The 115,343-nt window shown below is 70.0% G+C and carries 93 protein-coding genes and 3 pseudogenes (2 of these 96 only partly in view); 60 read left to right on the top strand and 36 right to left on the bottom strand.

Features of this window, described 5'->3' with window-relative positions; all coding sequences use genetic code 11:
* From OO70_RS07980 to OO70_RS07965, 4 genes are all read right to left on the bottom strand, one after another.
* Nucleotides 1–1,129, bottom strand: the 5' portion of a protein-coding gene (locus OO70_RS07980; RefSeq protein WP_043666115.1) for a sensor histidine kinase. Its footprint begins 176 nt before the window's first position; only the first 1,129 of its 1,305 coding nucleotides appear in the window; its start codon is at nt 1,127–1,129; the stop codon falls past the left edge of the window.
* A gap of 155 nt (nt 1,130–1,284) precedes the next feature.
* A complete protein-coding gene (locus OO70_RS07975) occupies nt 1,285–3,750 on the bottom strand; it encodes an MMPL family transporter (protein ID WP_051740864.1) in 2,466 nt (821 codons plus the stop codon).
* A 180-nt stretch (nt 3,751–3,930) separates the two neighbouring features.
* Nucleotides 3,931–4,911: an NADPH:quinone reductase gene (locus tag OO70_RS07970; RefSeq protein WP_043666112.1), complete on the bottom strand. Its 981-nt coding sequence runs from the start codon at nt 4,909–4,911 to the stop codon at nt 3,931–3,933.
* Nucleotides 4,912–4,931: 20 nt separating this feature from the next.
* Nucleotides 4,932–5,462, bottom strand: coding sequence for a PadR family transcriptional regulator (locus tag OO70_RS07965; RefSeq protein WP_043666109.1), 531 nt, complete (start codon nt 5,460–5,462; stop codon nt 4,932–4,934).
* A 167-nt stretch (nt 5,463–5,629) separates the two neighbouring features.
* On the opposite strand from OO70_RS07965, the pseudogene OO70_RS56630 reads away from it, so the two are divergent.
* Nucleotides 5,630–7,030: pseudogene (locus OO70_RS56630) on the top strand (MFS transporter).
* 147 nt (nt 7,031–7,177) lie between these two features.
* Here the strand turns inward: OO70_RS56630 and OO70_RS07955 are convergent.
* Nucleotides 7,178–7,615, bottom strand: coding sequence for an MFS transporter (locus tag OO70_RS07955; protein ID WP_043666105.1), 438 nt, complete (start codon nt 7,613–7,615; stop codon nt 7,178–7,180).
* Between the two features lie 164 nt (nt 7,616–7,779).
* On the opposite strand from OO70_RS07955, the pseudogene OO70_RS53650 reads away from it, so the two are divergent.
* Together OO70_RS53650 and OO70_RS07945 are read left to right on the top strand one after the other, a co-directional pair.
* Nucleotides 7,780–8,301, top strand: a pseudogene (locus tag OO70_RS53650) (SDR family oxidoreductase); the annotation flags it as partial.
* Nucleotides 8,302–8,488: 187 nt separating this feature from the next.
* Complete coding sequence (locus OO70_RS07945) at nt 8,489–9,529, top strand: LacI family DNA-binding transcriptional regulator (RefSeq protein WP_043666102.1); 1,041 nt, start codon at nt 8,489–8,491, stop codon at nt 9,527–9,529.
* Between the two features lie 64 nt (nt 9,530–9,593).
* Here the strand turns inward: OO70_RS07945 and OO70_RS07940 are convergent, their stop codons facing one another.
* The gene (locus tag OO70_RS07940) at nt 9,594–11,861 is read right to left on the bottom strand and encodes a glycosyl hydrolase family 95 catalytic domain-containing protein (protein WP_051740859.1); all 2,268 of its coding nucleotides are present in this window, start codon (nt 11,859–11,861) and stop codon (nt 9,594–9,596) included.
* A 236-nt stretch (nt 11,862–12,097) separates the two neighbouring features.
* On the opposite strand from OO70_RS07940, the gene OO70_RS07935 reads away from it, so the two are divergent.
* The 5 genes from OO70_RS07935 to OO70_RS07915 all read left to right on the top strand — a co-directional run bounded on the left by OO70_RS07935 (nt 12,098) and on the right by OO70_RS07915 (nt 18,997).
* Nucleotides 12,098–13,132, top strand: a complete 1,035-nt coding sequence (locus OO70_RS07935) for a LacI family DNA-binding transcriptional regulator (RefSeq protein WP_043666099.1) — start codon at nt 12,098–12,100, stop codon at nt 13,130–13,132.
* Between the two features lie 278 nt (nt 13,133–13,410).
* Nucleotides 13,411–14,694 carry an ABC transporter substrate-binding protein gene (locus tag OO70_RS07930; protein ID WP_051740857.1) on the top strand — a complete coding sequence of 428 codons (1,284 nt, stop codon included), beginning with the start codon at nt 13,411–13,413 and terminating at the stop codon, nt 14,692–14,694.
* A 14-nt stretch (nt 14,695–14,708) separates the two neighbouring features.
* Nucleotides 14,709–15,641, top strand: coding sequence for a carbohydrate ABC transporter permease (locus tag OO70_RS07925; RefSeq protein ID WP_407702752.1), 933 nt, complete (start codon nt 14,709–14,711; stop codon nt 15,639–15,641).
* The gene (locus tag OO70_RS07920) at nt 15,638–16,456 is read left to right on the top strand and encodes a carbohydrate ABC transporter permease (RefSeq protein ID WP_043666096.1); all 819 of its coding nucleotides are present in this window, start codon (nt 15,638–15,640) and stop codon (nt 16,454–16,456) included. The genes OO70_RS07925 and OO70_RS07920 overlap by 4 nt, the downstream gene beginning before the upstream one ends.
* A 225-nt stretch (nt 16,457–16,681) precedes the next feature.
* Nucleotides 16,682–18,997 (top strand): beta-xylosidase/alpha-l-arabinosidase, encoded by a 2,316-nt coding sequence (locus tag OO70_RS07915; RefSeq protein WP_234336780.1) that lies wholly within the window; start codon nt 16,682–16,684, stop codon nt 18,995–18,997.
* 292 nt (nt 18,998–19,289) lie between these two features.
* Here the strand turns inward: OO70_RS07915 and OO70_RS07910 are convergent, their stop codons facing one another.
* Nucleotides 19,290–20,183: a phosphotransferase gene (locus OO70_RS07910; protein ID WP_043666094.1), complete on the bottom strand. Its 894-nt coding sequence runs from the start codon at nt 20,181–20,183 to the stop codon at nt 19,290–19,292.
* A gap of 495 nt (nt 20,184–20,678) precedes the next feature.
* Here OO70_RS07910 and OO70_RS07905 point away from each other — a divergent pair, with 495 nt between their 5' ends.
* From OO70_RS07905 to OO70_RS07870, 8 genes are all read left to right on the top strand, one after another.
* Complete coding sequence (locus OO70_RS07905; protein ID WP_043666091.1) at nt 20,679–21,596, top strand: endo-beta-N-acetylglucosaminidase H; 918 nt, start codon at nt 20,679–20,681, stop codon at nt 21,594–21,596.
* A 644-nt stretch (nt 21,597–22,240) separates the two neighbouring features.
* Complete coding sequence (locus OO70_RS07900) at nt 22,241–24,478, top strand: serine/threonine-protein kinase (RefSeq protein WP_043666088.1); 2,238 nt, start codon at nt 22,241–22,243, stop codon at nt 24,476–24,478.
* 751 nt (nt 24,479–25,229) lie between these two features.
* On the top strand, nt 25,230–26,804 hold the full coding sequence (locus OO70_RS07895; RefSeq protein ID WP_043666085.1) for a phytoene desaturase family protein: 1,575 nt from the start codon (nt 25,230–25,232) through the stop codon (nt 26,802–26,804).
* A gap of 63 nt (nt 26,805–26,867) precedes the next feature.
* Complete coding sequence (locus tag OO70_RS07890; RefSeq protein ID WP_043666082.1) at nt 26,868–27,251, top strand: hypothetical protein; 384 nt, start codon at nt 26,868–26,870, stop codon at nt 27,249–27,251.
* 10 nt (nt 27,252–27,261) lie between these two features.
* The gene (locus tag OO70_RS07885) at nt 27,262–28,035 is read left to right on the top strand and encodes a class I SAM-dependent methyltransferase (protein WP_407702755.1); all 774 of its coding nucleotides are present in this window, start codon (nt 27,262–27,264) and stop codon (nt 28,033–28,035) included.
* Nucleotides 28,036–28,100: 65 nt separating this feature from the next.
* Nucleotides 28,101–29,210 carry an NAD(P)H-dependent flavin oxidoreductase gene (locus OO70_RS07880; protein ID WP_043666076.1) on the top strand — a complete coding sequence of 370 codons (1,110 nt, stop codon included), beginning with the start codon at nt 28,101–28,103 and terminating at the stop codon, nt 29,208–29,210.
* A gap of 56 nt (nt 29,211–29,266) precedes the next feature.
* Entirely contained in the window at nt 29,267–30,817 is a 1,551-nt protein-coding gene (locus OO70_RS07875) for an acyl-CoA synthetase (RefSeq protein ID WP_043666801.1), read from the top strand.
* Nucleotides 30,818–30,927: 110 nt separating this feature from the next.
* The gene (locus OO70_RS07870) at nt 30,928–32,424 is read left to right on the top strand and encodes an acyl-CoA synthetase (RefSeq protein WP_043666073.1); all 1,497 of its coding nucleotides are present in this window, start codon (nt 30,928–30,930) and stop codon (nt 32,422–32,424) included.
* 7 nt (nt 32,425–32,431) lie between these two features.
* On the opposite strand, the gene OO70_RS07865 is transcribed toward OO70_RS07870, so the two are convergent.
* Nucleotides 32,432–32,827, bottom strand: a complete 396-nt coding sequence (locus OO70_RS07865) for a MerR family transcriptional regulator (RefSeq protein WP_078651296.1) — start codon at nt 32,825–32,827, stop codon at nt 32,432–32,434.
* Nucleotides 32,828–32,912: 85 nt separating this feature from the next.
* On the opposite strand from OO70_RS07865, the gene OO70_RS07860 reads away from it, so the two are divergent.
* The gene (locus tag OO70_RS07860) at nt 32,913–33,698 is read left to right on the top strand and encodes an amidohydrolase family protein (protein WP_043666069.1); all 786 of its coding nucleotides are present in this window, start codon (nt 32,913–32,915) and stop codon (nt 33,696–33,698) included.
* A 42-nt stretch (nt 33,699–33,740) separates the two neighbouring features.
* Here OO70_RS07860 and paaK read toward each other — a convergent pair whose 3' ends face one another.
* Nucleotides 33,741–35,039, bottom strand: coding sequence for a phenylacetate--CoA ligase PaaK (gene paaK / locus OO70_RS07855; protein WP_043666066.1), 1,299 nt, complete (start codon nt 35,037–35,039; stop codon nt 33,741–33,743).
* 198 nt (nt 35,040–35,237) lie between these two features.
* Between paaK and OO70_RS07850 the strand changes: the two genes are divergently transcribed.
* Nucleotides 35,238–36,113, top strand: coding sequence for an alpha/beta fold hydrolase (locus tag OO70_RS07850; protein ID WP_043666064.1), 876 nt, complete (start codon nt 35,238–35,240; stop codon nt 36,111–36,113).
* Between the two features lie 347 nt (nt 36,114–36,460).
* Here the strand turns inward: OO70_RS07850 and OO70_RS07840 are convergent, their stop codons facing one another.
* Complete coding sequence (locus tag OO70_RS07840; protein ID WP_043666061.1) at nt 36,461–38,272, bottom strand: LTA synthase family protein; 1,812 nt, start codon at nt 38,270–38,272, stop codon at nt 36,461–36,463.
* A 120-nt stretch (nt 38,273–38,392) separates the two neighbouring features.
* On the bottom strand, nt 38,393–40,012 hold the full coding sequence (locus OO70_RS07835; RefSeq protein ID WP_043666058.1) for an acyl-CoA synthetase: 1,620 nt from the start codon (nt 40,010–40,012) through the stop codon (nt 38,393–38,395).
* A 167-nt stretch (nt 40,013–40,179) separates the two neighbouring features.
* On the opposite strand from OO70_RS07835, the gene OO70_RS07830 reads away from it, so the two are divergent.
* From OO70_RS07830 to OO70_RS07795, 8 genes are all read left to right on the top strand, one after another.
* Nucleotides 40,180–40,980 (top strand): crotonase/enoyl-CoA hydratase family protein, encoded by an 801-nt coding sequence (locus OO70_RS07830; protein ID WP_043666055.1) that lies wholly within the window; start codon nt 40,180–40,182, stop codon nt 40,978–40,980.
* 111 nt (nt 40,981–41,091) lie between these two features.
* Nucleotides 41,092–42,036, top strand: a complete 945-nt coding sequence (locus OO70_RS07825) for a Zn-ribbon domain-containing OB-fold protein (RefSeq protein WP_043666052.1) — start codon at nt 41,092–41,094, stop codon at nt 42,034–42,036.
* Complete coding sequence (locus tag OO70_RS07820; protein WP_043666051.1) at nt 42,036–43,100, top strand: thiolase domain-containing protein; 1,065 nt, start codon at nt 42,036–42,038, stop codon at nt 43,098–43,100. Before OO70_RS07825 ends, OO70_RS07820 begins: the two co-directional genes overlap by 1 nt.
* Entirely contained in the window at nt 43,097–44,263 is a 1,167-nt protein-coding gene (locus OO70_RS07815) for a thiolase domain-containing protein (protein ID WP_043666048.1), read from the top strand. The genes OO70_RS07820 and OO70_RS07815 overlap by 4 nt, the downstream gene beginning before the upstream one ends.
* Before the next feature lie 82 nt (nt 44,264–44,345).
* Entirely contained in the window at nt 44,346–44,588 is a 243-nt protein-coding gene (locus OO70_RS07810) for a DUF397 domain-containing protein (RefSeq protein WP_043666045.1), read from the top strand.
* A 134-nt stretch (nt 44,589–44,722) separates the two neighbouring features.
* Entirely contained in the window at nt 44,723–45,628 is a 906-nt protein-coding gene (locus OO70_RS07805) for a universal stress protein (RefSeq protein ID WP_043666041.1), read from the top strand.
* Nucleotides 45,629–45,824: 196 nt separating this feature from the next.
* Complete coding sequence (locus tag OO70_RS07800; RefSeq protein WP_043666038.1) at nt 45,825–48,722, top strand: ATP-binding protein; 2,898 nt, start codon at nt 45,825–45,827, stop codon at nt 48,720–48,722.
* A gap of 119 nt (nt 48,723–48,841) precedes the next feature.
* On the top strand, nt 48,842–49,339 hold the full coding sequence (locus tag OO70_RS07795) for a hypothetical protein (RefSeq protein ID WP_043666035.1): 498 nt from the start codon (nt 48,842–48,844) through the stop codon (nt 49,337–49,339).
* Between the two features lie 9 nt (nt 49,340–49,348).
* On the opposite strand, the gene OO70_RS07790 is transcribed toward OO70_RS07795, so the two are convergent.
* Both OO70_RS07790 and OO70_RS07785 read right to left on the bottom strand, forming a co-directional pair.
* Nucleotides 49,349–51,319, bottom strand: a complete 1,971-nt coding sequence (locus tag OO70_RS07790; protein ID WP_043666032.1) for an N-acetylmuramoyl-L-alanine amidase — start codon at nt 51,317–51,319, stop codon at nt 49,349–49,351.
* Between the two features lie 313 nt (nt 51,320–51,632).
* Nucleotides 51,633–52,775 carry an aminoglycoside phosphotransferase family protein gene (locus OO70_RS07785; protein ID WP_043666029.1) on the bottom strand — a complete coding sequence of 381 codons (1,143 nt, stop codon included), beginning with the start codon at nt 52,773–52,775 and terminating at the stop codon, nt 51,633–51,635.
* Nucleotides 52,776–53,017: 242 nt separating this feature from the next.
* Here OO70_RS07785 and OO70_RS07780 point away from each other — a divergent pair, with 242 nt between their 5' ends.
* Nucleotides 53,018–54,526 (top strand): DNA-binding protein NsdB, encoded by a 1,509-nt coding sequence (locus OO70_RS07780; protein ID WP_043666026.1) that lies wholly within the window; start codon nt 53,018–53,020, stop codon nt 54,524–54,526.
* Nucleotides 54,527–54,550: 24 nt separating this feature from the next.
* Here the strand turns inward: OO70_RS07780 and OO70_RS07775 are convergent, their stop codons facing one another.
* Nucleotides 54,551–55,978 carry a PP2C family protein-serine/threonine phosphatase gene (locus OO70_RS07775; RefSeq protein WP_043666022.1) on the bottom strand — a complete coding sequence of 476 codons (1,428 nt, stop codon included), beginning with the start codon at nt 55,976–55,978 and terminating at the stop codon, nt 54,551–54,553.
* Between the two features lie 538 nt (nt 55,979–56,516).
* Between OO70_RS07775 and OO70_RS07770 the strand changes: the two genes are divergently transcribed.
* Nucleotides 56,517–58,793 (top strand): M4 family metallopeptidase, encoded by a 2,277-nt coding sequence (locus tag OO70_RS07770; protein WP_043666019.1) that lies wholly within the window; start codon nt 56,517–56,519, stop codon nt 58,791–58,793.
* Nucleotides 58,794–58,943: 150 nt separating this feature from the next.
* On the opposite strand, the gene OO70_RS07765 is transcribed toward OO70_RS07770, so the two are convergent.
* The gene (locus OO70_RS07765; protein WP_043666016.1) at nt 58,944–59,831 is read right to left on the bottom strand and encodes an SDR family NAD(P)-dependent oxidoreductase; all 888 of its coding nucleotides are present in this window, start codon (nt 59,829–59,831) and stop codon (nt 58,944–58,946) included.
* 71 nt (nt 59,832–59,902) lie between these two features.
* Here OO70_RS07765 and OO70_RS07760 point away from each other — a divergent pair, with 71 nt between their 5' ends.
* The 4 genes from OO70_RS07760 (at nt 59,903) to OO70_RS07750 (ending at nt 63,927) form a co-directional block, all read left to right on the top strand.
* Nucleotides 59,903–60,844 (top strand): LysR family transcriptional regulator, encoded by a 942-nt coding sequence (locus OO70_RS07760; protein WP_199827271.1) that lies wholly within the window; start codon nt 59,903–59,905, stop codon nt 60,842–60,844.
* Nucleotides 60,845–60,853: 9 nt separating this feature from the next.
* On the top strand, nt 60,854–61,030 hold the full coding sequence (locus tag OO70_RS56625) for a hypothetical protein (protein WP_199827270.1): 177 nt from the start codon (nt 60,854–60,856) through the stop codon (nt 61,028–61,030).
* A 310-nt stretch (nt 61,031–61,340) separates the two neighbouring features.
* Nucleotides 61,341–61,754: an SsgA family sporulation/cell division regulator gene (locus OO70_RS07755; RefSeq protein ID WP_043666009.1), complete on the top strand. Its 414-nt coding sequence runs from the start codon at nt 61,341–61,343 to the stop codon at nt 61,752–61,754.
* Between the two features lie 148 nt (nt 61,755–61,902).
* On the top strand, nt 61,903–63,927 hold the full coding sequence (locus tag OO70_RS07750; RefSeq protein WP_043666007.1) for a phosphocholine-specific phospholipase C: 2,025 nt from the start codon (nt 61,903–61,905) through the stop codon (nt 63,925–63,927).
* Here OO70_RS07750 and OO70_RS07745 read toward each other — a convergent pair.
* Together OO70_RS07745 and OO70_RS07740 are read right to left on the bottom strand one after the other, a co-directional pair.
* Nucleotides 63,917–64,942 (bottom strand): Gfo/Idh/MocA family protein, encoded by a 1,026-nt coding sequence (locus OO70_RS07745; RefSeq protein WP_043666004.1) that lies wholly within the window; start codon nt 64,940–64,942, stop codon nt 63,917–63,919. The genes OO70_RS07750 and OO70_RS07745 overlap by 11 nt on opposite strands.
* A 111-nt stretch (nt 64,943–65,053) precedes the next feature.
* Nucleotides 65,054–66,154 (bottom strand): baeRF3 domain-containing protein, encoded by a 1,101-nt coding sequence (locus OO70_RS07740; RefSeq protein ID WP_043666001.1) that lies wholly within the window; start codon nt 66,152–66,154, stop codon nt 65,054–65,056.
* Between the two features lie 87 nt (nt 66,155–66,241).
* Between OO70_RS07740 and OO70_RS07735 the strand changes: the two genes are divergently transcribed.
* The 3 genes from OO70_RS07735 (at nt 66,242) to asnB (ending at nt 71,092) form a co-directional block, all read left to right on the top strand.
* Nucleotides 66,242–67,669, top strand: a complete 1,428-nt coding sequence (locus OO70_RS07735) for a basic amino acid/polyamine antiporter (RefSeq protein WP_043665997.1) — start codon at nt 66,242–66,244, stop codon at nt 67,667–67,669.
* Between the two features lie 30 nt (nt 67,670–67,699).
* Nucleotides 67,700–68,962: an arginine deiminase gene (locus OO70_RS07730; RefSeq protein WP_043665995.1), complete on the top strand. Its 1,263-nt coding sequence runs from the start codon at nt 67,700–67,702 to the stop codon at nt 68,960–68,962.
* 288 nt (nt 68,963–69,250) lie between these two features.
* Entirely contained in the window at nt 69,251–71,092 is a 1,842-nt protein-coding gene (gene asnB, locus OO70_RS07725) for an asparagine synthase (glutamine-hydrolyzing) (RefSeq protein WP_043665992.1), read from the top strand.
* 8 nt (nt 71,093–71,100) lie between these two features.
* On the opposite strand, the gene OO70_RS07720 is transcribed toward asnB, so the two are convergent.
* Nucleotides 71,101–72,696 (bottom strand): alpha/beta hydrolase, encoded by a 1,596-nt coding sequence (locus OO70_RS07720; RefSeq protein ID WP_043665989.1) that lies wholly within the window; start codon nt 72,694–72,696, stop codon nt 71,101–71,103.
* A gap of 317 nt (nt 72,697–73,013) precedes the next feature.
* On the opposite strand from OO70_RS07720, the gene OO70_RS56810 reads away from it, so the two are divergent.
* Nucleotides 73,014–73,685, top strand: coding sequence for a chaplin (locus tag OO70_RS56810; RefSeq protein ID WP_043665986.1), 672 nt, complete (start codon nt 73,014–73,016; stop codon nt 73,683–73,685).
* 103 nt (nt 73,686–73,788) lie between these two features.
* Here OO70_RS56810 and OO70_RS07710 read toward each other — a convergent pair whose 3' ends face one another.
* A complete protein-coding gene (locus tag OO70_RS07710) occupies nt 73,789–74,307 on the bottom strand; it encodes a GNAT family N-acetyltransferase (protein ID WP_043665984.1) in 519 nt (172 codons plus the stop codon).
* 28 nt (nt 74,308–74,335) lie between these two features.
* Nucleotides 74,336–75,265 (bottom strand): LysR family transcriptional regulator, encoded by a 930-nt coding sequence (locus tag OO70_RS07705; protein ID WP_043665982.1) that lies wholly within the window; start codon nt 75,263–75,265, stop codon nt 74,336–74,338.
* A 177-nt stretch (nt 75,266–75,442) separates the two neighbouring features.
* On the opposite strand from OO70_RS07705, the gene OO70_RS07700 reads away from it, so the two are divergent.
* Nucleotides 75,443–76,342, top strand: a complete 900-nt coding sequence (locus tag OO70_RS07700; RefSeq protein ID WP_043665979.1) for an SDR family oxidoreductase — start codon at nt 75,443–75,445, stop codon at nt 76,340–76,342.
* A gap of 81 nt (nt 76,343–76,423) precedes the next feature.
* Here the strand turns inward: OO70_RS07700 and OO70_RS07695 are convergent, their stop codons facing one another.
* Nucleotides 76,424–77,647 carry an MFS transporter gene (locus tag OO70_RS07695; RefSeq protein ID WP_043665976.1) on the bottom strand — a complete coding sequence of 408 codons (1,224 nt, stop codon included), beginning with the start codon at nt 77,645–77,647 and terminating at the stop codon, nt 76,424–76,426.
* Nucleotides 77,648–77,718: 71 nt separating this feature from the next.
* Here OO70_RS07695 and OO70_RS07690 point away from each other — a divergent pair, with 71 nt between their 5' ends.
* The 3 genes from OO70_RS07690 to OO70_RS07680 are packed head-to-tail and all read left to right on the top strand — an operon-like array spanning nt 77,719 to nt 79,918.
* Nucleotides 77,719–78,114 carry a MerR family transcriptional regulator gene (locus tag OO70_RS07690; protein WP_043665973.1) on the top strand — a complete coding sequence of 132 codons (396 nt, stop codon included), beginning with the start codon at nt 77,719–77,721 and terminating at the stop codon, nt 78,112–78,114.
* 40 nt (nt 78,115–78,154) lie between these two features.
* Entirely contained in the window at nt 78,155–78,931 is a 777-nt protein-coding gene (locus OO70_RS07685) for a GNAT family N-acetyltransferase (RefSeq protein WP_043665970.1), read from the top strand.
* A 57-nt stretch (nt 78,932–78,988) separates the two neighbouring features.
* Nucleotides 78,989–79,918 carry an NAD-dependent epimerase/dehydratase family protein gene (locus OO70_RS07680; RefSeq protein ID WP_043665967.1) on the top strand — a complete coding sequence of 310 codons (930 nt, stop codon included), beginning with the start codon at nt 78,989–78,991 and terminating at the stop codon, nt 79,916–79,918.
* Between the two features lie 403 nt (nt 79,919–80,321).
* Here the strand turns inward: OO70_RS07680 and OO70_RS07675 are convergent, their stop codons facing one another.
* Nucleotides 80,322–80,585, bottom strand: a complete 264-nt coding sequence (locus tag OO70_RS07675; RefSeq protein WP_043665962.1) for a GlsB/YeaQ/YmgE family stress response membrane protein — start codon at nt 80,583–80,585, stop codon at nt 80,322–80,324.
* Nucleotides 80,586–80,816: 231 nt separating this feature from the next.
* Between OO70_RS07675 and OO70_RS07670 the strand changes: the two genes are divergently transcribed.
* The gene (locus OO70_RS07670) at nt 80,817–82,241 is read left to right on the top strand and encodes a hypothetical protein (RefSeq protein WP_043665959.1); all 1,425 of its coding nucleotides are present in this window, start codon (nt 80,817–80,819) and stop codon (nt 82,239–82,241) included.
* 51 nt (nt 82,242–82,292) lie between these two features.
* On the opposite strand, the gene OO70_RS07665 is transcribed toward OO70_RS07670, so the two are convergent.
* Together OO70_RS07665 and OO70_RS07660 are read right to left on the bottom strand one after the other, a co-directional pair.
* Nucleotides 82,293–85,013, bottom strand: a complete 2,721-nt coding sequence (locus tag OO70_RS07665; RefSeq protein ID WP_043665956.1) for a glycoside hydrolase family 2 protein — start codon at nt 85,011–85,013, stop codon at nt 82,293–82,295.
* A gap of 101 nt (nt 85,014–85,114) precedes the next feature.
* Nucleotides 85,115–86,299, bottom strand: coding sequence for an ROK family transcriptional regulator (locus OO70_RS07660; protein ID WP_043666796.1), 1,185 nt, complete (start codon nt 86,297–86,299; stop codon nt 85,115–85,117).
* A 141-nt stretch (nt 86,300–86,440) separates the two neighbouring features.
* Here OO70_RS07660 and OO70_RS07655 point away from each other — a divergent pair, with 141 nt between their 5' ends.
* Nucleotides 86,441–87,889: an APC family permease gene (locus OO70_RS07655; RefSeq protein WP_078651295.1), complete on the top strand. Its 1,449-nt coding sequence runs from the start codon at nt 86,441–86,443 to the stop codon at nt 87,887–87,889.
* Here the strand turns inward: OO70_RS07655 and OO70_RS07650 are convergent.
* Nucleotides 87,886–88,425, bottom strand: coding sequence for an ATP-binding protein (locus tag OO70_RS07650; RefSeq protein ID WP_043665953.1), 540 nt, complete (start codon nt 88,423–88,425; stop codon nt 87,886–87,888). The genes OO70_RS07655 and OO70_RS07650 overlap by 4 nt on opposite strands.
* Nucleotides 88,426–88,450: 25 nt before the next feature.
* Between OO70_RS07650 and OO70_RS07645 the strand changes: the two genes are divergently transcribed.
* Both OO70_RS07645 and OO70_RS07640 read left to right on the top strand, forming a co-directional pair.
* A complete protein-coding gene (locus tag OO70_RS07645; protein ID WP_078651294.1) occupies nt 88,451–89,221 on the top strand; it encodes a phosphotransferase in 771 nt (256 codons plus the stop codon).
* A gap of 94 nt (nt 89,222–89,315) precedes the next feature.
* Nucleotides 89,316–90,083, top strand: a complete 768-nt coding sequence (locus OO70_RS07640) for an ArsR/SmtB family transcription factor (RefSeq protein WP_043665948.1) — start codon at nt 89,316–89,318, stop codon at nt 90,081–90,083.
* An 80-nt stretch (nt 90,084–90,163) separates the two neighbouring features.
* Here the strand turns inward: OO70_RS07640 and OO70_RS07635 are convergent, their stop codons facing one another.
* Complete coding sequence (locus OO70_RS07635) at nt 90,164–90,604, bottom strand: SPW repeat protein (protein WP_043665944.1); 441 nt, start codon at nt 90,602–90,604, stop codon at nt 90,164–90,166.
* Nucleotides 90,605–90,693: 89 nt separating this feature from the next.
* On the bottom strand, nt 90,694–91,296 hold the full coding sequence (locus OO70_RS07630) for a sigma-70 family RNA polymerase sigma factor (protein WP_043665941.1): 603 nt from the start codon (nt 91,294–91,296) through the stop codon (nt 90,694–90,696).
* A gap of 132 nt (nt 91,297–91,428) precedes the next feature.
* On the opposite strand from OO70_RS07630, the gene OO70_RS07625 reads away from it, so the two are divergent.
* On the top strand, nt 91,429–92,409 hold the full coding sequence (locus tag OO70_RS07625; RefSeq protein WP_407702754.1) for a MerR family transcriptional regulator: 981 nt from the start codon (nt 91,429–91,431) through the stop codon (nt 92,407–92,409).
* A gap of 9 nt (nt 92,410–92,418) precedes the next feature.
* Here OO70_RS07625 and OO70_RS07620 read toward each other — a convergent pair whose 3' ends face one another.
* Nucleotides 92,419–93,792, bottom strand: coding sequence for a cryptochrome/photolyase family protein (locus tag OO70_RS07620; RefSeq protein ID WP_043665938.1), 1,374 nt, complete (start codon nt 93,790–93,792; stop codon nt 92,419–92,421).
* A 203-nt stretch (nt 93,793–93,995) separates the two neighbouring features.
* On the opposite strand from OO70_RS07620, the gene OO70_RS55290 reads away from it, so the two are divergent.
* Nucleotides 93,996–94,163, top strand: coding sequence for a hypothetical protein (locus tag OO70_RS55290; protein ID WP_199827269.1), 168 nt, complete (start codon nt 93,996–93,998; stop codon nt 94,161–94,163).
* Nucleotides 94,164–94,183: 20 nt separating this feature from the next.
* Here OO70_RS55290 and OO70_RS07615 read toward each other — a convergent pair whose 3' ends face one another.
* Complete coding sequence (locus OO70_RS07615; protein ID WP_043665936.1) at nt 94,184–95,095, bottom strand: LysR family transcriptional regulator; 912 nt, start codon at nt 95,093–95,095, stop codon at nt 94,184–94,186.
* Nucleotides 95,096–95,232: 137 nt separating this feature from the next.
* Between OO70_RS07615 and OO70_RS56995 the strand changes: the two genes are divergently transcribed.
* From OO70_RS56995 to OO70_RS07595, 5 genes are all read left to right on the top strand, one after another.
* The gene (locus OO70_RS56995) at nt 95,233–95,316 is read left to right on the top strand and encodes a putative leader peptide (protein ID WP_350966533.1); all 84 of its coding nucleotides are present in this window, start codon (nt 95,233–95,235) and stop codon (nt 95,314–95,316) included.
* A gap of 119 nt (nt 95,317–95,435) precedes the next feature.
* Nucleotides 95,436–96,557, top strand: coding sequence for a dimethylsulfone monooxygenase SfnG (sfnG, locus tag OO70_RS07610; RefSeq protein WP_043665934.1), 1,122 nt, complete (start codon nt 95,436–95,438; stop codon nt 96,555–96,557).
* Between the two features lie 31 nt (nt 96,558–96,588).
* Nucleotides 96,589–97,143: an NADPH-dependent FMN reductase gene (ssuE, locus tag OO70_RS07605; protein ID WP_043665933.1), complete on the top strand. Its 555-nt coding sequence runs from the start codon at nt 96,589–96,591 to the stop codon at nt 97,141–97,143.
* A 77-nt stretch (nt 97,144–97,220) separates the two neighbouring features.
* Nucleotides 97,221–98,393 (top strand): SfnB family sulfur acquisition oxidoreductase, encoded by a 1,173-nt coding sequence (locus OO70_RS07600; protein WP_043665930.1) that lies wholly within the window; start codon nt 97,221–97,223, stop codon nt 98,391–98,393.
* Between the two features lie 33 nt (nt 98,394–98,426).
* Nucleotides 98,427–99,569 carry an LLM class flavin-dependent oxidoreductase gene (locus OO70_RS07595; RefSeq protein ID WP_043665928.1) on the top strand — a complete coding sequence of 381 codons (1,143 nt, stop codon included), beginning with the start codon at nt 98,427–98,429 and terminating at the stop codon, nt 99,567–99,569.
* Between the two features lie 7 nt (nt 99,570–99,576).
* Here the strand turns inward: OO70_RS07595 and OO70_RS07590 are convergent, their stop codons facing one another.
* From OO70_RS07590 to OO70_RS07575, 4 genes are all read right to left on the bottom strand, one after another.
* On the bottom strand, nt 99,577–100,797 hold the full coding sequence (locus tag OO70_RS07590; RefSeq protein WP_043666784.1) for a GNAT family N-acetyltransferase: 1,221 nt from the start codon (nt 100,795–100,797) through the stop codon (nt 99,577–99,579).
* 40 nt (nt 100,798–100,837) lie between these two features.
* The gene (locus OO70_RS07585) at nt 100,838–101,866 is read right to left on the bottom strand and encodes an acyl-CoA dehydrogenase family protein (RefSeq protein WP_043665926.1); all 1,029 of its coding nucleotides are present in this window, start codon (nt 101,864–101,866) and stop codon (nt 100,838–100,840) included.
* 112 nt (nt 101,867–101,978) lie between these two features.
* Nucleotides 101,979–103,676, bottom strand: a complete 1,698-nt coding sequence (locus tag OO70_RS07580) for a purine-cytosine permease family protein (RefSeq protein ID WP_043665924.1) — start codon at nt 103,674–103,676, stop codon at nt 101,979–101,981.
* Between the two features lie 212 nt (nt 103,677–103,888).
* Nucleotides 103,889–104,971 (bottom strand): substrate-binding domain-containing protein, encoded by a 1,083-nt coding sequence (locus OO70_RS07575; protein WP_043665920.1) that lies wholly within the window; start codon nt 104,969–104,971, stop codon nt 103,889–103,891.
* A gap of 111 nt (nt 104,972–105,082) precedes the next feature.
* Between OO70_RS07575 and OO70_RS07570 the strand changes: the two genes are divergently transcribed.
* The 9 genes and pseudogenes from OO70_RS07570 (at nt 105,083) to OO70_RS07530 (ending at nt 113,276) form a co-directional block, all read left to right on the top strand.
* Nucleotides 105,083–105,553 (top strand): MarR family winged helix-turn-helix transcriptional regulator, encoded by a 471-nt coding sequence (locus tag OO70_RS07570; RefSeq protein WP_043665918.1) that lies wholly within the window; start codon nt 105,083–105,085, stop codon nt 105,551–105,553.
* 94 nt (nt 105,554–105,647) lie between these two features.
* Nucleotides 105,648–106,004, top strand: a complete 357-nt coding sequence (locus OO70_RS07565) for a YciI family protein (RefSeq protein ID WP_043666782.1) — start codon at nt 105,648–105,650, stop codon at nt 106,002–106,004.
* The gene (locus tag OO70_RS07560; RefSeq protein ID WP_043665915.1) at nt 106,004–107,200 is read left to right on the top strand and encodes an RNA polymerase sigma factor; all 1,197 of its coding nucleotides are present in this window, start codon (nt 106,004–106,006) and stop codon (nt 107,198–107,200) included. The genes OO70_RS07565 and OO70_RS07560 overlap by 1 nt, the downstream gene beginning before the upstream one ends.
* Before the next feature lie 97 nt (nt 107,201–107,297).
* Nucleotides 107,298–108,635, top strand: a pseudogene (locus tag OO70_RS07555) (aldehyde dehydrogenase family protein); the annotation flags it as partial.
* Between the two features lie 59 nt (nt 108,636–108,694).
* Nucleotides 108,695–109,060, top strand: coding sequence for an ArsR/SmtB family transcription factor (locus OO70_RS07550; RefSeq protein ID WP_043666780.1), 366 nt, complete (start codon nt 108,695–108,697; stop codon nt 109,058–109,060).
* Nucleotides 109,057–109,689 (top strand): SRPBCC family protein, encoded by a 633-nt coding sequence (locus OO70_RS07545; protein ID WP_043665910.1) that lies wholly within the window; start codon nt 109,057–109,059, stop codon nt 109,687–109,689. Before OO70_RS07550 ends, OO70_RS07545 begins: the two co-directional genes overlap by 4 nt.
* Before the next feature lie 84 nt (nt 109,690–109,773).
* Nucleotides 109,774–110,829, top strand: a complete 1,056-nt coding sequence (locus tag OO70_RS07540; RefSeq protein WP_043665907.1) for an NAD-dependent epimerase/dehydratase family protein — start codon at nt 109,774–109,776, stop codon at nt 110,827–110,829.
* Between the two features lie 134 nt (nt 110,830–110,963).
* Nucleotides 110,964–112,328 (top strand): RICIN domain-containing protein, encoded by a 1,365-nt coding sequence (locus OO70_RS07535; protein WP_043665903.1) that lies wholly within the window; start codon nt 110,964–110,966, stop codon nt 112,326–112,328.
* Nucleotides 112,329–112,370: 42 nt separating this feature from the next.
* A complete protein-coding gene (locus OO70_RS07530; RefSeq protein ID WP_043665899.1) occupies nt 112,371–113,276 on the top strand; it encodes an aldo/keto reductase in 906 nt (301 codons plus the stop codon).
* A gap of 13 nt (nt 113,277–113,289) precedes the next feature.
* Here OO70_RS07530 and OO70_RS07525 read toward each other — a convergent pair whose 3' ends face one another.
* The 3 genes from OO70_RS07525 to OO70_RS07515 form a co-directional block, all read right to left on the bottom strand.
* Nucleotides 113,290–113,748, bottom strand: a complete 459-nt coding sequence (locus OO70_RS07525; protein WP_043665896.1) for a pyridoxamine 5'-phosphate oxidase family protein — start codon at nt 113,746–113,748, stop codon at nt 113,290–113,292.
* Between the two features lie 83 nt (nt 113,749–113,831).
* On the bottom strand, nt 113,832–114,542 hold the full coding sequence (locus tag OO70_RS07520; RefSeq protein ID WP_043665893.1) for a dienelactone hydrolase family protein: 711 nt from the start codon (nt 114,540–114,542) through the stop codon (nt 113,832–113,834).
* Between the two features lie 78 nt (nt 114,543–114,620).
* Nucleotides 114,621–115,343, bottom strand: partial view of a bile acid:sodium symporter family protein gene (locus OO70_RS07515; RefSeq protein ID WP_051740849.1) — the 3' portion only. Its footprint extends 393 nt past the window's final position; 723 of the gene's 1,116 nt are visible here — the last part of the coding sequence; its start codon lies off the right edge, out of view; its stop codon occupies nt 114,621–114,623.

Raw genomic sequence — 115,343 nt, 5'->3', positions numbered from 1 at the left:
GTGTGCGGGCCGGTCCTGTGTCCTCAACGGTGACGCGTACGGCGTCCGGGTCGGCGGTGAGGGACACATGGACCGAGGTGTCGGGGGCGGCGTACTTGACGGTGTTGGTCAGGGCTTCCTGGATGATGCGGTAGACGGAGAGCTGGATCCCGGGAGGCAGGTCGGTGATGTTGCCGTGGGAGTCCAGGGTGACGGTGGGACCGGCCGCGCGGACGCGGTCCAGTAGCGAGTCGAGGTCGGTCAGGCCGGGCTGCGGGGCGAGCGGCTTGTCGCCCGGCGGGTCGTCCTCCTCGCCGATGACGGAGAGCAGGCGGCGCAGTTCGGCCAGTGCGTCACGGCCGCTGGTGCTGATGATGCGGAGAGTCTGGGCCCCGCGTTCCGGCTTCTTCTCGGCGAGGGCGGCGGCGCCGTCGGCGAGACCGACGATGACGGCGAGAGTGTGGCCGAGGATGTCGTGCATCTCCCGGGAGACCCGGGCACGTTCCTGCGCTGTGGCCAGGCGGGCCTGCTGGTCGCGTTCCTTCCTCAGGGCGTCGATGGAAGCAATGGCCAGACGACTGAGCAGACCCAGCGCGGCGAACGCCGCCATCGCGGTCATCGCCAGCAGGGTCACGACCTCGGGGCGTGTGGCGTGTTCCAGTTGGCCGCCCCGCCAGAAGACGGCGGCCCACGCTCCGAGCTGCACGGTGGTGATGCCGACGGCGAGGGCGAGTTGTCGGGGGGTGCTGTAGCGGCCGACGTTGAACAGGGCCACGACCCGTGCGGACTCGGCTCCGGTCAGTACTCCCAGAGGGAGGGCCACCACGGAGGCGGCGGTGGTCAGGGCGAAGACCAGCATGGGCCGGCGTTCCCGCCACAGGAGGGGGAGGGTGAACGCGACGATGAGCGCCAGCTGGGCCGGGACGTCGCCGGTGTTGTAGGGGTTGAGGTAGGAGTTGATGCCGAGCGCGGCGCAGAAGGCCGGTACCCCCCAGTGCCGGACCTTGGGGTGGGCCCGGTCGGCCCGCCGCAGCGCGGCCAGCCGGAAGATGACCGAGGCGATCACGCGCTGTTCGGAATCGCTGGTCAGGGTCTCCAGGACCCGGCGGTTGTCCGGGCCGGGGGCCGCGGGGGCGCTCGGTGTGGTCACGGGGGTCCTTCACGGGTCGGGAGGCCGCCCTCCGGTCCCGGGGGATTGGACCGGTGGGCGGGGCTGGGGGATCGGCCGGTGGGAGGCGGCCGATCCGGTCGGGGGTCGAACAGCGGTCGGCAGTGGTCGCTGTTGCGACGCGTCTCCGTCAGCTCTTAGCTCTTACGGAACAGTCTGTTCCGCAGCCCCCTCGTCGGCGTTGCTTTCGGCTCGGCCGTGTCGGCAGACGGGGCGGCGTCGCCATCGCGTGCGCGGCGCTGTCCGAGGCCGGGCAGTCCCGGGATCCTTCCACGGTGGTGCCGGGGGAGCGGTGACGCGAAGCCCGTCGTGTGCGAGTCGTCGGCGCCGGAGCCGCTGGTGAGGAGTGACGGGGCCGCGTGGTTGTCCGAGCCCTGGTGGCCTCCCGCGGGTACGCCGGCGAATACGGGTTCGGGTGCGGTGCTCGTCTTCTCGGCGGCCAGGGCCTGGCGCAGCTTCTCACCCTCGACGTCCACGTTGGGCATGGCCCGGTCCAGCCACTTGGGCAGGGCCCAGGCGCGGCGCCCGAGCAGGGTCATGACCGCCGGGACGATGGTCATACGGACCACGAAGGCGTCGAAGAACACGGCGGAGCCGAGGCCGAGCCCGATGGACTTGATGAGTGCCACGTCGTCGAGGAGGAAGCCGGAGAACACCGAAATCATGATGATCGCCGCCGCGGTGACCACGCGGGCACTGTGCTTGAAGCCCTGGACGATGGCCTGGGTGGGTTCGGCACCGTGGACGTACTCCTCCCGCATCCGGGTGACGAGGAAGACCTCGTAGTCCATGGCGAGTCCGAAGACCACGCCGATCAGCAGGATGGGCAGGACGCTCACGATGGGCGCGGTTTCCTGGATGCCGAAGAGGCCCTTGAGCCAGCCCCATTGGAAGACGGCGACGACGACGCCGAGTGTGGCGCCCACGCTGAGGAGGAAGCCGAGGGCTGCCTTGAGCGGGACCAGGATCGAGCGGAAGACCAGCAGGAGCAGAACCAGCGCCAGGCCGACCACGATCGCCAGGTAGGGGATGAGGGCCTGGGCGAGCTTCGTGGAGACGTCGATGTTGACGGCGGTGGTGCCGGTCACCATCAGGTCGGCACCCGTGTCGTTGTGCAACGTGCCGCTCTGGGCGCGAATGTCCTTGACCAGGTCCTTGGTGGCCTGGCTGCTCGGCGCGCTCTTCGGGATGGCCCCGATCAGGGCCACGTCTCCGGCCTCGTTGAACGCGGCGTCGCGCACCGCGGCCACGTCGGGCAGCTTCTTGATCCGCGTCACCGCGTCCGAGGCGGCTGCCTTCGGGTCCTTGCTGTCACGGGCGTCGACCACCACGGTCAGGGGACCGTTGAAGCCGGGACCGAAGCCCTTGCTGAGGGTGTCGTAGGCGACGCGCTGGGTGCTGTCGGGGGACTTCATGGAGTCGTCGGGCAGGGCCAGGCGCAGGGACATGGCAGGGATGGTCAGCAGGCCCAGGCCGATCACCGCGACGGCGAGGACCTTGACCGGGTTGCGGGTGACGAAGCGCGCCCAGCGCACGCCTATGGCCTCGCCCTCGCCGCGTTCTTCCAGGGCGTGCATGCGGCGGCTGAGGAGCTTGCCCTTCATGATCCGCGTCCCGGCGAAGCCCAGCATCGCGGGCAGCAGGGTCAGCGCGATGAGCACGGCGACAGCGACCGCGAAGGCGGAGGCCAGGCCCATCGAGGTGAGCATCTTGATGCCGATGACACTCAGACCCGCCAGCGCGATGATCACGGTGAGGCCGGCGAAGACGACGGCGGATCCGGCGGTGCCCAGGGCCCGCCCGGCGGCCTCTTCCGGATCATGGCCGTCGCGGATCTCGTTGCGGTAGCGGGAGACGATGAACAAGGCGTAGTCGATGGCGACCGCCAGACCCAGCATCAGAGCCAGCGTCGAGGCGGCCGAGGCCATGTCCACGAACGAGGTGGCGATGGTGATGCACATGACGGCCACGCCCACGCCGAGGATCGCGGTCAGCAGCGGGAGTCCCGCCGCGATCAGCGAGCCGAAGGTGATCACCAAAACGACCGCGGCGACCGCCAGACCGATCAGTTCGGCAGCCTTGCTGGCCGCCTTGTCCTCGACCGCGTCACCACCCATGCTGACCGTCAGCCCGGCTTTGTCACCCTCCGCCGCGACCTTGTTCAGGACCTCGTGCGCGGCGCTGCTGACGTCGGACTTGGCGACCTTGTAGGACACCTGCGTGTAGGCGATGTCGCCCGACTTGCTGACCAGACCACTGGTGAACGGGTCGGAGACACTCGCCACCTGCGGCGACGCCTTCAACTCGGCCACCAGCGAGGTGATTTCAGCCTTGTTGGCGGCGGAGGTGAGCTTCTGGCCGGAGGGGGCCTCGAAGACGACCCGGGCGGTGGCGCCGGAGGCGGAGGCCTGCGGGAACTCCTTCTGCAGCAGGTCGATGGCCTTCTGGGACTGCGTGCCGGGCAGCGTGAAGCTGTCCGAGGTGGAGCCGGTGGAACTCATGGCGCCGATGCCTACGGCGGCCAGGACGGCGATCCACAACATCAGGAACAGCCGTCGTCGCCGGAAGGCGAGCCGTCCCAGTCGATAGAGGAAGGTGGCCACGGGGTACTCCCACCAGGAGAAGAGATCATTACGTGAGCAGGGCCTGATCGGCCCTTGATCTCAAGCTAGGTGCGGGTTTCCGCGCTTCCTGCCCCCTGTGGCATCGAATCGATGGGCCGCGATTAGTACCGCAGGACTAACGCCTCTCTCCTGAAAACACGGCCACTGGCCGTGCTCCGGTCAGCCGGGGACGGTGACCACCACCCTGCCCCGCCCGCCCGCGTCGACCCGTTCGTGGGCCTTGGCGATGTCCTCCAGCGGATAGCGGTCCGCGACGTCGACGGTGAGGGCGCCGACCGCGGCGGCCGCGGTCAGATCACGCGCGGCCTGTCGCTTCGCCACGGCGGGGAAGTCGTCACTGCCGAGCAGCCGCAGGGTGACATTGTTGAACAGCAGGGGCCAGAAGGGGAGTTCGGTACGGTCGGCGTGGGTGCCGTAGGCGGCGATGACGGCGTCGAGCGCGGTAACGGCATTGTCGAGGTCGGCGTTGGCCGACAAGGACACCTCGACGACGCGGTGGACGCCGTCCGGCGCGTACGAGCGGATCGCTGCCGCCGGGTCGGCCGAATCCAGGGCGACGGCGTGGGAGACGGCGGTCGCGTCGACGTGAGCGAAGTCGTCGCCGCGGCGGACGGTGCCGATGACGGTGGCGCCGCCCCAGCGGGCGAGCTGCGCGGCCAGGGAACCGACGCCGCCGAGCACACCGTGGACGAGGACGATACGGCCGTCGACCGGACCGTCCGCGAAAACGGCGCGGTGAGCGGTGATGCCGGGGATGCCCAGACTCGCGCCGAGCTCGTCGCTGAGGTGGTCGGGGAGACGTACAGCCTGCTGATCCGGTACGACGGTGTACTGGGCGGCGGTGCCGAAGGGCCGGTAGGACTGGGCGCCGTACACCCACACCCGCTCTCCGACGCGGTGGGCGTCGATGCCGTCGCCCACCGCGTCGATGACGCCGGCGGCGTCGCTGTGCGGGACGACCCTCGGATACGGCATCGAGGAGCCCAGCCAGCCACGCCGCTTCTTGGTGTCGCCGGGATTGACGCCCGAGACGGTCACGCGGACCCGCACCTCGCCGGGGCCGGGGTGGGGTTCGGGCAGTTCACCGACGTGCAGGACATCGGCGGCGGAGCCCTGCTGGTCGTACCAGGACGCGAGCATGGAGGTACCTCCGGGGTCTTTCAGGGGTTCTCGGGCGGTTGTTCGCCCAGGACCTCGCGGAGCCAGGCGCGTTCGGCGCGGCTGGTCGCGCGGGCGGTGAGAAGCAGGCCACGCCGGTAGGGGTCGGCCACCTCCTCGGCGCGCAGGGGCCGGTCACCGTCGTAGAAGAAGCTCACCGGCTCCTCCAGGAACGTCAGGCGTCGACGCAGTACCGCGTGCTGTTCGGCGGTGTCAGGGAGGTGCGAGAGGAAGGACAGCACCGTGTAGAAGCGGGTGAAGTCGGTGATCTCGTGGTCGGCCGGCTTGCGCAGACGCTCCAGCATTTCGGCGCGGCCGGCCTCGGTCAGGCTGAGCATGTAGCGGCCCGCACCCGCGCGCGGATCGGCCCGCCGTTCCAGCAGGCCCGCCTTCGCGAGGCGGTTGATGGCCGGGTAGAGGGTGCCGTCACTGACCGGGCGCGTGTAGCCGGTCAGGTCCGAAACGCGTCGGCGCAGCTCATGGCCCGGTAGGGGGCCCTCGGCCAGGAAGCCCAGTATCGCGAGTTCCAGCATGGGGCCATCTTCTCACATGCGACATCGAATCGATACTCACATCGAATCGATGTTACGGTCGTTGACGGCTCGCCTCACCGTCGAGGCCCGCACGTCCCGCAGCTCAGCTCGTCCCCGCAGGCGCGCCCCGTCGGGGACGCCGCCGACCTCCCCGAGAGCTCCGAACCATGGATCTTGATTCCTCCTCTGCCTCCATTCCGCCGGCGACCTCGCCCGCTCTGTCGCGCGAGGCGGGCCGCGTAGCCGGGCTGCCGCGTTCTTCCATGGCGGTCGCGGCGTTCTCGACGGTGGTCGAGTGGTACGACTTCACGCTGTACCTGTTCATGACCACCGTGCTGTCCAGGGTGTTCTTCGGCTCGGGAACCTCGTCCGTCCTCACCGCACTCGCGGTCTTCGCCATCGCCTACGTGATGCGCCCGTTCGGCGCGCTGGTCTTCGGTCACGTCGGAGACCGGCTGGGGCGCCGCAGGGTCCTGCTGGCCTCGATGTCCGTCATGACGGTGGCCATGCTGGTCACGGCCCTGCTGCCCACGCGCGAGCAGATCGGCTCCACGGCGGGCGTGCTGCTGTTGCTGCTGCGCTGCGTCATGGGCTTCTCGGTGGGCGGCGAGTACACCGGCGTCATGACCTACCTCGTCGAAGGCGCCCCTCCCCGGCGGCGCGGCCTGGTCGCGTCCCTGGCCTCCGCCGCCAGCGAGGTCGGCGCGCTGCTCGCAGTCGGCGCGGCCGCGCTGACCACCGCGCTGACCAGCGGCCCGGCGCTGGACTCCTGGGGTTGGCGCATCCCGTTCCTCTTCGGCGCCCTGCTCGCGGCGGGCACCCTGATAGCGCGCTCCACCATGCAGGAGTCCCCGGCGTTCGAGCAGCTCTAGCAGGCGCACGGCACCGACCGCGGCCCGCTCGGGCGGACCTTGCGAACCCAACGCCCTGCGCTGTACCGGACGTTCACGATCTCCGCGCTGGGGTCCATCACCTACTACGTGGGGATCACCTACGTCCCCACGTACCTCACGTCCGTGGGCGGCTTCGCGGAAAGTGACGCACTGCGGCTGGCGACACTGGCCTCCGCCGCAGTCATCGTCGTCACGCCCTTCGCCGGTGTGATGGCCGACCGCCTCGGGCGGCGGCCCACTCTCGTGTTCTTCGGTGTTCTGTCGTTGGTCCTGCCGGTGGCGCTGTTCGCGTTCATGACCGGCGGACACACCGTGCTCGCCCTTGTCGGAGCCGTGGTCCTGGCTCTCGTAGCGGGCGGGGTCAGCGCCGTGGGTGCCTCCTCCGCTCCGGAGCAGTTCCCGGTCGCCGGCCGACTCAGTGGGCTCGCTGTGGCAACGGTCGCTACGACGATCTTCGGCGGTCTGACCCCGTATGCCTCCCAGGCTCTGATAGACGGCACCGGATGGCGTCTTGTCCCCGGGATCATGGTCGCCGGCATTGCTCTCCTGGCCTTGCCCGTTCTCTGGCGCCTGCCGGAGACGGCGCCGTCCCTGCTTGTCCCTGCCGAGGACGACGCCGGCCCGGAGAGCCGAAGAAACCTTGAGGAACGTCCGACGCCCGCAGGCTCAAGCTGACGGCGATCGCGTCATGCCCCCGGGCCCGCTGGAGCAGACGTCTGCCAGGTGGTCTGGCCCCGAACTCGCCGCACATTTCCGGGAGTTGTCGCGGCATTGGTGATCGGTCGGTCTTGGTGTGTTCCGGTCGGCTTCGGCCGTCAGGTTTCAGAGGTCGGGCCTGCCCGCGACCGTCTCCACGACGGGTCGGGAGCCCGGAGCGGTGTCCGTCGACCGCGGGCGGGGGATGAGGGCCGCGGCGGCGAAGGCCACGGCCGCGGCGGCGACACCTATCGCCAGCACCGTCCGCAGCCCACTCTCCGAGGGCAGTTCGACACCGTGGAAGCCGGTGGTCATGTGGGCGATGACCATGCCTGGCACGGTACTGGCGACCGTGTTGCCGATGGCCCGCATCAGCGTGTTGAGGCTTGTGGCGGCCGCGGTCTCGGACAGGGGAATCGCGCCCATGATGAGTGTGGGCAGCGCGGCGTAGTCGAGGCGGGTACCGACGCTGACGATGCAGGAGGCGACGATGAGCTGCCAGACCTCGGACATCATCACCATGCTGAGGAGGTAGCCGAGCCCGATGATCGTGGAGCCGAGCATGAGGGTGAACCTCGGCCCCTTGGTCCTGGCGACGTCCGAGGGAGGGCATGCCGTCGTCCATACCGCCCTGGACGCCTACGGCACCGTGGACATCGTCGTCGACAACGCGGGCATCTTGCGGGACGCACCGTTCCACGCCATGACGGCGGAGCTGCTCGGCGGCCGGACTCCTGGACACCGCGAACAAGAGCAACTACGGCGCCGCCAAGACGGGCCTGATCGGCCTCACCCGCGTCCTGGCCGCCGAGGGGTCCGCATACGGCACCAACGTCGACGCCGTGGCCCCGATCGCGCTCACCCGCATGCTCACCCAGTCCATGACGCGAACCGGGGAACAGGGGAAGACCCCCGAACGACAGCCCGAACGAGAGCCTGGACGTGCCGGGCAGGCGATGACCGTGGAACGCATGAAGTCCTTCGTCGCCAAGCTCGATCCGGCGCTCGTCGCGCCGGCCGTCGCCTACCCGGCACACGAGGACTGTCCCGTCTCCGGCGAGATGTACACGGTGGGCGCCGGTCACGTCTCGCGGTTCTTCGTCGGCAGAACGGACGGCTACTTCAACTCGGCTCTGTCGATGGAGGACGTCCGGGATCACTTCGACGACATCCGTAACGAGACGGGATACACCGTCCCGAGGGATCCGGGCGAGGAGACCGGCCGGTTGTTCCGGACGGTGAACGGCTGACCGGGGAGCAAGGCGTCCTGCTCTGGCCGGGACGGCTACGGCGGGGTGCGTACCCTCGACGATTCACGAGGGGTGAGACCGACGCGGTGCGCTGGCCGTCGTCGACGCAGCAGCCTTGTCACCGGGCCTTTCGTCCTGTTGGCTTGCGGCGGAGTTTCGAGTGGCAGCTCAAAGGCGAGGCGTACGAGTGACAGTTCGGGGCAGCGCGCGCGGGGATGCGCAGTACGGCTTGCTGACCAGCATCGCCGGCGAGGCGGGAGTGTCGCTCAGCACCGTGTCGAAGGTCGTGCACCGGCGTGCCGACGTCGGAGCGGCGACCCGCGCCCGGGTCGAGGACCTGCTGTCACGCCACGGGTATGTCCGCCCGGGAGAACCTGATCCCGCGGCGTCGCGTCAGATCATCGCGGTGTTCCGTGACCTGTCGGGGCCGTACACGCTGGAAGTCGTCCGGGGGATTGTGGACGCGGCGGACGAACTGGGCCTGGACGTGGTGACCGGGACGACGGGTCACCGTTCGATCTCCCAGTGGCTCGAGGAGTGCGTGGCACTCGACGCGGCGGGTCTGATCATCGTGATCTCCATGCTGGCCGAGGAAGACCAGCGCCGGATCGTCGAGCGGCGGCTTCCCGTGGTGCTGATCGACCCGCTGAGCGCACCGACCCACGACATTCCGAGCATTGGTGTGACGAACTGGAGCGGAGCCAGGGAAGCGGTGCAGCACCTGCTGGGCCTCGGGCACACCCGGATCGGCATGGTCGCGGGCCGTTCGCACTCGCTGGCCGGGGCGGCCCGGCTGCACGGCTATCGGGCCGCTCTGGAGGAGGCGGGGATCGCGTACGACCCGGCGATCGTGCGCTCGACCGACTTCGACTTCGAAGAAGGGCTGCTCGCCAGCCTGCAGATCCTGCGCTCCGCGAATCCACCCACCGCCGTCTTCGCGGCGAGTGACGCGCAGGCGCTCGGCGTCCTGGAAGCGGCCCGTCAGCACGGGTTCAGCGTTCCCGGGGACCTGGCGGTCATGTCCTTCGACGACACCCTCGTGGCGGCCATGGCCTGTCCGCCGCTGAGCGCGGTGCGCCAGCCGTTCGAGGAGCTGGGCGCCGAGGCCACCAGGGTGCTGGTGCAACTCGCCGAGGGTCGACCGCCCGCGTCGACCCGGATCGAGTTGGCGACGGAGCTCGTGCTGCGTACCTCGACGTCGGTGCGCAGGCGAGTCGATACCCAGTGAGTGACCCCAGGGCGCACGCGTTGCCCCGAGGGCGGGCGTCCCGCGTCTGCCCGCCCCTGAAGCCTCAGGCGAGCGGGACGGTCACCGTGGTGGGGACGTGCGGCAGCAGGTGTACGGTCTGTCGCTGGTCCGAGCCGTCACGGCACACGAGGACGATGTCCCGCTCAAGGGGCGAGGTGAGGACCACCTTCGTGAGGCCCTCGGACACATCCCACGTCAGTTCGTCGACGGAGACCCCGGCGCGCGTGGCGAGGCCGCGCAGGCTGCCGGACCGCCACTCCGGGGGCCGGGCGGGCAGGAGTTCCACGATCCCGGGCCGGGAGTCGAGCAGCATCTCCACGACCACGGCCGGCAGACAGTGGGCGGCGTCCGCGTTGTAGATCTCCAGATCGGGGTTGTGCGAGGTCATCAGTGACCGGAAGACCATGTTCCGGCCGACGATCTTGAGGACGTTCTCCTTCGCCGTCTCGCTGTCCTTCAGGCGTGCGGCGACCAGGGCGCGGTGCAGGCTGCCGTGTGCGGAGAGGTTCTCGTCACCCCGTCGCAGCAGGGCTTCGCGGGCGGCGGCGGCCAGGTCCGGGGTGTCGTCCGGGGTGATGTCGTGCAGCGGCCACACCGGGTAGAGGTGGCTGATGTGCCGGTGCGCGTCGGCGGTCTCCAGTCCCGGCCACGCCCACTCGGCGAGCGCCCCCTGCCCGTCGACGCGGTAGGGCGGCAGCCGCTCCGCCAGCGCGCGCCAGCGGCCGACCGCCGTCTGCTCGATGCCGAGGCGGGTGCAGACCTCGGCGGCCGTGGCGAGCGCGTGCCGGGCCGCGGCCAGGTCCATGGTGGCGTTCACCCCGGACATGCCCTGCCCGTTGCGAGGGCCGACCTCGGGGGAGTAGGAGGGGACCAGGACGACGTGTCCTTCGTCGTCCTCGCGGGTGAGGAAGTCCTCGAAGAAGAGGGCGGCCTCGACGAGCCAGGGGGCGAGGGTGCCGGCGAGGAAGTCGTCGTCACCGGTCGTCTGCCAGTACTCGTACAGCGGGAACAGCAGCCAGTCCGCGCCCGCCAGCCACATGGTCCAGGGCCAGTCGTCGTTCAGGTGGAAGAGCAGCCCGTGCTCGCCGTCCGTCCGGCTGGGGGCCAGGATCCCGCGGGTGCCGTAGATCGTGCGGGCGTTGGTGCGCCAGTCGTCGATCTGCCCGTCGATCAAGGCGGCGTACGACGCGATGAGTTCGGGCATGCCGGTGAGGACCGCTCCGGCCATCTGGAGGTTGATGTTGGCGTCGGTGGTGTAGTCGCCGGACCAGGCGGCGCCCCATTCGCCCAGCCACAGGCCGGTCAGCCGGGGCGGCAGTACCCCGCTGGAGCTGAGCAGCAGGTAGCGGCCGGAGTGGAAAAGCGCCTCGACCAGCGCGCCGTCCAGCGTCTTGGTGTCGGCACGGGCGATCAGGTCGCCGATGGGGAGGCCGCGGTCGCTGTCGGGCACACCCAGGTCGAGTTCGGCGCGGCCGTAGAGCTCGCCGTGGATGGGCACATGCCGGGAGAGCAACTCGTCGTATTCGGCGGGCAGTTCAGCCAGGACCGTGCGGAGCGCGTCGATGCGGGGGAGGGGCGCCGACCGGTCCATCCGGGTCAGCAGAACGACGCGTGTCGCTCCGTCGACACGGACCGTGTCCCCTTCCGCCGCGACCCGGCCGCCCGTGACGACGGCCCGGGTCACGCCGGTGAATCCCGCCGCGCCGGGACCGGGCGGATACTCGCCCACGACGGCGAGTGACGCCTCGCCGTCCCCGGTGACCTCGGCGGATGTCGTGAAAGTCACCTCGGCGGGGCGGCCGGCCAGCTCGCCGGACAGCCGTATGGCCAGGTCGAGCTGCGGACCGGTGATCTCGACGACCGCGACGGCGTCGGCGCGCGACACGAACGCACGCCGTACCCACTCCCGTTCCCCGTCGGACCAGGTGACCCGCACCTCGCCGGTGGCGAAGTCGGTGACTCGGCGGTAGTGCTCGACAGGGCCGTCCCCGGCAGTCGTATCCACATAAAGCATGTGTCCCGGATGGAAGGACTGTGTCCAGGCCATCCCCCTGTCGTCGGAGAACTCGCGCTGTGCCCGCTCCCGTTCACCGGCGAGGGCCAGGTCGCGGACCTGTTCGAGACGGTCGGCGACCGCCGGCGGCCGCATCCCTAGGGACTCGTTGGGCAGCACGTAACGGTGGTGGTTGTGAACGATCCGCTCCCGGTGGGGATGCCCGAACACCATGATTCCGTACTCGCCGTTGCCGGAGAGGAAAGCGTCCTCCCAGCGGGCGGCAGGCTGTGTGTCGTGGATGCTGTGCACCGGCATACCCGGCCTCCCGGACGTTACGTGCCTGAGCGGCTCGAACAGGCTGCGGGGGAGCCTATAAGAGGCGGGCGATCGGGTTGCGAAAGACTTTCGCAACCCTTGAGCACTCGCGTTTCCGCAGGTGTACGGGGCTTTCGGCGCTCCGCAACGGCCTGCCGTGATCGAACCGGCGTGTACGTTCACTCAGCACGCGCTCAGAACAGGCCAACGGACGCGCAGGGGAGGTCCACACCGCAGTGACGGGCCCAACCAGTTCGCGCCGGAACGCTCAGTACGGGCTTCTCGCCTCGATAGCCGACGAAGTCGGCGTCTCGCCGGCGACCGTGTCCAAGGTCGTCCACAGGCGGCGTGACGTGTCCGAGGTGACACGCGCCCGCATCGAGGCGCTGCTGACCGAGCGGGGCTTTGTCCGCACGTGGGAGACCGAAGCCCGTCGGCGACGGCAGATCCTCGCGGTGTTCCGGGACCTGGCGGGACCGTACACCCTGGAAGTGGTCCGCGGCATCGTGGAGTCGGCGGCCGAGATCGGTGTCCACACGACCGTCGGCACGACGAGTCGGCGCTCGATCGCACAATGGCTGGAGGAGTGCCAGAAGCTGGACGCCCTCGGGGTCGTCATCGTCATCTCCACTCTCGTCGAGCGGGACGAGCGCCGGATCCTGGAGCAGCGGATTCCGGTGGTGCTCGTCGATCCCCTGAACGCGCCGTCCGGGGACATCCCCAGTGTCGGGGTGGCGAACTGGCACGGCGCGACGACCGCTGTCCAGCACCTGATCGACCTCGGGCACCGCCGCATCGGCATGCTGGCCGGCCGGTCGCACTCCCTGGCCGGGTCCGCACGCCTGCACGGCTACCGGGCCGCCCTGACGGAGGCCGGGATCCCTTACGACGCCGCGCTCGTGCGCTCGACGGACTTCGACTACGGCGAGGCGCTGCGAGCCGCCCGCAGTGTGCTGGAGCGGGACGAGAGACCGACGGCTCTCTTCGCCGCCAGTGACGTCCAGGCGCTCGGCGCAATGGAGGCCGCCCGGCAACTGGGCATCGCCGTACCGCGCCGGCTGTCGGTGATGTCGTTCGACGACACCCTCGTGGCCGCCATGGCCTCGCCGCCGCTGAGCGCGGTGAGGCAGCCGTTCAGGGAACTGGGCCAGGAGGCCACGCGTGTCCTGCTGAATCTCGCCGACGGCAGGCCTCCCGCGACGACGCGCAGGGAGCTCGCGACGGAACTGGTCGTGCGCGTGTCCACGGCGCCGCCCGAAACCGGGAAATAGGGACGAACCCGAGCCGGTTCCGCAAGCCCTCGGACTGCGAAAGTCTTTCGGAAGTGATTTCGCTCCGATATTGCCGCGGCCGAATTCCGCCGCTTAACGTGACCGACGCCAGCTCAACCGCAGGAGCAACGGAACCGCAACACTTGCGCAACAGCGCCTGACGGTCATGGCCATCGACCCAGATCCCTCAGCGCGGCAGGCCCGGGACGGCCTGCCGGGTGCGGTGCACCCGCGAAGGGGATCCTGCCGACTTCTGCCGACTCGAAAGGTGTTCAACGATGAACAGTGTGTCCCGGAGATGGTTCCTCACCGCTACGGCGGCGACCACGCTGAGCGTCACCGTGGCCGGCTGCGGTTCGTCCGGCAGCTCCACGTCCTCGCCCACGGGCAACGTCGACTTCTGGACGCTGCAGGACCCGACCAACTCGGTCCAGAAGGCCGCGGTGGACACCTTCAACTCCGCCGGCAAGGGCAAGGTCAGCATGACCGTGATCGCCACGGACGGGTACAAGGACAAGCTCCGGACCGCGATGGGCTCGGCCAAGATGCCCGGACTGTTCTTCAGCTGGGGCGGCGGCAGCCTGAACGACTACGTCACGGCCGGCAAGCTGGTCACGCTGGACACAGCCCTGGAGTCGCACTTCCTGCCCTCCGCGCTGGCCGCGGGTAAGGTCGGCGGCAAGCTGGTCGGCATCCCCTGTCGAGGCACCCAGCCGGTGTTCCTCTTCTACAACAAGAAGCTCTTCACCGACGCCGGCGTTCAGCCGCCGACGACCTACGCCGAGCTGCAGAACCTGGTCAAGGTCTTCAAGGGCAAGGGCATCACCCCCTTCGCGCTCGCCGGCAACGCCAGCTCCTCGTGGACCGAGCTGATGTGGATCGAGTACCTCGTCGACCGCCTCGCGGGGCCGGAGCTGTTCGACAAGATCCAGGGTGGCGACTGGTCGCAGTGGAAGGACCCCGCCATCCTCAAGACCGCGCAGATGATCAAGGAGTTGGTGGACAGCGGCGCGTTCGGCAAGAAGTTCGGATCGGTCAACTACGGCGCCGGCGGCACCTCCACGCTGCTCAACAAGGGCAAGGCGGCGATGGTGCTGATGGGCTCGTGGGAGTACGCGACCCAGCTGGCCGAGGCTCCCGACTTCGCGAAGAACGGCCTGGGATACGTGCCCTTCCCCTCTGTGGAGGGGGGCAAGGGCGATGCCGCCAACGTGGTCGGCAACCCCACGAACTACCTTTCGGTGACCACGTCCGCCGCCAAGCAGACCGCGACGGACTTCCTGCAGACCACCTACAGCGACAGCTATGTGCAGGGACTGGTCGAGAAGGGTGAGGTGCCGGTCACCTCCAACGCCGCGCAGTACCTCACCAAGGCGGCCGACCCGGCGTACGCCAAGTTCCAGTACGACCTGGTGCAGAAGGCACCCTCCTTCACCCAGTCCTGGGACCAGGCGCTCGGCCTCACTCTCGGCACGCCGCTGCTGACCGAGATCCAGAAGCTGTTCAACGGGCAGAGCTCGCCGGAGCAGTTCGTCAGCGCGGTTCTGGCGATCAAGAAGTAGGAAGGCGCGTCCACGTGGTCTCCGCAACGACTTCGCGTCCCGTGCACCAGCAACGGGTTCGTGACCGGGCCGCTCCGCCCACCCTGGAGCGGCCCGGCGTGGCCTGGGCGCTTCCCGGGCTGCTGTTCTTCCTCGTCTTCGCCGTCGTGCCGATGGTGGGCGTGCTGTACCTCTCCTTCACGCACTGGGACGGCCTGAACGCACCGCAGTTCACCGGCACGGAGAACTGGTCCCGGTTCTTCGGCGACAGTCAGGTCTGGCAGTCCACCCTGGTCACAGGGGCCCTGCTGATCGGGAACATCGTCGTACAGGCGCCGGTCAGCATCCTGCTGGGCGTCTGGGCGGCCGGTCCCCAGCGCAACCGGGCGGTCCTGTCAGCGCTGTTCTTCCTGCCGCTGCTGCTGTCCACAGCGGCAACGGCCGTCATGTGGCGCCAGCTCCTGGACCCGAACTTCGGCCTGCCGTCCAAGTTCGACTGGCTGTTCGGCGCCGATCCGATGGGCACCCAGCAGGGCGCGATCGCCTGCCTGGTCCTCGTGACCACCTGGCAGTTCGTCCCCTTCCACAGCCTGCTCTACCAGGGTGCCGCCCGGGCCATCCCGCACACGCTCTACCAGGCGGCGGCGATCGACGGCGCGGGACGGGTCCGGCAGTTCGTCCACATCACGCTGCCGCAGCTGCGCAACACGATGATCACCTCGACCATCTTCATGGTCGTCGGCGGCCTCACGGCCTTCGACATCGTCCTGCTGCTGACCAACGGCGGCCCCGGCACCGACACGGCGATCCTGCCGTTCTCCATGTACCAGACGGCCTTCCGGACGTACGACTACGGCTACGCGAGCGCCATCGCCAGCTTCCTGCTGCTGCTCGCCACCGCCGCCTCCGTCCTCCTCACGAAGCTCAGTGGGTACGACAAGATGACGAGCACGATGGAGGGGCTGTGAGGACGCGCCCGAACTACCTCGCCGGCGCCGCCGCTCTGGTCTGGCTGCTGATCATCGGCGTCCCGCTGTACGCGCTGGTGAACACGGCGGTACAACCGCAGACGACGTACACCGACAAGGGCCCGGTCTCGATCCCCGACACCGTGACCCTGGACAACTTCCGCACGGTCCTGGACAGCGGGTTCCTGCAGTACATCTGGAACACCGTCGTCGTCGCGGTGGCCACGGTCGCCATCGTGCTGGCGCTCGCGGTCCCGATCAGCTACGCCGTGGTGCGCGGGCGGGGCTGGCTGACCAAGGGCGTGTTCCGCCTGTTCCTGCTGGGCCTGGCGATCCCCTCCCAGGCGGTGATCATCCCGCTGTTCCTGATCATCAACAATCTCGGCTTCTACGACACCTTGTGGGGCATCATCCTGCCCACCGCCGCGTTCGCGCTGCCGGTGAGCGTGCTGGTCCTCAGCGGCGGTATGCGGGACATCTCCAACGAGCTGTACGAGGCCATGGCACTGGACGGCGCGAGCCCGGCTCGGACCCTGCTGACGCTGGTCGTTCCGATGTCGAGGTCGGCCATCGCGACCACGTGCGTCTTCACGGCCCTCCAGGCGTGGAACGGCTTCCTGTTCCCGCTGATCATGACCCAGTCGAACGACAACAAGGTGGTGACGCTGGGCTTGTACAACTTCGTCTCCGAGTACGGATCGAACGTGCCGGCCCTGCTGGCCGCGGTGCTGATGTCCGCGGTCCCCATCCTCGTCGTCTACCTCTTCGCCCGCCGCGCCCTCGTCGCGGGTCTGATGGGAGCCGGCGGCAAGTAGCGGTGCCGCGTCCCGCCGGATTCGCCCAAGCGGGACGCCACTTCGTTCGGGGCCCGGACGCCGAAGGCGCCGACTCCCCCCGTGCGACGCGGTCCGGCGTGTCTGCCTCCCCATGACCGCCGGACCGGCGTCCGGGCCCACTCCCTTCCCGGTCGACGGCGCCTCCTCGACCTCTTGGACCACTCGCGCGCTCTCGCGCACCCCCACAACAGAACGGATGAGACCTTGACGATCAGCGACGAGCGCCCGACGACCGGGCTGTGGAACGATCCCGCCCTGCCGGCGTCCGTTCGCGCGCGGGCCCTCCTCGACACCATGACCAGGGCCGAGAAGGTCGCACAGCTCGGCAGCACCTGGCCCGGCCACGACGAGTCCGGCGACGTGGCCCCGATGCAGGACACCTTCCGCGGCGCCGAGAGCTTCGAAGAAGCGATCGTCGACGGTCTTGGGCATCTCACCCGGGTGTTCGGTACGGCGCCGGTCGACCCGGAGGCGGGCCGCAAGCGCCTCGCGGAGTTCCAGGAGCGGGTGACAGCGGCGAACCGCTTCGGCATCCCGGCCATCGCCCACGAGGAGTGCCTCACCGGGTTCACCGCCTGGCAGGCCACGGTCTACCCCACACCGCTCGCCTGGGCGGCCACCTTCAACCCCGCCCTCGTCCACCGCATGGCCGCGGCCATCGGCTCGGACATGGCGGCCGTCGGCATCCACCAGGGACTGTCACCCGTCGTGGACGTCGTACGCGACTACCGCTGGGGCCGGGTGGAGGAGACCCTCGGCGAGGACCCCTACCTCGTTTCGGAACTCGGCCTGTCCTACGTGCAGGGGCTGCAGTCGGCCGGCGTCGTCGCCACGCTGAAGCACTTCGCCGGCTACTCCGCCTCCAGGGCCGCCCGCAACCACGCCCCGGCCGCCGTCGGTCCCCGCGAACTCGCTGACCTGATCCTCGTGCCGTTCGAGAAGGCCGTGGTGAAGGGCCGGGTCGGCTCGGTCATGAACGCCTACAACGACATAGACGGCGTGCCCTGTGGCGCCAGCGAGGAGCTCCTGACCCGGCTGCTGCGCGAGAGCTGGGGATTCGAGGGCACGGTGGTGTCCGACTACTGGGCGATCGCGTTCCTCGCCTCCCTGCACCACGTGGCGGCCGACATCCCGGGCGCGGCACGTGCAGCGCTCCGGGCCGGAATCGACGTCGAACTGCCCCACACCACCGCCTACGGGGAGCCGCTCCTGGACGACGGCCTGCCGGCGGATCTCGTCGACCGCGCCGTACTGCGGGTCCTGACCCAGAAGGCCGAACTCGGCCTGCTCGATCCCGACTGGAAGCCCGGACAGTACACCGCTCCCGCGGACTTCGACTCGGCCCGAAACCGCTCCATCGCCCAGGAGTTGGCCGAGGAGTCCGTCGTCCTGCTCGACAACTCCTCGGACCTGCTGCCGCTTGCCGGCGCGCGCTCCGTCGCCGTCATCGGTCCCGCGGCCGACGACGTCCGGTGCCTGTTCGGCTGCTACTCGTTCCCCAACCACGTACTGCCCCACCACCCCGACACCCCCCTGGGCTTCGAGGCGCCCACGGTGCTCGACGCCTTCCGGCGCGAGTTCCCCGACGCCGAGGTCCGCCACGAGACCGGTTGCCAGGTCATCGGGGACGACCGCAGCGGCATCGCCGCCGCGGTTGCTGCCGCCGCCGCGGCCGACGTCACGGTCCTCGTCGTCGGTGACCGCTCCGGGATGTTCGGACACGGTTCCTCCGGCGAGGGCTGCGACGTCAGCGTGCTGACACTCCCCGGAGTCCAGGACGAACTGGTGGAGGCTGTCCTCGACGCCACGAACCAAGTCGTCCTCGTCGTCCTTTCGGGCCGCCCGTACGCCATCGGCCGGCACGCCCGGCGGGCGGGCGCCACCGTCCAGGCGTTCTTCCCCGGCGAGGAAGGGGCGGCGGCGATCGCCGGTGTCCTCTCGGGTCGAATCAATCCCTCCGGGTGCCTTCCGGTCCAGATCCCGGGCGACGAGGCCGGCCAGCCGGGCACCTACCTGGCGCCTCCGCTCGCCCTCAAGAGCGACGGCGTGAGCAACATCGACCCCACACCCGCGTTCCCGTTCGGACACGGTCTCTCGTACACGACCTTCGAGATCGAGAGCGCGTCCGTCGACGAAGCCGTCGTGTCCGTCGACGCGACGATCACGTTGCGAGCCAGAGTCTCCAACACCGGTGAGCGCGCGGGCACTTGCATCCCCCAGCTCTACCTCACCGACCCGGTCGCCTCGGTCACCCGCCCGGTTCGCCAGCTCATCGCCTTCACCCGCGTCGACCTCGCCGCCGGTGAGTCCCGTGTCGTCGAGTTCGAGGTCCACACGGACATGGCCGCCTTCACCGGGAGAGACCTTCGCCGACGCGTCGAACCCGGTGACCTCACCCTCACCGTCGTCCGGTCGGCGGGCGACCGCGGCGTTCCCGTCCAGGTGACCCTGCGAGGAGACGAGCGCATCGTCGACAGCACCCGCACCATGACCACCCCCGTCAGGGTGCTCCCGGGCTGACCTCGGGCACTCCGCCGACCAGGAGGCTCCCCGTGTCAGGTGCGGGGAGCCTCCTTACACTGGCGTCCGGCGCGGGATCACGAGACCAGCCCTGCTCACTCGGAGACCATGATCCGAATCCTCACCAAGGAGCGTGGTCGGCGGCGCGAGCAGGTCCGCCCAACTGAGCCAGTTGGCGAACCGGGATCGAGGAGGCTCCGGTCTGGACGGTTCCCACGGCCGGCCGGGACTGCACCAACCCCTGTCGGCGAGTGCCCGGCCGCCAGGCAGACCCGGTCGATCCATGCCGACGTCAAAGGCCCTTCAGCACACGATCAAGTGCGGACCGGCCTATGGGCCCCCAATTCGGCTTCCCGCCGGGCAGGCCGCGGTCCCCGTTCCGGCCCATCAACATCAGGAACAGGCTCTTCATCGCGGCCAGCCCGCGCGCCCGTCGCACCGCCGCCTCGTCCACCTGCGCGTAGCAGTCGAAGAACCGTGAGGCGCCGCCCGCGGGAAGCAGCAGCCAGGCGGCCGCGAGATCCCACGCCGGGTCGCCGGCGAAGAGTGCGCCGAAATCGACGACACCTGCCAATGTCCCGTCCGCGACGACGACGTTCGCGGGATGCAGGTCGCCGTGCACCCACACCGGTGGGCCCTCCCACCCCGGGGCCACCACCGCTTCTCCCCAGACTTCACGGATCTCGGCGGCGAGGTCGGTAGGGGCGGCCTGGAAGAAGTGCTCGAAGCCGTCCGTGCAGTGCTTGGGGTGAGCGCCGAAGTCCGAAGAGGTCGGTGCGTCGGCAGGCGCCTCCACGTGCAGCGCTCTGAGGAAGCCCGCCAGCGTCTCGGCCGCGTGGTCGACATGAGTGATCGAGCCGTGGTCCAGAGGTGTGCCCTCGACCCATGTCATGACGGTCCAGATCTTGGGAAAGCGCCCGGACGGCGCACCGTCCCGTAGGGGGACAGGAATCGGCAGCGGCAGGCGCGAGGCCAGCGTCGGCAGCCACCGGCGCTCCTTGAGCTGCAGATCGGGGCTCTTGTCCATCCGCTGCATCCGGACGGCCAACTCGTTCCCGAGGCGCCACATCTGGTTGCCCCAGCCGCCCGCCACTTCGTGAAGGGGCAGCTCGGCCAGGTCCGGATGCTGCTCCCGAAGCAGGTCGCGGACCAGATCCTCGCTGATCTCCCTCTCGGATTCGATCACGCCGAGTCACAGTACTTGAGGCACGAGGAGGCCACCTTGTTCTTTGGGGATCCAGCTCGTGGTGGAGCAGTTGGTGGGGTCCCCCTTGGCCGACACTCGACACGATGGCCAGGGGGCTGGACGGTCTCTGGAAATCGCCGAAGGTCATGAGAACAGGCCGTGGGAGCTCCAGGTCGCACAGCCCGATCGGCGCCAACTGTCGTGGCCCGGCGCCTCCGCGAGGAGCGGAACCTGAGGTGTGCGGGAGAGGAGCCGCTGACCGTTTGCTCCAGTGCTGCGGATCCGCGGCGTGCCTGCCTGGGACTGCGCGGCAGCGCAGCGTTCCAGTAACTCCCCTGTCTGGATTGGGGGTTGCGGCGCGACGTGCGCGGGAGTCGTGAAGAGTTCTCGCATGGTTCCGGGGATTCGGTCGCGGGAACGGAAAGATCCGGGGGGCTCACTCGGCGCTCGCGAACAGGTCGGGCGCCGCTCCATGCGATGGGAGACCGATCAACGATGTTCACTCCGGTGCGGAGAAGAGTACGGACGGCCGCGCTCGCGCTCTCGGCGATTGCGGCCCTCGCCTTGGGCGCGACCGCCACGAGCGGCGCGGCAGCGGCCCCCGCCGCCGCGAAACAGGGACCGACCTCGGTGGCGTACGTCGAGGTGAACAGCAACAGCATGCTGAACGTCGGCAAGTACACCCTCTCCAACGGCGGCGCCAACGTCTTCGACATCGCCGTGATCTTCGCGGCGAACATCAACTACGACGCGGGCACGAAGGCGGGGACCCTGTATTTCAACCCGAACGTGCAGCGCGTCCTCGACAACGCCGCCACGCAGATACGGCCGTTGCAGCAGAAGGGCATCAAGGTTGTCCTCTCGGTGCTCGGCAACCACCAGGGCTCGGGCTTCGCCAACTTCCCGTCCCAGCAGGCGGCTTCGACGTTCGCGAAACAGCTGTCGGACACCGTGGCCAAGTACGGCCTCGACGGCATCGACTTCGACGACGAGTACGCCGACTACGGAAACAACGGCACCGGCCAGCCCAACGCCAGCTCGTTCGTGTACCTGGTGTCGGCACTGCGCGCCAACATGCCGGGCAAGATCATCAGCCTCTACAACATCGGACCGGCCGCGTCGCGCCTGTCCTACGGCGGCGTCGACATCACGTCCAAGTTCGACTACGCCTGGAACCCGTACTACGGCTCCTGGCAGGTTCCCGGCATCGCACTGCCCAAGTCGAAGCTGTCGCCGGCGGCCGTCGAGATCGGCGGGACCTCGCAGAGCACGGCCGCCAGCCTTGCCCGCCGCACGGTCAGCGAGGGGTACGGCGTCTATCTGACGTACAACCTCGACGGCGCCGATCGCAGCGCCGATGTCTCCGCGTTCACCAGGGAGCTGTACGGCAGTGACGCCCATTACACGCCGTAGACCGACCACACTCCCCGGCGTCCGGTGCCCCCTCGGGGCTGGCTGCATCCCGTAGGGCCGCGCCTCGGGCAGGCCACGCCTTCGACAACGTTGTCGGAGGCGTGGTCGCCATAGGTGCCGTGATCTGCGCTGTACCAAAGTGCCAGCTATCTCTCTGATTCCGTGCTTCCGGCCGCTGGAGCCAGTTGGCATCAGCGCAGGTCACGAACGTCGCCCGATGTCAACCAGCCAGCTTCGTCACACCGCGAAGGGGGGACCCCGGGTGCGGGGGAGCGGCACGCGAAGCGGACGACGCCCGCTCCGTCCGCCGACGCATCCCCTCCTCACCCCGGCGCGTGAAGCGTTCCGGCGGCGCATGACGCACGTGGCATACGCCACCCTGCCGTCGTACGACCGCGCAGCTGTACGGCAGACCGACCCCCGCGCCTCCCCACCGTCCCCCGGCAACTGCGCGCCACAGGCATCCTGATTGCGCTGCGTTCCCGCCCGTGCGCGCCGGCATCTCCCGCCCGGGCGCATCCCGCTACCCGTGTCACGGCTCGGCCCGGCTCACGGCCCGCCCCGTACAAAGTCGGACGATCGCTCGCCATACTGGACGAGCCAGGGGAGGGCGGGACGAACACTGACGGGGGCGATCGCGGGAGATGGGGGACAGCAGGCTGATCCAGGGCCGCTACCGGTTGCTCGAGCTGATCGGGCGCGGCGGCATGGGCGAGGTGTGGCGCGCGCGGGACGAGTCGCTGGGGAGGCATGTCGCCGTGAAGTGCCTCAAGCCGCTGGGCCCGCACCACGACCAGTCGTTCACCCGCGTCCTGCGCGAGCGGTTCCGGCGCGAGGCCCGGGTCGCCGCCGCGCTCCAGCACCGCGGGGTGACCGTCGTCCACGACTTCGGCGAGTCCGACGGCGTCCTCTACCTCGTGATGGAGCTCCTCGACGGCCGCAACCTCTGCCAGCTCCTGGAGGACAACCAACAGCGTCCGCTCCCCGTCGGTGACGTCGTCGACATCGCCGAGCAGGTCGCCTCCGCCCTCGCCTACTGCCACCAACAGGGCATCGTGCACCGGGACTTGAAGCCCGCGAACATCATGCGGCTGACCGACGGCACGGTGAAGATCTGCGACTTCGGCATCGCCCGACTCGGCGCCGACATCGGCTTCACCTCCCGGCTGACCGGCACCGGCATCGCGATGGGCACCCCGCACTACATGTCGCCGGAACAGATCAGCGGCACTGAGGTCGACCAGCGCAGCGACCTCTACTCCTTCGGCTGTGTGCTGTACGAACTCGCCACCGGGGCACCGCCGTTCGACCTCGGCGACGCCTGGGCCATACTCATCGGCCACCGCGACACCCCGCCCCGGCCGCCTCGCACCCAGCGCCCCGAACTGCCCGAGTACCTGGAGAAGGCCATCCTCGACCTGCTGGCCAAGCTCCCCGAACAACGCCCGCACGACGCCCGGGAGTTGGGTCGCCGCATCACCATGGGCCGTACGACACCCCTGTACGTCCCGACAGTTGTGACCCCGCAGCCTCAACTCCGGCCGCCGGAGCCGGTGTCCCGCGAGCCGCGCCTGCCGTCCTGGACCCGCGGCATGACCACCGGGCACAAGGCGACCGGCGCCGGACTGCGCACCACACCGCCGGACGCCGGAGCCGGACTCACCGGCGAATGGATCGCCCGCCCGGCCACCGGCCACCCCGACGCACCGGCACCGGAGACGCCGGCCTCACCGCCCCCGGAGGTCCTCGACGCCCTGGCCGCACGCCACAACGCGGGCCTGAGCCTGGGCCGGCTCGGCCGCTGGGCGGAGGCCGGCGAGGTGCACCGCGCGGTCGCCGCCGAACGCGAGCGCCTGCTGGGCCCGGACCACCCCGACACCCTCGCCAGCCGCTACGAACTCGGCTTCACCCTCAGCCGCACCGGCCGCGCCGCCGACGCCCTGCGCGAGTACACGCACGTCGCCCGGGTCAGGGAAGGGGCGTTGGGCGCCGACCACGCCGACACGCTCGCCGCCCGGCAGGAAATGGCGTACGTCCTGGGGCAGTTGGGCCGCCACTTTGACGCACACCAGGTGTACACGTCCGTACTCGCCGCCCGGGAACGCACGATGGGCCCCGACCACCCGGACACCCTGCGCTGCCGCCACAACCTCGCGTTCAACCTCAGCAGGCTCGGCCGCCTGGAGGACTCGTACCGCATGGCCTGCGAGGTCGCCGCCGCCCGCGCCCGCGTGCTGGGCCCCGGCCACCCCGACACCCTGGTCACCCGCTACGAAGTGGCGTACGCGCTGGGCCAGTTGGGCCGCTGGCCCGAGGCCCTGCAGACCTACGGCGAGGTCGCCGAGGCCCGCGCCCAGGCGCTCGGTCCCGATCACGCCGACACACTCGCCGCCCGCTACGAGATCGGCATCAGCCTCGGCCGGCTCGGCCGCAGCGCCGACGCCCTCAAGCTCTACCGCGACCTGATCGACGACCGCACCCGCGTCCACGGCCCCGCCCACCCCGAGACCCTCCGCGCCCGGCACGGCCTCGGCGTCAACCTCGGCCGCCTCGGCCGCTGGGAGGAGGCCCTCGCCGAGTCCCGCGACGTATGCGCCATCCGCGAGCGCGTCCTCGGCGCCGACCACACCGACACCCTGGTCAGCCGCCGCGAGGTCGCCGTAGGCCTCGGCTGGCTGGGCCGCTGGGCCGACGCCCTCACCGAGTACCGCCGGGTGGCCGCCGCCCGCGAACGCGTCCTCGGCCCGGACCACCCCGACACCCTCGCCAGCCGCAACGACGAGGCCCACTGCCTCGAACAACTCGGCCGCAACGCCGAGGCCGTCGAGCTGTACCGCCGGGTGGCGGTGCTACGACAGGGGCGGACGCCCGGGAGCCACTGACGGCCGGGGGCCGCCCCGCCACCCGTGGGGCCGTGGGCGGCGAGGACAGCGCGTCCGTGCCTGTCTGCGCATGCGGTCGGCCGTACCCGCGTCTGCGACCGCAGTCCTGGACGCGGGCGTCGCGGGACTCACTGGTGGCTGGGGTTGCCCTCGTCGCCCGTGGGGCCGTGGGTGCCGACGACAGCGCGCCCGTGCCTGTCAGCGGACGCGGACGGCCGCGCGTGCCGTCGGCCGTACCCGCCTCTGTGACCGCGGCGCTGGAGGCGGGCGTCCGGGACTCACTGGTGGTCGGGGCCGCCTTCGCCACCCGTGGGGCTGTGGGCGGCGAGGACAGCGCGCCTGTGCCTGTCCGCGGATGCGGACGGCCGCGCCTGCGGTCGGCCGTACCCGGCTCTGTGACCGCGGCGCTGGAGGGGGCGGCCGGGACTCACTGGTGGCCGGGGCCGCCCCCGCCACCCGTGGGGACGTGGGCCGCCGACGACAGCGGGCCTGTGCCTGTCTGCGGACGCGGACGGCCGCGCGTGCCGTCGGCCATACCCGCCTCTGTGACCGCGGCGCTGGAGGCGGCGGCGGGGACTCACTGGTGGCCGGGGCCGCCCTCGCCGCCCGTGGGCGCAGACGACAGCGCGCCCACGTCTCTCCGCGGCTGCGGCCGGCCCGGCCTGCCGTCGGCCATCCGCATCCGCCCCCAGCCCCGGAGGACCCCCGCCCACCCCTGGCCGACCTAGATCACCTCGTGTTACGAAGAACCATGCCTGCACACGAGGGACCCGGACACCGGACCTACGACGCCGTCATCGTCGGCGGTGGCCACAACGGCCTGGTCGCCGCCGCCTACCTGGCCCGGGCCGGGCGCTCCGTGCTCGTGCTGGAGCGCCTCGGCACCACCGGCGGCGCCGCCGTGTCGACCCGCCCGTTCGCCGGGGTCGACGCACGCCTCTCCCGGTACTCGTACCTGGTCAGCCTGCTGCCCAAGAAGATCGTGCGGGACCTCGGCCTCGACTTCCGCATCCGTGGACGCACCATCTCGTCGTACACCCCCGTCGAACGCGACGGACGCCCCACCGGCCTCCTCGTCGGCGGCGGCGAGCGCCGCACCCGCGACGCCTTCGCCCGGCTGACCGGCGGCGACCGCGAGTACGCGGCCTGGCAGCGGCTCTACGGCATGACCGGCCGCCTCGCGCAGCGGGTCTTCCCCACGCTCACCGAACCGCTGCCCACCCGCGACGAACTGCGCCGCCGCGTGGACGACGAAGACGCGTGGCGGATGCTCTTCGAGGAGCCGATCGGCGTCGCTATCGAGGAGAACTTCACCGACGACCTGGTCCGGGGTGTCGTCCTCACCGACGCTCTCATCGGCACCTTCGCCGACGCGCACGACGTCTCGCTCGCGCAGAACCGTTGCTTCCTTTACCACGTCATCGGCGGCGGCACCGGCGCCTGGGACGTCCCGGTCGGTGGCATGGGCGCCCTCACCGACGCCCTCGCCACGACCGCGCGCGAGGCCGGCGCCGTACTCGCCACCGGGCACGAGGCCCTCCGTATCGACACGGACGGACGCGCCGCCGAGATCACCTACCGCACGGCCGACGGCGAAGGCGTCGTGGCCGCCCGGCACGTCCTCGTCGGCGCCTCCCCGCAACAACTGGCCGCCCTCACCGGCGACGAGCCGCCCGCCCCCGCAGAGGGCGCCCAGCTCAAGGTGAACATGCTGCTCAAACGGCTGCCCAGGCTCCGCGACACCTCGGTCGACCCGCGCGAGGCGTTCGCCGGCACCTTCCACATCGCCGAGGGCTACGACCAACTCGCCACCGCACACGCCCAGGCCACGGCCGGTTCGCTGCCCGCCGCACCGCCCTCCGAGATCTACTGCCACTCCCTCACCGACCCGAGCATCCTCGGCCGGGACCTCGTCGAGGACGGCTACCAGACCCTCACCCTCTTCGGCCTGCACACCCCGGCGCGGCTCTTCGAACGGGACAACGACGCCGTACGCGACGAGCTGTTGAAGGCGACCCTCGCCCAGCTCGACGCCCACCTCGCCGAACCGCTCGCGGACTGCCTGGCCACCGACGCGGACGGACGCCCCTGCATCGAGGCGAAGACCCCGCTCGACCTGGAGCGCGACCTCCGGCTCCCCGGCGGCAACATCTTCCACCGCGAGCTGAGCTGGCCCTACGCCCAGGACGGCACCGGCCGCTGGGGCGTCGAGACCCGGCACGCGAACGTGTTGCTGTGCGGCGCGGGCGCCGTGCGTGGCGGGGGAGTGAGCGGTGTACCGGGGCACAACGCGGCGATGGCGGTATTGGAGGGCGACGCCGGCTGACCGCCCTGGTGCCCTGCCGGGAAAGTGGTGCTTTTCTGGGAGTGGACGAGAGGAGCGACCGCCATGGACAGCGTGCACACAGTGCCAGGGCACCCGGAATCCGTCTCGGTGGAGATCAGCGGGTGCAGCAAGGAGGACGCCCGGATCGTGTTCGACACGCTGTGCGCGTGCTACGGATCCGACCGGCACGCGGACGACGTACCCCGGGACCACCACGACACCCGCCCCACGGTCTGGCTCGGCACCTTCGACGTCGCCGACGCCCACGAGGGCGCCTCCGGCGGCCCGGCCCGGCTCGGGGCGTCCGTCGAGGCGGATCTGCAGGGCGGGTACTGGGCCATCGAACAGTTCCGTACGACCCTGGACTCCCTGTTCATCGTGCACGACCTCGCGGTCACCTCGGGCGACCAGGAGCGGGAACTGCACGTCCGGCTGGAAAACCGCTGACAGGAAGGTGATCGTGCCCTCGGTCCGGGACTTCTACGACGGCCTCGCCGCCGACTACCACCTGATCTTCCCGGACTGGGACGCGAGCATGGCCCGCCAGGCCGAGGCGCTCGACGGGCTCGTCCGGGCGCGGCTCGGGGCCGGGCCCCATCGGGTGCTGGACTGTTCCTGCGGGATCGGCACCCAGGCGATCGGGCTCGCCGCGGTCGGACACGGAGTGATCGGCAGCGACCTGAGCCCGGCCGCGGTCACGCGGGCCGCCGCAGAGGCCGCTGCCCGGGGTATCGGCCTTCCGGTGACCGTGGCGGACATGCGGACACTGCCGTTCCGGGCGTCCGCCTTCGACGTCGTGGTCTGTGCCGACAACTCGTTGCCGCATCTGCTGACACCCGACGACGTACGTGCGGCGCTGGTCGGCATGCGACGGGTCCTGCGCGACGACGGGCTCCTTGTGCTGAGCGTCCGGGACTACGACGAGATCCGCGCCGGCCGTCCCGCGTCCGCGGCTCCGCAGGTGTCGACGACCGGCCAAGGCCGCGTGGTCACCTTCCAGTTGTGGCACTGGCACGAGGACGGCGAGCGCTACGACCTCGAGCACTTCCAGCTCCTGCCGGACGGGGACGGCTGGGAGGTACGGGTCCGCCGTACCACCTACTGGGCCCAGACGCGGCGCCAGTTGACCGATGCCGTCCGCGAAGCGGGCTTCGCGGACGTCAGTTGGCACGGACCGGAGAGCAGCGGCTTCTACCAGCCCGTGCTCACCGCCCGGCGGGCCCTGCTCTGAGGAAAATCTGACGGAGCATCAGAAAAGGCCTTCCGTCGTCCGGAGGACTGCGGCATTCTGCGCCCATGCAGACGGAGTTGAGCAAGAAACTGGGAATCGAGCACGCCATCTTCGGCTTCACGCCGTTCCCCGCCGTCGCCGCGGCCATCAGCCGGGCCGGCGGTTTCGGAGTGCTCGGCGCGGTCCGCTACACCGCCCCCGACGACCTCAAGCACGACCTCGACTGGCTGGAGGCGCACGTCGACGGGCTGCCGTACGGCCTCGACGTCGTCATGCCGGCGAAGAAGGTGGAGGGCGTCACCGAGGCCGAGGTCGAGGCGATGATCCCGGAAGGGCATCGGCAGTTCGTCGTCGAGACCCTGGCCAAGTACGGCGTGCCCGAACTCGCCGAGGGCGAGGTGTCCGGCTGGCGCATCACCGGGTGGATGGAACAGGTCGCCCGCAACCAGCTCGACGTCGCCTTCGACTATCCGATCAAGCTGCTCGCCAACGCGCTGGGTTCCCCGCCCGCCGACGTCGTGGCCCGCGCCCATGACCAGGACGTCCTCGTCGCCGCGCTCGCGGGCAGCGCCCGGCACGCGCGCAAGCACGCGGAGGGCGGGATCGACATCGTCGTGGCGCAGGGCTACGAGGCCGGCGGCCACACCGGTGAGATCGCCTCCATGGTGCTCACACCCGAGGTCGTCGACGCCGTCGACCCGCTGCCGGTACTCGCCGCGGGCGGCATCGGCAGCGGACAGCAGGTGGCCGCCGCGCTCAGTCTTGGTGCTCAAGGTGTGTGGCTGGGCTCTGTATGGCTGACCACCACAGAAGCAGACATGCACTCGGCCGCCCTGACCCGCAAACTGCTCGCCGCCGGGTCCGGCGACACCGTCCGCTCCCGCGCCCTGACCGGCAAACCGGCCCGCCAACTGCGCACCGAGTGGACCGACGCCTGGGACGACGCGAGCGGACCGGGCACCCTCCCGATGCCGCTGCAGGGACTGCTGGTCGCCGAGGCCGTCTCGCGCATCCAGAAGTACGAGGTCGAACCACTGCTCGGCACCCCCGTCGGCCAGATCGTCGGCCGGATGAACAGCGAACGCAGTGTCCAGGCCGTCTTCGACGACCTCACCCGCGGCTTCGAGCACGCCGTCGACCGCATCAACCGCATCGCCGGAAGGAGCGGCCAGTGAGCGCGCAGGGGGAGACCACACAGGGCGGGACCACACGTGGGGCGGCCACACAGGGTGTGAGCACACCGCCCGCCGGCTTCTGGGCCCAGGCCGCTCAGGACCCCGATCGTGAGGTCCTCGTCGCTCCCGACGGCGCGGTGTGGACCGCGGGACGCCTGCACGCCGCCGCCAACCAACTCGTCCACGGTCTGCGCGCGGCCGGACTCGAACGCGGCGACGCCTTCGCGGTCGTCCTGCCCAACGGCGTCGAGTTCTTCACGGCCCATCTCGCCGCCACCCAGGCCGGGTTCTACCTCGTCCCCGTCAACCACCACTTCGTCGCACCCGAGATCGCCTGGATCGTCGCGGACTCCGGGGCCAAGGTGCTCATCGCGCACGAGCGGTTCGCCGAGCCCGCCCGCCAGGCCGCCGACGAGGCCGGCCTTCCCGCCACCCACCGGTACGCGGTGGGCACGGTCGAGGGCTTCCGGCCGTACGCCGAACTCCTCGACGGACAACCGGAGTCGGCGCCCACGGACCGCACGCTCGGCTGGGTCATGAACTACACCTCCGGCACCACCGGACGCCCCCGCGGCATCCGCCGCCCCTTGCCCGGCAGGCCGCCCGAGTCGGCGTACCTCGGCGGATTCCTCGGCATCTTCGGCATCAAGCCCTTCGACGAGAACGTGCACCTGGTCTGCTCGCCGCTCTACCACACGGCCGTCCTCCAGTTCGCGGGCGCGAGCCTGCACATAGGGCACCGCCTGGTCCTGATGGACAAGTGGAGCCCGGAGGAGATGCTCCGCCTCATCGACCGCGAGAAGTGCACCCACACCCATATGGTCCCGACCCAGTTCCACCGCCTCCTCGCCCTCCCCGAGGACATACGGGCGCGCTACGACGTCTCGTCCATGCGGCACGCCATCCACGGCGCCGCCCCGTGTCCCGACCATGTGAAGCGGGCGATGATCGACTGGTGGGGCCACTGTGTGGAGGAGTACTACGCGGCGAGCGAGGGCGGTGGTGCCTTCGCGACCGCCGAGGACTGGCTGAAGAAGCCCGGTACGGTCGGCAAGGCCTGGCCCATCAGCGAACTCGCGGTCTTCGACGACGACGGCAAGCGGCTCCCGCCGGGTGAACTCGGCACGGTCTACATGAAGATGAGCACCGGCGGTTTCGCCTATCACAAGGACGAGGCCAAGACGAAGAAGAACCGCATCGGCGACTTCTTCACCGTCGGCGACCTCGGCCTCCTCGACGAGGACGGTTACCTCTTCCTCCGCGACCGCAAGATCGACATGATCATCTCGGGCGGCGTCAACATCTACCCGGCCGAGATCGAGTCCGCGCTCCTCGCCCATCCCGCCGTCGCCGACGCCGCTGCCTTCGGCATCCCGCACGACGACTGGGGCGAGGAGGTCAAGGCCGTCGTCGAACCGGCCTCCGGCCACGAGCCCGGCCCGGCCCTCGCCACCGCCCTCCTCGACCACTGCGCCGAGGAACTCGCCGGCTACAAGCGGCCCAAGAGCATCGACTTCATCGCCGAAATGCCCCGCGACCCCAACGGCAAGCTGTACAAGCGGCGGCTGCGGGACCCGTACTGGGAGGGGCGTACGCGGCCCATGTGAGTGCCGTAGGAACTCGGAGCGGGAAGGGTGTGGTCCCACCCCATGTGGGCCGGGACCACCTCGACCAGTCGGCTTGACCTGCCCGGGCGTCGGCCCGAGGATCATGTGTCATGACCCCCGGACACGGCAGCACGGTTGACGGGGTACTGCGACGCAGTGCCCGGCGAACTCCCGCACGCGTCGCGGTGGACTACGGCGAGCGCTCCTGGACCTACGAGGAACTCGACGAGGCCGTCTCCCGCGCGGCGACCGTGCTCCTCGACCAGGGCCTCGCACCGGGCGACCGGGTCGGCTCCTACGGCCACAACTCGGACGCCTACCTGATCGGCTTTCTCGCCTGCGCCCGCGCGGGCCTGGTGCATGTGCCGGTCAACCAGAACCTCACCGGCGACGACCTCGCCTACATCGTCGGCCAGTCCGGCAGCGCGCTGGTGCTCACCGACCCCGGGCTCGCGGGTCAACTCCCGGTCGGCGTAAGGACGTTGCCGTTGCGGGACGCGGAGGGTTCGCTGCTGGAGCAACTGACGTCGGCGTCGCCGTACGACGGGCCCGAGCCGCGCACCGAGGACCTGGTGCAGTTGCTCTACACCTCGGGCACGACCGCGCTGCCCAAGGGCGCGATGATGACCCACCGGGCCTTGGTGCACGAGTACTTGAGCGCGATCACGGCCCTGGACCTGAGTGCGGGGGACCTGCCGGTGCACTCGCTGCCGCTGTACCACTCGGCGCAGATGCACGTGTTCCTGCTGCCGTACCTGGCGGTCGGCGCCACCAACACCATCCTCGACGCACCCGACGGGGACCGGCTCTTCGACCTGATCGAGGCCGGGCGCGTGGACAGCCTGTTCGCCCCGCCCACGGTGTGGATCGGCCTGGCGAACCGGCCCGACTTCGCGACCCGCGACCTGAGCGGGCTGCGCAAGGCGTACTACGGCGCGTCGATCATGCCGGTGCCCGTCCTGGAGCGCCTGCGCGAACGGCTCCCGAAACTGGCCTTCTACAACTGCTTCGGGCAGAGCGAGATCGGCCCGTTGGCCACGGTCCTGGGCCCCGACGAGCACAAGGGTCGACTGGACTCCTGCGGCCGCCCGGTCCTCTTCGTGGACGCCCGCGTGGTCGACGAGGACGGCAAGGACGTACCCGACGGCACCTCGGGCGAAATCGTCTACCGCTCACCGCAGTTGTGCGAGGGCTACTGGGACAAGCCCGAGGAGACGACCGCCGCCTTCCGTGACGGCTGGTTCCACTCCGGCGACCTGGCGGTACGGGACGCGCACGGCTTCTTCACCGTCGTCGACCGAGTGAAGGACGTCATCAACTCCGGCGGCGTACTGGTCGCTTCACGCCAGGTCGAGGACGCGCTCTACACCCACGAGGGCGTCGCGGAGGTCGCCGTCATCGGCCTCCGCGACGACCGCTGGATCGAGGCCGTCACCGCGGTCGTCGTCCCGCGCGGCGAGGTCACCGAGGCCCAACTCATCGACCACGCACGCGAGAAGCTCCCGCACTTCAAGGCACCGAAACGCGTCCTGTTCGTGGACGAGCTGCCGCGGAACGCCAGCGGGAAGATCCTGAAGCGGGAGTTGCGGGAGCGGTTCGCCGACTGAGTGCCCCTCATTCGGGAGCCGGGGCAGGGGCCGGGCGAGCCTCCGCGCCGGCGATGGTGTCCCGCAACACCTCACGGGCCGCGGCGAGTTCGGCGGAGCGGCGGTCCAGGGCGCTCAACTGGGCGCGCAGGGCGTCGAGTACACCCGGGCACGGCTGCACGGCGGCTTCGTCCGTGGTGCAGGGCAGCACCTGGCGGATGACCCGGGTGGGCAGCCCCGCCGCGAGCAGCGCGCGGATGCGGAGTACGGCGGCGGTGTCCGAATCGGCGTACTCCCTGTAGCCGTTGGGCAGCCGCCCGGGTCGTAGCAGCCCCGCCCGTTCGTAGTGGCGCAGCAGCCGCTCGCTGGTTCCCGTCCGCTCGGCCAGCTCTCCGATCAGCACCGGCTCGCGCTCCTCTCCCACTTGACCTTCCCACGGTGTCAGGGCTCAACACTGGCCTCCGCAGCCCGCATTCCGCCGGGTGGTCGGCACGTTCAGGGAGGCGCACATGATTCTCGACGCCCACAGCCATGTCCACGATCCGCTCGACGCGCACCTGTTGGCGCTCGACGACGCGGGTGTGGACCGTACGGTGCTGTTCCCCACGCGCGCGCACCCGGAACGGGCGAGCGACCTGGATTCCCTCCGCCGCGAAATGGGTGTGCTGGAGCGGGCGTTGGGCGGTGGTTCCGGCGACGACGGATTCGCCCTGGCGATGCGGGAGTTGGACGAGGCTCTTGCCGCGCACCCCGACCGTTTCATCGGCTTCGGCTCCGTCCCCCTCGGCCGTCCTGACGCCGAGACCGCGGCGCGGGTGGAGCGAGAGGTGACCGGTCGCGGGTTGTACGGCATCGGGGAACTCACCCCGCCCCCGGACCGGGCGGCCCTGGTCGAGCCGGTACTTCGGGCGGCGAACGACCATGCCGGACTCCCGGTGGTCGTCCATGGCTTCGCGCCCACCACTGCGGGGGACCTGCGCACACTCGCCCAACTGGCCGCCCGCTACCCGAAGGTGCCGCTGGTGATCAGCCAACTGGCCGGAGCCCACTGGATGGAGGCGATCGAGCTGACCCGCGCGATCCCCAACCTCCACCTCGAACTGTCCACGGCGAACATCGTCTTCGCCGTCCGCCTCGCGATACACGAACTCCCCACCCGCACCCTCTTCGGCTCGGACGCTCCCTACGGAGACCCCGTCGTGGCGCGCACGACGATTGAACGGGTCACGTCTGCGGGCGAGGTCCGTGACCGGGTGCTGGGCGGGAATCTGGCGGAACTGTTGGGCCTGGGGTGACTCCGGGGTATCCGGGCGGTGCCTTGGGCTGGGGGAGTCGCCTCAGGACGTCCGGAGGTCCACGATGCGCCGGATCTTGCCCACGCTGCGCTCCAGTGACTCCGGTTCCACGATCTCGACAGAGACGGAGACGCCGATGCCGTCCTTCACGGCCGTGGTGATGGCGCGGGCCGCCGCTTCCCGCGTCTCGGGGCCGGCGTCGGGGCGTGCCTCGGCCCGTACCGTGAGCGCGTCGAGGCGGCCCTCGCGGGTGAGGCGGAGCTGGAAGTGGGGTGCGACTCCAGGGGTGCGCAGGACGATCTCCTCGATCTGGGTGAGGAAGAGGTTCACCCCGCGCAGGATCACCATGTCGTCACTGCGGCCGGTGACCTTCTCCATGCGCCGGAAAGCAGGTCGGGCGGTGCCGGGAAGGAGGCGGGTCAGGTCCCGGGTGCGGTAACGGATCACCGGCATGGCCTCCTTGGTGAGCGAGGTGAACACCAACTCGCCCTTCTCGCCCTCCGGCAGCACCTCGCCCGTGATCGGGTCGACGACCTCCGGGAAGAAGTGGTCCTCCCAGATGTGCAACCCGTCCTTCGTCTCCACGCACTCCTGCGCGACCCCCGGACCGATCACCTCCGACAGCCCGTAGATGTCGACCGCGTCGATCGCGAACCGCTCCTCGATCTCCTGCCGCATCTGCTCGGTCCACGGCTCCGCCCCGAAGATGCCGACACGGAGGGAGGTGCCGCGCGGATCGACCCCTTGCCGTTCGAACTCGTCGAGGAGCGTCAGCATGTAGGACGGGGTCACCATGATGATCCCGGGCCGCAGGTCCTGGATCAGCTGCACCTGGCGGGCCGTCATACCGCCGGACGCGGGGATGACCGTACAGCCCAGTCGTTCGGCGGTATAGTGGGCGCCCAGGCCACCGGTGAACAGCCCATAGCCGTACGCCACATGCACCTTGTCGCCGGGCCGTCCGCCCGCGGCGCGGATCGAACGGGCCACCATGTCCGCCCACATGGAAAGGTCGTTCTCTGTGTAGCCGACCACTGTGGGGCGTCCGGTGGTGCCGCTCGACGCGTGGATGCGGCGGATGCGGTCCTCGGGGACGGCGAACATCCCGTACGGGTAGTTCTCGCGCAGGTCCACCTTCGTGGTGAACGGGAAACGGGCGAGGTCGGACAGTGCGCGGCAGTCGTCCGGGTGCACCCCGGCCGCGTCGAAGGACTGCCGGTAGAAGGGCACGTTCGCGTAGGCGTGGTGGAGCGAGGCCCGCAACCGCTCCAGTTGCAACGCCTGGAGTGCCTCCTGGTCGAGCAGTTCTCCCGAGTCGAGCAGCTCCGCCGCGTCAGCCATCGCCGCACTCCCTCGCCAATCGCACTATTTCGGGCGACCGATCATTCGGTCGCCGTGTGTGGGGTCAGTAATCCAGTCCACCGACCGCCTGGGCAAGAGGTCTGCCCGCACTTTCTCGGCGCGTCGCCCGGGAGCGTCCCGGGAGAACCCCAGGAACTGCCTTGCGGCTGGAGGCGGTTGGCGGTGAGGATCAGCCCCATGCCGACCTTCACCGCCGCCGACGGCACCCAACTCGCCTACCACGTACGGGGTGAGGGCGAGCCGCTCGTCGTCCTGCCCGGAGGGCCCATGCGGGCCTCCGCGTATCTCGGTGACCTGGGTGGGCTGGACGCGCATCGTCGGCTGGTCCTGCTCGATCTGCGGGGGACCGGTGACTCCGCGATGCCGGCGGACCCGGCGACGTATCGCTGCGACCGGTTGGTCGATGACGTGGAGGTGTTGCGCGCCCACATGGGGTTGGACCACATAGATGTGCTCGCGCACTCGGCGGGCGGCAGCCTCGCGATGCTGTACGCCGCCCGGTATCCCGAGCGGGTGGCACGACTGGCCCTCGTCACCGCCACCCCGTGGGCACTGGACATGCCGGCCACGGCCGAGGACCGGCTCGCCGCCGCACGGCTACGGAAGGGCGAGCCGTGGTTCGCGGGCGCGTACCCGGCGTTCGAGGCATGGCTCGCGGGCGCAGAAGACTTCGACCCGGTCTTCGAGCCCTTCTTCTACGGCCGATGGGATGCCGTCGCCGAGGAGCACTCCGCACTCGCCGACGAGCAGTGCAACGACGAGGCCGCCGAACTGTACTTCGCCGAGGGTGCTTTCAACCCACCCGCCACCCGTGCCGCCCTCGCCGCCCTCCCCGCACCCGTCCTGGTGCTCGCCGGTGAACTCGACGGCGGCCCCCGTCCCGACCTCGCCCGCCGCGCCGCCGACCTGTTCCAGAACGCGGAGTTGGCGGTCCAGCCTGGTGCCGGTCACTACCCGTGGCTCGACGACCCGGAGTGGTTCGTGCGCCGCGTCACCACGTTCCTGGACGGGAGCGGAGCGGGCGCCTCTGCCCTCGGCAGAGCAGGCGACTGACCCGACGGCACACCGGTTACGTTCCCGGCATGGACACCGAACCCGTACCGTCAAGGCGAGCGGCATCACCCTCGACTGCATCGTCGCGTACCTGCTCGCCCAGGAGGCACCCGGCGCCGTACGGCGGCTGGTGTTGCAGGATGTGCCGTCGCCGATCCCCTTCGATCCGCCACGGCCGCCCACCGAACGGCCCGCGGGGGACCCGCCGTTCGACTGGGCCATGATCGAGGCGACCGACGCACGGGCGAACGACCCCAACCCCATGTGGTGGGACCACATGGGGAGGATCACCATGCCCACGCTGGTGATCGCGGGTGGCCACACCAGCGGGGTTCGTCAGGACCAGGTCACTTCGCGAACGCCGTCATGAAGCGGTCCCGGAACTTGTCCATGCTCAGCACCGGTGCGTTGTCGGCGGGCTTGATGCCGTCCGTCCAGCCCCAGTTGGCGATCCGGTCCAGCACCTTCGGGTCGTGGGCGACGATCGTGATCGGCACGTCCTTGTCGCTGGTGCCCCCGGTGACCGTCGGGACGGGCTGGTGGTCGCCGAGGAAGACGAGGACGGTGTTCTTGTTGCCGTAGCGCTGCATCCACTGGGTCAGGCTGTCCACGGAGTACTGGATGGCCTTGCGGTACTCGGTCCGCACGCGCTTCGCGCTCTTCCAGACCTCCGTCGGGTTCGTGCCCTCTTTCTTGATCTTGTTGAAGATCGTGCCGTCCCCGAGGTCGTTCCAGGGGATCGTGTGGGCGATGGGGGACCAGGGGTTGTGGCTGGAGGCCAGGATGATCTCCGCCATGATCGGGTCGCGGTTCTTCTTGCCGTACTCCAGATCCTCGAAGGACTGCAGGCTGAACTGGTCCGGCACCGGCGTCCAGCTGAAGTACGGACCGTTGTAGCCGAGGTGCGTGGAGTCGTAGATGTTGTCGAGGCCGAAGTACTTGCCCTCGGGCCAGGACTTGCGCACGCCGGGGACGATGCCGACCGTGCGCCAGGCGCCGGTCTTCTGGAAGTAGCTGGTGAGGGTCGCGCGGGTGCTGGTGGTCACGGTCCGGTACCGCTGCTGGTTCTTGATCCACAGGCCGGACAGGAACGTCGAGTGGGCGAGCCAGCTGCCGGCGCCCGTCACGGGCGACCTGAGCCAGGCGCTGCGCGAGGCGAATCCGGCCGACTTCAGCCTCGCGTCGCCCGCCGTGAGCGTCGCGTCCATCTCCGGCGCCATCGTCGGATCGTCGATCGCCACCCGGCCGTAGCTCTCGATGAACGTGAACAGGACGTCCTTGCCGCGCAGTCCGGTCAGGAGTTGGTTGGACGGGGTTTTGGCGAAGGCGTCGACGGTGAGCTGCTTCTTGAAGACGTCGGCGTCCCCCAAGCCGTCGCGGACGTACTGCACCCGGTTGGCGAGGAACGTGCTGTATCCCTTGGTGGCGAGCGTGACGCCGCCGACCTGCACGCTCAGGGTGAAGCACGTGATCCACACAACTCCGAGGACGAGTGTGGTGCGTACGGCCATGGGGCGGTGCCTGGCCAGCACGTTCGACAGTCGCACCATCGCGAGCGCGCTCAACACGAGCACGGCGATCAGCAGGACGATCACGCCGATGATCGCGAGCACCTCGCCCGAACGCCCGAACGAGTCCTTCATCCAGTCCGCCGCGTCGCTCAACAGAACCCAGTCGAAGACCAGGTCGAACGGCCGGGCCAGGGTCTGGTAGAAGCCCATGTCCATGCACTTCAGGACGGCGGACAGCCCGACGAACGCACCCAGGACGACGGCGGCGATCCGCCGCGCCCGCGACGGCAGCACGAGCAGCACGACCGCGAGGATGATCAGCTCCACAGGGAAGCGGAGGAACGACTGGAACGTCATCCGGTCGAGACGGTCCGGCACGATGAGCGCGACGAACAGCAGCACACCGGCCAGGACACTCGTGCCCACACCCACGGCACGTGCCGCGCCGGGGTAACGGCGACGCCAGCCGAACCAGCCCGCGCGGAGCGGGAGTTGCGACGGCTGCTCGGTCGAGTCAGCGGTTTCCGGCGACTCTGGGGCTTCGGCTGAGTCAGGGGGTTCGAGTGAGGCGGGCTCGGTCGCCGCCGGGCCGGTTTCCTCGGCATCCTTCTGGTCCGGCAATGGGCGAGAGCGCGTGAAGAGCGACACCCGAACTTCCTTCCGTGCGAAACCCGGTGATGGCATGGCCGACCTGGTCCGGGTCGCCAGGTCCGCCATCACCAGTACGGCCGCACGCTACCGTCAGTTCACTCCGGAGTCCGCACCGGCTCACTGATCCGCGGCGACAGCCACCTCCCGCGCCCACCGGTAGTCCGCCTTGCCACTCGGTGACCGCTGGATGGACTCCGCGATCACCAGCTGGCGCGGGATCTTGTACCCGGCGAGGTGGGTGCGGCAGTGCGTCTGGATGTCGTCCAGCGACGGTCGTAGCGCACCCGCCCGCAGTTGTACGACGGCGGCCACATGGTTGCCCCACTTCGTGTCAGGCACCCCGGCCACCAGCGCGTCGTAGACATCCGGATGCGACTTGAGCGCCTGCTCGACCTCCTCCGGATACACCTTCTCGCCACCGGTGTTGATGCACTGCGAACCGCGGCCGAGGACCGTGACGACACCCTCCTCGTCCACGGTCGCCATGTCGCCGAGCAGGACCCACCGTTCGTCGTCCTTCTGGAAGAAGGTCTCGGCGGTTTTCCTCGGGTCGTTGTAGTAGCCGAGCGGTACGTGTCCGCACTGGGCGACCCGGCCGATCTCACCGACGGCGACCGGCTCGTGCGTGGCCGGATCGACCACCTGGGTACGGGAGTTGACCCGGATGCGGAAGGACTGCCCGGCCCCGGAGTCGGCCGTCGCCGTGCCGTTGAAGCCGGACTCGGACGAGCCGTAGTTGTTCAGCAGCATCGTGTTCGGGAGCAGGGCCTGGAACTGTCGGCGCACCGTCTCCGACATGATCGCGCCCGACGACGACACACTGAACACCGACGAGCAATCGGTGCCCTTCATCGGCCCGTTGAGGGCGTCGATCAGCGGCCGCAGCATCGCGTCACCGACCAGGGAGATGCTGGTGACCTTCTCCTTCTCGATGGTCCGCAGCACCTCATCCGGCACGAACTTGCGGTGGATCACGACGCGTTGACCGAAGTTGAAGCCGATGAACGCGGTGAGCGTGGAGGTGCCGTGCATCAGCGGGGGAGTGGGGAAGAACGTGATCCCCGCTCCGCCGGCCGCGACCCGCTCGGCCAACTCCTCCGGTTTCTTCACCGGTTCACCGGTCGGCGCGCCGCCGCCGAGCCCCGAGAAGAACAGGTCCTCCTGGCGCCACATCACGCCCTTGGGCATCCCGGTCGTGCCGCCGGTGTAGATGATGAACTGGTCGTCGCCCGACCGGGCCGGGAACCCGCGCTCGGTGGACCCGGTGGCCTCGGCGTCCGAGAAGGCCACGGCGGGCACATCCGGCGCGCCCGCCTGCGGTGTCCCCACCCTTACCAGGTGCCGCAGTTGCTCCGCCCGGGGCAGCGCGGCCGCCACCCGCTCGGTGAACTCCGTGTCGAAGACCAGCGCCACGAGATCGGCGTCCCGGTAGAGGTACACCAACTCCTCTTCGACGTACCGGTAGTTGACGTTGACCGGCACGACCCGTGCCTTCAGGCAGCCCAGCACCGTCTGCAAGTACTCGACGCCGTTGTAGAGATGAAGCCCGAGGTGCTCACCGGGGCGTATCCCGACGTCGATCAGATGATGCGCGACGCGGTTCGCGGCCGCGTCCAACTCCGCGTAGGTCAGGCGGCGTTCCGCGCCCGTGCCCGGGTGGTCGATGTACACGAGCGCCTCGCGGTCGGGGACCACGTCGACGACCGACTCGAACAGGTCGGCAATGTTGTACTCCACCACTCCTCCTGACGTCGGTTCGCCGGTCATCAGAGCAAAGGGCGCGGCAACTGTGAAGGGTCCGCGCAGAAGAAATCTGACTGAGTGTCAGAAACCTCTTGTACTGGCAGGGCGCCTCCTGCAACCTGTTCTCGTTCCGGAGGCGGTACGGCGACGGGAGAACGGCAATGGGCGGTACGGAACACCTGACCGTGCGGCGTGAAGGCGCCACGCTGGTGCTCACGCTCAACAGGCCCGAGGTCAAGAACGCGCTCTCGTTGCCGATGCTGGTCGGTCTGTACGACGGCTGGGTCGAGGCCGACGCGGATGACGCGATCCGCTCGGTCGTGCTGACCGGTGCGGGGGGTGCGTTCTGCGCTGGTATGGACCTCAAGGCGCTGGCCGGGAAGGGCATGGAGGGGCAGCAGTATCGCGAGCGGCTTACCGCCGATCCTGACCTGCACTGGAAGGCGATGCTGCGGCACCATCGGCCGCGTAAGCCGGTGATCGCCGCCGTTGAGGGCTACTGCGTAGCCGGCGGTACGGAGATTCTTCAGGGGACCGATATCCGAGTCGCCGGGGAGTCCGCCACCTTCGGCCTGTTCGAGGTCAAGCGCGGGCTTTTCCCGATCGGGGGCTCAACTGTCCGCCTGCAGCGGCAGATTCCGCGCACGCATGCCTTGGAGATGTTGCTCACCGGACGTCCGTACAGCGCGCGGGAGGCGGCGGACATCGGGCTGGTCGGGCATGTCGTCCCCGACGGCACGGCCCTCAGCAAGGCCCTGGAGATCGCCGAACTCGTCAACGCGTGTGGGCCGTTGGCGGTCGAGGCGGTCAAGGCGTCGGTGTACGAGACCGCAGAGCAGACCGAGACAGAGGGCCTCGCGGCCGAACTCAAGCGCGGGTGGCCGATCTTCGATACCGCCGATGCGAAGGAGGGGGCACGTGCCTTTGCGGAGAAGCGGGCGCCTGTTTATAAGCGGGCGTAGTGCTTCGTTTGTCGGCCGGTTTGTGTCTGCGGGTTCGTTGTGGCTGGTCGCGCAGTTCCCCGCGCCCCTAGGTGGGGGTGCTTGGCCCCAGTTGTTCAGTTAGGAGATGCCGTGGCCGAAGTACTCAAAGCGCCCCTGGTACTTGAATTCCCGTTCACCCGATCCCTCGGGCCCGTTCAGAGCGCCTTCCTCACCGGGCTGCGTGAACGCGTCGTTCTCGGGGTGAAGACCGGTGACGGGCGCACCCTCGTGCCGCCCGTTGAGTACGACCCCGTTACCGCTGAAGAGATCCGCGATCTCGTCGAGGTCGGCGCCACCGGCACGGTCACCACCTGGGCCTGGAACCACGAACCCCGTCGCGGGCAGCCCCTTGGTACGCCCTTCGCCTGGGTACTGGTTCGGCTCGACGGTGCTGATACCGCCCTCCTGCATGCGCTCGACGCGCCTGGCCCCGAAGCCGTGCACACCGGGATGCGGGTCCGTGTCCGCTGGGCCGAGGAGCGTGTCGGGGCGATCACGGACATCGCCTGTTTCGAGCCGTACGAGGGTGATGAGACGCGCCAACTCGGCGACCACACCGGCGAGTTCGAGAGCATGGTCACCGGCATCGTGGCTCCCGCGCGGCTCGACTATGTCTACTCGCCCGGCCGTGCCCAGACCGACTACATCCACGCGCTCTCCGAACAGCGCACCGTCGGCGAGCGCTGCCCCTCCTGCCGCAAGGTGTACGTCCCGCCGAGGGGTGCGTGCCCCACATGTGGTGTCGCCACAGCGGAACACGTCGAAGTGGGTCCGCGCGGCACCGTCACCACGTTCTGCATCGTCAACATCAAGGCGAAGAACCTCGACATCGAGGTCCCGTACGTCTACGCGCACATCGCCCTCGACGGCGCCGACCTCGCGCTGCACGGACGGATCGGCGGCATCCCGTACGACCAGGTGCGCATGGGGCTGCGCGTCGAGGCGGTGTGGAGCGAGGGCGGTCGCTATCCGGACCACTACCGGCCGACCGGCGAGCCCGACGCGGACTACGACGTCTACAAGGAGCTGCTGTGATGCATGGAGCTGCCGCGATGCGTGAGATCGCCGTCGTCGCCTTCGCGCAGACCGACCACCGGCGCACCACCGACGAGCTCTCCGAGGTGGAGATGCTGATGCCGGTACTGCACGGCGTCCTCGAACAGACCGGACTGAAGACCGCCGACATCGACTTCACCTGCTCCGGCTCCAGCGACTACCTCGCCGGCCGCGCCTTCTCCTTCACCCTCGCCCTCGACGGCGTCGGCGCCTGGCCGCCGATCTCCGAGTCCCATGTCGAGATGGACGGCGCCTGGGCGCTCTACGAGGCCTGGACCAAGCTGCTCACCGGCGACGCGGACACCGCGCTCGTCTACTCGTACGGCAAGTCGTCCCCCGGCTCCGTGCGCGATGTCCTGACTCGGCAACTGGACCCGTACTACGTGGCGCCCCTGTGGCCGGACTCCGTCGCCCTCGCCGCCCTCCAGGCCCAGGCCCTCATCGACGCTGGCGACACCGACGAACCCGCGCTCGCCGAGGTGGCGTCCCGCAGCCGGACCGACGCGAGCGCCAACTCCCATGCCCAGGTGCGGGGTTCGGTGCCGCAAGGGGACTATGTCGTACGGCCGCTGCGCACCGGTGACTGCCCACCGATCGGCGACGGAGCCGCCGCCGTCATCCTTGCGGCCGGAGAACGGGCCCGCGAACTGTGCGAACGGCCCGCCTGGATCAGGGGCATCGACCACCGCATCGAGGCGCACGGCCTGGGCGTACGGGAGTTGACCGACTCGCCGTCCACGCGGCTCGCCGCCGAGAAGGCCGGTGCCTTCGAACGGCCCGTCGACACCGCCGAGTTGCACGCGCCGTTCACCGCGCAGGAGGTCGTACTGCGCAAGGCACTGCGGCTCGGCGACGAGGTGCGCGTCAACCCGTCCGGAGGAGCCCTCGCCGCGAACCCGGTCATGGCCGCCGGGCTGATCCGCATCGGTGAGGCCGCCGCGCGCATCCATCGGGGCGAGTCCGACCGGGCTCTCGCCCATGCCACCTCCGGTCCCTGTCTGCAACAGAACCTGGTCGCCGTACTCGAAGGGGATCCGCGATGAGCAAGGAGCCCGTGGCCGTCGTAGGGATCGGCCAGACCAAGCATGTCGCCGCGCGCCGGGACGTGTCGATCGCAGGGCTGGTGCGGGAGGCGGCTCAACGTGCCCTGGACGACGCCGAGTTGACGTGGGCGGACATCGACGCCGTTGTCATCGGTAAGGCGCCCGACTTCTTCGAGGGCGTCATGATGCCCGAGCTGTATCTCGCCGATGCGCTGGGCGCCGTAGGGAAGCCCATGCTGCGGGTGCACACCGCCGGTTCGGTGGGCGGGTCGACCGCGCTCGTCGCCGCCAACCTCGTCGCGGCCCGCGTGCACGGCACGGTCCTCACCCTCGCCTTCGAGAAGCAGTCCGAGTCGAACGCCATGTGGGGACTGTCCCTGCCGATCCCCTTCCAGCAGCCCCTCCTCGCGGGCGCGGGCGGCTTCTTCGCCCCCCATGTGCGGGCCTACATGCGGCGCACCGGGGCGCCCGACACGGTCGGTTCCCTGGTCGCGTACAAGGACCGGCGCAACGCGCTGAAGAACCCGTACGCCCATCTCCACGAGCACGACATCACGCTGGAGAAGGTCCAGGCCTCGCCGATGCTGTGGGACCCGATCCGCTACTCGGAGACCTGCCCCTCCTCGGACGGGGCCTGCGCGATGGTCCTCACCGACCGGGCGGGAGCGGCGCGGGCACCACGTCCGGCGGCCTGGATGCATGGGGGCGCCATGCGGAGCGAACCCACACTGTTCGCGGGAAAGGACTGTGTGTCGCCGCAGGCCGGCAAGGACTGCGCGGCCGATGTGTACCGGCAGGCGGGGATCGCCGATCCGCGCCGGGACATCGACGCCGTGGAGATGTATGTGCCGTTCTCGTGGTACGAGCCCATGTGGCTGGAGAACCTCGGGTTCGCCGAGGAGGGGGAGGGCTGGAAGCTCACCGAATCGGGGGTGACCGAGCTGGACGGCGACCTTCCCGTGAACATGTCAGGAGGGGTTCTGTCGACCAATCCGATCGGCGCCTCGGGCATGATCCGCTTTGCGGAGGCCGCGCTTCAGGTGCGCGGCCAGGCCGGAGAACACCAGGTGGAAGGCGCTCGACGGGTTCTCGGGCACGCCTACGGCGGCGGATCGCAGTTCTTCTCGATGTGGCTCGTGGGCAGCGAACCACCCGCCTGCTGAAAGGTCCCCCTCACGTGGCCTGTCGGCATCAGAAACCGATCGCTAGGCTGACCGCGGACGACGAATCGGGAGGAGCACGGACGTGGCCGAGAGCACCATCCAGCAACACCCGCTTGCGGGCTGGGACAAGCCGGAGCTGGACCTCAGTGACGCCGATTGGCACTCGAGCAGCCGTGGCCTGGGGGATGTCCAGATCGCCTTTGTCGAGGGATTCATCGCGATGCGCAACAGCGGCCGCCCACAGAGCCCTTCCTTGATCTTCACGCCCGCGGAATGGGGCGCGTTCGTGTCGGGGGCGCGGGAGGGGGAGTTCGATCTGACGTAAGAGGTTCTCCGCCTCTTCGGGGTGTTCCGCCGGTTTTTCCGGACACGCGACCTTGAGAACCCTTCTGGAGCCGACGCCTGAGCCAGGCTGGCCCCAGAGGGGAAAGGTCCCGTTACTCCGGAGGTGAGGAACCCATGAGCACCCTGCCGGTCATCGCGGCGGTCGACGGTTCGGACGACAGTCTGCGCGCCCTGGACTGGGCCCTCGACGCGGCCCGTGGACGTGGGGCGCCGCTGCGGGTCGTCCATGTGTGGCAGTACGCCGCCGCGTGGACACCGCCCGGCGTCCTGGTCGCCGGGCCGCCGAACCCGGACGAGGACGCGGTGCTCGACCAGGTCCGCACGTATCTCGAAGGACGTGCGGACCGCCCGGTCATGGAGTACCTCGGACTGCAGGGCGCGCCGGCCGCCGTACTGCCCGAACTCGGTTCCACCGCACAGCTGTTGGTGCTCGGTTCCCGTGGCCGGGGCGGCTTCGCCAGCCTGCTGCTCGGCTCCAACGGCATGGCCGCCGCCCGCGACGCCGACTGCCCCGTCGTCGTGGTGCCCCGGCCCGGACGCGAGGTTCACGACGGGATTCCGGCCGAGCCAGGGCCCCGAGTGGTCGTCGGCCTGCATGTGGACAGCCCCGACGAGACCACCCTGGCTTTCGCCTTCGCCGAGGCCGCCCGGCGCGGAGCCCGCCTCCAGGTCGTCGCCGCCTACCCGTGGCCACCGCAGACCTGGGAGTCCCCGGGCGAACTCGTGCTGCCGGTCATCGATCAGGACGCCATCGAGAACGAGACCCGCGTCCTCACCGGGGCCCTCCTTGCCCCGCACCGCAAACACCACCCTGACGTCCCCACCGAGCCGTACGTCGCACCGGGCGACGCGGCCGGCCACCTCGTCGCCGCCTCCAAGGACGCCGACCTGGTCGTCGTGGGCCGCCATCGCCGGCGCCTGCTGTCCCCGGCTCGGTTGATCGGCTCGGTGACCCAGGCGGTCCTGTTGCACGCGGCGAGCCCGATCGCCGTGGTGCCGCCGACGGCGTTGGAGGAGTGAGGAAGTCCGCCGACGAGTTGCCGATCAAAAGGAATCCGTATCGCCCGCAATCACCGACGACAGCGGAAAACCGGCCAGTACGCCTTCGTCGACTACCGGGTCGCGGGACCCTCGGGAAGCGTACGCTGAGGTCCCTGTAGCTCACGGTACGCGTTCGCTCCCCGCGCGGGCGCACCACCGTGGCAGGGGGTATGGGATGGGACAGCGGAGCGCGCGCAGCAGAAGCACACTCTTCGAACGGGAGAGTGAACTCGCCGCCGTCGACGAGGCGTTGGGCGAGCTCACCGGCTTGCGCACGGACGGAGCCGAACCGGGGGACAGGCCGCGCGGTGCCCTGCTCGCCTTCGCGGGACGGGCCGGCATCGGCAAGACCACCCTCCTCACCGAGGTGCGCCGCCGCGCCGCAGCCCAGGGCTGCACCGTGCTGTCCGCGCGGGGCGGCGACCAGGAACAGCGCGTCGCCTTCCACGTCGCCCGCCAGCTGCTGCAGCCGCAGTTCGCCGGGTCGGCCGACGCCGATCTCCGCGCCGCGCTGGGGAGTTGGTACGACATCGTCGGCCCCGCCCTCGGCCTGTGCGCCCCCACCGCGGGCTCCCCGCCCGACCAACAGGGCCTGCGCGACGGCCTCGACTGGGTACTCACCCACCTCGCGGTGAAGCGTGCCCCGATGGTCCTCGTCCTCGACGACGCGCACTGGGCCGACCCCGAATCCCTGGGCTGGCTGGCCGCGTTCGCGCCCCGCGCCGAGCAACTCCCTTTGCTGGTCGTCGTCGCCTACCGGCCCGACGAACTCCCCGACCACGCCGAGTCGTTCAGGGGACTGCCCGGCCGGGCCGGTGGACGCCCCCTCGATCTCGAACCGCTCAGCGTCGCCGCCGTCGCCGATCTGGTGCGGGAGACGCTCGGCGCGCACGCCGACGACGCGTTCTGCCGCGAATGCTGGGCCGTCACCGCCGGGAACCCGTTCGAGACCGTCGAACTCACCGCCAAGATCCACGACCGCGGCCTGGACCCCACCGAAGCCGGCGCGTACCTGCTGCGCGACCTCGCCGCCGCCGTCAAGGGCAACGGCATCATCACCCGCCTCGAACGCCTCGGCACCTCGACCGTCCGCTTCGCCTGGGCCTGCGCGGTCCTCGGCACCGAGACCCATCCGATGCTCGCCGCCGCCGTCGCCGGACTCGGCCACGAGGAGGCCGCCGACGCCGTCGACACGCTGCGCGACGCCCGTATCCTCACCGGCACGCTGACCGCCGCGGGCACGCTCGAATTCGTCCACCCGCTCATCGCCACCGCCGTCTACCGGGCCATCCCCGCCGGTGTCCGCGTGGCCCTGCACGGCCAGGCCGCCTGGTGCGTCATCAACGAGGGCCAGGGCCCCTCCGCCGCGGCCCGCCACCTCATGGAGACCCACCCCGACGGTGACAACTGGGTCGTCCAGCAACTCCGCGCGGCAGCCGGGGAGACCCTGCGCGCGGGCGCCCCCGACACGGCCCGCAGCTACCTCGCCCGCGCCCTGCGCGAACCCCCGCCCTACGACGACCGCGCCGCCGTCCTGTACGAACTGGGCAGCGCCTCCCTGCTCACCGAACCGGCGACCACCGTGAACCACCTGAGGGCCGCCCTCGAAGAGCCGATCAGCGACGCCGGCCTGCGGCAGAACATCGTCTACCGCCTCTCCCAGGTCCTCGCCCACAGCGACCGCCTCGCCGAGGCCTCCGACACCCTCGCCCGCGAGATCCGCGTCACCGACGACGCCCGGGTCAAACTGCGCATGCTCTCCGAGCAGTTCATGTGGGACGCCTTCCGCGCCGACGAACCCGATCACCCCTCGCGCTCCCGCCGCCTCACCAAACTCGCCGACCGCCTCAAGGGCCGCGACCTCACCGAGCGGTACATCATCGGCCTGCGCACCTGGGACGCCGTACTCCGTGGTGAACCCGCACATGTGGCCCTCCACCATGCCGAGCGCGCTTTGGCCGGCGGCCTCGGCTGGGCGGAGGCCGACCGCGGCTTCGAGGTACCGGTGCTGGTCGCCCTCGCCTTCATGTACTGCGACCGACCGGGCCGCGCCGAGGAGCTGTTCGCCACCGGCATCGCCGACTTCGAGCAGCAGGGCTGGCGCGGTGCGCACCTGTCCTTCGGCTACACCTTCCTCGGCTATCTCCGCTACCGGCGCGGCCGGCTCGCCGAGGCCGAGGACTTCGCGCGCGCTGGCCTGCGCCTCGCCGAGCGGGTCGGTCCCGGCACCCCCGTCTACTGGTACGGCACCGGCATCCTCATCGAGGTCCTGCTGGCCCGCGGCCGGGTCGCGGAGGCCGTACAACTCGCCGAGGACCATGCCTTCGCGGAGCCCTTCCCGGCCGCCGTCGTCTTCCCGGACGCCCAGACCGTCTACGGCGAACTGCTCCTGGCCCGCGGCCTCACCAAGGACGCGGCGGAGGAACTGGCCTCCGCAGGCCGCCGCCTGGACCCGCGCGGCATCCGCAACCCCGCCTGGTGCCCCTGGCAGCTCCACCTCGCCCGCGCCGAGAGCCACGACACCCCCGAGCGCGCCGTCGCCACCGCCCACGAAGCGGTCGCCCGCGCCCGCCAGTTCGGCACCCCGTCCGCCATCGGCCAGGCCCTGCGCATCGCCGCCGAGGTCTCCTCAGGCTCGGCCCGCGCCAAACTCCTGGAGGAGTCCGTCGCCCACCTCGAACGCTCCCCGGCCGCCTACGAGTTGGCCTGCGCCCTGGTCGCCCTCGGCACCGAACTCCGCCGCGTCGGCAGGGCCCGGGAGGCAGGCGACCACCTCTACCGAGGCCTGGACGCGGCCGTCCAGTGCGGCGCCGAAGGCCTGGCCGACACGGCCCGCTCCGAACTCGCCGCCGCAGGCCTACGCCCCCGCCGCCTCCACAGCACCGAAACAGACACCCTCACGACCCAAGAACGCGCCGCCGCGACCCTGGCCGCCCACGACAGCACGGACCACGAGATAGCCGTAGAACTCCACACGGACGAGCAGACCGCAGTACGTCTGCTCTCAGCGGCCTACCGAAAACTGGGCACAGACCGCACGGGCTTGGGAACGGCACTTATCAAGCCAACGTAGGACCGAACCCCCTAGGGGCGCGGGGAACTGCGCGCCCAGCCCCTACGCACCCGCACCCGACAACGAACCCGCGCCAAACCACGTGCCCACCGCCGGACGGCACCCCGTACCATTGCTGCATGTCGTTCCTCCGCCGCCGCAGCGCCACCCCCGCCGGCCCCGAATTCGATGTGCTGGCCATGGACCCGGGCGACTGGCCCGGTAACCTCGGCGCGGGCCTGCTGCCCGCCCCCGACGGCAGCTGCCAGGGTGTCTTCCTGCGCTACGACCTCTTCGGCGGCCGCGGCCCCGCGATGGTCATCGGCAATCTGCCGGAGGGCTCCCCGGCCCGTGACGTCGCCGAGGACGAGGTCCCCTTCGAGGTCGCGCAGCTGCTCCTCGCGCTGGAGAACGACGAGGAGGTGACCGTCGTAGGCACCGAGGACATGCCGGTGATGCAGGGCGACAACCTCCTGATCGTGCGCCGCCTCAAGCTCTCCGAGAGCCGGATCTCCTGCGTGCAGTTCGACCGCAGCGACAACGTCCTGGTCACCATCGCCGCCTGGGACCGCCCCATCACGGACGACCTCTACGCCCTGCTGAAACCGCTCCCGGCGGAGCTGTTCCAGCAGGGCTGAGGCGACTGGCTACCGGCCGGACCGTTTCAGCTGGACGTCCGCGGCTCGCACGAACTCCACCCGGTGGCCGTACTGGATCTCGTAGTAGAGATCCTTTCCTACGACGACCTTGTGCGAGTCGGTGGTGAAGGTGACCGCGTAGTAGTACTCACCGGGCACCTTGTCACCGACCACGTACTTCTGGCCCGCGAGCAGCTTGTACGGCAGCGGGGACACCGCCTGGACGGGCACTCCCGTCGGATAGGCCGAGGCCTCCGGGTACGCGCGGCCGTACACCGGGACGCTGTCCAGACCCTCCTTCGGCGTGATCACCCACCCGGCCGCCTTGACGGCCGTCGGGTGCTTCTTCGGGTTCTTGAACCAGGCCTCCTGGCCCAGGTACCAGATCGCGGTCCAGTCCCCGGAGCGGTCGGCCACCGCGTACTGCTGGCCGGTGGAGACCCGTGAGGAGAGATCGTTGACCCCGGTGGTCGGGGTCGTCCCGAGGCCGATGTCCTTGATCAGGGGGTAGGTCTCGCCGGGCCCGGAGTACAGCCGGACCTCGCTCGACCCGTGCACCGCGCACGGCACGCCCTTGGTGACGCAGCCCGTGTACACCGGCTGGTTGGTCGTGTAGTCGGGGCGGATCGTCACCAGGCCGCCGCTCTTCTTGGCGGTCTGCTTGAAGGGGTGGCCCAGCAGGGCGAAGTAGTGCGCCCAGTCCCAGTAGGGGCCCGGGTCGGTGTGCATCCCGGGGATCGTGGACGTGGTCGGGCCCGGCACGTTGTCGTGGCCGAGGATGTGCTGCCGGTCCAGCGGGATGCCGTACTTCTTCGTCAGGTACTTCACCAGTCGCGCCGACGAGCGGTACATCGCCTCCGTGTACCAGGCGTCCGGCGCGGCGAGGAAGCCCTCGTGCTCGATGCCGATCGACTTGGCGTTGATGTACCAGTTGCCCGCGTGCCAGGCCACGTCCTTGGCCTTCACATGCTGGGCGATGAGACCGTCGGTGGAGCGGATCGTGTAGTTCCACGACACATAGGTGGGGTCCTGGACCAGGTTCAGGACACCGTCCCACTGGCCTTCCGTGTCATGGATGACGATGTACTTGATGCTCTGCGACGCGGGCCGGTCGCCCAGGTCGTGGTTGCCGTAGTCGTTGTCCCCGAACTCGGCGTACGGCGCCGGGATCCACTCGCAGGACACCTTCTTCGGGCACTCGGTGCTGTCGGTGGAGACCGTGCGCAGCCCGGTCTCCTTCAACTGCGCGGTGTCCGGGGCGAGTTCCGGCTGCGCGGCCAGGGCGACCTGCTGCCCGGCGTCCGTGGTGCGCTCCTCGCCGGTGTGGATCACGTCGTAGACATCGTTGGCATACGCGGCCGCGGTGGCCGTGTCGTCGGCGCCGGAGAAGCGGGCGATCGCGCCGTACCAGTCGGCCGGGTCCGCGCTGAGCGGCTCGCCCAGGCCCTTCTGGGCGTCGGCGAGCAGCGCGGCGCCGCCGTCCACATTGGCGGTCTCGTCGCTACGGAGGTCGGCCGCCGGAAGCCCGGTCAGTTCGGCCGCCTTCGTCAACGTCCTGAGCCGGTCCGGGAGTTGGGAGTCCGCCGGGATCTGCGCGGTCGGGTGCAGGGCCGTGCGGGCGCTGTCGCCGCGGGGGTCCTCGGTGCCCTCGCTCAGGTGCTCCGTCGCGGCGAGGGCGGTACGGGCGTCCGTGAGGTGCATCGGGCCGTAGCCGCCGGTCACGCTCGGCGCTCCGCCGTGCTCGTCCCAGCGGGACTGGAGGTAGGAGACAGCCAGCAGCACGGTCTGCGGTACGTGGTACTCGGCGGACGCCGACGCGAACGCCCGCTGGAGGGTCGAGGCGGAGGAGGCGGTCGCGGTCTCCGAAGGGGCCGCGCCCAGCAGGGGCAGCAGCAGGGCGGCGGTGGCGAGCGCACCCGCGGATCTTCGGGTGCGTCTGTGTCCGGGAGAGCGGTTGGGGTCGGTCGAGGATCCTCGCAATGCAGCCTCCTGGGACGGTGGGGCGTGATGAACCGTGCGGGGCCGGGCGTGCGTCAGTGGTACCGGCTGGCCGACGATCCGTCAATCATGCCCAGAGGCAGGCGATTTCCCTTGTCAACAGGGGATACGAGGAGTTTCGTGGCGGCGGCATTCGGGCCTGCGGAGCGTCAGTGGTGTACACCAATGGGGGAGTGCTGCCAGGTCCCGGACAGAGATATATGTGCCGCCCATATGTGGGTCGGCCCTATGTCGGCCGGACACACGAAGGTCCGCGGTGCGCCGCTGCAGGGCGCACCGCGGACCGTCATCCCCGTCAGCGAGTGCCGACCGCCGCACGCACGGCCCGTCGGGCCAACTGGCAGTCGTCGTGCAGCCGCCTCAGCAGCAGCCGTTGTTCCTCGCCGGACGGCGCAGCACCCGGATGGGCTGCTCCCGGTGCCGCCGGGGTCGTGTCGTGCATCGAACGCTGCACGGCCATCTCGTAGGTACGGATCTCGCGGGTCAGCACCAGCATCAGGTTCACCAGGAACGCGTCACGCGACGCCGGCCCCGCCGACTGCGCGATCTGACTGATCTGCCGCCGGGCCACCGGCGCGTCCCCGAGGACCGCCCACAGCGTCGCCAGGTCGTAGCCCGGCAGGTACCAGCCCGCATGCTCCCAGTCCACCAGCACTGGACCGGCCGGTGAGAGGAGGATGTTGGACAGCAGGGCGTCGCCGTGGCAGAACTGGCCCATTCCCTGACGGCCCGCCGAGTGCGCGATGCCGTGCAGCAGCTTCTGCAGGTCTCCCATGTCCCGGTCGGTGAGCAGCCCCAGCTCGTGGTACCGGGAGATACGGGCCGCGTAGTCCAGCGGGGCGTCGAACGTGCCCGCCGGCGGCCGCCAGGCGTTGAGCCGGCAGATCGCGCCGAGCGCCGCCCTGATGTCCGCCCGCGGCGGGGCCTCCGCCGGGTGCCGGTGCAGTGCCGCCACCCGGCCCGGCATCCGCTCGATGACGAGCGTGCAGTTGTCCGGGTCCGCCGCGATCAGCCGCGGCACCCGCACCGGCGGGCGGTGCCGGACGAACGAGCGGTACGCCGCTATCTCGTGCCGGATCCGCTCGGCCCACGCGGGGGAGTGGTCCAGTAAACACTTCGCGACAGCCGTGCTGCGTCCGGTCGTTCCGACCAGGAGCACGGAGCGTCCGTTGCGGCGTAGCACCTGCACCGGAGCGAACTCCGGGCAGATCCGGTGCACCGACGCGATCGCCGTACGCAGCTGGGCGCCCTGAGGGCCGGACAAGTCGAGTCTCCCGCTGAGCGGTTGGGTGCCGAGCCCCGGAACGCGCCGCGGCCTGCCCGCACCGAGCACGGGGCCGGCCGCCGGGCGCGCCGGGTCGAGATAGGGGCCGCCGGCGCCCGGGCGGGGGTGCAGCGACCGGGGCGGGGCGGACACGGAGGACGATGCTGTGTACATGGGAGATACAGATCCCTTCGTGTGCCTGCAGTGCCTGTCCAAGCAAGCGCGCTACCCGGCCCGGTCCCACGGTGCACCCTGGGGAGTGTCCCTCGGTGACCGGGTCGGGGTGGCGCGTTCCTACCTGACACCAGATGCGCAGTGGCACACCATCTGGCGCACCCTGGCGAACCCTGGCGAATAGTCGCCCGGCAACCCGCGCCGGGCTATGTTCAAGTCAGCCGAGAACCTGGGGGCTTGACGTGAACGGACAACCCAACTCCCGTCTCTCGGACCTGTTCGGCCTGGCCGGCTGGTCCAAGGGCGAACTCGCGCGGAGGGTCAACCGGCAGGCGGCGGCCATGGGCCACCCCCAGCTGTCGACCGACACCTCGCGGGTACGGCGTTGGATCGACACGGGAGAGATCCCGCGCGATCCGGTGCCGCGGGTGCTGGCGGCTCTGTTCACCGAGCGTCTCGGCCGTGTCGTGACCATCGAGGACCTCGGTCTGGTCCGGCACGGGCGTGCGGGGAAACGGCCCGACGACGGGAATGCGGAACATCCCGACGGTGTGCCGTGGGCGCCCGAACGGACTGCTGCGGTCCTCACCGAATTCACGGGAATGGACCTCATGCTCAACCGACGCGGCCTGGTGGGCGCGGGCGCCGCGCTCGCCGCAGGCTCCGCACTCAGCAGCGCCATGTACGACTGGCTGCACTCCGATCCGACTCTTTCCGCCGACGCTCCCCGTTTCGACGATCCCCTGCACGCCGACCCCGCTGGGTTCGACCGCTACGAGGCCGCCCCCATCGGGTCGCAGGAGATCGAGGCACTGGAGCGTTCCGTCGAGGTGTTCCGAGCCTGGGACGCGGCCCGCGGCGGCGGGCTGCAACGCAAGGCCGTGGTGGGACAGCTCAACGAGGTGGGCGGCATGCTCGCCTACCGGCACCCCGACCATCTGCAGCGGCGCCTGTGGGGCGTCGCGGCCAACCTCGCCGTACTCGCGGGCTGGATGTCGCACGACGTCGGCCTGGAGCCCACGGCCCAGAAGTACTTCGTCATCGCCGCCCACGCGGCCCGTGAGGGCGGCGACCGGCCCCGCGCCGGGGAGGCGCTCTCACGGGCGGCTCGCCAGATGGTGCACCTGGGCCGGCCCGACGACGCACTCGATCTCATGAAACTCGCCAAGACCGGTTCCGGCGACGAGGTGCTGCCGCGCACCCGGGCGATGCTCTACACCATCGAGGCCTGGGCACAGGCCTCGATGGGCAAGGGCCAGGCGATGCGCCGCACCCTCGGCCAGGCGGAGGACCTCTTCGTCTCCGACCGCGGCGACGTACCGTCCCCGAGCTGGATGCAGACGTTCAAGGAGGAGGACCTCTACGGCATGCAGGCCCTGGCCTACCGCACGCTGGCCGAGCACGAGCCCGGAGCGGCCGTGCACGCCCAGCACTTCGCGGAGAAGGCCCTGGCACTGCGGGTCGACGGACGGCAGCGCTCGAAGATCTTCGACTTCCTGTCGATGGCCTCGGCCTGCTTCATCGCCGACGACCCCGAACAGGCGGACCGGTACGCGCGGTTGGCCCTGGTGTCGATGGGATCGAACTCCTCCCACCGCACCTGGGACCGGCTGCGCGAGATGTACCGGCTGACGGCCCAGTACTCCAACTATCCGAAGATCCACGAACTGCGGGAGGAGATCAAGCTCGCGCTGCCGAAGACACAGCCGAGGAGCCCGAGGGCCAGGGGCGGCAACAGCGCACAGGCGTAAGGGGGTTGCGCCGCCGCTTCCTCGCTAGGTGGTCCTGGCGATGAGGACGCACGCGTCGTCCGCGCGCTCGGTGTCGCCGAACTCCTCCACGACCATCCGTACGCAGTCCTGTGCGGTGCGCGCCTCGCCGAACCGCGGGGCCAGGTCCAGGAGTTGGTGCACGGCGGCCTCTCCGCCGTGGCCGGGCACCAGTCCGTCCGTGTGCAACAGGAGTACGTCGCCCGCATCGAGGGTTTCCTCGGCCTGTCCGTAGGCCGCTCCCGAGGTGGCGCCGAGCAGGACGCCGTCCGGTGCGCTCAGCACGCGCCCCGTCCCGTCGCGGAACAGCAGCGGGGCGGGGTGTCCTGCCTGCGCCCACGTCAGGGTGCGGGTCTCGGGCCGGTAGCGGCAGCACACCGCGCTGCCCAGGGCCGGTTGCACGGTGGCGTCGAGTAACTGGTTGAGCCAGGACATCAGTTGGCCGGGCTCGGTGCCCGCCATCGCCATACCGCGCAGGGCGCCGAGCAGCATCGCCATGCCCGAGGTGACGGCGACACCGTGTCCGGTGAGGTCGCCGACGCTCAACAGGGTGGCGCCGTCGGAGAGTTGGAGCGCGTCGTACCAGTCGCCGCCGATCAGCGCGCTCGTCGACGAGGGCAGATAGCGGGCGGCCAGGTCCAGCGTCTCCGGTCCCTGGTGCGGGAGCCGCAAGGAGCCGCGCCACGGCGGCAGCACGGCCTCCTGCAGCTCGACCGCGAGCCGGCGCTCGGTCTGCGCGTGGTGCCGGTGACGCTGCAGCGAGTCACGGGTCTCGCTCACCGTCCGCTGGCTGCGGCGCAGTTCGCTGACGTCCCGCAGCACGGCCCACATCGAGGCGGTGCCACCGTCGGCGTCGAGCACGGGCTCGCCCATCATGTGCACGGTCCGTACGGCGCCGTCGGGCCGTACGACGCGGAACTCGCCGTCGATGGGCTTGGCGTCGACCAGGCAGTCCGTGACCATCGCCGTCAGCCCCGGCCGGTCCTCGTCGAGGACCAGGGACGGCAGTTCGTCGAGGGTGAGCGGAGGAGCGGCCGGATCGCGGCCGAGAATCTGGTACAGCTCCCCGGACCAACTCGCCTCGTCCGTCAGCAGATTCCACTCGGCACTGCCCACCCGGGTGAGCAGCGAGTCCTGTCGAGCCGCGTCCGGTACGGCAGTCGGTGCGAGCGGCTCCTCGACGGCCGCCGGAACGGGCGGTGGTCCGTCCCGTAGTTGGGCCAAGTGCTCGTCGAGGTCGTTGAGTTGATGCAGCGCCAGATCGCACAGCGCCCGCTGCCACCGCTCGCGCGGGTCCGAACCGTCCTGCTGCGCGTCCCGCCGTACGGCGTCCACGTCGCCCATGAGCCGCCGCGCCTGCGATATCAGCGCGTCGACCGAGCCGCGCGCGGGCGGCTGGGCGGCTGGGCGGTCCGCAGAGAGATGGGACGGCATGACGCACTCCGATGCGGGGACGGTACGACCAAGGCGGATGGAGGGACCGGTTACGACTGTCGCACAGCCTGCGACGCCCTGTAAGGGATTTGGCAACACACGATCCGGTGGTGCTTCTGGCATATGCCAGCGTCTTCACGGGCGACTTGTGCCGTGCTCGTGGCGTAGCTGCCCTGGTGGAGCAAGTCGTATACGCCGTACGCGAGTTGAGGGATTGATTACCCTCTCGGGTCGACATTCAACCACCTGTTCGACGTCCTGTTGTTCCTGTGCCGTGACGGTGTCCGGCGTGAGGCTGAAAAGTGTTGCTTGAGCGAGTGATCCGCAGTTCGCGCCAGTCATTTTGAGCCGTTGCTTTGTTATAGCCATGACAATTCTGTGGGCGTGATGCCACCCTGCTGTGCATCACGCTCACCGAGCGTTCACTTCCTCCTCACCCTTCCTCCTCGCACCCGCGCGCCGCCGGACGGCCGTACCCCGGCCCGACCCGCTCTCCAGGACTCCACCGAGTCCGACCACCCCACATAAGGAGAACGCCTTGACCCGGCTTGACCGTTATCCGCACCACCCCAGATACACCGCCGCCCTCGTGCTCACGGCGGTCGGCACCCTGCTGGCCGCCGGTATGCAGACCGGCGCCGCCTCCGCCGTCCCCGGCGGTCACACCTCGGCGAAGATCCTGGCCACCCCCCGCGCCGGAGCGGCCCCGGCCGCCCTGTCGCCGACGAAGCACGCCGCCCTCCTCAAGAGCGCGGGCGCGGCGGTCAGGAGCACGGCGAAGACCCTCGGCCTCGGGGCCAAGGAGAAGCTCGTCGTCAAGGACGTCACGCAGGACGCCGACGGAACCACCCACACCCGCTACGAGCGGACGTACGCCGGACTGCCCGTCCTGGGCGGCGACCTGGTCGTCCACGCCAAGAGCGGCCGGCTCACGGTGACCAAGGCCGCGAAGGCCGCCCTGGCCCTGCCGGACATCACCCCGAACGTGTCGTCGGCGACGGTGAAGGCCAAAGCGCTCGTGGCCGCGGCCAAGAAGGGCGGCGAAGGGGCCAAGCTCGACGGCGCCCCGCGGCTCGTCGTCTGGGCCGCCGGTGCCAAGCCCGTCCTCGCCTGGGAAGCGATCGTCGGCGGCTTCCAGGACGACGGAACCCCCAGCGAACTCCACGTGATCACCGACGCCGACTCGGGCAAGGCCGTCTTCCAGTACCAGGGCATCGAAACGGGCACCGGCACCGGCCAGTTCAACGGAACGGTCCCGCTCAGCACCACGCTCGACCCGGCGACATCGACGTACCAACTCGTCGACGGCGACCGCGCCGGACACAAGACCTACGACCTGAACCAGGGCACCTCGGGCACCGGCACCCTGTTCACGGATGACAACGATGTCTGGGGCGACGGCACCGCGACGAACCGTCAGACCGCGGGCGTGGACGTCGCGTTCGGCGCCGCGGCCACCTGGGACTACTACAAGGACGTGTTCGGTCGCAGCGGCATACGCAACGACGGGGTGGCGGCCTACAGCCGGGCCCACTACGGCAGCAACTACGTCAACGCGTTCTGGTCCGACACCTGCTTCTGCATGACCTACGGCGACGGCTCGGGCAACACCCACCCGCTGACGGCGCTTGACGTGGCCGCGCACGAGATGACCCACGGCGTCACCGCCGCGACCGCCGGCCTCACCTACTCCGGTGAGTCGGGCGGCCTCAACGAGGCCACCTCGGACATCTTCGCCGCCGCGGTGGAGTTCCACGAGAACCTGCCCGCCGACGTCCCCGACTACCTGGTCGGCGAGAAGATCGACATCAACGGCAACGGCACACCTCTGCGTTACATGGACAAGCCGTCCAAGGACGGTGCGTCCCGCGACTACTGGAGCTCGACGCTCGGCAGCGTCGACGTCCACTACTCCTCGGGCCCGGCCAACCACCTCTTCTACCTGCTGTCCGAGGGCAGCGGCGCGAAGACCGTCAACGGCGTCTCCTACGACAGCCCCACCTACGACGGCGTGCCCGTCACCGGCATCGGCATCGACAACGCCCAAAAGGTCTGGTATCGGGCGCTCACCACATACATGACCTCGTCCACCAACTACGCCGGTGCCCGCACCGCGACGCTCCAGGCGGCGGCGGACCTCTTCGGCGCGTACAGCCCCACGTACCTCGCCGTGGCCGACGCGTGGGCGGCGATCAACGTCGGCAGCCGGATCGCGCTCGGTGTCAACGTGGCGCCCATCGCCGGTCAGATCAGCGGAGTCGGACAGTCCGTGTCCCTGCAGACGGACGCGTACACCACCAACTCCGGTGCGGGCCTGACCTATTCGGCCACGGGACTGCCCGACGGACTGACCATCAGCGGCACCGGCCTCATCTCCGGCGTCCCGACCACCCTCGGGAGCAGTGACGTCACGGTGACCGTCACCGACGACACGGGCGCGACCGCCACCGCCGCCTTCACCTGGCGGATCGCCAACATCTACGCGAGCGCCACCCGCGTCGACATCCCCGACAACAGCACAGCCGTGGAGTCCCCGATCACGGTCACCGGCCGCGACGGCAACGCCTCGGCCACCACCCAGGTCTACGTCAAGATCGTCCACACCTACCGGGGAGACCTGACCGTCGACCTCGTGGGCCCGAACGGAACCGTCTACTCCCTGTTGAACCGCTCCGGCGGTTCCGCCGACAACGTCGACCAGACCTTCACCGTCGACGCCTCCGCCCAACCTGTCACCGGTACCTGGAAGTTGCGGGTGCAGGACCACGCGGCGATCGACGTCGGCTACATCGAGCAGTGGCAGCTCACTCCGTGAACCGGCCGGTCTAGCCTCGTAGTTCGGGGCTCGCGGGTTCGGGTTCGGTGACTGACAGCCCGAGTCGGTTCTGGCCGCTCCGGTGTGCACTGCACGCAGGCGCGGTCAGAACCGATCGGCATGCTCAGTCAGTTTCTCGGATCGCCGCGGTCACGGTGTGATCAGCCGGTCCTGTTCCACCGGCGGGGTGCCGCCGTACCAGTCCAGGGCCTTGCCGAAGCGCACCAACTCGCCGTAGTGGGTGGGGTCGACGTGGTCGGCGAAGACCAGGTCGAGCACGGCGCCCGCGGCCTCGGCGGGGGACTGGGCCTGACTGAAGTCGCTGAACCACGGGCGGGAGGTGGCGGTGTCCACCATGCCCGGGCACACCGAGGCGACCAACGTGCCCGTCGCGAGGTCGTGTTCGCGGCGTTCCGCGGCGACCGCGCGGACAGCGGCGACTTGAGCCACCTTCGAGGGCACGTTCAGCCAGAGCGGCCAGCCCGCCTCGGCCGTGGTCCCGTGGTGGACGGCACCGCGCCAGGACTCGACGGCGTACTCGACCTGGTCCAGGCTCGCACCGTCGAACAGGTCGTGCAGTGCCGGGTCGAGGTGGCCGAGGGTGCCGAGGCTGCTGGCCACGACGAGGAACCGGCCGCCCGGGCGCAGGAGGGGGCCGAAGGAGCGCAGTATCGCGTGGGTGGCGGTGTTCGACACGTCGATGAACTCGTCGGCACGTGCTGACTGCGACTCCCCGGGCAGCACCCGGGCCACGGCGTTGGAGATCACGACGTCGACCCCGCCGTAGCGCTGCCGGAGCTCCTCGGCGAGGTCGGCGATGGCCTCGGTGTCGGTGACGTCAAGGACCCGGCCCCGCACCTGGCTGCGCGTGCCGGGCAGGTCCCCCACCTCGCGGGCCGCGTCGGTGACCCGCCGCTCGTCGCGTCCGGTGAGCAGAACCATGTCGTCGGGACCCATGTGGGCCGCCAACCCCTCGACGAGGGCACGGCCGAGTCCTTGGTTGGCGCCCGTGACGAGGGCGATGCGCGATACGTTCATGACTGCCACGGTAGGAACCCGCCGGGTATGCGTCCAACGAAAGTTGCGCACGGCTAGTATGCGTGATCGTCATGGACTTCACGGATGTGTCACTGACCGCGCTGCGCGTCTTCCGCGCGGTGGCCGAACAGGGGACCTTCACCGCGGCCGCCGCTTCGCTGGGCTACACCCAGTCGGCGGTGTCCCGGCAGATCGCCGCGATCGAACGGGCCGCGGGAGCGGAACTGCTGGAACGGCGCCGCGACGGCGTACGGCTGACTCCGGCCGGCCGAGTCGTCATGCGCAGGGCGACGGTCGTACTCGACGAGATCGACGCGACCGCCCGCGAACTCTCCGGCCTGCCCACGGAGGCCGCGACCGTCCGCCTGGGCTGGTTCCCCAGCGCGGGAGCGGTCCTGCTGCCCCGCGCCCTGGCCGCCCTGCGCCGCAGCGACCCGGACCTGCACATCGTCAGCCGGGAGGGTGGCACCCCCGCGCTGGTACGCGCCCTGCGGGCCGGCAGCCTCGACCTGGCCCTGCTGGCGTCGGCGCCGCCGTTCCGCCCACCGGACACCGAATCGCCACCACTGGTGCTGCGCACGCTCACCGAGCGCCCTCTGTACCTCGCGGTGCCCGCCACCCATCCACTGGCCCGCGGCGACTACGTCGACGTGGCCGACCTGCGCGGGCAGCGCTGGATCGCGGGCCCCTCCTCCGGCGAGGACCGGCTCATGGGCGTATGGCCGGGCCTGGACGAGCGGCCCGAGATCGCCCACACTGCCCGCGACTGGCTGGCCAAACTCCAACTCGTCGCGGCGGGCTGCGGGTTGACCACCATCACCGGCTCACTCGCCCCGGCCGTACCGCCGGGCGTACGCGTCCTGCCGGTGCGGGGCGGACCCCCGGAGCAACGCCGCTTGCTGCTGGCCCGCCTTCCGCATCCGCCCGGCGAGGCGGTCAGTCGGGTGGGGGCCGCGTTGCGTGTGGCGGCCCTTGACGCCTACGCATCGAGCGCGGTGCCCGCTCCGGAATGAGATCATTAGGTGGACCTTCCCCAACTCGGCCTGGGGCGGCGGGCGTTGGTCCACCACGAAGCACCCCCGCACCGCGCAGGCCCCGACGGTCAGCAGCCCGCCGGCGAGAAACGCGCCCCGCACACCGGCGAGCGGCAGGACCAGTCCGCCGAGTGCGGCGCCCGCCGCGATACCGGCGTTGGATGAGTTCGAGGAGGCCGATCGGCAGGTTCTCCGGGGTGTTGAAGGTGAAGGCGGCCGGCATCAGGGCCGAGAGCACCGCCGGCCGGTGCCACCCGGCTCGTCGCGCCTGCTCCGTGGCCCTGTCCATGGGCCCACCTCACCGGCCCCATCCGTCCCACCGCAAACCAATTCATCAGCAGCCCCACATATGGGCACCCGAGTGACGCAGGTCACATCAAATCATTCGAGGTTCCGCGTAATGCGAACGGCACCTGCGAAGTCGTACAGGCACACGGCAATCCGGCCGACCTCATGCCCGCAGGGGAGACCGACCATGGACATCACCCTCGAACAGCCCACCCGAGCCCGGCTGATCACGGCGGACGACACGGAGCTTCCCGTGTCCGCCACGCTGCGCTACCTCACCTCGGACCCGCTGGCCGTGCACCTCGACTTCCCGCCCGAGGTGTCCCTCGACGGCGACGGTGTCACCTGGACCTTCGCCCGGTCGCTGCTGGAGGAGGGGCTGCGCAGGCCGGCCGGTGGCGGTGACGTGCACCTGTGGCCGTGCGGCCGGGCCCGTACGGTGCTGGAGTTCCACTCGCCGTTCGGCCTCGCCCTGCTCCACTTCCCCACCCCGGAACTGCGCCGCTTCCTGCTGCGGACCTACGACGTGGTGGCCACCGGGCAGGAGGACATGGACGCGGTCGTCGAGCGGGGACTGAGCGCCCTGTTCGGAAACGTGTGAACGGCTGAGGGGCAACTCGGCCTCCGGAGGGCGACTTTGACTTTTGTTCACCTCCATCTCACCGTCCCGGTATGGACCTTGGCGATCACCCCGTGCACCCTTGCGCGCGGTGTGCCGCTCGGGCACGCCTGGGACGAGGACGGGGCGAATGACACCGATCAGCCGAAGAAGTTTCGTGGGGCTCGGTGCGACCGTTGCGGCGGGCATGGCGACGGGCGCCGGAGCACGGCCCGCGATCGCCGCCCAGCAGGCGGCGACCGGCACGATCTCGGACGTGAAACACGTGGTGGTCCTCATGCAGGAGAACCGCAGCTTCGACCACTACTTCGGGCGACTCAAGGGCGTCCGCGGCTTCGACGACCGCAGCGGCATCACGCTGAGCGGCGGCTACCCGGTCTTCAACCAGCCCAACGGCGGCGGCCGTCAGTACCCGTGGAAGCTGAGCGCCACCCCGGCCTCGGGCGGCCACGACGGCGAGACCCTCGCACAGTGCAACGGCGACCTGCCGCACTCGTGGTCGTCACAGCACTCCGCGTGGAACAAGGGCCGCCTCGACAACTGGGTCTCGGGCGTGGGAAATGTCCGCTCGCTCGGCTACCTCGACCGCGCCGACATCCCGTTCCACTACGCGCTCGCCGACAACTACACGATCTGCGACGCCTACTTCTGCTCCACCCTCAGCGCGACCGGCCCCAACCGCACCTACCTGTGGAGCGGCAAGGTCGACTCCTCCAGCTACGACGGCGGTGACGAGTCCGGCCTGACCTGGCAGACGTACGCCGAGGCCCTGCAGACCGCCGGGGTGACCTGGAAGGTCTACCAGAACGCGTCCGACAACTACGGCGACAACGCCTGCGCCTACTTCAAGAACTTCACCAACTCCAAGGCGGGCAGCGCTCTTTACGACCGAGGCATGTCCTCCGTCCCCGCCGCCACCGGCTCGACCCCCGACGACATCGCCGCCGCCATCAAGGCCGACGTCCTCGCGGGTACGCTCCCGCAGGTCTCCTGGGTCGTCCCCAACCAGGCCTTTTCCGAGCACCCTTACGCCCCGCCCGGCGACGGCGCCCACTTCGTCAGCCTCGTCTACCAGGCACTCGCCGCCGACCCGGACGTCTTCGACTCGACCGTCCTGTTCCTCAACTACGACGAGAACGACGGCTACTTCGACCACGTACCGCCGCCCGTCCCGCCCGCCGGCACCGACGGCGAGTTCCTCAACGGTGTCCCGTACGGCTTCGGCTTCCGCGTCCCGATGATCGTCATCTCGCCCTGGACGCGCGGCGGTTGGGTCTCCTCCGAGGTCTTCGAGCACACCTCGGTCCTGCGCTTCCTGGAGACCTGGACCACGTCCCTCGGCAAGCCCGCCGCCTGCCCCAACATCAGTACCTGGCGCCGCAAGGTCAGCGGCGACCTGACGGGCGTCTTCGACTTCGCCAACCCGGTCTACGGCTCCGTCGCACTCCCCGCGACCAGCGTCATCGGCCTCTCCACCTGCGGCCCGCTGCCCAACCCGGTGCCGACGAACAACGCCCTGCCCACGCAGGAGACCGGCACCCGGCCGGCCCGTGCGCTGCCGTACCAGCCCAACGGGTACCTGGACCACCTGGAGTTCGGGTCGAGCGGGAAGATCCTCGCCTGGTTCGCCATGACCAACCAGGGCGGCGCCGCCAGGAGCGCCGCCCATCTCTCCATCCACCCCAACGCCTACCGCGACAGCACCCCCTGGCAGTACACGGTCGACCCGGGCGGCACCGCCTCCGACTACTTCAACATCGGTACGGGTTACGGCAGCGGCAAGTACGACCTCAGCATGGTCGGCCCCAACCGCTTCCTCCGCCGGTTCCAGGGCGATGCCACCAAGGCGGGCAAGTCCGTTGAGGTGAGCACGCGTTACGCCGTCGAATCCGGCACCGGCAAGCTCGCGATCTATTTCAAGATGGCCAACTCGTCCGCTGCGTCGGTGAAGTTCACCATCACGTCCAACCACTACCGCAGCGACGGACCGTGGACCTACACGGTCGCCGCGGGCGCGTCGACGGAGGACTTCTTCAACGCCGTGGCGTACCAGAGCGGTTGGTACGACTTCACGGTGACCGTGGACTCCGACGCGACCTGGTCGCGCCGGTTCACCGGGCACCTGGAGTCGGGTGCGGCGAGCGTCAGCGGCTGACGTCGGCGTACAGGTCCGGGCGCGGGGCGAGTTCGACGGTCACCCGGCCGCCGCTCTCCTGCGCCCGAACCCCGGCCTCGGCGACCACGGAGGACGCGTAGCCGTCCCAGACGCTCGGGCCGGTGACCAGACCCTGCCGGGTGGCGTCGACCCAGGACTGCACCTCGCGGTCGTAGGCGTCCGCGAACCGCACGAGATAGTCGAGCGGCACGTCCTCGTGCGCGCTGCCCCGCGTGGTGACGACCATCGTGCGGTCGTCGCCGATCCGGGCACTGCCCGCCTCGCACACGGCTTCGCAGCGCACCTGGTAGCCGAAGCCGCAGTTGACGAAGACCTCGACGTCCACGAGGGCGCCGCCGTCGGTCTCGAAGAGGACGAGCTGCGGGTCGAGCAGCCCCTCCGGGGCGTTCGCCGACGAGCGCGGGCTGAGCACGGTCACCGCGGTGAGCTCCTGGCCGAGCAGCCAGCGGGCCGCGTCGATCTCGTGCGAGACCGAGCTGTCGATGAGCATCGCCGAGGTGAAGTACGGCGGCGACGACACATTGCGGTGGGTGCAGTGCAGCATCAGCGGGCGCCCCAACTGCCCGCTGTCCAGCAGGGACTTGAGACGCCGGTACTCCGCGTCGTAGCGCCGCATGAACCCGATCTGCGTCAGCCGTCGGCCGAGCCGTGCCTCCGCCTCCACGACCCGGAGTGCTCCGGTGGAGTCGGGCACCATGGGCTTCTCGCACAGCACCGGCAGTCCGCGCGCGAAGGCCGCGAGCAGCGCCTCCTCGTGCGCGGGACCCGGCGAGGCGATGAGCACCGCCTCGGCTCCGGGGGCGTCGAGCGCGGCCACGGTGTCCTCGTGCACCGCGACCGCGTCCAGACCGGCCACCGCCTCCTTGGCGCGATCGGTGTCCGGGTCGGCCACCGCGACGACCCTGGCTCCGCTCACCACTTGGTCGAGGCGGCGTATGTGGTCGGCTCCCATGTGTCCCGCACCCAGTACGGCCACGCCCAGCAGGTCACCCACGTGTGCTCTCCCTCTACGTCGACGATCACGCCGTAGCGTACGCCGTAGGGGGAGGGGGCCTCCGGAATGCCCGGGGCCCGGCAGCGCGGCGGGTTCAGTGGTGCGGTGGCTTCAGTAGCGCAGCACGCCCGCGATGCCGTCCGTGTCGTTCAAGGTGCCGTCCGGGACGAAGCGGACCTCGGCGCCGGTCTCCAGGCACTGTTCGACGATCTCGTCCACGATGTCCTCGCGGGCGTCGAGGTCGCCGCTGTCGGCCGGGACCAGATGGTCGCCGTGGTCGTCGCGGACAGTGATCCGGTAGTTCTCCTCGACGGCCAGCAGCCGGACCCGGCCCTCGCGGGCGTTCTGCCAGACCTCGTCGACGCCGGCCGCGAACTCCTTGCGCCCGCGCGCCGATTCGAGTTCCCGGGTCACGGTGACGGTGCTCTTCCGCGCCTCGGCGGCGACCAGTGGCTGTACGGCCTGCCACACGGCGTCGGGCGTGCCGTGCGCGAGTCCGCCGTGTGCGATGTGCGCCGCACCCTTGGTAGCGCTGCCGACCTCGTCGAGGGCGGACAGGGCGGCCTGCTCGCCGGTGATGTAGAGCGGGCGCTTGTGCTCGCGCAGGATCCGGCCCATCGCGGTGTCGGCCTCGCGCAGGAAGTGGCGGGTGTCCTCGTCGCGGAAGGTGCTGGGTATGTCGCCGATCCGCTCCTGGCGCTCGGCGTCGAAGTTGTCCCGGTGGTCGCGGGTGAGCGGGAAGCCGCCGGTGTGGGCCTCGACGACCCGGTCGACACCGCCGTTCCACAGCGTGACACGGTCCGCGGCGAGCGACAGCACCCAGAACGGCCGCTCGGAGGCCTGCGCCGAGACGAGATTGCGGGTGAGGAACGTGTCGGAGAGCACCACACGTTCGGGCACGGACCTGGCGAGGGACCACACCTGGTGCTCACCCGGCGCGGCGAAGATCACCAGACCGTCCTCGGCGTGCGCCAGATCGACCTCGGCGAGGGCCTGGTCGAGTTGCCGGGAGACGTCGATGCGCCGCTCCCGGGGGATCGCAGGATCGGCCTCCAACTGCCTCTTGGCCTCGGCCAGCACATTGCGCAGCCGGACCGGATCCTGGGCGTTGTCGGGCTCGCGACGATGCGTCGGGGTGAGCACGGAGACCGCGGGGTAGGGGCGCGGGCGCCGCAGTTCGGTAAGCGTGGCGGGACTCAGTGCGTGCTCCATAACAGCACGATAGGGCCGAATGACGGATGGGGCATATGGGGGAAGCCCGCCAGGCAATTGGGGTAATTGGTTGCTAACGTCCCTCGGGTGACGCAAGCCGCCACCACCGACACACGGACGACCGCCGCCAAACTGACCCTACCGACGCTGACCACCATGGTCGTCGGCTCCATGGTCGGGGCCGGCGTCTTCTCCCTACCGCGCCGCTTCGCGCAGGAGACGGGCGTCGCCGGCGCCCTGATCGCCTGGGCCGTCGCCGGCACCGGCATGCTGATGCTCGCCTTCGTCTTCCAGACCCTCGCCGTCCGCAGACCCGACCTCGACGCCGGTGTGTACGCCTACGCCAAGGCCGGGTTCGGCGAGTACCTCGGCTTCTTCTCCGCGTTCGGCTACTGGGCCAGCGCCTGCGTCGGCAACGTGACGTACTGGGTGCTGATCATGTCGACGATCGGCACCATCGCCCCCTCGCTCGGCGAGGGCGACACCGTCCTCGCGGTGGTCCTCTCCTCGGCCGGACTGTGGCTCTTCTTCCTGCTGATCAGCCGCGGCGTGAAGGAAGCGGCGGCCATCAACCGGATCGTCACCGTCGCCAAGGTCGTACCGATCCTCGTCTTCGTCATCCTTGCGCTCTTCTATCTGAAGCCGCACGTCTTCGCGGAGAACTTCGGCGGCGCCGACTACGCGGGCTCCCTGTTCCAGCAGGTCAAGGGCACCATGCTGGCCACGGTGTTCGTGTTCCTGGGCGTCGAGGGCGCCAGCGTCTACTCCCGGCACGCGCAGCGCCGCGAGGACGTCGGCCGCGCGACCGTCCTCGGCTTTCTCAGCGTCTTCGCCGTCTTCGCCTCGGTCACGATCGTGTCGTACGGCCTCATGCCGATGGGCGACATCGCGGAACTGCGGCAGCCCTCCATGGCCGGCGTGTTGGAACACGCGGTGGGCACCTGGGGAAAGGTGTTCGTCAGCGTCGGGCTGATCGTCTCCGTGCTCGGCGCCTATCTCGCCTGGACGCTGATGGCCGCCGAAGTGCTGTTCGTGGCCGCCAAGGACGACGACATGCCGCGCTTCCTGAAGAAGTCCACGGCGGCCGACGTACCCGTGCCCGCACTGGTGATGACCACCCTGCTGAGCCAAGTCGTCCTGGTCGTCACCTACTTCTCCGACGACGCCTTCAACTTCGCGCTGGACCTGACCAGTTCACTGACACTGATCCCGTTCCTGCTCGCGGCGGGCTTCGCCGTACGGATCGCGCTCACGCAAACCCGCGCAGGGCGCGGCGAGTTGGTGGTCGCCGTGCTCGCCACCGTCTACACCGCGTTCCTCATCTACGCGGCCGGCCTCAAGTACCTCCTCGTCTCGCTCATCATCTACGCGCCCGCCACCTTCCTGTTCGTCAAGGCCCGCAGGGAACAGGGACGTTCGCTCTTCTCGGCCCGGGAACTGGTGATCCTCGCCGTCTCGATCGCGGGCGCCGTCGTCGGGATCGTCGCCCTGACCCTGGGCTGGATCAGCCTCTGACCTCGTCTCCGACCTCCGGAAAGGTGCACCGTGACCAGTCAAGACACCGTGAACCGACATGAGTACGGCGTCCACTCCGAGGTCGGCCGGCTGCGCAAGGTGCTGGTCTGCGCGCCGGGTCTGGCCCACCGCAGGCTCACCCCGACCAACTCCGACGATCTGCTCTTCGACGACGTGATGTGGGTCGAGAACGCCCAGCGCGACCACGCCGACTTCGTCAACAAACTCCGCGAACGCGGCGTCGACGTCGTCGAGTTGCACGAACTGCTCGCCCAGACCATGACGATCCCCGCCGCGAAGGACTGGCTCCTGGACCGGAAGATCGTCGCGAACGAGGTCGGCCTCGGACTCATCGACACGACCCGCGCCTACCTGGAATCCCTCGAACCGGCCGAACTGGCCAAGTACTTGATCGGCGGCCTCGCCACCACCGACCTCCCCGACGACTACCGCACCGGCTACTCGGCCCTCGTCCGCGAGTCGACCGGCGTCCGCGAATACCTGATGCCGCCGCTGCCCAACACCCTCTACACCCGCGACACGACCTGCTGGCTCTACGGCGGCCTCACCCTCAACCCGCTCTACTGGCCCGCCCGGCACGACGAAACCCTCCTGATGAAGGCGATCTACACCTTCCACCCGGACTTCGCGGGCTCCGTCGTCTGGTGGGGCGACCCCGAACTCGACTGGGGGCAGGCCACGTTCGAGGGCGGCGACATCATGCCCGTCGGCAACGGCGTGGTCCTCATGGGCATGAGCGAGCGCACCTCGCGCCAGGCCATCACCCAAGTCGCCAAGGCACTCTTCGACCTGGGCGCCGCCGAACACGTCGTCGTCGCCGGAATGCCGAAGCTGCGCTCCGCGATGCACCTCGACACCGTCTTCACCTTCGCCGACCGCGACCTCGTGACCCTGTACCCGGCCATCATGGACGGCGTCCATACCTTCTCCCTGCGCCCCGGCGACAAGGCACCCGGCATCGACATCGTCGACGAGGGCCCGACCCCCTTCACCGACGTCGTCGCCAAGGCCCTCGGCCTGCCCGAACTGCGCATCGTGGAGACGGGCGGCGACGTCTACGCCTCCGAACGCCAGCAGTGGGACAGCGGCAACAACGCGGTCGCGCTGGAACCGGGCGTGGTGTTCACCTACGACCGCAACACCCAGACCAACACCCTGCTGCGCAAGGCCGGCGTCGAGGTCATCACCATTGTCGGCGCCGAACTGGGACGTGGCCGGGGCGGGGGGCACTGCATGACCTGCCCGATCGTGCGGGACCCGGTGGAGTTCTGAACTTCCGGACGTACAGGGGATGTTGTCCAACTCTTTGCCCGTGGCCGATTCCTGACGAGAGCCGCCCGGTGGGGACCCGATCCCTGGACCTCGGGTGCGCAAAGCGCGGCCGAAAAGGCGGTGTCGGCGCGGCCGTTCACGTTACGGGCATGTTGACCGGCCTCGCGGGTGTGACACACGCTCGTTGCATAGATGCTCGATGCAACTGGTTCGCCGGGTCGGGGTCGCGAGCAACAGAAAAGCAGGTGGGCGACCAGTTTTCGGCGGGCCGGACGCAGGAGGTAGCGCATGTGCGGCATCACCGGCTGGGTCTCGTTCGACCGTGAACTGCGCACCGAGGCTGCGACATTGGATGCAATGACCGAGACGATGGCGTGCCGCGGCCCGGACGACCGCGGCACCTGGGTCCAGGGTCCCGCCGCCCTCGGGCACCGCCGGCTCGCGATCATCGACCTGCCCGGCGGCCGCCAGCCCATGACCGTCGACACGGCGGACGGCACCGTCGCACTCGTCTACTCGGGGGAGACCTACAACTTCACCGAAGTCCGCCGCCAACTCGCCGACAGGGGACACCGGTTCACCACCGAATCCGACACCGAGGTCGTGCTGCGCGGCTATCTCGAATGGGGCGATACGGTCGCCGAACGCCTCAACGGCATGTACGCCTTCGCGATCTGGGACGGCCGCCGCGACCAACTCGTCATGATCCGGGACCGCATGGGCGTCAAGCCCTTCTACTACCACCCGACCCCCGACGGCGTCCTCTTCGGCTCCGAACCGAAGGCGATCCTGGCCAACCCGCTGGCCCGCGCCAGGGTCACGCTGGACGGCCTGCGCGAACTCTTCACCATGATCAAGACACCCGGACACGCCATCTGGGACGGCATGCACGAGGTCCAGCCCGGCACCGTCGTCACCGTCGACCGCTCGGGTCTACGGCGGCGCGTCTACTGGCGGTTGGAGACCCGCCCGCACACCGACGACCGCGACACCACCGTCGCCGGCGTCCGAACCCTCCTCGACGACATCGTGCGCCGCCAACTCGTCGCCGACGTACCCCGTTGCACCCTGCTCTCCGGCGGCCTCGACTCCTCCGCCATGACCGCGATCGCCGCCCGCCAACTCGCCGAGCACGGCGAGAAGGTGCGCAGTTTCGCCGTCGACTTCGTCGGCCAGAGCGAGAACTTCGTCGCCGACCAACTGCGCGGCACCCCCGACACACCGTTCGTCCACGACGTGGCCCGCGCCTCGGGCACCGACCACCAGGACATCGTGCTCGACGCGCAGGCCCTGGCCGACCTCGACGTACGGGCGAAGATGCTCCGGGCCCGCGATCTCCCCCTGGGCTTCGGCGACATGGACTCCTCGCTGTACCTGTTGTTCCGCGCCATCCGTGACCAGTCCACCGTCGCCCTGTCCGGCGAGTCCGCCGACGAGGTCTTCGGCGGCTACCAGCAGTTCTTCGACGAGGAGGCCCGGCGTGCCGCCACCTTCCCCTGGCTGGTGCGCTTCGGCCGGGACTTCGGGGACGACGCCGACGTCCTGCGCACCGACCTGACCAAGGCCCTGGACACGCAGTCGTACCTCGCGGACGGCTACCGCGACGCCGTCGCCGGCATCCAACGCCTCGACGGCGAGAGCGACTTCGAGTTCCGGATGCGGCGCATCTGCCACCTCCATCTCACCCGCTTCGTCCGCATCCTGCTCGACCGCAAGGACCGCGCGAGCATGGCCGTCGGCCTGGAGGTCCGCGTCCCGTTCTGCGACCACCGGCTCGTCGAGTACGTCTACAACACACCCTGGTCCCTCAAGTCCTACGACGGCCGGGAGAAGACCCTGCTCCGGGAGGCCACCGCGGACGTCCTCCCGCAGTCCGTGTACGACCGGGTCAAGAGCCCCTACCCGTCCACCCAGGACCCCAAGTACGCGGTCGCACTCCAGGACCACGCCAAGGACCTTCTGGCCCGGCCCTCGCACCCGGTCTTCGACCTCGTCGACCGGGAGAGGCTCAGCCGGGCCGCCCACCACGACGCACCCATCAGCACCCAGGCGGGCCGGCGCGGACTGGAACGCGCCCTCGACCTGGCGCTCTGGCTGGACCTCTACAAGCCCGAGATCGCACTCGGCTGAGCGGTCCCTCAGGGAACCTCGGCGGCGTCCGGCTGGCACGAACTCCCGCTGGGCGGCAGCGAGCCGTACAGCAGGAAGTCGTTCACCTTGGTGTGCACACACTTGGAAGAGGCGTAACCGGTGTGGCCCTCACCCTTGTTGTCGAGCACCACAGCCGAGGACCCGAGCCGCTGGGCCGTCTCCACGGTCCAGCGGTACGGCGTCGCCGGGTCGCCCCGGGTCCCCACGAGCAGCATCTTCGACGCGTGCACGTTCTTGACGTCGTCGCGGATGTACGCGGTGCCCTTGGGGCGGCCGTAGCACATCAGCACCTCGGTCAGCCGGTAGCGGCCGAAGACCGGTGACGCCTGCTCGTACTCGGCGCGCAGCCCGTCCAGGTTCTTGGTGATCTGCTCGGCGGTGGGGCGGTCGGGGTCGTCGGCGCAGTTGATGGCCATCAGTGCGGCCGGGAGGTTGTCGAGCGGGACGTCCTGCGCGTCGACGATCCCGCCGCCCCCGCTCCGACGGGGCAGGCCGGAGCCGCCGGAGGAGAACGCCATGATGGCCCGCGTGTCCCCGTCCTGCACCAGCGAGGCGATGGCCCGCTCCAGCGTCGGCCACAACTGCTTGCTGTACAGCGCCTGGCTGATGGAACCCACCAGGTCCTGGCCGGAGAAGTGGTCGCCGAAGTCCGTCTGCACCGGGTCCCGGTCGAGCGAGCGCACGAGCTGTACGACCTGGTCCGGCGCCGATCGTGCGTCTGTCCCGAAGGGGCAGGCGATGTCCTGCACACACCAGTTGAGGAAGTCCTCCAGCGCCGTCTGTTGTCCCTCGGCGCCCGCGATGCCCTGCTCGGACAGCGGTTCGGTGAGGGTGTCGACGCCGTCTAGCACCAACCGGCCCACCCTCTTGGGGAATTGGGCCGCGTACACCGCGCCGAGCCGCGTTCCGTAGGAGAAGCCGAGGTAGTTGAGCTTCTTGTCGCCGAGGGCCTGGCGCATCACGTCCAGGTCCCGGGAGGCGTTGACCGTGCCTATGTGGGGCAGGACCGGGCCGGAGTACTTGGCGCATGTCTCGGCCGCTTTCCGCAACTGCTTGAGGACGACCTTCGGATCGGTGCTGGCGGTGGCGTCCTCGTCGATCGCGGCCGAGCCCTGGTCGGAGCCCTCGCCGCAACTGACGGGCGAGGACTGGCCGACGCCGCGCGGATCGAAGGTGACGACGTCGTAGCCGTTCGTCAGATCCATGAACTCCTTGCCGTCCGAGGCGAGTTCACTGACTCCGGCGCCGCCGGGGCCGCCGAAGTTCAGCAGCACGGAACCCCGGGACTTCCCGGTCGCCCGATAACGGGCCAGCGCGAGATCGAGTGTCCCGCCGCCGGGCTTCGCGTAGTCGAGCGGGACGGTGACCTTCCCGCACTGTAGGTCCTTCGGCGCGTCCACGTCCTTGCACGCGGCCCACTTCACCTTCTGCCGGTAGAACCGGGACAGGTCCGGTTGCGGCCGGTCGCCTGCCGTGGCCGGTGCGGCCGGCGCGGGCAACCCCGCGCCGAAGAGTGCCAGTGTGAGGACCCCGGTGAACGCGCAGCGCCGGAACGCGGGCCGCGATGACAGCCTGGCCAGCATCAATGCCTCCAAGAACGCGCCGTGACCAGCGCCTTCGCTCACGATAAGCGGGCCTCTCGGCCCCCGCCTCCCGGCGAGCGGACCAGTGATCGGTGCCGTATTCTGCGCCCCTTCAATAGGCATAAGAGGTTTTCCGATTAATGCATTCCGACTGATCAAGATTCGTTACGAGTAGTTCGATAACCATGCCGCTCGATGGAGTGAAAGGCCGATAACCCATAACTCGGATGGTGCGCCCGCGTTTTATCCGGTGCGGGTGTGTGCCCGCTACATCTCTGGAAGGCAGGGAACCTATGAAACGGGTTACCCGAAACGGTGTGATCGCCGTCGCCGCCGCATCCGGTGCGATGGCTGTGGCTGTGCCCGCGTTCGCCGATTCCGCGGCGGACGGCTCCGCGGCCGGTTCGCCCGGTGTGGTCTCCGGCAACACCATTCAGCTCCCGGTGCACGTGCCGGTGAACGTGTGTGGGAACACCGTGAATGTCGTGGGACTCCTCAATCCCGCCGCGGGCAACAGCTGTACCAACGAAGGCGGCGCGCACGCGGGCGGCGCGAACAGGGGCGATGCGAAGAACCCCGACGGACCGCCCGCCGGTGCCGCCGCACAGGGCGGCGAAAAGGATTCACCGGGTGTGCTCTCCGGCAATGGAGTGCACCTCCCGATCCATCTCCCCGTGAACGTCACCGGCAATTCCGTGAGCGTGGTCGGCGTCGGCAATCCGAGCGTGGGCAACGAGTCCGGGAACGCCTCGGGCGATCACCCCCACCACCCCGTGCGACCGACCCCCGAGCCGCCCACGCCGTCGAAGCCGCACCCGCGACCAGGGCCAGGAGCAGGGGTGGAGGGGCACCACACACCGCCCGCCGCCCAGGCGTCGCTCGCCCACACGGGCGCCGACAGCACCATCCCGGCCGCCGCCACGAGCGCGGCCCTCCTCCTGGGCGGCGCCGCCCTGTACCGGCGCTTCCGCCCCAGGGCGGGACGCTGACCCGAGCACGCGCGCCAGGACGGAAGGCCCCACCGGGTACACGACCGGTGGGGCCTCCGCCGTCCTTCGTCCCTCACGACCGGGTCAGACCCTCATGACCGGGTCAGGGCAGTTCTCCGCGCAGAATGCTGTACCGGACCCCGTCCCGCCACTGCCCGTTCCGGTACGCGACACTGCGCAGGACGCCCTCGCGGGTGAACCCGGCCTTCTCCAGGGCCCGTTGCTCGGCGAGGTTCTCCACCTCCGTGTCCGCCTCGACGCGCATCACCAGAGTGTGGGCGAACAGATACCGCACCAACTGCCGTTGCGCCTCGGTCCCCACGCCCTGTCCGCGGGCCTCGGGCAGCAGGGTGATGCCCATGTTCCAGTAGTGGCAGGTCGGGGTCGGGGTGACCTTCCGCCAGGCGACGAACCCCACCCGCTCGTCACCCCGGACCACCATCAGATACGACCGGTCGTCGCCGAGGAGCCGGTCCTCCGACCACTGCCGTCGCCAGCGCCGGGCGTCGCTCCAGCCGTACCACTGGAAGGCCGAAGCGGCCTCCGGGTCGGCGAGGAAGCGTTCCATGACGGCTAGGCCGCCCTCGTCCACCGGTCGCAGGGAGATGTTCGCGGAAGTCATGCGCCACAAGGGTAGAGGGCGTCAACTCCTAGGAATCGTAGGGGAGTTCGTCGGCGTGCTCCTGAGGTGCCCTGAGGAGTGAGTGGGCCGCCTTCCGGAACGCGGACAGCAGGCGGCTGTGCTCACCGGCCCGGGTCGCCAGGGCGACATGACTCGGCTCGACGCCGTGGAGGGGGATCGCGGTGATGTCGGGCCGGATCGTCCGGCCGGGGCGGAGACCGGCTGCGATGGCCACGGCCTGTCCGTTGGCGACGAACTCGAACTTGTCCTCCAGGGACCGGACGACCGGACCGCCGGGTGCCGGGCGGCCGTCGGGTCGGGGGTCGATACGCCAGAAAGCGGTCCATGCCGGGTCCGCGCCGGGGATCTGGGGAAGGGGTTCGTCGGTGATGTCGTCCAGGGTGACGGACTCCTTTCCGGCCAGGCGGTGATCCAGCGGTACGAGCAGGAGGCGAGGCTCGTCGTAGAGGACTGTGACCTCCAACTGGTCTGTGGGGAAGGGCAGTCGGACCACGACCGCGTCCACCCGCCGCTCGAGCAGGGCGGTGCGGGTCTCGTCGTAGGCCAGATGTACGACGTTCACGTCGGCGTCCGGATGCCGACGTCGCACCTCGCGCACCGCCGGGGTGACGTAGAGGTTCGCCATGTACCCGACGGTGAGCCGGCTGGGTTCCGCGGCGGCCCGGGTCTCGGCGGCGGCCTGGGCCGTGGAGCGCAACAGTGACTTCGCGCGGGGCAGAAAGACCTCCCCGGCCTCCGTGAGTCGGGTGCCCTGCGGGGTGCGGTCCAGCAGGCGGGCGCCCAACTGCTCCTCCAGGCGCCGGACTTGACGGCTGAGGGACGGCTGGGTGATGTGCAGTGCCTCGGCGGCGCGACCGAAGTGACGCTGCTCGGCGACGGCGATGAAGTACCGCACGAGGCGGAGTTCGAGATCGGGCGAGGCAGACAGTTCCGTCATGCCTGAAGTGTACGGCGTGACGCGGCGGCCATCTCGCCCAATGGGCAACTGACCTGCTGCGATGCCTGATCCGTATTGCCTCATGCGAAACAGGCTTTGGACCTGGACCGGGTGCCCTGCCCACGATGGAAGCACACCACAGCACAGGTCACACCCACTTCATCGAAGGAACGCAGCATGCGAGTTTTCGTCACCGGCGCGTCCGGGTTCATCGGCTCCGCCGTGGTTCGTGAACTGCTCGACGCCGGGCACACGGTCACCGGTCTGGCCCGCTCGGACGCGTCCGCCGAGGCGTTGACGGCGGCGGGAGTCGCCGTGCACCGGGGTGCGCTCGACGACCTGGACAGTCTGCGCGGCGGTGCCGAGGCGGCGGACGGGGTCTGTCACCTGGCGTTCGTCCACGACTTCTCGAACTTCGCCGCCAACTGCGCCACCGACCTGCGCGCGATCGAGGCGATCGGCGAGGCGCTCGCGGGCACCGACAAGCCCTTCGTGGTCACCGCGGGCACGCCGGGGCTGCCTGAGGGACGGGTGGCGACGGAGGAGGACAGCGTCGACCCGGAGTCGTTCTCGGCGATCCGGCAGCCGTCCGAGATCGCGGCGGTCGAGCTGGCGGAGCGCGGGGTACGGTCGTCGGTCGTCCGGCTGCCCAGGTCCGTGCACGGCAGGGGCGACAAGGGATTCGTCCCGGCTCTGATCGGTGCCGCCTGCGAGAAGGGCGTCTCGGGGTACGTCGGCGACGGCACCAACCGCTGGCCCGCCGTGCATCGCCTCGACGCGGCCCGGCTGTACCGGTGGGCCCTGGAGTCGGCTCCGGCCGGCGCGAAGTACCACGCGGTCGGCGACGAGGGGCTGCCGCTCCGTGAGATCGCGGAGGTCATCGCCCGCCGACTCGACGTCCCCACCGAGAGCGTGCCGCCGGAGTCGGCGGTCGACCACTTCGGCTTCCTCGGCCTCGTCGCCTCCCTGGACTGCCCGGCGTCGAGCACACTGACGCAGAAGCAGACGGGATGGCAGCCGGCGGAGGTGGGGTTGATGGCAGACCTGGAGACGGGCCACTACTTCGACACGGTGTAGCAACCCCGCGGCCCTGTCGGGTAGGTGAGAGGCCCTCGGCGGACGACGTTACGCACCCCGGCCGGGCGACCAGTGTCACCGTCACCGACCCTGTGCGCAGGGCGAGTTCACCCGCCTCCCGATATCCGCGGGCGCCGCAGGGAAGGCGTACCGGCCGCCCAGGACGACCACGGTGAGGGCACCGGCGACCAGCGGCAGCGCCGTCCAGGGCAGAGCATCCGCACCCCACCCCGACAGGGCGACACCCCCGGTGAACGACCCTCCGGCGATACCCGCGTTGTACACCGTGGTCTGCAACGACGTTGCCACATCGGCGTGTTCAGGACCGGAGGCGTTGACAAGCGCGGTCTGGATCAGTGTCGGTGCCCCGCCGAACGCGGCACCCCACACGGCGACCGCGCCGAGGAGCACGGCGGGGGAGTCGCCGTACAGGCCGAGTACGCACATGACCGCGACGAACAGCGCCAGCGCGCCGAGCAGCGTGGGCCGTGCCCAGCGGTCGACGAGCAGCCCGGTGACCCAGATCCCGACGACCGTGGCGACCCCGAACACCAGCAGGACGACGTCCGTACGGCCGTAGCCGGCGTGCGCCGCGAACGGCGCGACGTACGTGTACATCGCCTGATGGCCCAGCAGCAGGAACAGTGTGACCGACAGGACGGCGGGGATTCCCGGCAGCAGGGCCACGCCCCTCAACGGGACGCGTGCGCCCGGCAGTTCACCGGGAAATTCGGGCACCCGCCACCGCACCCAGGCCACCAGCAGCACCGCGATCCCGGCCAGCATTCCGAACGCGGTGCGCCAGCCGAGCGCCCCGGCCAGCGCGGTTCCGGCGGGTACGCCCAGGGAGAGGGCGAGGGTGATCCCGGCCAGCACGACGGCGATGGCCCGGCCGCGTCGCTCGACCGGCACCATCCGGGCGGCGTACCCGGCGAGCATCGCCCACATCGTGCCGCCCATGACCCCGGCGAGCAGGCGGGCGCCGAAGGTGAGGGCGTACGACGACGACAGCGCGACCACCGCGTTGGCGCAGGCGAAGCCCAGCAGCGTACCGACGAGGACCGGTCGGCGCGGCAGCCCGCGCAGGGCCGCGGTGACCGGGATCGCGGCCAGGAAGGAGGCGACCGCGTACCCGGTGACCAGGAAGCCGACCCGCGCCTCGGAGACGCCGAGCGCCGGTGCCATCCGGGGCAGCAGACCGGCGGGGAGCAGTTCCGTCAGAACGGCGGTGAAGGCGGCCGTGGACAGGGCGAGGAGCCCGGACCAGGGCAGACGGGTGCCCATGGCCGGGGAAGCGGTGGTCATGGGACCATGGTCGAACCCTCACATCAGTGTGAAGGCAAGGGCGACCCGCAAGCGCGCTCCCGGAGGCGGCCATGAAGATCGGCGAACTCTCCCGCCGCACCGGCGTGCCCACCCGCCTCCTGCGCTACTACGAGGAGCAGAACCTGCTCCACCCCGACCGCACCGAGAACGGCTACCGCTTCTACGGCGAGCCCGCCGTCCGGGACGTCCAGCAGATCCGCGGCCTGTTGGACTCGGGCCTCACCACCGAGATGATCCGCGCGATCCTGCCGTATCTCTCCGGCCCCGACGAGATCCATGTCCCCGCCGAGTGCCTGACCCCCGAGACGGCCGCCCTGCTCAGCGGCCATATCGACCGGATCCAGGCCCGCATCGACTGCCTGGCCCGCAACCGCGACCGGCTGAGCGCGTATCTGGCGGCCGTACGACCGTCCGTACGACCGGCTGTGCCGTCGGAGGGCGCGTAATCCCGTTGCCGCGCGCGCCCGCGGATGTTGAAGTGGGCCCATGGATCATGCCACTGTGCTCGCCCTCCACGACCGTGACCTGCGCGAAGGCGCCCGACCCGACGGACCCGGGGCCCGCGTCGAGCGAACCGGGGGAGTGGTACGCCATGTCGCCGACGAGCACGGCTGGAACGGCGTCCTGTGGTCGGACCTGGACGAGACCGACGCCGACGCGGCGATCGCCGAGCAGATCGCGTACTTCACCGGGCTCGGCCGCGACTTCGAGTGGAAGCTCTACGGCCACGATCTGCCGACGGATCTCGGGCAGCGGTTGGCGGCGGCCGGGTTCACGCCCGAACCGCAGGAGACGCTGATGGTCGGCGAGGTCTCCGCCCTCACCCTCGACGCCCAACTGCCGGACGGCATCCGCCTGTTGCCCGCCACCGACCGCGCCGGGGTCGACCTCGTGGCCGACGTCCACGAGAAGGCCTTCGGCACCGACAGCACCCGGCTGCGCGCCCGCCTCCTCGCCCAACTCGCCGCCGACCCGGACACAGTTGTCGCCGTCGTCGCCCTCGCCGGCGACGAACCGGTGAGCGCGGCCCGCATGGAACTCGTCCCCGGCACCCGGTTCGCCGGCCTGTGGGGCGGCGGCACGGTCGAGGCCTGGCGGGGCCGCGGCATCTACCGCGCCCTGGTCGCCCACCGGGCCCGCATCGCCGCGGACCGGGGCTACCGCTACCTCCAGGTCGACGCCTCCGACCAGAGCCGCCCCATCCTCGAACGCCTGGGCCTCGCCCCGCTGACCACGACCACGCCGTACGTGTACGAGCCGTAAACCCGCAGGTCAGTGCACCGATGTCACATCGGAGGCCGCCCGAGCCGTCGCACCGTCATGACGACGAACCAGAACAGTCAGAGCAACCAGAGCATCCTCCTGGCCGGTGCGAGCGGTGTGCTCGGCGGTCACATCACCAAGGCCCTCACCGACGCCGGCCACAAGGTCACCGGCCTCGGCCGAGGACCCGGCAACGGCATCCGCGCCGACCTCATGGACCGCGACGCGCTGCTCCGCGCGGTCGACGGACACCGCTTCGACACGGTCGTCCACGCGGCGACCGCCCTGCGCAAGCCACCCCTCCGACACCGCGACATGCACGCCACCAACGCCCTGCGCATCGAAGGCACCGCCCACCTCATCGAGGCCGCCCGCTCCACCGGCGCCCGCCGCTTCCTCTCCGAGTCGATGGTCTTCGGCTACGGCTACGGAGACTTCGTCACCCAACTCCTCACCGAGAACGACCCCTTCGGCCCCCGCGGCACCACGCCTGAGCTGGAGAAGCACATCGAGGCCATGCGCACGAAGGAACAACTCACTTTCGAGGCACCAGAATTGGAGGGCATCGCACTCCGCTTCGGCCTCTTCTACGGCCCCGGCGGCACCGACGCCGTCCTCCCCATGCTGCGCAAGCGCCAACTGCCCGCCCCCGACGACCACGGCCGGGTCCTGCCCTGGGTCGAACTCACCGACGCGGCCCGCGCCGTGGCCGCCGCCGTCGAACACGGCCGCCCCGGGCAGGCGTACAACATCACCGACCGCACACCGCTCGGCTTCCGCGCCCATGTGCTGTGCGTGGCAAGGGAGTTCGGGCTGCCGAAGCCCATGGCCGTACCGCTGTGGATGGTTCGGCCGATGGGATACGCGCACACGATGATGACCAGCAACCAACGGGTGTCCAGCGCGAAGGCCGAACGCGAGCTGGGCTGGACACCCGCGTACCCGTCCAGCCACGAGGGCCTCGCCGCGCTGCGCGCCGCGCGTTGAGCCGCGCGGCAAGGTTTCTCCATCTGCTCGCCGCGAGATCCACGTCGGCCGGCGCGAGCCGCGGGTACGTCAGCGCGGGCGCCGGAGGGAAGTCGCGGATATGTCGGCGCTGGCACCGGACGGAAGCCGTGGGCCTGCAGGAACTCTCCCAACTCCCCGGCGGATGAAACCGGTTGGGCTCGCCCGGCGGATCATGGCGCGGACGCGGGGCCCGGCGCGCGCCTGCGCGGTGGTGTCGTCGGGTGCCGACTCCGCGTCGACTCCCTCCTCCATCCCGCAGCCGCACGCGCCGGACCCCGCTCACCGGTCCTGGTCAGTCGCCGCCGACACTCAACGACCCGATCCGCCGGGCAGGCCCTCGTCGCCGCCCGGTCTCACCCGCAACGCGATTGCCGTCGCCCGCTCAGCGGCGCGCCCTCGTCCGGTCCAGCGCGGCGATGCCGACGCCGGCCAGCCCGATCTGGATGAGCCACTCGATCCAGTCGATCCCCTTGGTGTCGGCGACCCCAAGGCCGGAGGCGATCGCCGCGCCGATCAGCGCGGCCACGATGCCGACCACGATCGTCAGCAGAATGCCGATGTGCTGGCGACCCGGTACGACGAGCCGTCCCAACACGCCAATGATGATGCCAATGATGATGGCACTGATGATGCCCGAGATCTCCATCTCCGCCCCTCTTTGTCGATTTCCCTGCTCTCTTCATGTGCCCGCTGGACGCCAAGCCAGTCCGCCCGTGTTTTGGTGCCTGTTATTGCCGGGACTTTCTTTTCACCACCCCTTCATGCCATGTACCTTTCAATCGTTCAACGCGTGTAGAACTCCCCCACTACCGTTCTACGCGCGCAGATTTGGCGCCCGCACCGCACCCTTCCTCACCCCCTCACGGAGGTTCGCCGGATGCTTGGATCAAGAAGATCCCGCCGCAGACTCACCACCGCCCTCGCCGGCCTGGGGCTTTTCGTCACGGGAGCCGCCCTCCAGGTCACCACTACGGCCACACCCGCACACGCGGCCACCACTCACCGCATCCTGTTCGACGACGGCCATGCCGAGGAGGCGGGCAACGCGGACTGGATCATCTCCACCAGCAAGCCCGACCCGTTGGCCCAGGACTCCTCCCCGTCGTCGGAGACGGACTGGACCGGCGCGCTCTCCTCGTGGGGCGTCGCCCTGCAGCAGACGGGCGACTACAGCCTGAAGACCGCCACGAGCGCGCTCACGTACGGTGGTTCGTCGACGACCGACCTGTCGAACTTCGACACGCTGGTCCTCCCCGAGCCCAACACGCTGTTCACGACCGCCGAGAAGACCGCGATCATGACGTTCGTCCAGAACGGCGGCGGCCTGTTCATGATCTCCGACCACACCGGCGCCGACCGCAACAGCGACGGCGAGGACGCGGTCGAGATCCTCAACGACCTGATGACGAACAACAGCGTCGACTCGACCGACCCGTTCGGGTTCTCCATCGACACCCTCGACATCAGCTCCGGCTATCCCGCCGCGATCAGCGACAGCAGCAACACGGTCCTGAACGGCGCCTTCGGCACGGTCACCAAGAGCCTCATCGCCGACGGCACGACGGCCACGCTGAAGCCCGCCGACAACTCGTCCGTCGAGGGCCTCGTGTACCGCAGCGGTTACTCCGGCAACACCGGCGCGTTCTTCGCGACCAGCACCTTCGGCAGCGGCCGCGTCGCCTTCTGGGGCGACAGCTCGCCCATCGACGACGGCACCGGCCAGTCCGGCAACACGCTCTACGACGGCTGGAACGACACCGGCGCCACCAACGCCGCCCTCGCCCTCAACGCCACCGCGTGGCTGGCCGGCGACGGCACCAGCGGCGGTGGCGGAGGAGGCGGCGGCACCTGCACCGCCGCCCAACTGCTGGGCAACCCGGGCTTCGAGTCCGGCAACACCACCTGGACGGCCACCAGCGGCGTCATCACGAGCTCCTCCAGCGAGGCCGCCCGCACCGGCTCCTACAAGGCCTGGCTCGACGGTTACGGATCGGCCCACACCGACACCTTGTCCCAGTCGGTGACCATCCCGTCCGGCTGCTCCGCCACCCTCAGCTTCTATCTGCACGTGGACACCGCGGAGACCACCACCAGTACCGCCTACGACAAACTGACGGTCACCGCCGGATCCACCACCCTGGCCACGTACTCCAACCTGAACGCGGCCTCCGGATACGTCCTGAAGTCCTTCGACGTCTCCTCCCTGGCCGGCACCACCGCCACCATCAAGTTCAGCGGCGTCGAAGGGTCCACCCTCCAGACGTCCTTCGTCATCGACGACACCGCGCTCAACGTCAGCTGATGACGACCGGTGGGGCCCGGCGGCGGCCGGGCCCCACCGGTTCTCAGGTGTTCACGCCGCCGGGACCGTCCGTTCAGGCGTGTTCCAGCCGGAGACCCGCACCCGTGGCGCCGACCCGTGCAGCTCGGACGTCCGGTAGGTCACCGTCAGGGTCTTCGACTCCCCGGGCCACAGGCTGACTTCATTGTCGGACCACTGCACCGGCAGCACCGGCCTGCCCGCCGAGTCCACGAGATGGACGTCCGTGAGAAGTGAAGGGACCTGTCCCTTCCCCGAGTTGCGTACCGTGACCGTCGTGGTCGACGTGCCGCTCGCCCCCACCGAGGTCGACGCCGTCGCCGAAACCGGCACCTGCGCCATCGAGTTGAGCCCCTTCAGATCGGCGTAGCTCGTCGTCGGCGTGTAGTACCAGTCCGTGTGCGCCCAGTCGAGCGTGTCGGGCTCGGCGGAGAGCCAGTACACGTTCCGGCTCACCTCCTTGCCGGACGCGTCGGTCAGCGTCAGCCGCACCAGGTACGTCGTCGACAGCCCGGGCACCGAGGAGGGCAGGGTGAGCGCGGTGCTGTGCGCGCCGCCGCCGGAGACCTTCACCCCCTTGACCGTCCTGTCGTATTTCTGCGTGCCGTCGGTGTTGAACAGCGCGGCCCGCGCGGTGAGTCGGGAGGCGGACGCGTTCCGGTTGTTCACCACGACGACCGAGCGGTTGTCGTACGAGTACTGGATGTGCAGCGGTTCGTTCGCCTTCTTCGCGCCGAAGTAGGCGCCGCCCTGGTCGAGGTAACGGTCCATCAACTGCCAGTGCAGCGAGGTCCATCCGCTGTTGAACATCCAGTAGACGACCCCGGTCGCCGGCTTCGAGGCGTCGGTGGCGTTGCGCTCGTACGCCTCGAACTGGGCCCGCACGTTCTCGTACTGGGCGAGCTGGGCCTTGCGGACGTAGTCGGTGAGGCTCGTCGGTGGGCCGTAGCGGCCGGTGAGGGCGTTGTCGTAGAGCTTGAGGGTGTTGAAGACCGGCGACGGGGAGCGGTGGTACTGCTTGGCGCTCGGGTTCTTCCAGAGGGTGGCGAGTTCGGCGGGGGTCATCATGCGGCGCAGGGTGTCGAGGGTGGGGATGTCGGGGCCCGCGCTGGTCTCGGAGTTGAAGCCGGTGGCGCCGCCCTCGCGTTTGGCGTACCAGTAGTTCGGCGGGATCCAGTCGTACGGGCCGGTCATCTTCATGCCCGAACTGCCGCTGATCAGGGATGAGTTGTCCGATGCGGCCGCGACCACCGGGGTTCCCCAGTCGGCGGCCTTCAAGGCGTCCAGGTAGGTCTTCTCGATCTTCGCGTCGGGCGCGAAGTCGCTGCCGATGAGGAAGGAGATCACGCTCGGGTGGTCGCGCAGCCGGGCGGCCTCGGCGGCCATCGACGCCTTGGCGACCGGGTAGTCGGCGGCGGTCCATTTGTCGCCGGTCTCGTCCCCGTTGACCTGGCCCTCCCACTTGTCGCAGCACTCCCAGCCGGGGAGGGTGAGGATGCCGTAGCGGTCGGCCAGGTCGAAGAACTCGTCCGGCTCGATGTGCCCTTCCAGGCGGATGGTGTTCAGGCCGAGGTCGAGGGCGTACTTCAGGCGGTCCTCGACGTATGTCCGGTCCCAGCGCAGGAACTCGTCCGGCGACCAACCGCCGCCCTTGATCAGCAACTTGCGGCCGTTGACGAGGTACTGGCGGTCGCCGGCGGAGTTCAGCGGGGCCCGCACGTCCCGGATGCCGAAGGTCTCGTGCGCGGTGTCGGAGACGGTGCCCGCCACGGAGGCGGTGAGATCGAGGCCGTAGAGCGGCTGGCCGCCCATGCCCGCCGGCCACCAGACCTTGGGGGAGTTCAGGTGGAGGCCGAAGGTGACGGTCTTCGTCTCGTGGGCGGCGAGGGAGACGGTCTTCTCGAAGGCCGTGCTCCCGATGCTGCCCCTGACCTCTGCCGTGACGGGCGTGTTCGAGTCGTTGCGCGCCGACGCCTTCACCGTCAGGTCCGCCGTGGCAAGCGACGGCACGGCCAGCTTCGTCACCACATGTGCGTCGCGCAGCGCGACCGGGCCGCCGCGCCGGACGAGGACGTCACGGACGATGCCCATGTTCTGGTCGGGCGGCGGCTGGAGCCAGTCGATCCAGCCCATGGTGAGGTTCTTGTTCGGGTCGTTCGGCTGGATGCGGAAGGCGACCGTGTTGGTGCCGGCGCGGACGAGCGAGGTGACGTCCAACTCGTGCTGTGTATAGGCGCCGATGACGTCCTTGGCCCTGGCGATCTGCTTGCCGTTGACGTAGACGTCGGCCGCCGAGATCACCCCGCTGAAGTCGAGGTAGGTGCGTTGCGTGCGGTCGGCGACCGTGAAGTCGCTGCGGTACCACCACGGCACCTGGAAGTCGGCCTTCGGGATCTTCTGCTGGTTGGTGGAGTAGAAGGGGTCCCGGTAGATGCCGTCGGCGATCAGGGCGGCGAGGACCGTCGAGCGCGCGCCCGCTGGGTACCAGCCGGTCGGCCGATAGCCGGGGGAGGAGACGGCCGCGGCGGAATCGGTGACCTTGGCGGACGACTGGATCGCGTAGCCGGACAGGGGGGTGGCAGAACCGGCCGTCGAGCGAACGGCGGTCACCGGGGCCTGCGTGCGCGGCTGCGGGGAAGGCTCCCGGGCTCCCGCCCAGGCGCTGGTGGTGAGGGTGCCCAGCAGGCCGAGGGCGATCGCGGCCGTGGCGAGACGGCCCCTGAGGAGGGGGTGGACGGCGGGGCGGTGGAACACGGGGACTCCAGCCTCGTCAAGTTAGGAAACTTTACTAACTGCGACAGAAGGTAGGCCGGAGGATGGGGTGTGTCAATCACCGTTGCGCGTGGGCGAGTTGCTCAGGACGCTGAGTGGCGCTCGAACACCAGCTCCCGCGCGGTGCCGAGGGCGGTGGCCACGGCGCCCAGGAGCACCGCGTCCTCGCCGAGCGCGCTGGGCACGATCTTCGGCCGGAGCGGAGTGAGCGCGCGCAGGTTCTCCCGTACCGGACGCAGCAGCAGATCCACGCTGTGTCCGACGCCGCCGCCCAGGACGACCAGGTCCGGATCGAGCACGGCCGCGGCAGCCGCCACCGTGTACGCGATCCGCTCACCTTCCAGCTCAACCGCCTTGACGGCGGCGGCGTTTCCCTGCCGGGCCGCGTCGAACACGGCCTTCGCGGTGAGCTGCTGTCCGCTCATGCCGAACATGCGGGCCGCCTCGACGACGGCCACCCCGGAGACGGCGTCCTCCAGCGTCTCCGGCTTCTGCCGCCCCGGCCACGGCAGGAACCCGATCTCGCCGGCCCCGCCGTGCGCCCCCGTGAACAGCCGCCCCTCGCTGACCACGCCCATGCCGAGACCGGTGCCGATCATGATGTACGCGAACAGCCGGCTGCCCGCGCCGACGCCGTACGTGTACTCGCCCAGCGCCGCGAGATTGGCGTCGTTGTGCACCTCCAGCGGGATGCCCAGCTCCTCCCGCATGCGGTCGAACAGCCCGGCCCGGCCCCACCCCGGCAGATGCATCGCGTACCGCACCCGCCGCCGCTGCTCGTCGTACACACCCGGAGTGCCCACCACGGCATGCACCACAGCGGCCGGTTCGACCTCGGAGTTGGCGACGACCTGGTGTGCGGTGGCGACCACCAGCTCGGCCATGGCGCCCGAACTCCGGGCCCGGTTGCGGACGTCCGCCCGGGCCACCACCTCGCCGTCCAGATTGGCCACCGCGACCCGCAGCCAACTGCGTCCGACGTCGATCCCGAGCGCGTACCCGGCGGCCGGATCGGGTGCGTAGAGCACGGCGGTCCGGCCGCGCTCGGGGGCCTGTGTCCCGACCTCGTGGACCAGTCCCGCCTCCTCCAGGGCGGCGAGCGCGCTGGAGACCGTCGGCTTCGACAGGCCGGTCTCGCGGGCGAGTTGGGCGCGCGAGGCGGCGCCGGCGGTGCGCAGCCGGTCGAGCAGCAGCCGCTCGTTGACGCTGCGCAGCCGCTGCCGGCTCCAGGGCTGTTCCGGCTGCTCTGCGACGTCGTTGGCGGGCATCGCATCATTCTCACGCATCGGGGACACCCTCTTGACGAGTCTAGTAAGGCTCCTTAACTTTATCGCCCAGTCAGCCACCGGATACCGGCCCGCACGCCGCACCCCCTCTTCCCCGGAGCAACGCACCCCTCAGGAGCCCCCATGTCCGGTAGTCCGCCCCCAGACGGCGGCTTCGTCCGCCGCGTCGGTCTCTTCCAGGCCACCGCCATCAACATGAGCCAGATGTGCGGCATCGGGCCGTTCGTGACGATCCCGCTGATGGTCGCCGCGTTCGGCGGCCCGCAGGCGGTGATCGGGTTCGTCGCGGGCGCGATCCTCGCGCTCGCCGACGGGCTCGTGTGGGCCGAGCTGGGCGCCGCGATGCCCGGTTCCGGCGGCAGCTACGTCTATCTCCGCCAGGCCTTCCAGTACCGCACGGGCCGGCTGATGCCGTTCCTGTTCGTCTGGACGGCGATGCTCTTCATCCCGCTGATCATGTCGACCGGCGTGGTCGGCTTCGTGCAGTATCTCGGCTATCTGGCACCGGACTTGGGCAAGACATCCGGCGATCTCATCGGCCTCGGCGTCATCGCCATAGTGATCCTGCTGCTGTGGCGCGGCATCGAGAACATCGCGCGGATCACCGCCGTGATGTGGGCGGTGATGATCGCGGCGGTGTTCCTGGTCATCGTGGCCGCCGCCACCCACTTCAGCGCCGACCTCGCCTTCACCTACCCGGCACACGCCTTCGACCTGGGCAGCGACCACTTCTGGCTCGGCTTCGCCGGCGGCCTGACGATCGGCATCTACGACTACCTCGGCTACAACACCACCGCCTACATGGGCGCCGAGATCAAGGACCCCGGCCGTACGTTGCCGCGCTCCATCCTCTTCTCCATCGTCGGCATCATGGCGATCTACCTCATGCTCCAGATCGGCACCCTCGGCGTCATCGACTGGCACCGGATGACCCACGTGAACGACATCGCGTCCACCTCGGTGGCCTCGGCGGTCCTGGAGAAGACCTGGGGCAAGGGTGCCGCCGACACGGTCACCGTCCTGATCCTGATCACGGCCTTCGCCTCGGTCTTCACCGGCCTCCTCGGCGGCTCCCGGGTCCCCTACGACGCGGCCCGCGAACGCGTCTTCTTCCGCCCCTACGCCAAGCTCCACCCCAAGCACCGCTTCCCGATGCTCGGCCTGGCCACCATGGGCGTGATCACGGCGATCGGCTTCCTGATCGGCCGCCACACCGACCTCGCGACCCTGATCCAACTCCTGACCACGGTCATGGTCATCGTCCAGGCACTGGCCCAGATCATCGCCCTGACAGTCCTGCGCAAACGCCAGCCGACCCTGCGCCGCCCCTACCGGATGTGGCTCTACCCCGTGCCGAGCATCGTCGCCTTCGTCGGCTGGTGCGTGATCTACGGCTACGCCGACAAGAACTCCCCGGGCCGCCACCCCATCGAGTGGTCCCTGGCCTGGCTCGCCCTGGGCCTCGTCGCGTTCGTGGTCTGGGCCCGCCTGGAGAAGGTGTGGCCGTTCGGCCCCAGGGAGATCACGGAGGAGTACCTCACGGAGACGGTCCCGGAACCCGCCGGTGCCTAACGGCAGTTGACCCACCCCGTCGCGGCGAGCACCTCACCCGCGATGTCGACGACAGAGCGCCCGTCGGTCACCACCCGCACGGTGTCCACGGGCGCCCACTCGTCCAACAGGCGTGCTTTGCGAGCGCTGTTGGCCAACTCCTTTCCCAACTCGCTCCCGATCTCACGCCCGTTGAGCCGTGCCGCCGCGGTCTCGTCGGAGGCGGTCAGCAGCACCCGTACGATCCGCACGTCCGCACCCATCGCACGGCGGAACTGCCCCGACGCCTCCCCGAGCACGCTCACCGTGTTCGTGTACACGAGCCGCCGATATCCCAGCGCGGCGTAATTCCCCCACACCGCGGTCAAGTTGGCCTCGCCGATCGCCGTCCGGTGCGGATCGCCGTCCGGCGCCGGATGCACCTGCCCCATGAAGTCCCCCTCGATCACGGCATGGGCGACCCCCGCCGCGCGCAGCCGCGCCGACACCTCCCAGCCCACGGTCGTCTTCCCGACCCCGGCGCGTCCCCCGATGAGCAGTGCCTCCGCGTGATCCACACGAGCAGCGTGCCAAGCGATACTCGTGCGGTCGAACGATTTCGGGGAGGCGGGCCAGGTGCAGGAGTCGGTGCTCGGCGGAGGGGCGATCAACCAGGTCGTGCGAGTCGGGGAGACCGTACGCCGTACGCCCTCGGAACGGTCGCAGTACGTCACCGCGGTGCTCGCCCTGTTCGCGCGGCACGGGTGGGCCGGAGCGCCGCGTTTCCTCGGCACGGACGAGCGAGGGCGGGAGGTGTTCCGGTACATCGACGGCCAGGCCGCCGTCAGCCCCGAGGAGCGGTCCGCCGCCTGCACCGACGCCGGCCTTGTGCGCGTCGCGCGCCTCGTCCGCGCCTTCCACGACCTGACGCACGGCACGCCGGAGGCCGGTGACCAGGACGTCGTATGCCACAACGACCTGGCCCCCAAGAACACCGTCTACGCCGTCCACGGCACCGCGTGGCGCCCGCTGGCCTTCGTCGACTGGGACCTTGCCGCCCCCGGCGAGCGTGTCCACGATCTCGCCCATGTCTGCTGGCAGTACCTGGACCTCGGCCCGGGCATCACCCACGTAGCCGATACCGCCCGCCGGATCGCCCTGATCTGCGAGGCGTACGGGCTCGACGACAGGGGCCGGCTGCTCGACACGGTCCTGTGGTGGCAGGACCGATGTTGGCGAGGCATCGAGACCGGCGCCGAGCGCGGCGAACGGGCCATGCTCGGCCTGCGGGCGGCCGGAGTCGTAGACCAGGTGCGGGACGCATACGTCTGGGTGGCCGCACACCGCCGTGAACTGGGCGCTTTCCTGGGCTGAGGCGAACACTCACCAAGTCGCTCGATAGGCACACCTTGACATGCAGGTAATTGCCTGCATAACTTTGGGTGTGCGATCAGAACACGACTCAGGGATGGACAAGGTCTTCAAGGCACTGGCCGACGAGACCCGCAGACAGCTGCTGGACCGGCTGCACGAGCACAACGGGCAGACGCTCGGCGAGCTGTGCCGGCGCATCGACATGGCCCGTCAGTCGGTGACCCAGCATCTGACCGTCCTGGAGGCCGCCAACCTGGTCAGCACGGTGCGGCGCGGGCGGGAGAAGCTGCACTACCTCAATCCGGTCCCGCTGCACGAGATACAGGAGCGCTGGATCGACAAGTTCGAGCGCCCGCGACTGCGCGCGCTCGGGGCCCTGAAGCGACGAGCCGAGGAAGCCATGACCGACAAGCCGACATTCGTCTACGTCACCTACATCGCGAGCACGCCCGAAAAGGTCTGGGACGCACTCACCGACGCCGACCTGACCGCCGCCTACTGGGGCCACAGCAACGTGTCCGACTGGCAGCAGGGCTCCCGTTGGGAACACCGGCGCACGGACGGTTCCGGCATCGCCGACGTCGTCGGCACCGTGGTCGAGAGCGAGCGCCCCACCCGCCTGGTGACCACCTGGACCTCGCCGGAGAACGAGGGGCAGGAGGACAAGCACTCCCGCGTCACCTACGACATCCGGCGGCACGAGGACATCGTGCGCCTCACCGTCACGCACGAGGACCTCGCCGACGAGGGCGAGTTGTCCGACGTGTCCGGCGGCTGGCCGGCGGTGCTGTCCAACCTGAAGTCCCTGCTGGAGACGGGGAGCACGCTCCCGCAGTCACCGTGGTCGGTACCGGCCCGCTGAGCGGTCGTAGGCACGCAACGCATCGGGTCCGGTCCGTGGTGCGCGGACCGGACCCGACGTGCCTTCCTTCCGGGGAGCCCTTATGGCTTGGGGGTGCTCTTCGCCGCCGTACCGGCGCACACCAGGCCCAGGACCACGGCCAGACCGCCGATGATGACGTTGTTCAGGATGACGCCCTTGTCGGGGCTGCTGCCGACGATCCACGGCGAGACGATCATCCAGACACCCAGGGCGCTCATCGCCCAGCTGAGGCCGTACATGCGCTCCGGTGCCCTGGTGAACCCGAGGGCCAGCAGGCCGATCGCGATGCCGACGATCAGGTTGTGCGGCACGAGCGCGGGCTGGCTCGTCGTGTAGTGGAGTATCCACGGGGATACGGCGCAGTACAGACCGAGCAGGAACACCGGTCCGTCCACGAGCGCCACATCGCGTCCACCGAGCATGCGGGCGTAGCGCGCCTGCATTTCGGAGACATCAGGGTGGCTCGCTATGTCACCTCTGGTGTGCGAGACGTTGGCCATGACTCGTCTCCTTTGAGTTGCTGGCCCGACCGCGTCTGGTGCGGTGTGCGGTAAGAGCCGCTTACTCCCATTCTGCTCTTATTTCTCCTTTATGTGTAGTGGTCAGGCTGTTCGTCGTCCGCGAGGCGGCGGCGCAACTGGTGGAGGCCGCGTCGCGCGTGGCTCTTGACCGTGCCGAGCGGCCAGCCGGTGCGGCGCGCGATCTGGGTCTGGGTGAGGTCCTCGTAGAAGGTCAGCCGGAGCACCCGCTGCTGGGGCGCCGGCAGCCGGGCCAGCTCGTGCAGCACGAGCACGCGGTCGAGGGCCGCCTCGGGCCTGCGGGCACCGGGATCGACGAGGGCCAGGGACGAACCGGCGGCGGTCACGAGACGGAGTCGACGGCTGCGGGCGGACAGCGCGTCGGCGATCCTGCGCCGGGTGATGCCGACGATCCAGCCGCCCATCGTGCCGCGCTCGGGGCGGAAACCCCGCCGCCCGCGCCACACACCGAGGAACACCTGCTGCGTCACGTCCTCCGCCTCCTTGACGTCCCCGAGCGAACGCCACGCCAGCGTGTGCACCAGGGCCGACCAGCGGTGATACGCGGCGGCCAAGCAGCCCTCGTCGCCTGCCACCAGCCCCCTCGCCAGCTCCTCGTCGGTGAGCGACACCGCCGCCGGGCTCGGCCGGGCGACGCGGTGCTGCGGGCTCATGACGACGGCTCCTCACGTCGGAGGGATGGAGATCACGGCCGGGGCATGCCCCGGTGCGGCCATCGTGCGAGCCAGGGATCAAGGTCCTCAACTTGCGTCGATTGTGCGTCGTACAGTCACTGGGTGAGCGAATTGCCCGACGAGAAAGTCACGGCCATCGCGTCCGCGGCCGAAGTGCCCCTGACGACCGGTGCGTTGGCCCGTCGGCTGGGCGTGGCGCCGACCACGCTGCGGTCCTGGGAGCGGCGCTACGGCATCGGGCCCGCGACCCGCGCCGAGGGACGGCACCGGCGCTGGACCCCGCGGGACGTGGCGCTGCTGGAGGCGATGTGCCGGCTGACCTCGTCGGGAGTGCCGCCCGCCGAGGCGGCGAGGGTGGCGAAGGGGGCCGCCGATGCGCACCCGGAGCGCATGCCCGAACGGTCCCGGACGTCGCGGGCCCCCGGCGCGCTGCCCCTCGGGGACGTGCGCCAGGAGTGCCGCGGCCTGGCACGCGCCGCCGTACGGCTCGACGCACCGGCCGTCGAGCGTCAACTGACCGATGCCGTCGGCCAGTACGGCATCGTCGACGCCTGGCAGGAGGTGATGGTGCCGACCCTGCACGCGGTGGGGCGCAAGTGGGCGTCGTCCGGGGACCGTTACGTCGAGGTCGAGCACCTGCTGTCCTGGCACGTCTCCACCGCCCTGCGCCGACGCACCCCGCTTCCCGGGCGACCGGCGGACACCTCGCCCGCCGGGCCCGTCGTCCTGGCCTGCGTGCCCGGTGAACAGCACACCCTGCCGATCGAGGCACTCAACGCCGCGCTCACCGAACTCGGCCTGCCTACAAGGATGTTCGGCGCCGCCGTACCCGCGGAGGCACTCGGCGCGGCGGTGCGGCGGCTGGGCCCGGCGGCCGTCGTCCTGTGGGCGCAAGCGCGTTCCACGGCGAGCCCGTCGCTGGCCCGGCATCTCGCCGACATCCGCTGGGGAGTGAAGGGAGCCCGGCGACAGCCCTCGATGGTGCTGGCCGGACCCGGCTGGTCCGGCGCGCCGGTGCGGGGAGCGGTGCGGCCGGTGACCCTCAAGGACGCCGTGGACTTTGCCGCCGGGATGTACGGGGAACGGCACTGACAGGGGACCTCAGTCACCTGCCCGTCCTCGCCGGAAACGCGCCAGTCCGTCGGCGAGTTCGACGATCGGATCCGGATAGTCGCCGAGCGCCGCGCGGTCGAATCCCCTGAGCTTCCACGGCTCATGCACCAACGGGCCGTCCAGCCCGGCGAGTTCGGGCACCCACCGCCGGACGTACGTGCCGTCGGGGTCATGCCGCTTGGCCTGCGTGACCGGGTTGAGGACCCGGTTGGGACGCGAGTCCGTGCCGGTGCCCGCCATCCACTGCCAGTTGAGCTGGTTGTTCGCCACATCGCCGTCGACCAGCAGGCCCAGGAAGTGTTGGGCGCCGACCCGCCAGTCGACGTAGAGCGTCTTGGTGAGGAAGCTTGCCGTCAGCAGTCGTCCCCGGTTGTGCATCCAGCCCTCGTGGCGCAGTTGGCGCATCGCCGCGTCGATCAGCGGATAGCCGGTAAGGCCCTCCTTCCAGGCCGCGATGTCCTCACGGGCCGTGCGTCCGGACCGCCAACGGTCGTGTTTCGTACGGTAGTCGGAGCCGGCGGCAGCGGGCCTGGCCGCCAGGACCTGGCGGTGGAAGTCACGCCACGCGAGCTGCCGTACGAACGCCTCGGCGCCCGGTCCGTCCAACTGCCGTGCCCGGTGGACCAGTTCCACGGGGGCGAGGGTGCCGAAGTGGAGGTGGGGTGAGAGGTGGGAAGTGGCGTCCGCGGCCAGGTCGTCGTGGACGTCCTCGTACGCGGCGATGCCGCTGCGTAGCCACCGGCTCAGCAGCCTGCGGCCCTCCGCCTCCCCGCCGGTCGCCAGGCCCGGTGACAGCCCCGCGACAGCGGCACGGGAGGGCAACTCCTCGGAGCCGACACCGTCCGGGACCCGCACGCCGCGCGGCGCGGCGAGCGGGGCGCGCAGCCGCATCCCGGACCACTGGCGGAAGTACGGGGTGAAGACGGCGAAGTGGTCCGAGGAGGCCGGTGTCACCGCGCCGGGGGCGACGGCCGTGGTCACGGTGTCGTGGACGTGCAGCCGTCGCCCCTCCGCCTCCAGCGCCCGCCGCAGCCGCTGCTCGCGCCGCTGCGCGTAACCACTGGCGTCGGCCGCCATGTGCACCTCGTCGGCGTCGGTCTCGGCGGCCACCTTGCACACCTCGTCGACGACGTCACCGGAGCGGACGACGAGACGACCACCCCGTTCGCGCAGACCGGCGTCGAGGTCGCGCAGACAGTCGGCGAGGAACGCCAGCCGGTTGGGCGCGGCGAACCCGGTGTCCGCCAGGCCCCGGTCCCGGACGAACAGGGGGACCGCCTCGCGGGCCTCGGCGGCGGCCCGCAGCGCGGGGTGGTCGTGCAGGCGCAGGTCGGAGGTGAACAGGACGACCGAGACGTTCATGGTGCGAACTCCGGGAGACGGGCCAGTGGGTCGTGAGGTGCTTCCGGCTGGGCGCACCCGACGGATGCGGCCGTCACCCGACGGGCGTACGTGCCCCCGGCCACGAGTTGCTTGGCATGTCGGCGACGATCGCGGGCAGTCGAACAGGTACGACGGTCCCTGTGGGCAGTCGAAAAAGGCGGACGCTGGAGGTGTCTTCGGACATGGGCGCGAAGGTGTTGGAGCGGTTCCCGGCAGGAGCCCCGCGCGGATCATGGCCCGCGGAGGAGTTCGCGGCACGGCGCCGCGCCGAGGGTCAGCCCGCCAGGGTCGTCATGGACCTGAAGTCCGACGCGTTCCTCGTGGTGGTTCCGGTCGGCGACGAGGACTGACGGTACGTACGGTCGCGGCTTCAGACGCGCGCCTCGCTCAGCTCCCGCGCCCGTCGTACGAACGCTTCGTGCAGGTCACCGGCCGCCTGCGGTACGGACTCCGCACGGCGGCGGCGCAGCATCAGCAGCACCCGGGCCGTGTCGCCGGCGATCGGCCGGTAGGTGATCGCGCCCAGCCGCTCCAGTGGATCCCCGACCACGCTGAAGTCGGGCAGAACCGTCGCCCCCAGCCCCTCCGCGACCATGAGCTTGCCCATCTCGGCGCCATCGGTCGAATACGCGAAGGCCGGGCCACGACCATCGAGCAGCCGGTGGACATAGCGGTGCATCACATAGCCGGAACGCATACCGATCAGAGGCTCGGTGAGGAGGTCGTCCACACTGACCGTCGGCCGGGACGCCAGCGGGCTGTCCGGACGGACACACACCACCGGCAGCCCGGACAGCAGCTCGGTCGACTCGAAGTCGGCCGGCATGTCGTCGCCGTCCAGGTGATTGACCAGCCCGAGATCGAACCCGCCCTCCGACAGCGCCCGGTGGATGTCCGTCTGCTGCGCGCCGACCACCTCGACCTGGGTCAGCGGATGCGAGGCACGGAAGTCCCGTACGACCGGAAGCAGCAGCGGCACGGTCGCCGCGTTGACCGTGCCCACCCGCACCATGCGACTGATCCGGTGCTGCTCACCGGCCGCCGCCCGCAGCCGGTCCACCGCGTCCAGCACATCGACGATCTTCGGCAGCAGCTCCCGGCCCTCCGCGCTCATCGTCGCGCCGGACCGTTTGCGCTCCAGGAGGTCGACGCCGAGTTCGCGTTCGAGGTTCCGTACGGTCTCGCTCAACGCGGGCTGCGACAGGCGCAGTTCCTCGGCGGCCCGGCGCAGGGAGCCGAGCCGGGTCACTGCCGCTATGTATTCCAGCTGTTCGGTCCGCATGCCCGCAGAATGCGGGGGATTTCCCGGGCCGTTCAAGGGTTTCCCTGTCACACCTTCGTGAAATTCAATGGTCCGGGATACGAGACCGGTCGGGTTTTCCTTGACGGTCCTCGCCGACGGCTGCCACGATCGAAGGCATGAAGATGCGACTGGACCTCACGCGGCGACGCCACGTCGACCTCGCGCGCGTCTCCAGCGCCTCCTGTTGCACCGCGGCCTGATCCCCGTCACCTCCGTCCTGTGACCCGCCGCTTCCTTTTCCCTCCCGCCTGACATTCGCCGGATATCGCCCGGCCGGATTCGGCGTGCCCGGAAACATATTCCGCAACAGGAGTTCCGCATGCCCGCAGCGCCCGTGAAATTCGCCTACTGGGTCCCCAACGTCAGCGGAGGACTCGTCACCAGCAGGATCGAGCAACGCACCGACTGGAGCTACGAGTACAACCGCGAGCTCGCCGTCCTCGCCGAGAACAACGGCTTCGAGTACGCGCTCAGCCAGGTCCGCTACATGGCCAGCTACGGCGCCGAGTTCCAGCACGAGTCGACCAGCTTCAGCCTCGCCCTCCTCCTCGCCACCCAGCGCCTCAAGGTCATCGCCGCCGTCCACCCCGGCCTGTGGCACCCCGGTGTCCTCGCCAAACTCGGCGCCACCGCCGACCACTTGTCGAACGGCCGCTTCGCAGTCAACGTCGTGTCCGGCTGGTTCAAGGGCGAGTTCACCGCGCTCGGCGAGCCCTGGCTGGAGCACGACGAGCGCTACCGCCGCTCCGAGGAGTTCATCCAGGCCCTGCGCCAGATCTGGACCGAGGACCACACCGAACTCGCCGGTGACTTCTACCGGTTGCGCGACTTCTCCCTCAAGCCCAAGCCTCTCAATACCCCCGAACGACCGCACCCCGAGATCTTCCAGGGCGGCAACTCCACCGCCGCCCGAGCCATGGCCGGCCGGGTCTCCGACTGGTACTTCTCCAACGGCAAGGACTTCGACGGCGTCACCGAACAGATCGCCGACGTACGCCACTCGGCCGCCCAAGTCGGCCGTACCGCACCGAAGTTCGGCCTCAACGGCTTCCTCATCGCCCGCGACACCGAGGCCGAGGCCCGCGACACGCTCCGTGAGATCGTCGCCAAGGCGGACCGCGAGGCAGTCGAGGGTTTCGGGGCCGCGGTGAAGCAGGCCGGGCAGTCCTCGGCCGACGGCAAGGGCATGTGGCAGGACTCCACGTTCGAGGACCTCGTGCAGTACAACGACGGCTTCCGTACGGGACTCATCGGCACCCCGGAGCAGATCGCCGAACGGATCGTCGCCTACAAGAAGTTGGGCGTCGACCTTCTCCTGCTCGGCTTCCTGCACTACCACGAGGAGGTGGAGTACTTCGGCAAGCGGGTGCTGCCGCTGGTGCGTGAACTGGAGGCCCAACTCCCGGACGCCGAGCCCGAGTCAGTCTCCGTGCACGCCTGAGCGCCCCCGCAGCAGACCAGAAAGAGGACCCATGGCCACCGTCCTGTCCGTCTCCGGCAGCCCCTCCGTCTCCTCCCGCACCAACCGCCTCCTGCGCCATCTCGACAAGCGGCTGATCGCCCAGGGCCACGAGGTGATCCCGCTCGATGTGCGCACCATCCCCGCCGAGGCCCTGCTCGGCGCGGACTTCCGCCACCCGGCCATCGTCGAGGCGACCGAACTGTTCACCCTCGCCGACGGAGTGGTCGTCGGCACCCCCGTCTACAAGGCCTCCTACTCCGGAGTCCTCAAGGCCCTGCTCGACCTGCTCCCGCAGTACGCCCTCACCGGCAAGACGGTGCTGCCGCTCGCCACCGGTGGGTCCACCGCACATGTGCTCGCGATCGACTACGCCCTCCGCCCGGTGCTGAACTCCATGGGCGCGGCCCACATAGTCCAGGGCTGGTTCACCCTCGACAAGGACATCACCGCGCACGAGGACGGCTCCCTCACCGTCGCCCCGGCCACCACCGAGGCCCTCACCCAGGTGGTGGACCAGTTCTCGGCGGCCCTCGGCCGCACCCCGTTCCTGGCAGCGGCGGGCTGACGACCATGACCGCCCCCGAGCCTGCGCACGCGACCACCCATGAACATGCCCATACGACCGCCCGTGCGCCCGCCCATGTGATCACCGACGACGCCGAGGCCCTCGCGTTCGCCGCCGCGCTGGCCGACGAGTTCCGCGCCGGTGCCTCCGCCCGCGACACCGAACGCAGGCTCCCGCGCGCCGAGTTGGACCGCCTGTCCGACGCCGGACTGCTCGCCGTCACCGTGCCCGCGGAGTACGGCGGCGCCGACGTCAGCGCGCAGACCCTCGCCGAGATCTTCCGTCTGCTCGGCTCGGCCGACGGCAGCCTCGCCCAGATCCCGCAGAGCCACTTCGCCTACGTCAACGTGATCCGCCGTCAGGGCACCGAGGATCAGCGGAAGTTCTTCTTTGCCGAACTGCTCGCAGGCCGCCGCTTCGGCAACGCCCAGTCCGAGGCCGGGACCAAACACATCCAGGACATCCGCACCCGGCTGACCCGCCGGCCCGACGGCTCCTACACACTGACCGGCGTCAAGCACTACTCCACCGGCGCCCTCTTCGCCGACTGGATCCCAGTCCTCGCCCGCACCGAGGACGACAACCTCCATGTCGCCTACGTCCCGAGCGACGCCGAGGGCGTCACGGTCGTCGACGACTGGGACGGAATGGGCCAGCGCACGACGGCCAGCGGCACGGTCCGCCTGGAGGCCGTCGCCGTCCCCGCCGACCGGGTCCTGCCGCACCACCTCACCTTCGAGGGCCCCCAACTCCACGGCGCTGTCGCCCAGTTGCTGCACGCGGCCATCGACGCCGGGATCGCCGGGGGAGCGCTGGCCGAGGCGGCCGAGTTCGTCCGGACGAAGAGCCGCCCCTGGTTCGAGAGCGGGTTCGAGACCGCCGCCGAGGACCCGCTGCTGATCCAGCGATTCGGTGAACTCGCCCTCCAGGTAAGGGCGTCCGAGGCCCTCTTGATCCAGGCGGCCAAGGCCGTGGACGCGGCGCGCGCCAACCTGAGCGACGACTCGGCGGCGGAGGCCTCCATCGCGGTGGCCGCGGCCAAGGTGTACGCGGCGCAGGCGGCGGTGGAGGTCGCGGGCGCCCTGTTCGAGGTGTCGGGCACGCGCTCGGCTCTCAACTCGCTGAACCTGCACCGGCATTGGCGGGACGCCCGCACCCACACCCTGCACGACCCGGCGCGCTGGAAGATCCAGCACATCGGCAGATACGTGCTCAACGGCACCAGGCCACCCCGCCACGGCCTCCTCTAACCCCCATCGGACAGTCCGGATCGGAGACCCCACGTGTCCCTCACCTTCCACTGGTTCCTCCCCACCAACGGGGACAGCCGCCATGTCGTCGGCGGCGGTCACGGCACCCCCGCCACCACCTCCGGACGGGACCGGCCGCCCACGGTCGCCTACCTGAGCCAGATCGCCCGCGCGGCGGAGGACCTCGGCTTCGTGGGCGCCCTCACGCCCACCGGCGCCTGGTGCGAGGACGCGTGGCTGACCACCGCGATGGTCAGCCAGAACACCGAACGACTGAAGTTCCTGGTCGCCTTCCGGCCCGGCTTCGTCTCGCCGACGCTCGCCGCGCAGATGGCGTCCACGTTCCAACGGCAGACCGGCGGGCGGCTGCTTCTCAACGTCGTCACCGGCGGCGAGAGCCACGAGCAGCGGGCCTACGGCGACTTCCTCGACAAGGACGACCGTTACCGACGTACCGGCGAATTCCTGGAGATCGTACGGCAGTTGTGGGACGGCAAGACCGTCGATCTGGCCGGCGAGCATCTGCGTGTCGAGGACGCGAAGTTGGCACGGTTGCCCCAGCCCGTGCCCGAGGTCTACTTCGGGGGATCGTCGCCGATCGCGGGAGAGATCGCCGCGAAGTACGTGGACGTGTACCTCACTTGGGGCGAGCCGCCCGCCCAGGTCGCCGAGAAGATCGCGTGGATCAGGGGGCTGGCGGCGAAGGAGGGGCGGACGCTGCGGTTCGGCATCCGGCTGCACGTCATTACACGTGACACGTCCGCCGAGGCCTGGGCCGAGGCGAACCGGCTGCTCGACGGGTTCGACTCCGAGACCGTGAAGTCCGTGCAGGCCGGGCTCGCCCGGAGCGAGTCCGAGGGACAGCAGCGGATGCTGGCGCTGCACGGGGGCAGCCGGGACGGACTGGAGATCCACCCCAACCTGTGGGCCGGGATCGGGCTGGTCCGGGGAGGGGCCGGGACGGCGTTGGTCGGCAGCCACGAGGAGGTCGCCGAGCGGATCAAGGAGTACGCGGCGCTGGGGATCGAGGAGTTCGTGCTGTCCGGGTATCCGCATCTGGAGGAGGCGTACTGGTTCGGGGAAGGCGTGCTGCCGAGGCTGGCCGCGGAGGGAATCTGGCGGCACCCGGTCGGCGACCGGAGGCCCGCTGAGGCACAGGTGCCGTTCGCGGGCTGAGCCGTGGTCAGAACCAGTGCAGGCAGTGCGGGGAGCGGTCGGCCCGGAAGAGCGCGTCGGCGAGGGCGGGCGCGTCCGGGCGGTGGGCGCGGATGTGTCCGGCCCGCACGAGAGTGCTCGGTGCGGTGCCGCCGAGGTAGACCGAGCCCAAGTCGCTGATGTCCATGGACAGATCGGGCTCCCGGCCCGTGAGGACGCAGTCGGCCTTGCCGTCCCGGACGGTCAGCAGATACCGGCCGTGCTCGTCGAGGAACGGGTCGTCGACGGCGAGGACGAGTTCACCGTCCATCGACCAGCCGCGCTCGGTCAGCGCACGCGGGACGTCCAGCAGCCGCACCCAGAGCCAGTCGGTGTCGCCGCTCACCTCTCCGGCGCGGAAGTCCGCGAGCTGCCAGCGCAGCGGGTGGCCGGGCGGGAACTGCTTGAACACGACCTGACTGACCAGGTCGTGGCCGAGCACGAACCGGGCCAGAGCCGTGAAGACGGCGTCGTCGGTGGCGATGGTCTCGTCCACGGTCAGGATTTGCGAGTCGCCGAGCGCATAGCTGGCGTACCCGTCCGGGACCCCGTCGGCGTCACGGTGGACGGCGACGTAGCGAGGCTTCGGAGAGATCGGGGGCTGCCCCGCGCGCAGGGCCCACCAGCGGTGCGGCCGGGACAGCGCGCCGGGCTGTGCGCGGCGGTAGCGGTCGTAGACCTCCTCCAGGATCTCGCCGCACTCGGCACGCCGCAGCAACTCGACCGAGCCGGAAGCCGAGCCGTCGGCAGTGCCTTGCGCCCGAGGAAGGGCGAGGGCAGCCCGGTGACGCGGCACTGTCAGGCGCTGGGTGTAGGTCGCCGGTCCGTAGCCGAACCTGCGGTAGATCAGGGCCTCGGAGGCCAGCAGCACGGAGAGGGACTCCCCGCGGGCGCGCAGCTCGGTGAGCTGGTGGCGCATCATCGCGCCGAGCACACCCTGGCGTCGGTGCGAGGGCAGGACGCCGACGGCGGTCACCCCGCTGACCGGGACGATGGTCTCGCCGGGCAGAGTGAGCTCGAAGGGGTATGCGCCGGCGGTGCCGACGGGCCGTCCGTCCGCCGTCGTGGCGAGCAGACAGCGGTCCATTTCGAGCGCCGACCACCACAGACCGCCGCCTTCGGTCGGGGTTTCCGGGAAGAGCCCGAACGCGGCATGGAGCGTGTCGACGAACACGTCGAGGTCGTCGTCGGTCGTGTTACGGATCTTCATCATTGCAGTGCAGCGCTTCTCCGTGACCGGGTCAAGCGAATTACGAGTCGGCCAGTGCCTTCAAGTGGGCCGCTCTCGACTCCGCCGTCTGACCCTGGACCAGCAGGAACAGGGCCTCGCGCGCGAGGCGTTGGGCCCTGCTCGTCAATGCCAGGGATCTACCGCCTCCGGCCACCACGGCTGCCGTCGTGGCCGTCATCAGGACCTCGTACGCCTGTGTCCTGAGGGCCAGCCGTTCGGCCAAGTGCTCGTGCGGTACCGGGTGTTCGGCCAAGGCGTAGGCCTGCCTGCGTACCTTGTCGAGGCGGGTGCGGAGTGGGCCGGCGGTGTCCTCGTCCAGCAGGGCGAGCGCCGCCTCCGCGACTCCGAACACCGCCGGTGACGCGTTCGTCGGCTTCGGGCGGTCGGTCTTCGCCCACTGCGCGTACGGTGCGCGCAGGGCCACCGCCTCCTCGGGGAGCCACAGGCCGTCCAGCTCCAGCGACACGGTCCGGGACGCGGTGAGGGCCGCCAGCCGCATCGGGACCGAGGCGCGCAGTCCGGGTTGCTCCCGCGCCTCCGTGAACGCGAACAACGCCTCGTCCTCGTCCGTCACCCCCGCGAGCAGCATCACGTCGTTCAGCCCCCATCCCGTGTACCAGGGCACCGTCCCGTCGAACCGCCAGCCGTTCCGCTCCCGCGACACCCGCACGGGGATGCGCGGGTACGCCCGGAGATGCGCGTACGCCACCCCGGACATCAGCTCACCTCGCGAGAGCGGGCCCAACAGCCTTTCCCGCACCGGCAGTTCGCTCTTCGCCAGCGTCATGACGGGTGTGTGGTGCTGAGTCTGGACGAACCACGTGGAGCAGCACGCCCCGGCCAGGATCTCCGCCGTCTCCCTCGCCACCGCGCCGGGTGCCGCCGAGCCGCCGTAGGACACGGGGGCGCTCACGCCCAGGAGCCCGGACTGTTTGATCGCCTCGATGTGGGTCGCCGGGACGCCCTCCTGGTCGACCTGTTCGGCGTGCGGGGTGAGGAGGTCGTCCGCGAGGTGGCGGGCTCGGGTGACGAGGGAGTGCGAGGTCATGCGGGTGATTCTCCCGATCGGCCGGGCCGACCACGCGCGACGCTCCGGCCCGCGTCGTAGGACACGGGCCGGAGCGCTGGGGACGGGGCGGAGCGGGGTGGGGACGGGGTGGTCAGTCCGCCGTACGTACGGCGGGCATCGCGAGGTCGACCGGGCCCGTGGCGCCGGGGCCGGTCTTGCAGGAGTCGTGGCAGTCCTTGTCCAGGCTGCAGCACAGGGAGCAGATTGCGCCCTCGTGGAAGGGGCAGTTCGCCACGTCGGGGCGTTCGAAGTCCGTCTTGCAGACCGTGCAGGTCAGTTCCACGGCCGAGGGCAGGCCGTCGGGGCCGAGGAGCGGCTCCTCCAGGTCGTCGAGGCGGGCGATGTAGTACTTGCCCTTGGTGAGGTACGCGAACAGGGGCGAGAGGACCATCGCCAGGAACAGGGCGATGAAGGGGGAGTACGCCTTGCCGTAGTCGCCGAACGCCTCGAAGTACGCGGCGATGGAGACGGCCGAGGCGATGAGCATCGAGCCGAAGCCGACCGGGTTGAAGTTGTACAGGTGGGCGCGCTTGAACTCGATGTAGGACGGGCTGAGTTTGAGCGGCTTGTTGATGACCAGGTCGGCGACGACCGCGCCGATCCAGGCGATCGCCACGTTGGAGTAGAAGCCGAGGACCGTGTTGAGGAAGCCGAAGACGCCGCCCTCCATCAGGGCCAGGGCGATGCCGACGTTGAGGAAGATGTAGACCACGCGGCCCGGGTGACGGTGTGTCAGGCGGGAGAAGAAGTTCGACCAGGACAGTGAACCGGAGTACGCGTTCGTCGAGTTGATCTTCACCTGGGAGAGGATCACGAAGAACGTCGCCAGCCCGAGGGCCACCGGGGCGGCGAAGGTCTTGAAGCCGTGCACGTACTGCTGGATGGGCTCGTTGGCCTTGGCCAGGCCGACGCTGCTGGCGATGTAGAAGGCGAGGAAGGCGCCGCCCATCTGCTTGGCCGCGCCGAGGATCACCCAGCCGGGACCGGCGGAGAGCACCGCGCCCCACCACTTCTTGGCGTTCTCGGGCGTCTTGTCGGGCATGAAGCGCAGGTAGTCGACCTGCTCACCGATCTGCGCGATGAGGGAGAGGGCCACACCGGCGCCCGCGCCGACCCCGAGCATGCTGATGCTGGAACCGGTGGGGGAGTTGCCCGCGAAGTGCGTGAACTGCGAGAACTTGCCCGGCTCCTGGATCGCGATGGACACGAACGGCGCGACCATCAGCACCAGCCACACCGGCTGCGTCCACACCTGCATCTTGGAGAGCGCGGTCATGCCGTAGATCACCAGCGGCAGGATGATCAGCGAGCAGATCAAGTAGCCGACGGCCAGGGGGATATGGAGGCCCAGGTCCAGGGCCTGGGCCATGATCGAGCCTTCGAGGGCGAAGAAGATGAAGGTGAAGCTGGCGTAGATGACCGACGTGAGGGTCGAGCCGAGGTAGCCGAAGCCGGCACCGCGGGTCAACAGGTCCATGTCGATGGAGTACTTGGCCGAGTAGTACGAGATCGGGATGCCGGTGAGGAAGATCGTCACCGCCGCCGCCAGGATTGCCACCATGGCGCTGGAGAAGCCGTTCGAGATCGCGATCGAGCCGCCGATGGCGAAGTCGGCGAGGTACGCGATGCCGCCGAGAGCGGTGGTGGCCACCACGTACGGGGTCCAGCGGCGGAAGGACTTCGGCGCGTAGCGCAGCGAGTAGTCCTCCAACGTGTCGTTCTGCGCCCAGTCGTTGTAGGTCCGTCCGGCAGCCGTTGCCGGCGCCTCTTTGTCGACGATCTCCGTCACGACACTTCCCTCTTCCACGGGTGTGGGTCATCTCCCGGACGGCCCGGGGGAGTTGGACGGAAGAGTCACGCCGCATTGTTTCCCGGCCGTTTCACGTTCTTTAAATAGGAGAGTTTTCAAAATTCTTTTGGCGACGCGCGTAGATTTAATCAATGCTTCCTGTGGAAACTATTCCTGGGGGAAGGTAGTCTCGATCGCAGCAGGTGGGGAGGTCAGAGTTGGGCGACGATGTCGAAGTCGAAGGCGTCCGCCCGCGCCAGGTACAGCCGTTGGTGGAGGTGGTTGCCGTGCAGGCGCAGTACACCTCGCGGGCCCTCGTACGAGACCGTGCCGTCCACCGCGCACATGGCGCCCACATCGAGCGACCGCGCCCGCTCGGCCAGTGCCGCGAGCAGTCGTACGCCTTCGAAACACGACTCGCCGAGGCTGCCCACGACGGGCGCCTCCACACCGAACCGGGCCGCGTAACGCCCGCTGAAATCAAGGCTTTCGGCGGTGGCGAGGGTCTCGAAGTAACCGGCCGCCGCCCACAGTCCTTCGGTGGCCTCCGCGCCGGTTGCCAGCAGGATGTTCTCGTCCATGTGTGTGCTCAGGCGCAGACAGCGCTGGTGCAACCCGTGGGCGGCGAACGCCCTGTTGAAGCGCGCCGCGTCGTCCCCGACGAGCAGCATCAGTACGGCGTCCGCCTCGCAGCGCTCGACGCGGCGCAGCACCGGCCCGAACTCGTACGTCCCCAGCGGTACGAACACCTCGTCGCGCACCCGGCCGCCGCAGTCCCGGGCGTAGCGGCGCGCGGCCCGGGCGGTGACGCGCGGCCACACGTAGTCGTTGCCCACCGTGCACCAGCGCCGCGCGCCGGTCTCCTCGGTCAACAGCCGCATGGCGGGCAGGAGTTGGGCCGCGTCGGTCTCGCCGGTGAGGAACACGCCCGGTGTGCGCTCGCCGCCCTCGTACTGCGCGGTGTAGACGTACGGCACCCGGCCCGCGATGCGTGGCACCAGTGCCTTGCGTACCGCCGAGGTGTGCCAGCCGACCACCGCGTCGACGGCTCGCATCGACACCAACACCTCTACCTCGGCGGCGACTTGCTCCGCCGGCGCGCCGCCGTCCACCACGATCAGCCGGACCTCGCGGCCCAACACACCGCCTGTGGCGTTGAGTTCCTCCACGGCGAGCTGCGCGGCCAGTTCGCAGGACGGGCCGAAGACGCCCGCCGGACCCCGCAGCGGTACGACCAGTGCCACGACCAAGGTCCTGACCGGGCCGCCGATCCGCCCGGGCGGCAGGGGATGCACCAGACCACCTCCGTGAGGGCATGAGGGCACGGATACCGGTCCCGGCCCCGGCGCCCTCGCAGAGGCTCGTAATCTGAACCGCACAGTAGACCTACCGGAAGGACAGCGGCAATGTCGTCCGTACCGTCGCCGGGCCTCGCCCACCTGCTGAGTCACGCCGAGCGGCGGATGGGCCTGCGCATGGCCCTCGTACTGGCCGAGGAGGACTGCTCGGTGGAGCAGTGGCGCGTCCTGTCGGTCATCGCGGACGGCAAGGGTCACCCGATGACCGAGATCGCCGACCAGGTCCTGATGCCCGCGCCGAGCCTGACCAAGCTGGTCGACCGGATGGTCGCCGACAACCTGGTCTACCGCCGCCCCGACCGGGCCGACCGCCGCCGCGTCCTGCTCCACCTCACGGCCCGGGGCCGCACCCTCCACGAGCGCGCGGCCCACCGCCTCCTCACCGACCAGACCCGGCTGCTCGACGCGATGGACGACCACGGCGATCTCGTACGGCTGCTCGCCCGGCTCACCGCTGCCCTCGATCATGCCGAAGGGGCCGGGGACGAACCCGCGGAGAAAATCCTGCCGGTTTCCTGAGGCGCGGTGTCGATCCGGGAACAGGGCGTTCGTGTAGGAGGTGAGAGAACCCCCCTCGGGGGGTGAAGGAACCCCTTACGCCATGGAGGACGTCATGCCGCACTACCTGCTCAGCGTGATCACGCCGACCGACGGACAGATGCCCTCGCCCGAGGCGATGGCGGAGATCGTCCACAATCTGGAGATCTTCCACGACGAACTCCAGGCCGCCGGTGCCTGGGTCTTCGCCGGCGGACTGCACGGGCCGGAGACGGCCACCGTGCTGCGTCCCAAGGACGGCGACGTCCTGATCACCGACGGTCCGTACGCCGAGGGCAAGGAGTACCTGGGCGGACTCTGCCTGATCAAGGCGGCCGACCTGGACGCGGCCCTGGAGTGGGGGAAGCGGGCGACCTGGGCCACCACCCTGCCCGTCGAGGTGCGCCCCTTCATGAACACGGCCGAGGACTGATGCCGTTCGACACCGACATCGAGGCCGTCTTCCGTACCGAGTACGGGCGCGCGGTCTCCGTTCTGGTCCGCTTCCTCGGTGACATCGACCTCGCCGAGGAAGCGGTCCAGGACGCCTTCACCACGGCCGTACAGAAGTGGCCGGAGACCGGTGTGCCGCCGAGCCCGGCCGGATGGATCATCACCACCGCCCGCAACCGTGCCATCGACCGGCTGCGCCGCGAGTCGTCGAGGGAGGCCCGCCACAGCGAGGCCGCCCTGCTGTACGCGTCCGACGCGCCCGCCGAGGAGGGACCCGTGCGCGACGACCGGCTCCGCCTGATCTTCACCTGCTGCCACCCCGCACTCGCCACCCAGGCGCAGGTCGCGCTCACCCTGCGCCTGCTCGGCGGGCTCACCACCGCCCGGATCGCCCGCGCCTTCCTGGTGCCGGAACCGACGATGGCCCAACGACTCGTCCGCGCCAAGGCCAAGATCCGCGACGCGAGAATCCCGTACCGCGTGCCCCGCGACGCCGACCTCCCCGACCGGCTCAAGGGCGTTCTCGCCGTCATCTACCTGATCTTCAACGAGGGCTACACGGACTCGCCCGAACTCCGCGCCGAAGCCCTGCGCCTCGGCTGCCTCCTCTCCGAGCTGATGCCGGACGAGCCCGAGGTGATGGGCCTGCTCGCACTGATGCTGCTCATCGAGTCGCGCCGGGCCGCCCGCGAGGGCCCGAACGGCGAGCTGGTGCCGCTGCCCGAGCAGGACCGCGACCGGTGGGACGGCGAGCTGATCGCCGACGGCCAGTCACTCGTCCGGCGGTGCCTGCGGCTGAACAACCCCGGGCCGTACCAGATCCAGGCCGCGATCAACGCCGTGCACAGCGACGCGCCGAGCGCGGACGCGACCGACTGGGGCCAGATCCTCCAGCTCTACGACCAGCTCATGGCCGTCACCCCGAGTCCCGTCGTCGCCCTGAACCGGGCCGTCGCCGTCGCCGAGGTCGACGGTCCGCGCAAGGCCCTCGACCTCGTGGACGCGCTGGACCTCGACGACTACCACGTGCTGCACGCCGTACGCGCCGATCTGCTGCGCCGTCTTGGCCGTGACACCGAGGCGGTACGGGCGTACGAAGAAGCCATCACCCGCACGGAGAGCGCGGCGGAACGCGGCTACCTGGAACGCCGCCGCCGGGAGCTCGTCCGCATGTGACAGCCGCGAGGCGGAGGGTGACCATGGCGGCACCGGAATTTTTGCCGGTGCAAGAATGGTTGCTATATACACCTGACCGTCGAGACCACCCACGCACCAGCAGCGAGGCACCGTGAACCAGTCCAGCCCCGAGCAGCCCGCCGACATCGTCGCCCGGCTGCGCGCCACGTTCCGCACCGGCCGTACCAAGCCCGTCGAGTGGCGCACCGCCCAGCTGCGCCGCCTGCGTGACCTGCTCACGGAGCATGGCGACGACCTCGCCGCCGCCCTCCACGCCGACCTCGGCAAGAGCGCCGCCGAGGCCCAGCGCACCGAGATCGGCTTCACGATCCGCGAGATCGACCACACCCTCGACCACCTCGACGAGTGGCTCCGCCCCGAGTCGGCTCCCGTACCGGCCCACCTCGGCACGGACGCCACCGCCTGGACGCAGTACGACCCGCTCGGCGTCGTCCTAGTGATCGCGCCGTGGAACTACCCGGTGCAGCTGCTGCTGACCCCGGTCGTCGGCGCGCTGGCCTCCGGCGACGCGGTGGTCCTCAAGCCCAGCGAGATGGCCCCGGCCACCTCCGCCGCCATCGCCCAGCTGCTGCCTGCCTACCTCGACACCGACGCGGTCGCCGTCGTCGAGGGCGGCATCCCGGAGACTACGGCCCTGCTCGCCGAGCACTTCGACCACATCTTCTACACCGGCAACGGCGCTGTCGGCCGCATTGTCCTGCGCGCCGCCGCCGAGCACTTGACCCCGGTCGCCCTCGAACTCGGCGGCAAATCCCCGGCGTTCGTCGACCGCGACGCCGATCTCACTGTCGTGGCCGACCGGTTGGCGCGCGGTAAGTTCCTGAACGCCGGCCAGACCTGCGTGGCCCCCGACTACGTCCTGACCGACCCGGAGACCGCCGCCGCGCTCGAACCCCTGCTGGTGACCGCGGTCGAGAAGGTCTACGGCGCCGACCCGCAGACTTCCGGCGAGTACGGCCGGATCGTCAACGAACGTCACTTCGACCGGCTCGCCGGACTGCTCGACTCCGGCCGCGTGGTCGTCGGCGGACGCAGCGACCGTACGGACAAGTACATCGCGCCGACCGTCCTCGCCGACGTGGACCCGAAGGCGCCCGTCATGGCGGAGGAGATCTTCGGCCCGATCCTGCCGATCGTCACCGTCCCCGGCATCGACGCGGCGATCGACTTCATCAACGACCGCGACAAGCCCCTTGCCCTGTACGTCTTCACGGACTCCGACGACACCCGCGCCCGGATCGCCGCCGAGACCTCCTCCGGCGCCGTCGGCTACGGCCTTCCGCTCGCCCATCTCACCGTCTCCGACCTGCCGTTCGGCGGCGTGGGCGAGAGCGGCATGGGCAACTACCACGGCCGCTACTCCATCGAGACGTTCAGCCACCGCAAGGCGCTGTTGGAGAAGCCGCTGGCCTGACCGACGGGCTCCTATATCACCGGTCGCTTATATAAGTGCCCGGTGATACATTGGTGCTCATGCACGCCTTCGATGTGCTCGGGGACCCCGTGCGCCGCCGCATCCTTGAGCTGCTCGCCGAGGGCGAGCAGCCCGCCGGCACGGTCAGTGACGTCGTCCGGGGGGAGTTCGGGATAACGCAGCCCGCGGTCTCCCAGCACCTGAAGGTGCTGCGGGAGAACGGTTTCGCGACGGTACGGCCGGACGGCACCCGGCGCCTGTATGCGGTCAACTCCGAGCCGCTGCAGGACATCGACGCCTGGCTTGGCCAGTTCCGTCGCTTCTGGACCCCGCATCTGGACGCCCTGGCAACCGAGTTGGCCCGGGGCAAACGTGAGCGCCGGCTCCGCGAGGCCGACGGCGACATCCCGAGGAGCACCCCATGATCGACGTGACGCACCAGATCAACTCCGTGAGCCGCAAGGTCGGCCGACGTGTCTTCAAGGCCGGCGAGGCCCGCGTGGTGACCGTGAGCCAGTCCTACGACTCACCGGTCGACGACGTCTGGGACGCCTGCACCAACCCCGAGCGCATCCCGCGCTGGTTCCTGCCGGTCACCGGCGAACTGCGGCTGGGCGGGAAGTATCAGTTGCAGGGAAACGCGGGCGGCACCGTCGAGCGCTGCGACCCGCCCAAGAGCTTCTTCGCGACCTGGGAGTTCGGCGGCGAAGTGAGCTGGATCGAGCTGCGGTTGACGCCCGAGGGCGACGGCACGCGCTTCGAGTTGGAGCACATCGCCCATGTCGACGACACGAAGTGGGCCGAGTTCGGGCCGGGCGCGGTGGGCGTCGGTTGGGACTCGATCCTGCTGGGGCTCGGCGGCAATCTGTCGGACAGCGGTTCCGTGAAGCCCGAGGACGCGATGGCCTGGCTGGCCTCCGAGGAGGGGCGGCGCTTCGTCACGGCGAGCAGCGAGGCGTGGTTCGCGGCGAACGTGGCGAGCGGCGAGGACGAGTCGGTGGCCCGCGAGGCGGCCGACCGGACGACGGCCGCCTATACAGGGGCCGGGAGTTGAGGGTCGCAGCGCCTGAATCGCTGACCTGGGACCGATCGCCGTTGTAGCGTGCGCGCGGGATGTCACGGGTGATCGGAGCCAGGGATGAGCGTCGGCGGCGAGACGGTGTTGGTGACCGGCGGGAGCGGATTCGTCGGCAGCCATCTGGTCCGGCGGCTGCTGGAGCGCGGCTACCGGGTGCGCACCACTGTGCGGTCTCTCGGCAACGGGGCGAAGGTCGCGCCGCTGCGGGCGATGGGGGAGCAATTCCCGGGCGCGCTGGAGCTGTTCGAGGCCGATCTGCTGGCGGAGGGTTCCTTCGACGCGGCGATGGACGGCTGCCGGGTGGTGTTCCATGTGGCCTCGCCGTTCCTGATGCCGGAGAAGATCAAGGACGGTCAGAAGGACGTCGTCGACCCTGCCCTCACGGGCACCCGGAACGTCCTCGCCGGCATCGAACGCACCCCCACTGTCGAGAAGTTGGTGTTCACGTCCACGGTCGGGGCGATCTTCGGGGACTACGCCGACGTACGGGCGATGAAGGACGAGATCCTTTCCGAGGACTACTTCAACACCACCAGCACGGTCGAGAACAACCCGTACCACTACGCCAAGACGGTCGCCGAACAGGCCGCCTGGGACGCGCAGCAGGCGCAGGACCGTTGGCGGATGGTCTCCGTCAACCCCGGCCTGATCCTGGGCCCTTCACTGACCCCGGCCTCCGACTCCGGCAGCCTGTTCCTCCTCGACGAGCTGTTCAAGGGCTACTTCTTCTACGGGGCACCCGACTTCAGCTTCACCGTCGCCGATGTACGGGACGTCGCGGACGCGCACATCGCGGCGGCCGAACACCCCGACGCGCACGGGCGTTACATCGTCGCGGCCACCCGGATGGCGTCCTTCCTCGACATGTCACGAGCCCTGCGGCAGCACTTCCCGCGCACCTACCGGCTGCCTCAACACGGCCTGCCGCACTGGCCGGTGCGCATCCTGGGCCCGGCGTTCGGGCTCACCCAGGACTACATCCGCAAGCACCTCGGGATCAGGTTCACGGTCGACAACCGGCGCAGTGTCGAGGAACTCGGCATCGTCTACCGGCCGTTGGAGGAGACGCTTTTCGATCACTACCTGGCCTGGCGGCAGTTGAGGGAAGAGCGTTGACTGTTCGTCGTTCTTCGCCGTTCACTCCGCCGACCGGTCAAGCCTCTTGACTGGTTCAGACCAAAGGCGCTTGGGTGTGGCCCGATCACCTTTTCGGTGTCATGAGCCTGACCACACTCAACCGAAGGGCATTCATGCGAACCCCCCACGCCCTGCTCGCCGTCACCGCCGCGCTGGCCGCGACCTTCGTCTCTCCCTCGGCCGGAGCCGCCGACGCGGTTCCGGCCGCCGGCACCTACTACGTCCAGAGCGCCACGACCGGGCTCAACGCGGCCGACAAGGGGGGAGCGGTGGAGCAGCACAACCCCAAGGGCAACGAGGACCACCAGCAGTGGAACCTCCGGACGAGCGGGTCCTCGTACGTCCTGGAGAGCACCGACACGGCCGGCAGCTGTCTGGGCCGCTCGGGCAGTCAGGCGAAGACCGTCGCCTGCACGAGCGCCGACGCGGCCTGGCAGATCACGCCCATCGGCGGCGACCAGTACACGCTCCAAGTCCCGGGCACGACAAGCTACTTGACCGTGGGCGCCAAGCCCTCCGGCGCCAACTACCCGGCCCAGCTGGCCATCGGCTCCTCCGACAGCCTCGCCTCCTGGTACCTCACCCCGATCGCCTCGCCCACCAAGCCCATCCCCGCCCAGGACCAACGCACCCTGGACCAGGTCACGTTCCTCACCGCGCACAACGCCTACGCCAACGGAGTCGACGGCGGCTTCGCCCCGCCCTTCGTGAACTTCTTCCCGAACCAGTCCCGGGGCATCAACCAGCAACTCTCCGACGGCGTACGGGGATTCATGCTGGACATCCACCAGACATCCGACGGCGCGATCCTCTGCCACGACAGCTGCACGCTGGTCAGCAGCCCGGTCGCCCTCAACGTCGACCTCCAGCGCATGGTGGACTTCCTCAAGACGCACCCCGACCAGTTCGTCACCGTCTTCCTCGAGGACTACGTCGACCCGGGTGTCCTGCGCAGTGAACTCGCCCGCGTCAACGGCCTGTACGACGTGCTGTACCGCCCCGACCAGACCGGTGTGCGGCAGAACGGCTGGCCGAAGATGGCCGACCTGATCGCCGCCAACCACCGACTGCTGATCTTCACCGACCACAGCCGCGCCTCCGACGAGTCCGCCGGACTCACGCGGGACAGCTTCGGCGTGATGTACCAGCGCGAGTGGACAGTCGAGAACTACTGGTCCATGGGCTCCGGGGCGAGCTCCTCCGACTGGTCCTGCTACAGCCGGTGGTACGGCAACGACCTCAACGTCCCGCTGACCCAGACGTATGCGGGGTTCCGCCCGCTGTTCGTCATGAACCACTTCCGTGACGCCACCATCGCCGGCACGGCGCAGACCGACAACACCAAGGTGCTCGACCGGACCCAGCGGTTCTGCCAGCCGGCCGCCCGCAAGAAGCCCAACTTCCTCGCCGTGGACCGCTACGACCTCGGTGACCCGGCCTCCGCCGTCAACTCCCTGAACACCTACACGTATCCGTAAAGAGCGGGCGGCCGTGCGGCGGTCGTGTGCGAGGATCCGCTGATGACCTCTGAGAAGATCACCGCGGCCGCCGCGGGCACCTGGAAGCTCGGCGACCTGACCGTCAACCGCATCGGTTTCGGCGCGATGCGGCTGACGGGCAGCGCAGCCTTCAACCTCGGGACGCCGAGCGACCGCGACCGGTCGATCGCGGTGCTGCGCAAGGCGATCGAGCTGGGTGTGAACCACATCGACACGGCTGCCTTCTACTTCTCGTCCCTGCGGTCGGCCAACGAGCTCATCAACTCCGCGCTCGCTCCCTACGCGGACGACCTCGTGATCGCCACCAAGGTCGGTCCCTTCCGCAACTACTCGGGGGAGTGGGGCACGTCGGCCCGCCCCGACGACCTGCGCGGTCATGTCGAGGAGAACCTGCGGCAGTTGGGGCGCGACCACCTCGACGTGGTCTATCTGCGCCGGATGCGGCAGGACTCGATCGCCGAGCACTTCGGCGCGCTCGCCGAACTCCAGGAGGAGGGCCTGGTCCGCCACCTCGCGATCTCCGACGTCGAGCCGCGGCACCTCGCCGAGGCACAGGAGATCGCCCCCGTGGTGAGTGTGCAGAATCGGTTCGGGCTCGACTCGTCCAGCCCCGAGACCGACGACATGCTGCGGATCTGCGGGGAACAGGGCATCGCCTTCGTCCCGTTCTTCGCGATCGCGGGGGCGGCCGGGCCACAGGGCGCGACCACCGCCCACGACGCGGAGGTACTCGCCATCGCGGAAGCCCATGGCGTCACCCCGGCCCAGATCCGCCTCGCCTGGTCCCTCGCCCAGGGGCCGCACGTCCTCGCGATCCCGGGCACGGGCAACCCCGACCACCTCGCCGAGAACGTGGCCACGGGCGCGATCCGGCTGACCGAGGACGAACTGGCCGGGCTCAACGAGCTGCACCGCAAGGCCGGTTGAGCGACGGCGGGGCTCACACCACCCAGGTTCCGTCCCGCATCAGATGTCGCTGGGGCAGCTCGCGCACCTCGTGCCACGCCTGGACGGCGACCGGCCGCACCCGGAAGAAGGAGTAGGGCGCTCGGTCCTCGCGAGGATCCCAGCCGTACTTCGCGGGGAAGGCCTCGGCCGCCGCAGCCGGGACGTCCTGGGCGGTGAAGGCGGTCGCCTCGCCGTCGATCAGTACGACGTCCCGGGTGTCGGCGAAGGCGAGCCGGGTCCGTCGTCCGTCGCTGAGATTGCGGCCCGTGGGGTTCGTGGCCCGGGTGGACAGCCAGACGGCCTGCCCGTCCCAGACGAACCACAGCGGCACCAGACAGGGCAGCCCGTCGGTGTCCGCAGAGGCCACCCAGATGTCCGACTCCTGCTCCAGCCGGGCCAGTACGTCACGCCTGCGTTCTTCGGGGCCGCGGGGCGGCACGGTGATCTTCATGCCCGGGACGCTACCGGCGGCGCCCGCGCGGCACCTCGGGCCAGGGTCGTAGGACCCCGGACCGAGGTGAGAGCGCCCGAGCGTCAGCCCAGTTGCTCGTGCAGGAAAGGCACCGTGCTCGCCCAGGCGCGGGTGGCGGAGTCGGCGTCGTAGACCGGGCGGCCGTCGTTGAAGAAGGCGTGGTTGGCCGGGTAGAGGCGCAGGTCCGGGGTGATGCCGGACTGTTCCTGGATGGTCTTGCTCAGGGCGTCGAGGCCAGATACCGGGATGCTCTCGTCCAACTCGCCGTAATGGCCGAGGATTTGAGCCTTCAGGCCGGAGAAGTCGGGGAGTTCGCCCTGGATCACACCGTAGAAGGGCACCGCCGCGCTGACCCGGGGGTCGGCCGCCGCGAGGTACAGGACGAAGCCGCCGCCCATGCAGAAGCCGACCGCGCCGACCGTGTCCGAGGTGACCTCGGGCAGGGACAGCAGGTGGTCGACCGCGCCGGAGAGCAGTTCGACACCGCGGGCGACCGGGAGGGCCAGCATCATGCGCAGGGCCTCGTCGCTCTCGTGCGCCACGTTCCCGCCGTAGAGATCGGGGGCCAGCGCGACGAAGCCCTCCTGGGCGAGGCGGTCGGCGACGTCGGCGATGTGGTCGGTCAGGCCCCACCACTCCTGGATGACGATCACGCCCGGCCCCTGCCCGGACGGCGGCAGCGCGAGATAGCCGTGGGCGGTGCCCCCGGCGCTGGGAAAGGTGACGTTCTGACGGGCCGGGGCTCCGGTCGACTTCGGCAGTTCGGAGGACATGGCGCTCAACTCCTGTACGGCAAGGCTCGGTGGGGGCGTCGGGGCGGGCCCCGGCATGATCTCCAGATTCCCAGCCTGTCACGGCCGGCTTCGGAGGTCGCTCCGGCCCCTCCCTTCGCCCACCGGAGGCGGATCGGTGCCCGGGCCGCTGCCCTGCCCCGTGCGCACCACCCGTCCGGCGGCCACCTTCTGCAGCAGTCCGTACGCCAGCACGGGCAGCAGGATGTGCGGGCGGTCGGGCAGCGTCGTCGTGATGAGCACCGCGCTCGCGCTGCTGTTGTTCATTCCGCAGGCCAGCGTCACCGAGGCGCCGGCCCGGGCGTCGAGGCGCAGGGCCCGCGCGGCCACCCGGCCCAGCGTGAAGGACAGCCCGCACACCGTCGCGGCGACGGCGAGCGCGGCCACCAGGAGGACCGGGCGCGGATGGCGCAGGAAGGGACCGAGCACACCACTGGCGTTGACGTACGTCAGCAGCAGCGAACCCGGGAGCGCCGCCGGGACGGCCGTGGCGAGGAGCATGGCCAGCGCGCGCCGGGGCAGCACGAGGCGGCACAGGATGCCCGCCGCGCACGGCAGGACGACCGAGGTGAGGGCGAAGGCGTTCCCGGCCGAATGGGCGGCCGCGGCGAGTCTGCCCGCGTAGTCCCCCTGGAGCAGGGGGCACAGGACGGCCAGGGTGAGCGGGACGGTGAGGGGGCTCACCAGGGTGGAGGCGAGCACCAGGCCGACGGCTGTGGGCTGGTCGCCGTCCCCCTTCGCGGTCCACACCGTCGCCCCGGCCGCCACCGGCATGGCGACGAC

It is taken from the genome of Streptomyces xylophagus (assembly GCF_000716435.1).
Classification (GTDB): domain Bacteria; phylum Actinomycetota; class Actinomycetes; order Streptomycetales; family Streptomycetaceae; genus Streptomyces; species Streptomyces xylophagus.
The sequence above is the reverse complement of the archived record's forward strand: the minus strand, read 5'-3'. Positions and strand labels throughout refer to the sequence as shown.

Excerpts from the sequence above, each read along its gene's own strand:
- OO70_RS07785 (WP_043666029.1), bottom strand. The coding sequence starts at position 52,775 with ATGTACACAGCATCGTCCTCCGTGTCCGCCCCGCCCCGGTCGCTGCAC.
- OO70_RS07970 (WP_043666112.1), bottom strand. The coding sequence starts at position 4,911 with ATGCTCGCGTCCTGGTACGACCAGCAGGGCTCCGCCGCCGATGTCCTG.
- OO70_RS07740 (WP_043666001.1), bottom strand. The coding sequence starts at position 66,154 with ATGGAGCACGCACTGAGTCCCGCCACGCTTACCGAACTGCGGCGCCCG.
- OO70_RS07570 (WP_043665918.1), top strand. The coding sequence starts at position 105,083 with ATGTCGTCCGTACCGTCGCCGGGCCTCGCCCACCTGCTGAGTCACGCC.
- OO70_RS07930 (WP_051740857.1), top strand. The coding sequence starts at position 13,411 with ATGAACAGTGTGTCCCGGAGATGGTTCCTCACCGCTACGGCGGCGACC.
- OO70_RS07775 (WP_043666022.1), bottom strand. The coding sequence starts at position 55,978 with ATGCCGTCCCATCTCTCTGCGGACCGCCCAGCCGCCCAGCCGCCCGCG.
- OO70_RS07815 (WP_043666048.1), top strand. The coding sequence starts at position 43,097 with ATGAGCAAGGAGCCCGTGGCCGTCGTAGGGATCGGCCAGACCAAGCAT.
- OO70_RS07685 (WP_043665970.1), top strand. The coding sequence starts at position 78,155 with ATGGATCATGCCACTGTGCTCGCCCTCCACGACCGTGACCTGCGCGAA.
- OO70_RS07695 (WP_043665976.1), bottom strand. The coding sequence starts at position 77,647 with ATGACCACCGCTTCCCCGGCCATGGGCACCCGTCTGCCCTGGTCCGGG.
- OO70_RS07525 (WP_043665896.1), bottom strand. The coding sequence starts at position 113,748 with ATGAAGATCACCGTGCCGCCCCGCGGCCCCGAAGAACGCAGGCGTGAC.
- OO70_RS07860 (WP_043666069.1), top strand. The coding sequence starts at position 32,913 with ATGATTCTCGACGCCCACAGCCATGTCCACGATCCGCTCGACGCGCAC.
- asnB (WP_043665992.1), top strand. The coding sequence starts at position 69,251 with ATGTGCGGCATCACCGGCTGGGTCTCGTTCGACCGTGAACTGCGCACC.
- OO70_RS07520 (WP_043665893.1), bottom strand. The coding sequence starts at position 114,542 with ATGTCCTCCGAACTGCCGAAGTCGACCGGAGCCCCGGCCCGTCAGAAC.
- OO70_RS07635 (WP_043665944.1), bottom strand. The coding sequence starts at position 90,604 with ATGGCCAACGTCTCGCACACCAGAGGTGACATAGCGAGCCACCCTGAT.
- OO70_RS07615 (WP_043665936.1), bottom strand. The coding sequence starts at position 95,095 with ATGCGGACCGAACAGCTGGAATACATAGCGGCAGTGACCCGGCTCGGC.
- OO70_RS07820 (WP_043666051.1), top strand. The coding sequence starts at position 42,036 with ATGCATGGAGCTGCCGCGATGCGTGAGATCGCCGTCGTCGCCTTCGCG.
- OO70_RS07850 (WP_043666064.1), top strand. The coding sequence starts at position 35,238 with ATGCCGACCTTCACCGCCGCCGACGGCACCCAACTCGCCTACCACGTA.
- OO70_RS07640 (WP_043665948.1), top strand. The coding sequence starts at position 89,316 with ATGGACAAGGTCTTCAAGGCACTGGCCGACGAGACCCGCAGACAGCTG.
- OO70_RS07670 (WP_043665959.1), top strand. The coding sequence starts at position 80,817 with ATGCTTGGATCAAGAAGATCCCGCCGCAGACTCACCACCGCCCTCGCC.
- OO70_RS07895 (WP_043666085.1), top strand. The coding sequence starts at position 25,230 with ATGCCTGCACACGAGGGACCCGGACACCGGACCTACGACGCCGTCATC.
- OO70_RS07560 (WP_043665915.1), top strand. The coding sequence starts at position 106,004 with ATGCCGTTCGACACCGACATCGAGGCCGTCTTCCGTACCGAGTACGGG.
- OO70_RS07655 (WP_078651295.1), top strand. The coding sequence starts at position 86,441 with ATGTCCGGTAGTCCGCCCCCAGACGGCGGCTTCGTCCGCCGCGTCGGT.
- sfnG (WP_043665934.1), top strand. The coding sequence starts at position 95,436 with ATGCCCGCAGCGCCCGTGAAATTCGCCTACTGGGTCCCCAACGTCAGC.
- OO70_RS07630 (WP_043665941.1), bottom strand. The coding sequence starts at position 91,296 with ATGAGCCCGCAGCACCGCGTCGCCCGGCCGAGCCCGGCGGCGGTGTCG.
- ssuE (WP_043665933.1), top strand. The coding sequence starts at position 96,589 with ATGGCCACCGTCCTGTCCGTCTCCGGCAGCCCCTCCGTCTCCTCCCGC.
- OO70_RS07955 (WP_043666105.1), bottom strand. The coding sequence starts at position 7,615 with ATGCTCGGCTCCACGATCATCGGGCTCGGCTACCTCCTCAGCATGGTG.
- OO70_RS07965 (WP_043666109.1), bottom strand. The coding sequence starts at position 5,462 with ATGCTGGAACTCGCGATACTGGGCTTCCTGGCCGAGGGCCCCCTACCG.
- OO70_RS07705 (WP_043665982.1), bottom strand. The coding sequence starts at position 75,265 with ATGACGGAACTGTCTGCCTCGCCCGATCTCGAACTCCGCCTCGTGCGG.
- OO70_RS07550 (WP_043666780.1), top strand. The coding sequence starts at position 108,695 with ATGCACGCCTTCGATGTGCTCGGGGACCCCGTGCGCCGCCGCATCCTT.
- OO70_RS07680 (WP_043665967.1), top strand. The coding sequence starts at position 78,989 with ATGACGACGAACCAGAACAGTCAGAGCAACCAGAGCATCCTCCTGGCC.
- OO70_RS07535 (WP_043665903.1), top strand. The coding sequence starts at position 110,964 with ATGCGAACCCCCCACGCCCTGCTCGCCGTCACCGCCGCGCTGGCCGCG.
- OO70_RS07880 (WP_043666076.1), top strand. The coding sequence starts at position 28,101 with ATGCAGACGGAGTTGAGCAAGAAACTGGGAATCGAGCACGCCATCTTC.
- paaK (WP_043666066.1), bottom strand. The coding sequence starts at position 35,039 with ATGGCTGACGCGGCGGAGCTGCTCGACTCGGGAGAACTGCTCGACCAG.
- OO70_RS07690 (WP_043665973.1), top strand. The coding sequence starts at position 77,719 with ATGAAGATCGGCGAACTCTCCCGCCGCACCGGCGTGCCCACCCGCCTC.
- OO70_RS07540 (WP_043665907.1), top strand. The coding sequence starts at position 109,774 with ATGAGCGTCGGCGGCGAGACGGTGTTGGTGACCGGCGGGAGCGGATTC.
- OO70_RS55290 (WP_199827269.1), top strand. The coding sequence starts at position 93,996 with ATGGGCGCGAAGGTGTTGGAGCGGTTCCCGGCAGGAGCCCCGCGCGGA.
- OO70_RS07660 (WP_043666796.1), bottom strand. The coding sequence starts at position 86,299 with ATGCCCGCCAACGACGTCGCAGAGCAGCCGGAACAGCCCTGGAGCCGG.
- OO70_RS07675 (WP_043665962.1), bottom strand. The coding sequence starts at position 80,585 with ATGGAGATCTCGGGCATCATCAGTGCCATCATCATTGGCATCATCATT.
- OO70_RS07565 (WP_043666782.1), top strand. The coding sequence starts at position 105,648 with ATGCCGCACTACCTGCTCAGCGTGATCACGCCGACCGACGGACAGATG.
- OO70_RS07710 (WP_043665984.1), bottom strand. The coding sequence starts at position 74,307 with ATGACTTCCGCGAACATCTCCCTGCGACCGGTGGACGAGGGCGGCCTA.
- OO70_RS07755 (WP_043666009.1), top strand. The coding sequence starts at position 61,341 with ATGGACATCACCCTCGAACAGCCCACCCGAGCCCGGCTGATCACGGCG.
- OO70_RS07585 (WP_043665926.1), bottom strand. The coding sequence starts at position 101,866 with ATGACCTCGCACTCCCTCGTCACCCGAGCCCGCCACCTCGCGGACGAC.
- OO70_RS07900 (WP_043666088.1), top strand. The coding sequence starts at position 22,241 with ATGGGGGACAGCAGGCTGATCCAGGGCCGCTACCGGTTGCTCGAGCTG.
- OO70_RS07760 (WP_199827271.1), top strand. The coding sequence starts at position 59,903 with ATGGACTTCACGGATGTGTCACTGACCGCGCTGCGCGTCTTCCGCGCG.
- OO70_RS07545 (WP_043665910.1), top strand. The coding sequence starts at position 109,057 with ATGATCGACGTGACGCACCAGATCAACTCCGTGAGCCGCAAGGTCGGC.
- OO70_RS07720 (WP_043665989.1), bottom strand. The coding sequence starts at position 72,696 with ATGCTGGCCAGGCTGTCATCGCGGCCCGCGTTCCGGCGCTGCGCGTTC.
- OO70_RS07800 (WP_043666038.1), top strand. The coding sequence starts at position 45,825 with ATGGGACAGCGGAGCGCGCGCAGCAGAAGCACACTCTTCGAACGGGAG.
- OO70_RS07870 (WP_043666073.1), top strand. The coding sequence starts at position 30,928 with ATGACCCCCGGACACGGCAGCACGGTTGACGGGGTACTGCGACGCAGT.
- OO70_RS07940 (WP_051740859.1), bottom strand. The coding sequence starts at position 11,861 with ATGCCGGTGCACAGCATCCACGACACACAGCCTGCCGCCCGCTGGGAG.
- OO70_RS56995 (WP_350966533.1), top strand. The coding sequence starts at position 95,233 with ATGAAGATGCGACTGGACCTCACGCGGCGACGCCACGTCGACCTCGCG.
- OO70_RS07890 (WP_043666082.1), top strand. The coding sequence starts at position 26,868 with ATGGACAGCGTGCACACAGTGCCAGGGCACCCGGAATCCGTCTCGGTG.
- OO70_RS07700 (WP_043665979.1), top strand. The coding sequence starts at position 75,443 with ATGCGAGTTTTCGTCACCGGCGCGTCCGGGTTCATCGGCTCCGCCGTG.
- OO70_RS07795 (WP_043666035.1), top strand. The coding sequence starts at position 48,842 with ATGTCGTTCCTCCGCCGCCGCAGCGCCACCCCCGCCGGCCCCGAATTC.
- OO70_RS07750 (WP_043666007.1), top strand. The coding sequence starts at position 61,903 with ATGACACCGATCAGCCGAAGAAGTTTCGTGGGGCTCGGTGCGACCGTT.
- OO70_RS07530 (WP_043665899.1), top strand. The coding sequence starts at position 112,371 with ATGACCTCTGAGAAGATCACCGCGGCCGCCGCGGGCACCTGGAAGCTC.
- OO70_RS07805 (WP_043666041.1), top strand. The coding sequence starts at position 44,723 with ATGAGCACCCTGCCGGTCATCGCGGCGGTCGACGGTTCGGACGACAGT.
- OO70_RS07620 (WP_043665938.1), bottom strand. The coding sequence starts at position 93,792 with ATGAACGTCTCGGTCGTCCTGTTCACCTCCGACCTGCGCCTGCACGAC.
- OO70_RS07590 (WP_043666784.1), bottom strand. The coding sequence starts at position 100,797 with ATGAAGATCCGTAACACGACCGACGACGACCTCGACGTGTTCGTCGAC.
- OO70_RS07830 (WP_043666055.1), top strand. The coding sequence starts at position 40,180 with ATGGGCGGTACGGAACACCTGACCGTGCGGCGTGAAGGCGCCACGCTG.
- OO70_RS07905 (WP_043666091.1), top strand. The coding sequence starts at position 20,679 with ATGTTCACTCCGGTGCGGAGAAGAGTACGGACGGCCGCGCTCGCGCTC.
- OO70_RS07765 (WP_043666016.1), bottom strand. The coding sequence starts at position 59,831 with ATGAACGTATCGCGCATCGCCCTCGTCACGGGCGCCAACCAAGGACTC.